At 67.5% G+C, this 114,075-nt stretch carries 100 protein-coding genes, 1 tRNA gene, 1 other RNA gene and 1 pseudogene (1 of these 103 cut by a window edge); 29 read left to right on the forward strand and 74 right to left on the reverse strand.

The genetic code is table 11. The features are described 5' to 3' along the window. Nucleotides 1-261: 261 nt before the first annotated feature. A complete protein-coding gene (locus RSD66_RS11810; RefSeq protein ID WP_024354725.1) occupies nt 262-690 on the reverse strand; it encodes a CBS domain-containing protein in 429 nt (142 codons plus the stop codon). 70 nt (nt 691-760) lie between these two features. Further along, a complete protein-coding gene (locus RSD66_RS11815) occupies nt 761-1,429 on the reverse strand; it encodes a rhomboid family intramembrane serine protease (protein WP_029673610.1) in 669 nt (222 codons plus the stop codon). Between the two features lie 143 nt (nt 1,430-1,572). Here RSD66_RS11815 and hfaA point away from each other — a divergent pair, with 143 nt between their 5' ends. The 4 genes from hfaA (at nt 1,573) to RSD66_RS11835 (ending at nt 7,215) form a co-directional block, all read left to right on the forward strand. Next, the gene (hfaA, locus tag RSD66_RS11820; protein WP_415287942.1) at nt 1,573-1,992 is read left to right on the forward strand and encodes a holdfast anchoring protein HfaA; all 420 of its coding nucleotides are present in this window, start codon (nt 1,573-1,575) and stop codon (nt 1,990-1,992) included. Continuing rightward, the gene (hfaB, locus tag RSD66_RS11825; protein ID WP_024354728.1) at nt 1,989-3,011 is read left to right on the forward strand and encodes a holdfast anchoring protein HfaB; all 1,023 of its coding nucleotides are present in this window, start codon (nt 1,989-1,991) and stop codon (nt 3,009-3,011) included. Before hfaA ends, hfaB begins: the two co-directional genes overlap by 4 nt. Beyond that, the gene (gene hfaD / locus RSD66_RS11830; RefSeq protein WP_415287943.1) at nt 2,938-4,191 is read left to right on the forward strand and encodes a holdfast anchor protein HfaD; all 1,254 of its coding nucleotides are present in this window, start codon (nt 2,938-2,940) and stop codon (nt 4,189-4,191) included. The genes hfaB and hfaD overlap by 74 nt, the downstream gene beginning before the upstream one ends. 138 nt (nt 4,192-4,329) lie before the next feature. Further along, complete coding sequence (locus tag RSD66_RS11835; protein ID WP_415287944.1) at nt 4,330-7,215, forward strand: M16 family metallopeptidase; 2,886 nt, start codon at nt 4,330-4,332, stop codon at nt 7,213-7,215. 113 nt (nt 7,216-7,328) lie between these two features. Here the strand turns inward: RSD66_RS11835 and RSD66_RS11840 are convergent, their stop codons facing one another. Then, complete coding sequence (locus RSD66_RS11840; RefSeq protein WP_415287946.1) at nt 7,329-8,234, reverse strand: hypothetical protein; 906 nt, start codon at nt 8,232-8,234, stop codon at nt 7,329-7,331. A 188-nt stretch (nt 8,235-8,422) separates the two neighbouring features. Beyond that, nucleotides 8,423-8,953, reverse strand: coding sequence for a gamma carbonic anhydrase family protein (locus RSD66_RS11845; RefSeq protein WP_024354732.1), 531 nt, complete (start codon nt 8,951-8,953; stop codon nt 8,423-8,425). Nucleotides 8,954-9,252: 299 nt separating this feature from the next. On the opposite strand from RSD66_RS11845, the gene RSD66_RS11850 reads away from it, so the two are divergent. Then, nucleotides 9,253-10,032 (forward strand): PhoH family protein, encoded by a 780-nt coding sequence (locus RSD66_RS11850; protein WP_415289593.1) that lies wholly within the window; start codon nt 9,253-9,255, stop codon nt 10,030-10,032. A 398-nt stretch (nt 10,033-10,430) separates the two neighbouring features. On the opposite strand, the gene dxs is transcribed toward RSD66_RS11850, so the two are convergent. From dxs to RSD66_RS11875, 5 genes are all read right to left on the reverse strand, one after another. Next, the gene (dxs, locus tag RSD66_RS11855) at nt 10,431-12,341 is read right to left on the reverse strand and encodes a 1-deoxy-D-xylulose-5-phosphate synthase (RefSeq protein WP_415287947.1); all 1,911 of its coding nucleotides are present in this window, start codon (nt 12,339-12,341) and stop codon (nt 10,431-10,433) included. A gap of 67 nt (nt 12,342-12,408) precedes the next feature. Then, nucleotides 12,409-13,281 (reverse strand): polyprenyl synthetase family protein, encoded by an 873-nt coding sequence (locus RSD66_RS11860; protein WP_155802490.1) that lies wholly within the window; start codon nt 13,279-13,281, stop codon nt 12,409-12,411. 35 nt (nt 13,282-13,316) lie between these two features. After that, nucleotides 13,317-13,673, reverse strand: a complete 357-nt coding sequence (locus RSD66_RS11865) for a tRNA-binding protein (RefSeq protein ID WP_024354736.1) — start codon at nt 13,671-13,673, stop codon at nt 13,317-13,319. Next, nucleotides 13,673-13,930 carry an exodeoxyribonuclease VII small subunit gene (locus RSD66_RS11870; RefSeq protein WP_004370819.1) on the reverse strand — a complete coding sequence of 86 codons (258 nt, stop codon included), beginning with the start codon at nt 13,928-13,930 and terminating at the stop codon, nt 13,673-13,675. Before RSD66_RS11870 ends, RSD66_RS11865 begins: the two co-directional genes overlap by 1 nt. Before the next feature lie 60 nt (nt 13,931-13,990). Beyond that, nucleotides 13,991-14,629: a histidine phosphatase family protein gene (locus tag RSD66_RS11875; RefSeq protein WP_024354738.1), complete on the reverse strand. Its 639-nt coding sequence runs from the start codon at nt 14,627-14,629 to the stop codon at nt 13,991-13,993. Nucleotides 14,630-14,863: 234 nt separating this feature from the next. Here RSD66_RS11875 and RSD66_RS11880 point away from each other — a divergent pair, with 234 nt between their 5' ends. Then, a complete protein-coding gene (locus RSD66_RS11880) occupies nt 14,864-15,391 on the forward strand; it encodes a GNAT family N-acetyltransferase (RefSeq protein WP_415287949.1) in 528 nt (175 codons plus the stop codon). Nucleotides 15,392-15,412: 21 nt separating this feature from the next. Next, nucleotides 15,413-16,591 (forward strand): vWA domain-containing protein, encoded by a 1,179-nt coding sequence (locus tag RSD66_RS11885; RefSeq protein WP_415287950.1) that lies wholly within the window; start codon nt 15,413-15,415, stop codon nt 16,589-16,591. Here the strand turns inward: RSD66_RS11885 and RSD66_RS11890 are convergent. From RSD66_RS11890 to RSD66_RS11970, 17 genes are all read right to left on the reverse strand, one after another. Then, nucleotides 16,588-17,832, reverse strand: coding sequence for a hypothetical protein (locus RSD66_RS11890; protein ID WP_415287951.1), 1,245 nt, complete (start codon nt 17,830-17,832; stop codon nt 16,588-16,590). The genes RSD66_RS11885 and RSD66_RS11890 overlap by 4 nt on opposite strands. A gap of 130 nt (nt 17,833-17,962) precedes the next feature. After that, nucleotides 17,963-18,145: a CsbD family protein gene (locus tag RSD66_RS11895; protein ID WP_024354741.1), complete on the reverse strand. Its 183-nt coding sequence runs from the start codon at nt 18,143-18,145 to the stop codon at nt 17,963-17,965. 64 nt (nt 18,146-18,209) lie between these two features. Further along, on the reverse strand, nt 18,210-18,680 hold the full coding sequence (locus RSD66_RS11900) for an NUDIX domain-containing protein (RefSeq protein WP_024354742.1): 471 nt from the start codon (nt 18,678-18,680) through the stop codon (nt 18,210-18,212). 51 nt (nt 18,681-18,731) lie between these two features. Next, nucleotides 18,732-19,775 (reverse strand): sensor histidine kinase, encoded by a 1,044-nt coding sequence (locus RSD66_RS11905; RefSeq protein WP_024354743.1) that lies wholly within the window; start codon nt 19,773-19,775, stop codon nt 18,732-18,734. 3 nt (nt 19,776-19,778) lie between these two features. Further along, entirely contained in the window at nt 19,779-20,201 is a 423-nt protein-coding gene (locus RSD66_RS11910; protein WP_004370806.1) for a response regulator, read from the reverse strand. Then, nucleotides 20,198-21,733, reverse strand: coding sequence for a sensor histidine kinase (locus tag RSD66_RS11915; RefSeq protein ID WP_415287953.1), 1,536 nt, complete (start codon nt 21,731-21,733; stop codon nt 20,198-20,200). Before RSD66_RS11915 ends, RSD66_RS11910 begins: the two co-directional genes overlap by 4 nt. Before the next feature lie 55 nt (nt 21,734-21,788). Further along, nucleotides 21,789-23,888, reverse strand: a complete 2,100-nt coding sequence (gene flhA, locus RSD66_RS11920; protein ID WP_415287954.1) for a flagellar biosynthesis protein FlhA — start codon at nt 23,886-23,888, stop codon at nt 21,789-21,791. Nucleotides 23,889-23,944: 56 nt separating this feature from the next. Then, entirely contained in the window at nt 23,945-24,844 is a 900-nt protein-coding gene (gene bla / locus RSD66_RS11925; protein WP_415287955.1) for a class A beta-lactamase, read from the reverse strand. A gap of 4 nt (nt 24,845-24,848) precedes the next feature. Next, nucleotides 24,849-26,258 (reverse strand): sigma-54 interaction domain-containing protein, encoded by a 1,410-nt coding sequence (locus RSD66_RS11930; protein WP_024354747.1) that lies wholly within the window; start codon nt 26,256-26,258, stop codon nt 24,849-24,851. Between the two features lie 41 nt (nt 26,259-26,299). Continuing rightward, nucleotides 26,300-26,632, reverse strand: a complete 333-nt coding sequence (gene fliN / locus RSD66_RS11935) for a flagellar motor switch protein FliN (RefSeq protein WP_024354748.1) — start codon at nt 26,630-26,632, stop codon at nt 26,300-26,302. Then, a complete protein-coding gene (locus RSD66_RS11940) occupies nt 26,632-27,306 on the reverse strand; it encodes a flagellar assembly protein FlbE (protein ID WP_415287956.1) in 675 nt (224 codons plus the stop codon). Before RSD66_RS11940 ends, fliN begins: the two co-directional genes overlap by 1 nt. Before the next feature lies 1 nt (nt 27,307). Continuing rightward, complete coding sequence (fliG, locus tag RSD66_RS11945) at nt 27,308-28,345, reverse strand: flagellar motor switch protein FliG (RefSeq protein ID WP_024354750.1); 1,038 nt, start codon at nt 28,343-28,345, stop codon at nt 27,308-27,310. Beyond that, entirely contained in the window at nt 28,345-29,985 is a 1,641-nt protein-coding gene (gene fliF / locus RSD66_RS11950; protein WP_415287958.1) for a flagellar basal-body MS-ring/collar protein FliF, read from the reverse strand. The genes fliG and fliF overlap by 1 nt, the downstream gene beginning before the upstream one ends. 248 nt (nt 29,986-30,233) lie before the next feature. Next, on the reverse strand, nt 30,234-31,328 hold the full coding sequence (locus RSD66_RS11955) for a Glu/Leu/Phe/Val family dehydrogenase (protein WP_415287960.1): 1,095 nt from the start codon (nt 31,326-31,328) through the stop codon (nt 30,234-30,236). Between the two features lie 136 nt (nt 31,329-31,464). Then, complete coding sequence (locus RSD66_RS11960; RefSeq protein WP_415287962.1) at nt 31,465-32,472, reverse strand: alpha/beta fold hydrolase; 1,008 nt, start codon at nt 32,470-32,472, stop codon at nt 31,465-31,467. 179 nt (nt 32,473-32,651) lie between these two features. Further along, the gene (locus RSD66_RS11965) at nt 32,652-33,269 is read right to left on the reverse strand and encodes a uracil-DNA glycosylase family protein (protein ID WP_415287964.1); all 618 of its coding nucleotides are present in this window, start codon (nt 33,267-33,269) and stop codon (nt 32,652-32,654) included. Beyond that, nucleotides 33,253-33,573: a DUF3253 domain-containing protein gene (locus RSD66_RS11970; protein WP_415287965.1), complete on the reverse strand. Its 321-nt coding sequence runs from the start codon at nt 33,571-33,573 to the stop codon at nt 33,253-33,255. The genes RSD66_RS11965 and RSD66_RS11970 overlap by 17 nt, the downstream gene beginning before the upstream one ends. Nucleotides 33,574-33,619: 46 nt before the next feature. On the opposite strand from RSD66_RS11970, the gene RSD66_RS11975 reads away from it, so the two are divergent. Continuing rightward, nucleotides 33,620-34,057, forward strand: a complete 438-nt coding sequence (locus RSD66_RS11975) for a PaaI family thioesterase (protein ID WP_024354756.1) — start codon at nt 33,620-33,622, stop codon at nt 34,055-34,057. On the opposite strand, the gene RSD66_RS11980 is transcribed toward RSD66_RS11975, so the two are convergent. The 4 genes from RSD66_RS11980 to RSD66_RS11995 all read right to left on the reverse strand — a co-directional run bounded on the left by RSD66_RS11980 (nt 34,041) and on the right by RSD66_RS11995 (nt 37,795). Continuing rightward, on the reverse strand, nt 34,041-34,679 hold the full coding sequence (locus tag RSD66_RS11980; RefSeq protein WP_346524928.1) for a YoaK family protein: 639 nt from the start codon (nt 34,677-34,679) through the stop codon (nt 34,041-34,043). The two genes, RSD66_RS11975 and RSD66_RS11980, sit on opposite strands and share 17 nt — an antisense overlap. Nucleotides 34,680-34,686: 7 nt before the next feature. Beyond that, nucleotides 34,687-35,304, reverse strand: a complete 618-nt coding sequence (locus tag RSD66_RS11985) for a glutathione S-transferase family protein (protein WP_415287967.1) — start codon at nt 35,302-35,304, stop codon at nt 34,687-34,689. A 34-nt stretch (nt 35,305-35,338) separates the two neighbouring features. Further along, on the reverse strand, nt 35,339-36,610 hold the full coding sequence (locus RSD66_RS11990; RefSeq protein WP_415287969.1) for a NupC/NupG family nucleoside CNT transporter: 1,272 nt from the start codon (nt 36,608-36,610) through the stop codon (nt 35,339-35,341). A 306-nt stretch (nt 36,611-36,916) separates the two neighbouring features. After that, nucleotides 36,917-37,795, reverse strand: coding sequence for a branched-chain amino acid aminotransferase (locus RSD66_RS11995; RefSeq protein WP_415287970.1), 879 nt, complete (start codon nt 37,793-37,795; stop codon nt 36,917-36,919). Nucleotides 37,796-37,883: 88 nt separating this feature from the next. Between RSD66_RS11995 and RSD66_RS12000 the strand changes: the two genes are divergently transcribed. The 3 genes from RSD66_RS12000 (at nt 37,884) to RSD66_RS12010 (ending at nt 40,564) form a co-directional block, all read left to right on the forward strand. Beyond that, nucleotides 37,884-38,615: a response regulator gene (locus RSD66_RS12000; RefSeq protein ID WP_199683787.1), complete on the forward strand. Its 732-nt coding sequence runs from the start codon at nt 37,884-37,886 to the stop codon at nt 38,613-38,615. Between the two features lie 10 nt (nt 38,616-38,625). Then, nucleotides 38,626-39,984 carry an ATP-binding protein gene (locus tag RSD66_RS12005; protein WP_415287972.1) on the forward strand — a complete coding sequence of 453 codons (1,359 nt, stop codon included), beginning with the start codon at nt 38,626-38,628 and terminating at the stop codon, nt 39,982-39,984. 88 nt (nt 39,985-40,072) lie between these two features. Then, nucleotides 40,073-40,564 (forward strand): hypothetical protein, encoded by a 492-nt coding sequence (locus tag RSD66_RS12010; RefSeq protein ID WP_119413661.1) that lies wholly within the window; start codon nt 40,073-40,075, stop codon nt 40,562-40,564. Between the two features lie 12 nt (nt 40,565-40,576). On the opposite strand, the gene RSD66_RS12015 is transcribed toward RSD66_RS12010, so the two are convergent. From RSD66_RS12015 to RSD66_RS12025, 3 genes are all read right to left on the reverse strand, one after another. Then, on the reverse strand, nt 40,577-41,380 hold the full coding sequence (locus tag RSD66_RS12015) for a pyrroline-5-carboxylate reductase family protein (RefSeq protein ID WP_346524924.1): 804 nt from the start codon (nt 41,378-41,380) through the stop codon (nt 40,577-40,579). After that, nucleotides 41,380-41,883 carry a YbjN domain-containing protein gene (locus RSD66_RS12020; RefSeq protein WP_024354764.1) on the reverse strand — a complete coding sequence of 168 codons (504 nt, stop codon included), beginning with the start codon at nt 41,881-41,883 and terminating at the stop codon, nt 41,380-41,382. Before RSD66_RS12020 ends, RSD66_RS12015 begins: the two co-directional genes overlap by 1 nt. Nucleotides 41,884-41,962: 79 nt before the next feature. After that, a complete protein-coding gene (locus RSD66_RS12025; protein ID WP_303698179.1) occupies nt 41,963-42,250 on the reverse strand; it encodes an accessory factor UbiK family protein in 288 nt (95 codons plus the stop codon). A gap of 180 nt (nt 42,251-42,430) precedes the next feature. Here RSD66_RS12025 and lgt point away from each other — a divergent pair, with 180 nt between their 5' ends. From lgt to pgeF, 3 genes are read left to right on the forward strand one after another with little or no spacing between them, the layout of a single operon-like run. Then, nucleotides 42,431-43,303, forward strand: coding sequence for a prolipoprotein diacylglyceryl transferase (lgt, locus tag RSD66_RS12030; protein WP_119413658.1), 873 nt, complete (start codon nt 42,431-42,433; stop codon nt 43,301-43,303). 7 nt (nt 43,304-43,310) lie between these two features. Then, nucleotides 43,311-44,390 carry a class I SAM-dependent methyltransferase gene (locus tag RSD66_RS12035; protein WP_415287974.1) on the forward strand — a complete coding sequence of 360 codons (1,080 nt, stop codon included), beginning with the start codon at nt 43,311-43,313 and terminating at the stop codon, nt 44,388-44,390. Beyond that, a complete protein-coding gene (gene pgeF / locus RSD66_RS12040; RefSeq protein WP_415287975.1) occupies nt 44,387-45,157 on the forward strand; it encodes a peptidoglycan editing factor PgeF in 771 nt (256 codons plus the stop codon). Before RSD66_RS12035 ends, pgeF begins: the two co-directional genes overlap by 4 nt. A gap of 30 nt (nt 45,158-45,187) precedes the next feature. On the opposite strand, the gene lpxC is transcribed toward pgeF, so the two are convergent. From lpxC to murC, 8 genes are all read right to left on the reverse strand, one after another. Beyond that, entirely contained in the window at nt 45,188-46,087 is a 900-nt protein-coding gene (gene lpxC / locus RSD66_RS12045; protein WP_024354769.1) for a UDP-3-O-acyl-N-acetylglucosamine deacetylase, read from the reverse strand. A gap of 242 nt (nt 46,088-46,329) precedes the next feature. Continuing rightward, complete coding sequence (ftsZ, locus tag RSD66_RS12050) at nt 46,330-47,922, reverse strand: cell division protein FtsZ (protein WP_415287977.1); 1,593 nt, start codon at nt 47,920-47,922, stop codon at nt 46,330-46,332. Between the two features lie 261 nt (nt 47,923-48,183). Beyond that, the gene (locus RSD66_RS12055) at nt 48,184-51,531 is read right to left on the reverse strand and encodes a TonB-dependent receptor domain-containing protein (protein WP_415287979.1); all 3,348 of its coding nucleotides are present in this window, start codon (nt 51,529-51,531) and stop codon (nt 48,184-48,186) included. A gap of 358 nt (nt 51,532-51,889) precedes the next feature. Continuing rightward, nucleotides 51,890-53,215: a cell division protein FtsA gene (gene ftsA, locus RSD66_RS12060; protein WP_024354772.1), complete on the reverse strand. Its 1,326-nt coding sequence runs from the start codon at nt 53,213-53,215 to the stop codon at nt 51,890-51,892. A 27-nt stretch (nt 53,216-53,242) separates the two neighbouring features. After that, nucleotides 53,243-54,082, reverse strand: a complete 840-nt coding sequence (locus RSD66_RS12065) for a cell division protein FtsQ/DivIB (protein WP_024354773.1) — start codon at nt 54,080-54,082, stop codon at nt 53,243-53,245. Beyond that, a complete protein-coding gene (locus RSD66_RS12070) occupies nt 54,070-55,008 on the reverse strand; it encodes a D-alanine--D-alanine ligase (protein ID WP_024354774.1) in 939 nt (312 codons plus the stop codon). Before RSD66_RS12070 ends, RSD66_RS12065 begins: the two co-directional genes overlap by 13 nt. Nucleotides 55,009-55,297: 289 nt before the next feature. After that, nucleotides 55,298-56,206: a UDP-N-acetylmuramate dehydrogenase gene (gene murB, locus RSD66_RS12075; protein WP_415289594.1), complete on the reverse strand. Its 909-nt coding sequence runs from the start codon at nt 56,204-56,206 to the stop codon at nt 55,298-55,300. Between the two features lie 153 nt (nt 56,207-56,359). Then, nucleotides 56,360-57,805 carry a UDP-N-acetylmuramate--L-alanine ligase gene (gene murC / locus RSD66_RS12080; protein WP_024354776.1) on the reverse strand — a complete coding sequence of 482 codons (1,446 nt, stop codon included), beginning with the start codon at nt 57,803-57,805 and terminating at the stop codon, nt 56,360-56,362. 146 nt (nt 57,806-57,951) lie between these two features. On the opposite strand from murC, the gene RSD66_RS12085 reads away from it, so the two are divergent. From RSD66_RS12085 to RSD66_RS12100, 4 genes are all read left to right on the forward strand, one after another. After that, a complete protein-coding gene (locus RSD66_RS12085; RefSeq protein WP_415287982.1) occupies nt 57,952-60,033 on the forward strand; it encodes a catalase in 2,082 nt (693 codons plus the stop codon). Nucleotides 60,034-60,157: 124 nt separating this feature from the next. After that, entirely contained in the window at nt 60,158-61,237 is a 1,080-nt protein-coding gene (locus RSD66_RS12090; RefSeq protein WP_415287983.1) for a site-specific DNA-methyltransferase, read from the forward strand. Between the two features lie 100 nt (nt 61,238-61,337). Next, nucleotides 61,338-62,429 carry a glycosyltransferase family 4 protein gene (locus RSD66_RS12095; RefSeq protein ID WP_415287985.1) on the forward strand — a complete coding sequence of 364 codons (1,092 nt, stop codon included), beginning with the start codon at nt 61,338-61,340 and terminating at the stop codon, nt 62,427-62,429. 91 nt (nt 62,430-62,520) lie between these two features. After that, nucleotides 62,521-64,668 (forward strand): glycogen debranching N-terminal domain-containing protein, encoded by a 2,148-nt coding sequence (locus tag RSD66_RS12100; protein ID WP_415287987.1) that lies wholly within the window; start codon nt 62,521-62,523, stop codon nt 64,666-64,668. Here the strand turns inward: RSD66_RS12100 and mutY are convergent. Then, entirely contained in the window at nt 64,665-65,687 is a 1,023-nt protein-coding gene (gene mutY / locus RSD66_RS12105) for an A/G-specific adenine glycosylase (RefSeq protein ID WP_415287989.1), read from the reverse strand. The two genes, RSD66_RS12100 and mutY, sit on opposite strands and share 4 nt — an antisense overlap. A 21-nt stretch (nt 65,688-65,708) precedes the next feature. Between mutY and RSD66_RS12110 the strand changes: the two genes are divergently transcribed. The 5 genes from RSD66_RS12110 (at nt 65,709) to smc (ending at nt 71,748) form a co-directional block, all read left to right on the forward strand. Next, a complete protein-coding gene (locus RSD66_RS12110) occupies nt 65,709-66,266 on the forward strand; it encodes a DUF721 domain-containing protein (protein ID WP_415287991.1) in 558 nt (185 codons plus the stop codon). A 104-nt stretch (nt 66,267-66,370) separates the two neighbouring features. Then, complete coding sequence (locus RSD66_RS12115) at nt 66,371-67,006, forward strand: thioredoxin domain-containing protein (RefSeq protein ID WP_415287993.1); 636 nt, start codon at nt 66,371-66,373, stop codon at nt 67,004-67,006. Between the two features lie 24 nt (nt 67,007-67,030). Further along, entirely contained in the window at nt 67,031-67,633 is a 603-nt protein-coding gene (locus tag RSD66_RS12120; RefSeq protein ID WP_415287995.1) for a DsbA family protein, read from the forward strand. 7 nt (nt 67,634-67,640) lie between these two features. After that, on the forward strand, nt 67,641-68,297 hold the full coding sequence (locus RSD66_RS12125; RefSeq protein ID WP_415287997.1) for a DsbA family protein: 657 nt from the start codon (nt 67,641-67,643) through the stop codon (nt 68,295-68,297). Nucleotides 68,298-68,307: 10 nt separating this feature from the next. Beyond that, complete coding sequence (gene smc / locus RSD66_RS12130) at nt 68,308-71,748, forward strand: chromosome segregation protein SMC (protein WP_415287998.1); 3,441 nt, start codon at nt 68,308-68,310, stop codon at nt 71,746-71,748. A 143-nt stretch (nt 71,749-71,891) separates the two neighbouring features. On the opposite strand, the gene RSD66_RS12135 is transcribed toward smc, so the two are convergent. Continuing rightward, complete coding sequence (locus RSD66_RS12135) at nt 71,892-72,752, reverse strand: WecB/TagA/CpsF family glycosyltransferase (protein ID WP_415288000.1); 861 nt, start codon at nt 72,750-72,752, stop codon at nt 71,892-71,894. Nucleotides 72,753-72,837: 85 nt separating this feature from the next. On the opposite strand from RSD66_RS12135, the gene RSD66_RS12140 reads away from it, so the two are divergent. Then, nucleotides 72,838-73,284 carry a hypothetical protein gene (locus tag RSD66_RS12140; RefSeq protein ID WP_346524902.1) on the forward strand — a complete coding sequence of 149 codons (447 nt, stop codon included), beginning with the start codon at nt 72,838-72,840 and terminating at the stop codon, nt 73,282-73,284. A gap of 16 nt (nt 73,285-73,300) precedes the next feature. On the opposite strand, the gene RSD66_RS12145 is transcribed toward RSD66_RS12140, so the two are convergent. The 16 genes from RSD66_RS12145 to RSD66_RS12220 form a co-directional block, all read right to left on the reverse strand. Further along, nucleotides 73,301-74,428, reverse strand: a complete 1,128-nt coding sequence (locus tag RSD66_RS12145; RefSeq protein WP_415288002.1) for a mechanosensitive ion channel family protein — start codon at nt 74,426-74,428, stop codon at nt 73,301-73,303. Between the two features lie 171 nt (nt 74,429-74,599). After that, a complete protein-coding gene (murG, locus tag RSD66_RS12150; RefSeq protein WP_415288003.1) occupies nt 74,600-75,685 on the reverse strand; it encodes an undecaprenyldiphospho-muramoylpentapeptide beta-N-acetylglucosaminyltransferase in 1,086 nt (361 codons plus the stop codon). Between the two features lie 13 nt (nt 75,686-75,698). Next, nucleotides 75,699-76,880 carry a putative lipid II flippase FtsW gene (ftsW, locus tag RSD66_RS12155; protein WP_415288005.1) on the reverse strand — a complete coding sequence of 394 codons (1,182 nt, stop codon included), beginning with the start codon at nt 76,878-76,880 and terminating at the stop codon, nt 75,699-75,701. Beyond that, nucleotides 76,877-78,406, reverse strand: coding sequence for a Mur ligase family protein (locus tag RSD66_RS12160; protein WP_415288007.1), 1,530 nt, complete (start codon nt 78,404-78,406; stop codon nt 76,877-76,879). The genes ftsW and RSD66_RS12160 overlap by 4 nt, the downstream gene beginning before the upstream one ends. 4 nt (nt 78,407-78,410) lie before the next feature. Next, nucleotides 78,411-79,520 carry a phospho-N-acetylmuramoyl-pentapeptide-transferase gene (mraY, locus tag RSD66_RS12165; RefSeq protein WP_415288009.1) on the reverse strand — a complete coding sequence of 370 codons (1,110 nt, stop codon included), beginning with the start codon at nt 79,518-79,520 and terminating at the stop codon, nt 78,411-78,413. A 12-nt stretch (nt 79,521-79,532) separates the two neighbouring features. Beyond that, on the reverse strand, nt 79,533-80,975 hold the full coding sequence (locus RSD66_RS12170) for a UDP-N-acetylmuramoyl-tripeptide--D-alanyl-D-alanine ligase (protein ID WP_415288010.1): 1,443 nt from the start codon (nt 80,973-80,975) through the stop codon (nt 79,533-79,535). Next, the gene (locus RSD66_RS12175) at nt 80,968-82,437 is read right to left on the reverse strand and encodes a UDP-N-acetylmuramoyl-L-alanyl-D-glutamate--2,6-diaminopimelate ligase (RefSeq protein ID WP_415288012.1); all 1,470 of its coding nucleotides are present in this window, start codon (nt 82,435-82,437) and stop codon (nt 80,968-80,970) included. Before RSD66_RS12175 ends, RSD66_RS12170 begins: the two co-directional genes overlap by 8 nt. Further along, nucleotides 82,434-84,212 (reverse strand): peptidoglycan D,D-transpeptidase FtsI family protein, encoded by a 1,779-nt coding sequence (locus RSD66_RS12180; protein WP_119413635.1) that lies wholly within the window; start codon nt 84,210-84,212, stop codon nt 82,434-82,436. Before RSD66_RS12180 ends, RSD66_RS12175 begins: the two co-directional genes overlap by 4 nt. Continuing rightward, nucleotides 84,209-84,604, reverse strand: coding sequence for a cell division protein (locus tag RSD66_RS12185; RefSeq protein ID WP_415288013.1), 396 nt, complete (start codon nt 84,602-84,604; stop codon nt 84,209-84,211). Before RSD66_RS12185 ends, RSD66_RS12180 begins: the two co-directional genes overlap by 4 nt. After that, a complete protein-coding gene (rsmH, locus tag RSD66_RS12190; RefSeq protein ID WP_415288015.1) occupies nt 84,601-85,563 on the reverse strand; it encodes a 16S rRNA (cytosine(1402)-N(4))-methyltransferase RsmH in 963 nt (320 codons plus the stop codon). The genes RSD66_RS12185 and rsmH overlap by 4 nt, the downstream gene beginning before the upstream one ends. Next, entirely contained in the window at nt 85,560-86,036 is a 477-nt protein-coding gene (locus RSD66_RS12195) for a division/cell wall cluster transcriptional repressor MraZ (protein ID WP_087138949.1), read from the reverse strand. The genes rsmH and RSD66_RS12195 overlap by 4 nt, the downstream gene beginning before the upstream one ends. Before the next feature lie 337 nt (nt 86,037-86,373). Next, nucleotides 86,374-86,752: RNase P RNA component class A (gene rnpB, locus RSD66_RS12200), an RNA gene on the reverse strand. A 264-nt stretch (nt 86,753-87,016) separates the two neighbouring features. After that, nucleotides 87,017-87,778, reverse strand: coding sequence for an N-acetylmuramoyl-L-alanine amidase (locus tag RSD66_RS12205; RefSeq protein WP_119413632.1), 762 nt, complete (start codon nt 87,776-87,778; stop codon nt 87,017-87,019). A gap of 10 nt (nt 87,779-87,788) precedes the next feature. Beyond that, nucleotides 87,789-88,112: a hypothetical protein gene (locus tag RSD66_RS12210; RefSeq protein WP_233552086.1), complete on the reverse strand. Its 324-nt coding sequence runs from the start codon at nt 88,110-88,112 to the stop codon at nt 87,789-87,791. Nucleotides 88,113-88,231: 119 nt separating this feature from the next. Next, nucleotides 88,232-90,031, reverse strand: coding sequence for a signal peptide peptidase SppA (sppA, locus tag RSD66_RS12215; protein ID WP_415288016.1), 1,800 nt, complete (start codon nt 90,029-90,031; stop codon nt 88,232-88,234). 329 nt (nt 90,032-90,360) lie between these two features. Continuing rightward, nucleotides 90,361-91,119 (reverse strand): SIMPL domain-containing protein, encoded by a 759-nt coding sequence (locus tag RSD66_RS12220; RefSeq protein ID WP_346524887.1) that lies wholly within the window; start codon nt 91,117-91,119, stop codon nt 90,361-90,363. 190 nt (nt 91,120-91,309) lie between these two features. On the opposite strand from RSD66_RS12220, the gene RSD66_RS12225 reads away from it, so the two are divergent. Together RSD66_RS12225 and RSD66_RS12230 are read left to right on the forward strand one after the other, a co-directional pair. After that, nucleotides 91,310-91,385: transfer RNA gene (locus RSD66_RS12225), tRNA-Ile, on the forward strand. 81 nt (nt 91,386-91,466) lie between these two features. Then, nucleotides 91,467-92,132, forward strand: a complete 666-nt coding sequence (locus RSD66_RS12230; protein ID WP_346524885.1) for a ribonuclease HII — start codon at nt 91,467-91,469, stop codon at nt 92,130-92,132. Nucleotides 92,133-92,463: 331 nt separating this feature from the next. On the opposite strand, the gene RSD66_RS12235 is transcribed toward RSD66_RS12230, so the two are convergent. The 15 genes and pseudogenes from RSD66_RS12235 to RSD66_RS12305 form a co-directional block, all read right to left on the reverse strand. After that, entirely contained in the window at nt 92,464-93,504 is a 1,041-nt protein-coding gene (locus RSD66_RS12235; protein WP_415288018.1) for a DNA adenine methylase, read from the reverse strand. Between the two features lie 9 nt (nt 93,505-93,513). Further along, nucleotides 93,514-94,980 carry a pyruvate kinase gene (gene pyk, locus RSD66_RS12240; RefSeq protein WP_024354804.1) on the reverse strand — a complete coding sequence of 489 codons (1,467 nt, stop codon included), beginning with the start codon at nt 94,978-94,980 and terminating at the stop codon, nt 93,514-93,516. A 138-nt stretch (nt 94,981-95,118) separates the two neighbouring features. Then, nucleotides 95,119-96,822, reverse strand: coding sequence for an alkaline phosphatase family protein (locus RSD66_RS12245; RefSeq protein WP_415288021.1), 1,704 nt, complete (start codon nt 96,820-96,822; stop codon nt 95,119-95,121). A gap of 104 nt (nt 96,823-96,926) precedes the next feature. Continuing rightward, nucleotides 96,927-97,058 carry a putative transporter small subunit gene (locus RSD66_RS12250; protein ID WP_003169726.1) on the reverse strand — a complete coding sequence of 44 codons (132 nt, stop codon included), beginning with the start codon at nt 97,056-97,058 and terminating at the stop codon, nt 96,927-96,929. A 12-nt stretch (nt 97,059-97,070) separates the two neighbouring features. Beyond that, the gene (locus tag RSD66_RS12255; RefSeq protein WP_024354806.1) at nt 97,071-98,771 is read right to left on the reverse strand and encodes a sodium:solute symporter family protein; all 1,701 of its coding nucleotides are present in this window, start codon (nt 98,769-98,771) and stop codon (nt 97,071-97,073) included. A gap of 720 nt (nt 98,772-99,491) precedes the next feature. Then, nucleotides 99,492-100,248, reverse strand: a pseudogene (locus RSD66_RS12260) (IS5 family transposase). 111 nt (nt 100,249-100,359) lie between these two features. Continuing rightward, the gene (locus tag RSD66_RS12265) at nt 100,360-100,707 is read right to left on the reverse strand and encodes a hypothetical protein (protein ID WP_017504204.1); all 348 of its coding nucleotides are present in this window, start codon (nt 100,705-100,707) and stop codon (nt 100,360-100,362) included. 72 nt (nt 100,708-100,779) lie between these two features. Then, the gene (locus RSD66_RS12270; RefSeq protein WP_017504205.1) at nt 100,780-101,217 is read right to left on the reverse strand and encodes a DUF305 domain-containing protein; all 438 of its coding nucleotides are present in this window, start codon (nt 101,215-101,217) and stop codon (nt 100,780-100,782) included. Between the two features lie 26 nt (nt 101,218-101,243). Beyond that, the gene (locus RSD66_RS12275; RefSeq protein ID WP_017504206.1) at nt 101,244-103,793 is read right to left on the reverse strand and encodes a heavy metal translocating P-type ATPase; all 2,550 of its coding nucleotides are present in this window, start codon (nt 103,791-103,793) and stop codon (nt 101,244-101,246) included. A 158-nt stretch (nt 103,794-103,951) separates the two neighbouring features. Further along, entirely contained in the window at nt 103,952-104,563 is a 612-nt protein-coding gene (locus tag RSD66_RS12280) for a methyltransferase family protein (protein ID WP_017504207.1), read from the reverse strand. Next, on the reverse strand, nt 104,560-105,165 hold the full coding sequence (locus tag RSD66_RS12285) for a cation transporter (protein ID WP_415288023.1): 606 nt from the start codon (nt 105,163-105,165) through the stop codon (nt 104,560-104,562). Before RSD66_RS12285 ends, RSD66_RS12280 begins: the two co-directional genes overlap by 4 nt. Continuing rightward, on the reverse strand, nt 105,162-108,386 hold the full coding sequence (locus tag RSD66_RS12290; protein ID WP_415288025.1) for an efflux RND transporter permease subunit: 3,225 nt from the start codon (nt 108,384-108,386) through the stop codon (nt 105,162-105,164). Before RSD66_RS12290 ends, RSD66_RS12285 begins: the two co-directional genes overlap by 4 nt. Before the next feature lie 12 nt (nt 108,387-108,398). Continuing rightward, complete coding sequence (locus RSD66_RS12295; protein ID WP_415288027.1) at nt 108,399-109,616, reverse strand: efflux RND transporter periplasmic adaptor subunit; 1,218 nt, start codon at nt 109,614-109,616, stop codon at nt 108,399-108,401. After that, the gene (locus tag RSD66_RS12300) at nt 109,616-110,869 is read right to left on the reverse strand and encodes a TolC family protein (protein ID WP_026108275.1); all 1,254 of its coding nucleotides are present in this window, start codon (nt 110,867-110,869) and stop codon (nt 109,616-109,618) included. Before RSD66_RS12300 ends, RSD66_RS12295 begins: the two co-directional genes overlap by 1 nt. Before the next feature lie 57 nt (nt 110,870-110,926). Continuing rightward, the gene (locus RSD66_RS12305) at nt 110,927-111,271 is read right to left on the reverse strand and encodes a hypothetical protein (RefSeq protein ID WP_017504212.1); all 345 of its coding nucleotides are present in this window, start codon (nt 111,269-111,271) and stop codon (nt 110,927-110,929) included. A 164-nt stretch (nt 111,272-111,435) separates the two neighbouring features. On the opposite strand from RSD66_RS12305, the gene RSD66_RS12310 reads away from it, so the two are divergent. The 3 genes from RSD66_RS12310 to RSD66_RS12320 form a co-directional block, all read left to right on the forward strand. Further along, nucleotides 111,436-111,846, forward strand: a complete 411-nt coding sequence (locus RSD66_RS12310; protein ID WP_081600449.1) for a hypothetical protein — start codon at nt 111,436-111,438, stop codon at nt 111,844-111,846. 76 nt (nt 111,847-111,922) lie between these two features. Further along, nucleotides 111,923-113,233: a TolC family protein gene (locus RSD66_RS12315; protein WP_081600450.1), complete on the forward strand. Its 1,311-nt coding sequence runs from the start codon at nt 111,923-111,925 to the stop codon at nt 113,231-113,233. Next, nucleotides 113,230-114,075: the 5' portion of an efflux RND transporter periplasmic adaptor subunit gene (locus RSD66_RS12320; protein ID WP_026108277.1), read on the forward strand. Its footprint extends 420 nt past the window's final position; the window shows 846 of its 1,266 coding nt (coding positions 1-846); the start codon lies at nt 113,230-113,232; the stop codon falls past the right edge of the window. Before RSD66_RS12315 ends, RSD66_RS12320 begins: the two co-directional genes overlap by 4 nt.

Here is a 114,075-nt window from a genome sequence, read left to right on the forward strand (position 1 = left end):
TCCCTCAACTCAATCCAGCGATTCGATTGAAGCGCGGAACCTAACCGATCCAACCGTCCGAAGCAAGGAGCTTTTTCAAACCCCCGCCCCGTCCAAAACCCCGAAAACTCAGTCTCCGAAGCCCCGTCGGGCCAGCCCGTCTCCGAGCGAGGCGGCGATATACGAGGCGCTTTTCTCGAGGGCAATAGGCAAAACCAGCTTTTCCGATCTATCCACAGATCGAGCCTTTATGCACAGGTCGCCCAGCGCCTTAGCCGCCCCCTACCCCGCCGCTATATAGGTACGCAGGCTTTCGGCCTCATGCGTGGCCTGGGCGATCTGGCATTTGACCACGTCGCCGATCGAGACGACGCCGGCCAGACGCTTGTCCAGCAGGACAGGCAGGTGGCGGATGCGGCGGTCCGTCATTCGGGCCATCAACGCTTCAACGGTCTCGGCCGGATCGGCGAAGACCACCTCGCTGGTCATATAATGGGAGACAGGGCGCTCCAGGGCCTGCGTCCCGTCTCGAGAAATCGCGCGCACAATGTCGCGCTCGGACAGGACGCCCACCACGCCGTCGCCTTCGCAGACGATCAAAGCCCCCACCTGACGGCGCTCGAGCTCGGCGCAGGCTTCATTCAGATTGGCGTCCGGCGCCAGTGTGAACACTGCGCCTCCCTTGCCCTTGAGAATCTCGGCGACCAGCATGGCGACTTCCTCCTGATGGGCAGGCCGTCGTCCGCGCGTCGCGGGCGGGCCGCAAGACCAACAGGTTGGCTCAGACGCCGCCGATAGGCAAATCACGGCGCGCGGCGAACCAGCCCCCGATCGGCCCGATGGCGAGAATGCCGAACACGAAGCCGATGGCGTGCGCCTCCCAGGCGATGCGGGCGCCGTCCGCTCCCGGCGCCAGACCGATCAGACCCACAATGAGATTCACCGCCATCCAGGCCGCCGAAGCGCGCAACACCATCGGATGGAACAGCGGAAGGACGCGCCCATGCCCGCCCATCAGCCTGGTGGCGGCTCCGATCAGGCCGAAGACCGCGCCCGAGGCGCCGACCAGCGGCCCCATGCTGTGCGGATGCACCAGGCCATAGCCCAGGGCCGCCACGACGCCGGCCGCTATATAGAAGAGGATGAAGACCAGCGGTCCCGGTCCGCGTTCCATCAGACGGGCGACGGGTGCGCCGAAGGCCAGCGCGCCCACCGCATTCATCGTCACATGAGCCCAGCCCCCGTGCAGCAGCATGGAGGTGAACAGGCCCTGCCAGTCGCCCGCCCACAGCCTTGCCGGAACGAAAGCCATCGACACTCCCAGATCAGGAAGCCGCTCCTGCAGATAATAGAGCACCGGCATGGATGCTGCGATCAGCAGAGGCAGGAAGGGCGCGTTGAACATCTTTTCGCGCGGCGGCCGCGGCGAACGGGCGTCAGATTGGGACATTCGTCCTTGATGAGGCCAGTCGCATTCCAGCTCAAGGCGTCGTTTTGCGCCATTCCGAGACTGATACGGTCTGGCACGGTCATTGCGAGGGCCCTTCCAGAAGTTCTCGGGAGCGCCTGATGCCGTCTCATAGACTGACACTCATGACCGTTGCGGCCGCCGCCGCCGTGCTGGCGAGCCTGCCTGCCGGTTCGGCCGTCGCGCAGTCGACCGGCTCAGCTGGAGCGGGCCAGTTCCAGGCCGGCTACGGCGCCTCGCGCTACACCACCGCCCAGGCCAGCCGCGGCACGACCCGCGACGCCAACGGCAACCGCCTGGTCGTCGACGGCATCATCCAGCAGAACGGCAGCGCCTATTCGCGAAGCGACAGCAGTGCGTCGTCCAGCATTTTCAACGGCGGCGTCGGCTCGAGCGGCGGGACCAGCATCGGCGGCTCGACCGCCATCGGCAACAACCTGAATGTGGTGGTCCAGGGCAACCGCAACACGGTCGTCGTCAACTCCAACCAGACCAACACCGGCGACATCAACGCCGGCACCACCCTGAACGGGCCGCGTCCATGAAAATCTCAGCCATCCGTCGCTCGCCTGTGCGCGCCCTCGGCTGCGTCGCCGCCGCCGCCGCCCTGCTGGGCGGTTGCGTCAGCACCTCCGCCGGACCGTCGGGCCAATACGCCAAGCCGATCGGCAACGCCCCGGTGACGTCGAACCCGACGCCCTATTCGACCGCGCTCTACTGCCTGGCCGACTATGCGCGCCGCTATAACCTGCCCTCGCCGCGCATGGCCGTGGGTCGGATCAGCGACTACACCGGCTCCATCTCTTCGGACGGCGGGCGTCAGATCACCCAGGGCGCGTCCCTGATGGCCAACACCGCCCTGGCCAAGGCCGGCGCCCGCATCGTCGAGCGCTACGACACCTCGGTGTCGGAGCTGGAGCTGCGCTACGCCAACAACAAGCTGATCGGCGACGACGTGCCGAACGGCGGAGCCCAGGACGCCGCCTTCCGCCGCATCCTGGCCGGTCAGGTGCCGGGCTCGGACTTCTATGTGGTCGGCGGCATCACCGAGGTGAACTACAACATCCGCTCGGGCGGCTTCGACGTCGCCGGCGGCGAGGTGAAACAGAACGGCGGCTCGGGCCTGATCACCGGCAAGGTGTTCGTGATGAACGTCGCGATCGACCTGCGTCTGGTGCAGACCACCACCCTCGAGGTTGTGGATGTCGTCTCCTATCAGAAGCAGATCGTCGGCCGCGAAGTGTCGGCAGGCGTGTTCGACTTCCTGAACGGCAACGTCTTCGACATTTCCGCCGGGTCCAGCGGCCTTGAGCCTGTTCAACTGGCCGTCCGCGCCCTGGTCGAACGCGCCACGGTCGAGTTCATGGCCAATCTCTACGGCGCCCCCGGCCCGGAAATCTGCCTCAACCCCGCCAACGACCCGCTGGCCGACAGCCCTGTCGGCGCCACCGGCGGCTACTATCCCGCTTACGCAAACACGGACACGAACAATGGCCAAACTCGCGCCGACCCGTCTCGCTGGCACGATCGCCGCGACAGCGCTGTGCGTAGCGGCGGCCGCTGAGGCTTCCGCTCAAGATCGCGGGCTGGTCCTGAATGAGCAGCTCAACCTTGGCGACGTCATCAGCGGTCAACGCCTGAACGTCGTCAACGTCAGCGACAACGTCGCCGTGTCGAACGCCGCCATGGGCAACGCCCTGTCCGGCGGCGCCGAAGGCCGCGCCGCCGACATCCGTTCGACCCAGGACATGCAGGGCTCCGCGATAGCGGACACCTCCCTGACCCTGCGCGGCGATACGGGCTATGTGAACAGCGTCACCCAGGCGCGCGGCAACTATCTGGCCGCGACCGCCGTCAACACCGGCATCGACGTCGACGCCGGTCAGAATCTGGATGGCGACGTCACCGCGCGCACTCGGGTCGAGGAGACCGGCGCCCGCCTGAACTACGGCGGCCACGTCTCAGCCGACGCGATCGGAAACACCGTCGCCCTGGGCGCCAGCGGCACGGGCGACCAGCGCGGCGCCATCACCGGCCGCGCCGATCAGAACTCGACCGGTCAGATCTACGCCGAGAACGAAGCCCGCTTCACCTATGCCCCGGCCCCGGCGGTCTTCACCAGCCATGCTTCGGCCAATGCCGTGCAGGCGACTTCGACCCCTAACTCGCACCAGGATCTGTCAGTCAGCCAGAACGCCTCCGGCGCCGGGGTCACCGCCTGGACCGGCGTGTGGGCGGGCAACGCCTGGGACATCGCCGCGCGCAGCCGCGCCGCCTCCAACCAGGCCGCCTTCTACAACCAGGGCGGCGCTTTGCTGGTCGACGTGGACCAGCAGAACTCGGCCGAGGTTCTGTCGCGCACCGAGCTCAGTTCCTACGACTTCGGCGCCGCCTATTCGACCGCCGAGGCTGTCGGCAATGAGGTTCATGCGGGCAACAACGACATCTATGTCAGCATCGACAACACCCAGATGAACACCGGCGGCGTCACCGCCAGCGCCGGGTTCACCGGCCAGAACGGCTACGACGCCTATGTCGGGGCCAATGCGGCGGGCAACGCCGTCACCGGCTTCGCCTGTTCGACCTGCGGCGGCGACCTGAACGTCCGCAACAGCCAGACCAACGCAGGCGACGTGCGCGCTACGGCGACCGCCACCGTCAACGGTTGGGGCCGCAATGTCGTCGCCGGCGCCAACGCCGTCGGCAACACGGCGACCTTCTATGTCGCACGACCGGGAAATTAACTTTCGGTAACTTGAGCTAGTCAAGCTCGTTTGTCACCGTAAACAGGCGCGAGGCTGAAGAAGCTTCGCGCCTGTCTTACGTGCAGGGCCGCAATCAGTCCCGGGGGCCGCCCGCTCGCACGTCGCGGAGACCACCGAATGCGATCCCCTCGCCCTCGCCGCCTGCTTCTGCTCGCCGCGTCCAGCCTCGCCCTGATGGGCGGCGCGGCCCTCCCTGCCGTCGCTTTGACGCCGCCTTCGGCCGTCGCGACGCAGAACGCTCAACCATCCAAGCCCTGGGCTCAGGCGGCCAGCGACATCCCGGCTGACGCGGCCGTACGTTTCGGCGTCCTGCCCAACGGCATGCGCTACGCCATCATGAAGAACGCCACCCCGCCGGGTCAGGCGTCGCTGCGCCTGCGGATCGCGGCCGGTTCCCTGATGGAGAACGAAGACCAGTTGGGTCTGGCCCACTTCATGGAGCACATGGCTTTCAACGGCACGACGAATGTGCCCGAGAACGAGCTGCTGCGGATTCTGGAGCGTCTCGGCCTGGCCTTCGGCGCCGACACCAACGCCTTCACCAGCTTCGACCAGACCGCCTATACGCTGGAGCTGCCGCGCACCAACGACGAGACGGTCGACACCTCGCTGCGGATCATGCGTGAACAGGTCTCCGAGGCCCTGATGAAGGCCGAAGACATCGATTCCGAACGCGGCGTGATCGAGGGTGAAGAGCGCCTGCGCAACACCCCGGCCCTACGCTCGCTGAAAGCCCAGATCGCATTGCTGGCGCCGGGCCAGCGCCTGTCAAACCGCCTGCCGATCGGCGACCTCAGCATCATCCGCAGCGCCCCTCGCGAACGCTTCGTCGAGTTCTATGAGGCCTATTACCGCCCCGAGCGCGCCACCATGATCGCGGTCGGCGACTTCGACGTCGATCAGATGGAAGCCAAGATCAAGGCGACCTTCTCGGACTGGACGCCCAAGGCCGCCGACGGCCCCGAGCCCGATCTGGGACAGGTCGCCCCGCGTCAGCCCGAGACCCGCATCCTGGTCGAGCCGGGCGTGCAGTCGTCGGTTCAGCTGAACTGGATCCGCAACCCCGACCTCGATCCCGATACGGCGTCCGAACGCCGCGACGCCCTGTTGCAGAATCTGGGCATGGCCGTGCTGAACCGCCGTCTGGGCGAACTGGCCCGCGCGGACAACCCGCCCTTCATCGGCGCCGGCGGCGGACAGGGCACCCTGTTCAAGACCCTCGACCTGGCCAGCGTCTCGGCCGCCTTCAATCCCGGCGGCATCCAGCGCGCGCTGGAAACCATCGAACAGGAACAACGCCGCCTGGTGCAGTTCGGCGTGTCCCAGATCGAACTGGATCGCGAGATAGCCAACAGCCGCGCCGCACTCGAAACGGCGGTGCAAGCCGCAGCCACACGCAGCACCCCCGCCCTGGCGAACGCCCTGCTGGGCGCCGTCAACGACGACAAGGTCTTCTCCTCGCCCGCCACCAACCTCGCCTTGTTTGAAGCCACGGTGAAAGACCTGCAGGCGGCCCAGGTCAGTGAGGCCGTCAAGCGCGCCTTTGAAGGTCAGGGGCCCCTGGCGCTGGTCGTCACGCCCGAGCCGATCGAAGGCGGCGAGGCCGGCGTCACCACCCTGCTGGAAGCCAGCCGCGCCACGCCGGTCGCCGCCCCGGCGGAACAGGCGGCTCTGGATTGGCCCTACGCCGACTTCGGCGCCGTCGCCACGCCCGCCTCGACCACCGAAGTCGCCGCCGTCGGCGCCACGGTCGTCACCTTCCCCAACGGCGTGCGCCTGACCGTCAAGCCGACGACCTTCAAGGACCAGCAGATCCTGATTTCGGTCCGCACCGGCATCGGCGAGATGGGCCTGCCGACCGATCGCTTCACCGCTCAGTCCCTGGCCCCGATGGTCTTCACGGCGGGCGGCCTCGGCAAGCTGACGGCCGATGAGCTGAATCGGGTCCTGACCGGCAAGATCTATGGCGCTGGTTTCAACATCGACAGCGACGCCTATCAGTTGTCGGGCGCCACCCGTCCGGCCGATCTGCAACTGCAGATGCAGGTGCTGGCCGCCTATCTGACCGATCCGGGCCTGCGTCCGGCGCCGTTCGAACAGATCAAGGCCGTCCTGCCGCAGTTCATGGCGCAGCAGATGGCGACCCCCAGCGGCGCCTTCGGCCTTCAAGCCTCGGGCCTGCTGGCCAGCGGCGACAAGCGCGAATCCATGCCTTCGCCTGCGGAAATCGCCGCCTTCACCCTGGATGAACTAAAGCAGGGCGTGGTTCAGGGCCTGGCGACCGGTCCCATCGACATCGTCATGGTCGGAGACGTCAAGATCGAGGACGCAGTCGCCTCCGTCGCCTCGACCTTCGCCGCCCTGCCTGCTCGCGCCCCGGCCGCCCAGCCTCTGGCCGGTTCGGACCAGCGCCGCTTCCCCGCGCCGACGGCCCAGCCGATCCGCCTGACCCACGCCGGTCCGGCCGAGCAGGGCCTGGCCTATGTCGCCTGGCCGACCACCGACGCCGTCAACGACCGGACCGAAGCGCGCAAGGCCTCCATCCTGGCCGAAGTCCTGAAACTGCGTGTCATGGAGGAGATCCGCGAGAAGCAGGCCCTGGCCTACTCGCCCGGCGTCCGCGCCTCGTCGTCCGACGTGTTCACGGGCTACGGCTCCATCTCGATCACCGCCGACACGGCGCCCGAGAAGTTCGACGCCTTCTTCGCCGCCGTCGACGCCATCATCGCCGACCTGCGCGACAAGCCGGTCAGCGAGGACGAGTTGAATCGCGCGCGCCTGCCGGTGATCGAAAGCCTGCGCCGCAGCCAGGCGGGCAATGAATACTGGCTCGGCCAACTGGAGGATCTGGCCGCCAGGCCCGCTACGCTGGAACAGATCCAGACGCACATCAGCGATCTGGAATCTTTCACCGCCGCCGACATTCAGGCGGCCGCGCGCCAGTACCTGAAACCGGATGCGGCGTGGAAGGCCGAGGTGGTCTCGGTCAACGCCACTCAATAACGAAGAAAGGGCCCCGTTCTGCAAGGAACGGGGCCCAGTCGTTTAGGCCTATCGACGGAGAGTCGATGGCTGAGACTAGACGCCGGCGTCTGTCGCCAGGCTGAACAGCGGGTTCAGAAAACCCGGCCGCCGACCCCGCCGTCCATCATGATCATGCCGGTAGAGGCGGCGCCCTCGACCATCTCCTCGCGATACTCGGTGTAGGTCTCTTCGCGGATCATGGTCAGAACCTTCACGCCGGCGCCGTAACGGCGCAGCAGCGAGCGCTCATTACACTGACGCGCCTGCTTTTCAGGACGGCATTCCAGACGGCCGCCGGCGCCGTGCCACAGGGCGTCGCCCTTGTTGCAGGCCGTGGTTTCGCCGGCCGCGCCTTCCGCCTCGCTGACGGTCCACTGCAGCTTTGTCCCCGCCAGGCAGCGGTACAGTTCGCCGTCGTAGCTGTCCGCGACGTCGCGGCCCGGAACGACCTGGGACGCCGGGTGCGGCACATTGCGGTCGTCGATGCAGACGGCCTGCAGCACGACCTGTTTCTCGATACGGCGCGACGCGGTGAAGGGCACCCGCACCATCTGCATCCCGCCCTGGACGTTCAGTCCCTGAATGGTGGTGGGATAGGGCTGATCGACGTTGAAATAGGCCCCGCCGCCGCCCGCCACGATCACCGTGGACGCCGCGCGCGATCCGGCCGAGGCGCGCGCCGAGGCGTTGGCGCTGGCGTTCGCATTGACGTTGACGTTGACGTTCACATTGCCGCCGCCAGAGCCGCAGCACGGAGGGGGCGGAGGCGGCAGGCATCCTCCGCCGCCGCAGGGCGGCGTCACCGGCGGGCGCGGGGGCAGACAGCCGGTGGGGCCGCAACCGCCGCCCGGCGGCGTCACCGGCGGGGTGATCGGCGTCGGCGGAGGCAAAATCGGCGTGGGCGGCGGCGGCGGCAGGCAACTGGACGGCCCGCACTGCGCCGCAGCCGCATCAGCAACCGCCATCAGCCCCACAAAGGCCACAGCGCCGGCCAGCATTTTCGTAATCCCTATCCGCATGGGATCGGACTCCTGCATTGATCGTCAGCAGAGGCAATGCAAGCGCCGGGCCGTTTCGAGTGTCCGCCAATGGGCTGTTTCATCCCCTCATGCGCGAGTTTGCGCCGTTCCGGCCCGTTAGTCGCAGCGCCTGTCCCATTGTGATCCGTGCCATTGTGGGGCGACGGTCAGTCGATCCGCTTCAGGTCTGTCACATAGCGCCGCCAGTTCTGGACATAGTGCTGCGCCGACATGCGCAGACCCTCGATCTGACCCTCTTCCAATTCCCGCACCACCTTGCCGGGCTGGCCCATGACCAGACTGTTGTCGGGAATGACCTTACCCTCGGTGATCAGGGCGTTGGCGCCGATCAGGCAGTTCTTACCTATGCGCGCGCCGTTCAGGACGACCGCGCCGATGCCGATCAGGCTGTTGTCGCCGATTTCGCAGCCGTGCAGCATCACCTTATGCCCCACCGTAACCCCGGCGCCGATCGTCAGGGGCGATCCGAGGTCGGTATGCAGGATGCTGCCGTCCTGAATATTGCTGTCGGCTCCGATGACGATGGGGTCGTTGTCGCCGCGCAGCACGGCGTTGAACCAGATGCTGGCGCCCGGATGCAGAATCACATTTCCTAGGACGGTCGCACTGGGAGCAATCCAGTATTCGCCTTCCGCTGGAAGCTGAGGCTTGCTGTCGCCCAGACTGTAAACACTCATCCGCACACCGCCTATTCTTCTTAAAATGAAGGCTTTAACCCTTCAGAAACCACGTTAGCATCAGTCTGTTGATGCGATTCGGCAGGCCCCATTCGCCCCCGGATCCGAAGCCGGATCAAGCCCGGTCCGGTCAGATGCTGGAGAATGCGCTTGGCGTGTTCGCGACCAGTTCGGGGACGGCGACGCACCTGCTGCGGCGAAGACCCTGCGACCGTTCGGGACGGCTGCGCGACTTCGGCCCCCACCTCCCCCACCGACGACCAAGGCGAGACCCAGCCGGGCTCGCCTTTTTTCATGCCCTGGAGGCGTCCATGAGCAAACGATCGGCCATCAAGCGTCAGCTGCGCGAAGGCGTGCTGGATTCGCCCGAATTCATTCAGGACGCCAAGGTACGGCGATTGCCCGCCCGCGTTGGCGGCTGGTCGCCCCTGCCTTCGAATGATGAGCGGGACCAGGCCTATATGAAGACGCTGAAGCCCAAGTCCGACGGCCAGGCCGAACTGATGGACGCCGTCGACCACGCCAATCTGGTGCTGGCGCTGGGCCCGGCAGGCACGGGCAAGACCTATCTGGCCGTCGCCAAGGCGGTCGAGGCGCTGGAGGCGGGCAAGGTCGGCCGCATCGTCCTGAGCCGTCCCGCAGTCGAGGCCGGGGAATCGATCGGCTTCCTGCCCGGCGACATGGAGGACAAGCTGGCCCCCTATCTGCGCCCGCTCTACGACGCCCTGTCGGACCGTCTGTCGATGAAGCGGGTCAAGGCCCTGATGGCCGAGGGCCTGATCGAGATCGCCCCCATCGGCTATATGCGCGGTCGCACGCTGAACAACGCCTTCATCGTCGTGGATGAGGCGCAGAACTGCACCTACGTCCAGTTGAAGATGCTGCTGACCCGGCTGGGCTGGCACTCGACCATGGTGGTCACCGGCGACCCGCACCAGTCGGACCTGCTGCCCGGCGTGTCGGGCCTGTCCGACATCGCCGACAGACTGGAGGCCGTGCCCGAAATCGCCGTCGTCCGACTGGCCGAGCGCGACATCGTGCGCCATCCGCTGGTCGCCAGCATGATCGGGGTGCTGTGACCCTCGCCCGACTCTGATGAGAGAAGGAAAAAATAGAGTCCAATTCGTCTGAATCGTCTGAAATCTCCCCTCGGCCCGGATACAGTCTAGCACAGGCGCCGAGGGGGGATGGCCGATTGCGATTTAGGCTCGCGCGTGATCGCCGTCGTTCACCATCTGCTTGTGACGGACATAGTCGGAATGTTGCGATCCTTTCGCGCACCTTCTCCCTCCCCTTCATGGGGAGGGTGGTCGCGCAGCGACCGGGTGGGGAGGGCTTGGTGATACGGAACTCAGGCGGTCCTGAATCCAAGCGGTCACGGCTCAACGCCTGAATAGCGAAGCCGCCCCCACCCGGCTTCGCCCTACGGGCTCCGCCACCCTCCCCATGAAGGGGAGGGAGAGGCGTTGCGCCTATGTCAGGCGCGTACCGCCCGGCTGGCGTCGACGCCCAACGCCGTCACGGCAGCGGCGGCGATGTGTTCGGCGCTGAGGCCGGCCTGGGCGTACATGACCTCGGGCTTGTCCTGATCCTGGAAGATGTCGGGCAGGTGAAGGGTGCGGACCTTCAGCCCGCCGTCCAGCGCGCCCTTCTCGGCCAGCAGTTGCAGCACGAAGGCGCCGAAGCCGCCCATGGCGCCTTCTTCCACCGTGATCAGCGCCTCATGTTCGCGCGCCAGACGCAGGATCAGATCGGCGTCCAGCGGCTTGGCGAAGCGGGCGTCGGCGACGGTGGCCGAGACGCCGCGCGCGGCCAGCATATCGGCCGCCTTCAACGATTCCTGCAGGCGGGTGCCCAGCGACAGGATGGCGACCGACGTGCCTTCGCGCACGATGCGGCCCTTGCCGATCTCCAGCGGGGCGGCCAGTTCGGGGATGTCGACGCCCACGCCCTCGCCGCGCGGATAGCGGAAGGCGCTGGGGCGGTCGTCAATGGCGAGCGAGGTCGAGATCATGGACGCCAGTTCGGCCTCGTCGGCCGCCGCCATCAGCACCATGCCCGGCAGGGCGCCCATATAGCCGATATCGAACGACCCGGCGTGGGTCGCGCCGTCCGCGCCCACCAGACCGGCGCGATCCATGGCGAAGCGCACCGGCAGGGACTGGATCGCCACGTCGTGCACGACCTGATCGTAGCCGCGCTGCAGGAAGGTCGAATAGATGGCGCAGACCGGCTTCATCCCATCAGCGGCCAGACCGGCGGCGAAGGTCACGGCGTGCTGTTCGGCGATGCCGACGTCGAAGGTGCGATCCGGGAAGGCCTGGCCGAACAGGTCCAGCCCGGTGCCCGACGGCATGGCGGCGGTCACGGCCATGACAGTCGGATCGACCTGCGCGTGCTTGATCAGCTCGGTCCCGAACACCTTGGTGTAGCTGGGCGCGTTGGAGATGGCCTTGGCCTGCTTGCCCGACACCACGTCGAACTTGACCACGGCGTGCAGCTTGTCGGCGCTGCTCTCGGCCGGAGCGTAGCCCTTGCCCTTCTGGGTGACGACGTGGACCAGCACCGGGCGGTCGGTGATGGCCGCCGCATTCTTCAGAATGGGGACCAGATTCTCCATGTCGTGACCGTCGATCGGCCCGACGTAGTAGAAGCCCAGCTCCTCGAACAGGGTGCCGCCGACGATCATGCCGCGAGCGTATTCCTCGGCCTTGCGCGCGGCGTCGCGGAAGGGACGCGGCATATGGTCGACGAACTTCTTCCCGACCTTGCGGATATTCTGATAGGCGCCGCCCGAAACCTGTTTGGCCAGATAGGCGCTCATGCCGCCGACGGGCGGAGCGATCGACATGTCGTTGTCGTTCAGGATGACCATCAGCTGGCCGCTGGTGGCCTCGGCGGCGTTGTTCATCGCCTCATAGGCCATGCCCGCCGACATGGAGCCGTCGCCGATGACGGCCACGACGCGGTTGTTCCCGCCCTTGGCGTCGCGCGCGGCGGCGAAGCCCAGCGCCGCTGAGATGGAGGTCGAGGCGTGGGCCGCGCCGAAGGGGTCGTATTCGCTCTCGGACCGCTTGGTGAAGCCCGACAGGCCGCCGCCCTGTCTCAATGTGCGAATCCGGTCGCGCCGCCCGGTCAGGATCTTGTGCGGATAGCACTGGTGGCCGACGTCCCAGATCAGAATGTCCTGCGGCGTCTCGAAGACGTGATGCAGGGCGACCGTCAGTTCGACCACGCCCAGACCCGCGCCCAGGTGCCCGCCGGTCACCGACACGGCGTCGATGGTCTCGGCCCGCACCTCCTCCGCCAGCTGTTTCAGCTGGGGAATGTCGAAGCCCCGCGTGTCAGCAGGAAACTTGACGGTGTCGAGAAGCGGGGTGTTGGGCATAGGGATCGGGGGCCTTCAGACGACGGAGCGTCAAACAGTAACCCGCTGAGGGCGGGCGCGTTTCCTATCAGGACCGGCGTTTAAGCACAAAGTCCACGCTGGCCTTGAGGATTTCGGCCTCATGACCGAACAGGTCAAGGTGCGAGCGGGCCTGATCGGCCAGATGCGCGACCCTCTGTCGCGCCGCATCGACGCCCAGCAGGGTGACGAAGTTGGTCTTGCCCAGGGCCGCATCCTTGCCGCCTGCGGCCTTGCCCATCTCTTCGGCGGAGCCTTCCGCATCCAGAACATCGTCGACGATCTGATAGGCCAGGCCGATGTCGTGGGCGAAGCTTGTCAGGGCGTGCCAGGCGGCTTCGTTGGCGTCGGCGACGATCAGGGGAATCTCGAAGGCATAGGCGAACAGGGCGCCGGTCTTCAGCCGCTGCATCCGGGCCACTCCGCCCAGATCATCGCGCACCCCCATCAGGTCGATCATCTGGCCGCCCGCCATGCCGCGCGCACCCGAAGCGAAGGACAGACGCCGCGCCAGTTCGCAGCGCACCGCCGCCTCGTCGTGGGTGTCCTCATCCAAAATGATATCGAAGGCCGCCGTCTGCAGCGCGTCGCCCGCCAGAATGGCCGTCGCTTCGTCATAGGCGATGTGCAGGGTCGGGCGGCCGCGCCGCACGTCGTCGTCGTCCATCGCCGGCAGATCGTCATGCACCAGCGAATAGGCGTGGACGCATTCCAGCGCGCAGGCGGCGCGCAGGACGGCGCGGTCGTCCGCCTCAAGCATCCGGCCCGCCTCAATGGCGAAGAAGGGACGCAGGCGCTTGCCCGGCCCCAGGGCGGCGTAACGCATGGCCTCGGTCAGGCGCACTTCCGGTCCATCGGCGCGCGGCAACAGTTCATCCAGCGCCACGGTGACGACATCGGCGACCTCAGCGACGCGGTCGATGACGGCCTGCTCCGGCGAGTTGGCGGCCAGCACCTTCAAAACAGCCTCCCGCCCAGCGGCAGGTCGCGATCGACGCCGACCAGGACGACGTTCCCCTCCGCATCCGGGAAGCCGAGGGTCAGCACCTCGGACATCACCGGGCCGATCTGGCGCGGCGGGAAGTTGACGACGGCGGCGACCTTGCGGCCGTCCAACTGGTCCAGGGTGTAATGATGGGTGATCTGGGCCGAGGACTTCTTGACGCCGATGGCGTCGCCGAAGTCGATGGTCAGCTTATAGGCGGGCTTGCGCGCCTCGGGGAAAGGTTCGGCCTTGATGATCCGGCCGACGCGCACGTCGACCTTCATGAAGTCGTCGAAGCCGATCTGCGGCGCGAGGTCGGTCGCGGACATCAGCCGAACTCGGCCGGTTCGACGCCCTTGGCCTGGCCGTCGGCGCCGACGACGATCTTCTCGACCCGCAGCTGGGCGGCCTTCAGCCGCGCCTCGCAGTGAGCCTTCAGCCGCGCGCCCTCTTCGTACAGGGCGATGGACTCTTCGAGCGGCGCCTGACCCGATTCCAGGCGCGAAACGATGCCCTCCAGACGCGACAGGGCGTCCTCGAAGCTGAGATCGGCGGGCACGGCGGGGGAAACGGATGCGTCGGTCATGATGGGCGCAACCTAGAGAGGCGCGCGCGCCGCTTCAACGGCCTTCCTGAGGCCGCGACGTCAGCGCTTCACGAAACGGCGCTGGGACCAGTATTTGAAGCCCTGATTGTGGGCCAGTCGCCAGCCATGCGCCTTCAGCCGCTGGCCGACCATATGGTTGAAATAGCCGTGCGCCAGCACCAGCACGTCATGACCTTCAGAGGCGCGGGCGATCAACACGCGCGCGGCCTGATCGGCGCGGACCTCGGCCTCGGCGCGGGTTTCCTGACCCTCATGATGATTGAAGGCGTGCCACCAGATGCGCGAAATCACGCCCCAATAGCGCGGCGACAGCTTGATCCAGGCGGGAAAACGCGGCGGCGGCAGGGGCGCTTCGATGAACAGGGCGTCGACCAGCACGTCGCGATCCGGCGCCACCGCTCTGGCGGTTTCCTGCGCGCGCGGCCGTGTCGAAGCGTAGATGGCCCCCGCTCCTTCGGCCGCCGTCAACAGCGCCTGAGGCGGCGTCTGGCCTGCGCGCAGGCCGCCGATCTCATAGCGGCCCCACCAGTCGCGATATTGATCCGAGGTGATCATGCATTTGCGCGACAGGGCCGGTTCGCCGTGGCGCGCCAGCGTAATGGCCCCATAGGCGACTTCAGCCCCGGCGGAGCGGGCGGCCGCGACCGGCGTCTGAGTTGCGGATTCGGAATGAGTCATGAGCGCAGGAGAAGTCATAGCACGGGGATCGGCCTGTGAAACCAAGGCCTTGGCGTCCCTTAACCTCCCCATCCGAGCATTGGCGTGCGCCGCGGACGACGCACCTTGGACAAAGGTGGTAGCCCTCGTCGCCCGCCCCTGCAACCACGCAAAGGTGACGAGGCTGCGATGATGTCGCCACGCGGGTCTCGACACGCCTTCACCCGACGCCCGCCCGGCGCTATTGCGTCGATCATGAGCGACCCTGTGATCCGCCCCGCCCGTCCTGACGACGCCGCCGCCCTGGCCGTGCTGGGACGCCAGACCTTCATCGACACCTTCGTCACCGGCTTCGGCATTCCCTATCCGGTCGCCGACCTGACCGCCTTTCTGGACGCCAGCTTCAACGCCGAGGCCATCACCACCAAGCTGGCCGACCCGGGCGCCGCCTGGTGGGTCGCGGAGCGCGACGGCGAACTGCTGGCCTTCGCCAACGCAGGGCCGAACACCCTGCCCCACCCCGACGGTCGCGCCAGCCACGCCGAGCTGCGCCGCCTCTACGTCAGCAAACAGGCGCAGGGGCTGGGCCTCGGCACGAAGCTGCTGAAAATCTCGCTGGACTGGATGGAGGCCAATACCGACGGCCCCCTGTGGATCGGCGTCTGGAGCGGCAACCACAAGGCGCAAAAGCTGTACGCCGCCTACGGTTTCGAGAAGGCCGGCGAGTACCAGTATCCGGTCGGCGCCTGGATGGACGACGAGTTCATCTTGCGGCGCGGCTAGGCCGGGGCCAGTCTTAAACCCATGCTGCTGCCCTTCTTCACCGCCCTGCGCGAGGCCAAAGTGCCTGTGTCGCTCAAGGAATGGCTCCATCTGATGGAGGCCATGGACAAGGGCGTCGGCGGCCGCGACATCGAGGCCTTCTACCACCTGTCGCGCGCCGTCCTGGTCAAGGACGAGAAGCATTACGACCGCTTCGATCAGGTCTTCGGCAAGGTGTTCAAGGGGCTGGAAGGCGTCAGTCCCGGCGAAGAGATCACCGCCGACATCCCCGAGGACTGGCTGCGGCTGCTGACCGAAAAATACCTGACCGACGAGGAGAAGGCGCAAATTGAGGCGCTCGGCGGTTTCGACAAGCTGATGGAGACGCTGAAGCAGCGGCTGGAGGAGCAGAAGGAGCGCCACCAGGGCGGCAACAAGTGGATCGGCACGGGCGGAACCAGCCCCTTCGGCCACGGCGGCTATAACCCCGAAGGCGTGCGCATCGGCGGCCCGGGGCGGCACGGCCGCGCGGTCAAGGTCTGGGAAAAGCGCGAATACAGGAACCTGGACGACACGGTCGAACTGGGCACGCGCAACATCAAGGTCGCCCTGCGCCGCCTGCGCCGTTTCGCCCGCGAAGGCGCGGCCGAAGAACTGGACATCGACGGCACCGTCGACGGCACGGCGCGTCAGGGCTGGCTGGACATCCAGATGCGGCCTGAGCGGCGCAATACGATCAAGGTGCTGCTGTTCCTCGACGTCGGCGGCTCGATGGACGGCCATATCCAGCTATGTGAAGAGCTGTTCTCAGCCGCGCGGACCGAGTTCAAGAACCTGGAGTTCTTCTACTTCCACAACTGCCTCTACGAAGGGGTGTGGAAGGACAACCGGCGCCGCCACAGCGAGCGCATCCCGACCTGGGACCTGATCCATAAATATCCCGGCGACTGGCGCGCCATCTTCGTCGGCGACGCGACCATGTCGCCCTATGAAGTGACCATGCCCGGCGGCTCGGTCGAGCACTGGAACGAGGAGGCGGGCGCCGTCTGGCTGAAACGCGCCCGCGAACAGTGGGACAAGTCGGTCTGGCTGAACCCCGTGCCTGAGCGCCACTGGTCCTACACGCCTTCGGTGAACCTGATCGGCGAGGTTATGGAGCACCGCATGTTCCCCCTGACGCTGGAGGGGCTGGAACGGGCGATGCGGACGCTGGCGCGCTAATCGACGCTCAGCGCGCCGAAGGCGGGCTGGATGCCCGTTGCAGTCTCCTGACGGAAGAAATAGCGGCCGGGGTGGAGGAAGAAGGTCGCCTCCGACGCGCCGGGCGGCAGCAGATAGTGATCCGACGGCGGACCGGCGGCGGCTTCCGCCATCGACAGGGCCTGAATGAGCACCTGCTCGTCCAGCGGCGGAACCTTGACCGTCACGCGCCGCCGCTCGGGATCCGCCGCCAGCCACCCAGGGCGGCCCGCCACGGACGCCATGCGCGGATGGAAGACCGACATATCCATCTTTCCGGCATAGTTGGGCGTGGCGATGCTCTCGTCATCCTTTGACGCCACGATCGGGGCATCGGGCGCAAAACGGGCCAGGACGGCGGCCACGTGGGGGGCATCGTTCTGAGGCGCGAGCGCGGGCCAGTTCATCGACTGCTCAATGGTCAGCGGATCGATGCCCGTCTTGGCCTTGAGACGCGCGGCGAACCATAGGCCGCCCCGTCCTTCGGTCTCCATCGCGTGACTGTAGCCGACGAAGACGAAAACGCGCGCCTCGGGGTGGGCCGACAGGATGTTGGCGATCAGGTTGTCGGCCTGCGCCTCTTCACGCGCCGCGATCTGCGCTGCGCTGTCCGCGCCCTCGGGCGCCCTTTGGTCGAAGCGCTGTTCATAGTCCGAGAAGCGGTAACCGAGCCGGGCCGCCTCGCGCACCATCTCGGCGAAAACCGGATCGTGGGTGTAGTAGCCGTAGCTGGCCAGGAAGGGCGCGCCCCTCGCATAGGCGCCGATCCGGACAAGGGGGTCAGGCTGAGGCGGGGTGAAGGTCTCGGCGGCGAACCAGTCATAGCCCAGCGGGCGCAGCGCCCGCATGACCCGCGCGGCGAATGCCCTGTGCCCGGAAATATTGTGCGCTTCATTCAGGATGACGATGCGGGTGTTGCGCGCCGCCTCGGTAATGGCCTCGATCGCATCGCGGGCCACGGCGCGGTCAAGATCCGGCGGAACGACTGTCGGCCGAGGCGGCCGTTCGTCCAGACCGACGGCGGTCTCCTCATCGCCCAGAAAGGACGCGAACTGGCTGAGCATCTGGCGCGCGGCCTCGTCGCCAGCTTCGGACCTGGCCTTCAGGTCCAGATAGGTCGGCAGATAGCGACCTTCGGTGAAGAAGAGCTCGTCATTCGACAGCGCCTCCTGCGGCCAAACAGGAGTCGCACGCGCTACGCCCGCCCCTGCAGCCCCTAACAAGATCGATCGACGCGACCACATCCGCTTGCTTCCCCCCAGCAGCGACTGACATGACGACGATACTTAAAACAGATTTCGGCAGCACTGTGGCCGCGACCGCCGCCCAGCAAGGGCGGCGGTCGAGACGAAATCAGTCCTTGTCGCCCTTCAGGGCGTCCTTGACGCCGCCGACGGCGTTCTGGACCTTGCCCGCGACCTGATCGGCGCGGCCTTCGGCTTTCAGCTTTTCATCGCCGGTGACCTTGCCGGCGGCTTCCTTGATCTTGCCGCCGATGTTCTTGGCGGCGCCTTCGATGCGGTCGTGATCGGCCATGGGGAGCTTCCTGTCTGACGGCCGCCGGGACTGGCGGCCTCTCAGGGAAAACAACCCTTTCTGCTCAACCCGGTTCCGAGGCTGCGGCATGACGGTCGCGCAGCCAGCGGGCTACGGCCCAGCTGTGGGCCTCATGGCGCAGGCTGAACAGGACGCGCATCGGCTCCATCCAGACCAGTTCGTGGTCGGCTTCCTGTTTGGTCGAGGGGTCGGCGCCGGTCACGCTGACCACCCAGACGCCGCCGACGTTGTTCACCGGCGTGCCGTCAGACTTGAGGAAATACTGCCCCGCCTCCGTCAGGCGGTCGACCGGCTGGATGATCAGGCCGGTCTCTTCAGCGAACTCGCGGACCAGGGCCTGCTGTTCGGTCTCCTCGCCATCCAGGGCGCCGCCGGGCAGATCGTAATAGACGACCCCTTCGCCGCGATCCACGCGGACGCAGGCCAGACGGCCTTCACGCTCGGCGATGCCGAAAACAGCGGGGCGGTGGATGTAGTCGAGGCCCGGGCGGGCCGTGCCGAACTGAAGCTTCATTTCACCGAGCTTAAACCCGCCGCGCCGCCGGGCGAAAGCCCAAATGCACGCTCAGAGGTCGAACGCCAGTCGTGCGCGCACGCCATGATGCGCCGGGTCCACCTCAATGGCCGAGCGCAGGCCGCTGGCCATCGCCGAGATGATCTTGGAGCCCAGGCCGGTGCCCTTGGGCGCGCCGTCGCCAAGACCCGGCCCGTCGTCCTCGACAGTCAGCAGGGCTCGCCCGCCGCCCTCCGCCTGTTCCAGGATGATGCGGATTTCGCCTGCCGCGCCGGGCTCATAGGCGTATTTGACGGCGTTGGTGACCAGTTCGGTCACGATGACGCCCAGAGACACGGCCTGATCCGTCGTCACCCTCAGGGGTTCGGCGCGCAGGGTCAGGCGCGACCCGTCGCCATCCGGCCCGATCGACTTGCTCAGTTCCTCGACCAGCCCAGCCAGATATTCATCCATCTGCACCCGTTCGACATCGGCCGAGGTGTAGAGGCGGCGGTGGACATGGGCGACGGCCTCAATGCGGACCTGAGCCTCGCGCAGGGCGGCCCGCGCGCCTTCGTCGGCGAGCTGGCGCAGTTGCAGGGAGATGAAGCTGGAGACCAGTTGCAGCGAGTTGCCCACGCGGTGATTGACCTCGCGCAGCAGAGCCTCGGCGCGGTCGCGCTCTTGCCGCACTTCATCGTTCGCTCGCTGGTTCTCATGCTCCAGACGGCGACGCAGCAGGGCGTCCTCGACCGCCGAACGCAACAGGGCGGTGAAGTCCTCGGACACGTCCTTGATGACGTAGTCGGCAGCGCCCGCGCGCAGGGCGGCCACGGCGATCCGCCCGTCCTGCGCACCGGTGACATAAACCACCGGCGGCGGAGTCGGCAGGGCCAGGATGTCCGGCAGAACGTCCAGTCCTTCGCGGCCCGGCATATAGTGATCCAGGGCGCAGACATCGAAGGCTTCCGCCTTGAGCGCCTCATAGCCCGCATCGGCGTCGGGCGCGCAGACGACCTGATAACCGTGGCGCTCCAGTTCCTTCTGGACCAGGCGCGATAGGCCGCGATCATCGTCGATGTATAGAAGCCGTATGGGAGGCTGGACCTGATCCACGTGTCAGATCTCGGGGGCTTGCATGACGGAAAGGAACAGGCCCAGCTGACGGATCGCGCCCGCGAAGGCCTCATAGTCGACCGGCTTGGTGATGTAGACGTTGCAGCCCAGGTCGTAGCAGCGCTGGATCTCGCCCTTGTCGTCCGTGGTGGTCAGCACCACCACCGGGGCGCGTCGCAGGCGCTCGTCCGCCTTGACCCGCTCAAGGATATCCGTGCCCGACATGTCCGGCAGATTGAGGTCCAGAAGGATCAGCAGAGGGCCGCTGCGGCGAACCTCTTCCTGAAAGAGATAATCCAGCGCCGCATCGCCATGGTCGAAATGAACGATGTCGTTGGCGATATTCGCCCGCCGGATGTTCTTCTCAATGAGCTTGGCGTGGCCATGGTCGTCCTCGACCATGACGATCTTCACCGAGTGGCTCACAGGCGATCTCCTTGATAGTCACCCAGCATAATCAGACGCTTCGGAAATTTTAGGTAAAAAGTCGAGCCTTCGCCCAGTTCGGATTCGACGTCGATCACGCCGCCCATCCGGCGAACGATGTTGCGTACGAACGCCAGACCCAGGCCTTCCCCCGGCGTGTCCTGCTTGCCCGAGCGCCGGAACAGCTCAAATATCCGTTCATGATCCCGAGGCGAGACGCCCCGGCCGTTATCTCGCACAGCATAAGAGACCCAGCCGTCCGGCTCCTGCCGGCCGCTGACCTCGATATGGATCGGTCGGCCCGGCTGCTGATACTTGACGGCGTTGTCGATCAGATTGCTGAAGACCTGCTCGATCGACAGACGGTCGTTCTCCATCGCAGGCAGGTCGCTGATCGTGATCTCGCCGCCCGTTTCGGCGACCTGGTGGCTGACGGTGTCAGCGATAGCGCGGACCATGGCCGTCATATCGAGCGTCTCGGGCTGAAGGGCGCGACGCCCCTCGCGCGACAGGCGCAGGATGGCGTTGATCAGCCGGTCCATCTTGGCCGTCGAGGTGCGGATAAAGCCCACCGCTTCGGGCGCATCCTCGCGCACTGAACGCAGCGCCTCAGCGTCCACAAGCTGCGGGTGGGTCGCCTCCAGCGAGGTCAGCTGCTGTTCCAGAGCCTTGCTGACCTGCTCCAGCTCGGACGTGTAGCCCATGACATTGACAAGGGGCGCGCGCAGATCGTGGCTGACGATATAGGCGAACCGCTGGATTTCCTCATTGGCGCGGGTCAGTTCAGCGGTGCGGTCACGGACCTCGTTTTCAAGCCCGGCGTTGACGCGGTCGAGTTCGAAATGCGCCTCCTCGATCTCGGCCACATAGCGTCGCACCATCCAGACGCTGATGCCCGCCAGGATCAGCACCAGAACCGCCGCCAGGGCGTTGACGGCGACCGTGACCGTCTGCGCCCGCTCGGACTGACGCGTCCTTTCCGTCAGACGCCGCGCCTCGACCGCATCCACTGCAGACAGCTCGACGCGGATCTGGTCCATCAGAAACTTGCCGCGACCGTTACGGATCAAGGACACCGCTTCGCCGATGCGCCCCGTTCGCGTCAGCTCGATCGTGTCCGCCATCAGTTTCAGACGCTCGCGATAGAGCCCCTTCACCTTGGCCACGCGGCGGGCCTGATCCTGATCGCCGACCGCCAGTTGCTCCATCCGCTCTACCACGCCCGGCAGCTTGGCCACCGCGTTCTCGTGCAGCCCCAGATATTCGGTCCGAGCCGTCAGCATGAAGCCTCTCTGACCCGTCTCGGCCTCGGTCAGCAGCATCAGCATGTCCTTGGCCGCCAGACGCACCTGCTGGCTGTGGTCGACCGTATCGTTATAGGTCGCCGTCCGCTGGATCATGACGAAGGTCGCGGCGTTCACCGCCATCAGCAACAGGATGGCCAGCGCCAGAAGCGCGATGATGGAGCGACTGAGGGTCGGGGTGCGCAGGAAGGTTCCGAAGGTGCGCAGGGCCGGCCGAATGCGTTTCATGGCCGGAACCATATTCGCCGCCTGCGCGGTGTCCAGCGATTAACCGTGAAGTCGCCTAAACCGAGCCGACGGTGCGCAGGCGGGCCTTGGGGTGAATCTCATTCTGGCTCATCACCACCGTCTGGCCCCGGAAGCGTTCGATGATGGAGCGGACGTAGGGGCGCACCTGCGGCCCGGTCAGCAGGACCGGGTTCTCGCCCGTCATGGCGGCGCGCTCGAACACGTCGCGCACGGCGCGGATGAAGTCCTGAAGTTTGCTGGGCGCCATCGCCAGCTGCTTGTCTTCGCCGGGACCGACCAGACTGTCGGCGAAGGCCTGCTCCCACTCGGGCGACAGGGTGACGATGGGCAGGGCGCCGTCATCGGCCTTATGCTGCCAGCACAGCTGACGCGCCAGACGGCTGCGGACGTGCTCGACCAGGGTGGAGACGCTGGTGGTGTGCGGCGCGGCCTCGGCCAGGCCTTCAAGAATGGCGGGCAGGTCGCGGATCGACACCTTCTCGCGCAGCAGGGCCTGCAAGACGCGCTGAAGCGTCGTCACGGTGACGACCGAGGGGATCAGCTCCTCGACCAGCTTCTGCTCCTCGCCCTTCAACTCCTTCAGCAGCTTCTGCACCTCGGCGTAGGACAGCAGCTCGGCCATGTTCTCCTTGAGGATTTCGGTCAGGTGCGTGGTCAGCACTGTCGAGGGGTCGACGATGGTGTAGCCGCGGAAGGTCGCCTCCTCGCGCAGGGACTCGTCGATCCAGGTGGCGGGAAGGCCGAAGGCGGGCTCGCGCGTGTGTTCGCCGGGCAGTTCGACCTGACGTCCCGCAGGGTCCATCGCCATCAGGGAGGACAGACGCACCTCGCCCGATCCGGCGTCCATCTCCTTGATGCGGATGGCATAGCCCTGATTGGGCAGACGCATGTTGTCGAGGATGCGCACGCTGGGCATGACGAAGCCGTATTCCTGGGCCAGCGATCGGCGCAGGGCGCGGATCTGGTCCGTCAGGCGCCGCCCCTCCAGATCATTGATCAGAGCCAGCAGAGCGTAGCCCAGTTCGATCTTCACCTCGTCGATGGTCAGGGCGGTGGAGATCGGCTCCTCCACATCCTCCCTGGGCTTGAGGTCCACCGGCTCCGCGGGCGGCGGCTTCAACCGGTCGCGGCCGAGTTTCCACGCCATGAAGCCCGTCGCCAGCGCCAGTCCCGCGAACGGCAGCAGCGGCATCCCCGGGATCAGGCCGATCAGGCCCGCCGTGCCGGACACCACCCCCAGCGATACCGGATTGGTCGCCAACTGGGCCGCGAAGGCCTTGTCGGCCGAACCCTCGACCCCGGCCTTGGTCACTAGGAAGCCCGCCGCGACCGAAACGATAATGGCCGGAATCTGCGTCACCAGACCGTCGCCGACCGTCAGCTGCACATAGGTGTTGGCGGCCTCCATGGCCGGCATGCCGTGCTGCAGCACCCCGATCAGCAGGCCGCCGATGACGTTGATGAAGGTGATGATCAGGCCCGCGACCGCATCGCCGCGCACGAACTTCGAGGCGCCGTCCATGGCGCCGAAGAAAGTGGATTCCTGCTCCAGCTCCTTGCGACGCAGCTTGGCCTGTTCCTCATTGATCAGGCCGGACGACAGGTCGGCGTCGATGGCCATCTGCTTGCCCGGCATGGAGTCCAGGGTGAAGCGGGCCGACACCTCGGCGATGCGGGTCGCGCCCTTGGTGATGACGACGAAGTTCACCACCAGCAGGATGGCGAAGATGATCACCCCGATGATGAAGTTGCCCCCCATCATCAGTTCGCCGAAGGCCTGGATGATCTTGCCCGCGCTGTCGTGGCCTTCCTGGCCGTTGCTGAGGATCAGCCGCGTCGAGGCCAGGTTCAGCCCCAGGCGGTAAAGGGTCGAGACCAGCAGCACCGTGGGAAAGATGGCGAAGTCCAGCGGCCGCTTCATCATCACGGCCGTCATCAGGATCAGCACGCTCGAGACCAGCGAAATCGCCAGCAGCAGGTCCAGAAGCATCTTCGGGACCGGCAGGATCAGCAGCATGATGACGCCGATGACGCCGACCGCCATGCCGACTTCGCCACGCATCAACCAGCCGAGCGCATCACGCCCCGTGGGGCGCGCCATGCCGTCCTTCATCAGGAACGGCGCGTCAGCCATGACGACGTGCGAAGATCATGTCGCCTGATGACAGGATTCGGCAGATCTCATCCATGTCAGCCATGCCCCAGCGCCTTGAGCGCCTGCCGCGTCGCATCGGCGACCACCGCCTCGCGCTGGGCGTCGGTCGAATCCTTCGTGGCGTGGAAATAGACGGCGATGGCGATGGGCGCGCCGTCGGTCGGATACAGCACGCCGATGTCGTTCACCGGACCGTCGCCGCCCGTGCCGGTCTTGTGCGCGACGGTCCAACCGGAAGGAACGCCCGCCTTCAGGCGCGCCTGCCCCGTCGGCGACGCCACCATCCATTCCAGAAGCAACCGCTTGAAAGCCGACTCGAGCGGCGAGTCCTCCGACAGGATCAGCCGCTCGATATTGCGGACCGACTGCGCAGGCTGGATGGTGTCCTTGTCGCCGTCCGCCCGGTTCAGTTCCGGCTCCAGCCGATCCACGCGGGTCGTCTCATCGCCGATGCCGCGATAGAAGGCGCGCAAGGGCTCCAGCCCGCCCATTTCGCGGATCAGGATGTTGGCGGCGGGGTTGTCGCTGACTTCGACCGCGCCCTTCATCAGTTGCTCGATGGTCAGGGTCGAACCGACGGCCGGCTCCGTCACCGGGGCGTGGCTGATCATATCGGCCTGCGTCACCTGGATCGCCCGGTCCAGCCGCTCCTGCCCCGCCTGAACGCGCAACAGGGTGGCGGCGGCCAGATACATCTTGAAGGTCGAGCAATAGACAAACCGCTCGTCGCCGCGCCAGTCGGCGCGCTTGCCTTGGGTCAGGACCGAGACGCCCAGACGGCCGCCGTGGCGGGCTTCCAGCGCCGACAGGTCGAGGTCCAGAACGACGGGCTCGGCCGTCGCAGGCTCCGTCGCTCGCGCACAGGCGCCCAAGGCCATGCCCCCAAGCGTCAGGGCGCCCGCGCCGATCAGCAGGGTGCGACGGTCGGCGCGCACCGGATCAGCCCGCCGCGCCGTAGGCGGCCGCCACGCCCGACTGGGGCGCCGGGATCGGCGTGCCCTGATCGGCGTATTCGTTGAGCTTGTTGCGCAGGGTGCGGATGGAGATGCCCAGGATGGTCGCCGCATGGGTGCGGTTGCCCAGGCAGTGGCTGAGCGTGTCCAGAATCAGGGTCTTCTCCATCTCGGCCACGGTCTGGCCGACGAAGCTGCGGGTCACGGCGTCGGCGGCCTGAGCCGCCTGACCGGCCACGCCGGCGTCATAGGTCGAGGCGGCGGGAGTGGAGGCTCCCTCCCCGCCCAGCAACGGGCGTCCGTCCGGCAGGCGGATGGCGTCGACGTCGATCTCGGACCCGGACGCCAACAACACCGCGCGGTGCATGGCGTTTTCCAGCTCGCGCACGTTGCCGGGCCAGCGGTGAGCGACCAGGGCGCGTCTGGCCTCAGGGCCGATGGCGCGCGGCGGCACGCCGTTGGCGGCGGCGTATTTCTTGACGAAGTGGTCGGCCAGCACGGCGATGTCGCCGGGGCGTTCGCGCAAAGACGGCAGGCGCAGGTTCACCACGTTGAGGCGATACAGCAGGTCTTCGCGGAACGTCCCCTCGGCCACCGACTTGGCCAGGTCGCGGTTGGAGGTGGCGATGATGCGGATGTTGACGGGCACCGGCTTGGAGCCGCCGACGCGGTCGATCACCCGCTCCTGAATGGCGCGCAGCAGCTTGGCCTGAAGGCGGGCGTCCATCTCGCTGATTTCGTCCAGCAGAAGCGTGCCGCCGTCGGCCTCCTCGAACTTGCCGATCCGGCGCGCCACGGCGCCGGTAAAGGCCCCCTTCTCGTGACCGAACAGCTCGGATTCCAGCAGGTTATCCGGGATGGCGGCGCAGTTGACGCTGATGAAGGCCTTGTCCGCACGGCGCGAGCTGCTGTGCAGATAGCGGGCCATCACCTCTTTACCGACGCCGCTCTCGCCGGTGATCAGGATGGAGGCTTCCGAACGCGCCACCTGATCGGCCAGCTGGATGACCGACTTCATCGCCGGATCAGCCGAGATCATCGGCCGCTCGTCATCCGCCACCGCCGACAGGACGGCGGCGATCAGGTCCGCCTCGGGCGGCAGGGGGATGAACTCCTTGGCCCCGGCGCGGATGGCGTCGGCCGCTTCCTTGGCGTCAGCGTCGACGCCGCAGGCCACGACCGGCACATGAATGCGCTCGGCGTCGTTGGCGGCGATCAGGGCGGCGATGTCGATGCGGTAGTCGACCATCAGCAGGTCCGCGCCCTGCCCCCGGCGCAGTTGCTCGGTCGCCTGATCGGCGCGCTCGACGTGCTGGACCTTGGCGCCGTGCGCCATGGCCATCTTCACCGCCGTCGCCAGTTGGCCGCTTAAACGACCCACCACCAGAAGACGCATCGCCCTACTCCTTCAAATCCTGTCCGTGACGAGGCGGCCGATCAGGCGCCTTTGTCCTCGGTCTTGATGATTTCCGTCATGGTCACGCCCAGACGATCCTCGACGACGACGACCTCGCCGCGCGCCACCAGACGGTTGTTGACGAAGATGTCGATCGCCTCGCCGACCTTGCGGTCCAGCTCCAGCACAGAGCCCTTGTTCAGCTTCAGCAGTTGGGCGACCGACATGTGCGCCTTGCCCAATACGGCCGAGATGTTGACCGGCACGTCGAAGACAGGCGCCAGATCGACAGCGGACTTCTCGCCGCCGTCATCGGCCAGATTCAGGGCGGTGGAATCGCCGAATTCCTCAAGCGAGAGATCGTCGGTGGCCATCAGAAGCCCCTCCTGTCATGGGCGCCGCCTTCAAGGGGCGGCTCAGCGTGGCCGGCTTCGGCGGCCAATGCGGCGTTGAGCGCGGCGGCGACGCGCGCCTCGGCTTCGGCCGGGTCGAACTCGGCGCGCCCGTCAGCCCATTCCAGGGCGAAGGCGGCGGCGGGCAGGTGAGCTTCGTCGCGAAACACCACCAGCCCTGAAAAACCCGCCTGAGCGCACAGGGCCTCGATCTGGGCGCGGCCGTCCTCGTCCAGCCCCGAGGCGCGGACGACAAGGCGCGGCGTGGCGTCCATCTCCTGCCCGAGAGACTCGATGGCGGCCTCCAGCGGACGACGCGGGAAGCGTTCGAAGGCGGCCGAACCGATCACACGCGCGGCGGCCAGCGCCAGTTCGGCGGACTCGCGGCGGTGCGCCTCGGCCACGCCGCGCAGGGCGGTCGCCGCCTGGGACACCGTCTGCGCCACGATGGACAGGGCGTCGGCGCGCAGGGCGTCGACCTCGTTCAGCGCCTGCTGGCGGGCTTCCAGCCGCGCCTGGGCGACCAGGGCCTCGACCTCGGCCGGGGCGAAGGCGCGCTTGGTCGGCTGCCAGGTCGAGGCGCGCAGCACGGCGCCGTCGGCCCCGAACTCGGTGTCGAAGGCGAAGGGGACGGCGTTGGAAGGGAGGGCGCTCATGTCAGTAGATCAACTCGTCGTCGCCGCCCTGGCCGGCCAGCATGATGTCGCCGCGCGCCGCCAGATCCTTGGCCACCTGGACCATCGCCATCTGGGCGTTATCGACGTCCTTGAGGCGGACAGGCCCCATCGAATCCATGTCTTCGCGCATGATCTTCGAGGCGCGCTCGGACATGTTGGAGAAGAACATTTCGCGCAGGGAATCCGAGGCGCCCTTCAGCGCCAGCCCCAGTTGGTCCTTCTCGACCGAGCGCAGCAGGGTCTGCACCCCGCCCGGATCAAGGCGCGACAGGTCCTCGAACACGAACATCAGGGCGCGGATACGCTCGGCCGCGTCGCGGTTGCGTTCCTCCAGCGCGCCGATGAAGCGGGCCTCGGTCTGGCGGTCGAAGCTGTTGAAAATGTCGGCCATCAGTTCATGGCTGTCGCGCTTGGACGTGCGCGCCAGATTGGACATGAACTCGCTGCGCAGGGTCTGTTCGATCTTGTCGAGGATGTCGCGCTGCACCGGCTCCATGCGCAGCATCCGCTGGACGCATTCCAGGGCGAAGTCCTCGGGCAGGGCCGTCAGCACGCGCGAGGCGTGGTCCGGCTTGATCTTCGACAGGACCACCGCGACCGTCTGCGGGTATTCGTTCTTCAGATAGTTGGCGAGCACGGCCTCGTTCACATTGCCGAGCTTGTCCCACATGGTGCGGCCGGCGGGACCGCGGATCTCCTCCATCAGGGCCTCGACCCGGTCGGAAGGCATGAAGGAGGCCAGCAGACGCTGCGTCTGCTCGTAGGAGCCCATCAGCGAGCCCGAGCCGCCGATACCGGAGACGAACTCGACCAGCACCTCTTCGACCACGGCGGCGGTGACGCTGCCCAGCCCCGCCATGGCCTGGGAGACCTCCTTGATCTCCTCGTCGTCGAGTTGCTGCCACAGGGCCGTATGCTCTTCGCCCAGAGACAGAAGAACGACGGCCGCCTTTTCAGGCCCCGTCAGCTTCTTGGCGTCATCGACCGCCGCGCCTTTTGAAACCAGCCGCGCCGCCATCAGGTTTCATGCATCCAGGCGCGCAGGATCGCCGTGGATTCCTCTGGGTGGCTGTCGACGAAATCGGCGACCTTCTTGATGGACGAGGCCTTCACCTGACCCTCGATGCGGGCGATGTCGATGCGTTGCTCCATGTCGCTGGGACCGGCCAGCATGGGCGCGCCGCCCGGCAGGGTTCCGCCGACAAGCTGGGTGTCCAACGCCGTGACGGGAATGCCGCCGGCGCCGGCCAGGGCGGGCACGCCCGCACGCCCCTGACCCGATGCGGTCTTCAGCAGCGGACGCAGGACGAAGAAGATCAGCAGAAGGCCGGTGACCAGCAGGACCAGCAGTTCGACCCCGCGCATGATGTCGTTCTTGTCGAAGGCGAACAGCGACGATCCCTGTTCCTCGCCCGGCGCGGCCGAGGGTTCGCGGTTGAAGCGGACGTTGACGACTTCCAGCTTGTCGCCCCGCGCCTCGTCGATGCCGACGGCGGCGGCGACCAGGGCCTTGATCTGCTGAACTTCCTCGGCGGTACGGGCGGCGTAGGTCGGCTCGCCTTTGCCGTCGGCGGCGGGAGTGTATTTGCCGTCGACCGCGACCGAGACGGACAGTTTCTTGACCTCGCCCGGCTCCTTCACCGTCGTGGTGGTGGTGTTGGAGATTTCGTAGTTGGTCGTCTCGGTATTCTCGGCGCGGGTCGAGCCGATCGGGTTGGCGACCGGAGCGTCGTCGCCGGGAATGTTGGCCGTGGCGGTCGCGCCATCGCCCTGACCTGTCGTTTCCTGCGACTGGCTACCGTTCGTCGAGGTCGAGCGGACGACCTGACCGTCAGGGTCGAACTTCTGCTCCTGAGTGGTCGAGCGGCTGTGGTCGATGTCCGCCGTGACCTGGACGCGCGCGGCGCCGGCGCCGACGACGCCCTCGACGATATCCTTGATGCGGGCCTGCATCTGCGCCTCGGTCGAGGCCTTGGCGGCGTCGGCGGTGGCGGAGGTGAAGCCGGTCTCTTCGGAGCCCGCAGCCAGGGTGCGGTTGGCCTGATCCGTCACCGTGACCTTGTCCGGCTTCAGATTGGGCACGGACGACGCCACGACGTTGCGGATGGCGCGCACCTGATCGGTCGTCAGGTCGCGGCCCGACAGACCCACGACCACGGCGGCGGTCGGATCGATGGCGGCCGCCTGGAACATCTCGCGCCGGGGCATGGTGATGTGGACGCGGGCCGAGGCGATGCCGCGCATCGACATGATGGTGCGCGCCAGTTCGCCCTGAAGCGCGCGCTGTTCGTTCAGGTTCTGCTGGAACTCGGTCTGGCCCAGCACCGACTGATTGTCGAAGAGTTCGTAGCCGACGCTGCCCGAGGTCACGAGCCCCTTGCCCGCCAGCATCAGGCGCGCCGTGCCGACTTCGTCGCGGCTGACGAAGAGGGTCGAGCCGTCGCCCTTGGAGGAATATTTGATGCCCGCCTGGCTCAGGGCGGCGCTGATCTCCGAGGCTTCGCGCAGGTCGAGGTTGGAATAGAGCAAGGCGTCCGGCGCCTGCCCCACGCGCAGCATGACTGCGACCAGGACGGCGGCCACCCCGGCGGCCACCCCAAGGATGGCGGCCAGGCGTCCGATGCCGAACTTCTTCAAAGCTTCCGTGAAGCCGCCCACGCGCAACCGCCCCTGCACACGCGGGACGAACCGAACCCGCTAGGCAGAAACTGCCGCCTGGATGGTAAATGCGGCGTTAAGAGGCGTTAAAGAGATGGGAATCCGCGCGCCCCGCTCCCCGATGCGAGAGGGATAACTCGCGCACAAAAGAAAAAGGGGCTGCGGGACCATCACGCCCCGCACCCCCTTCGGCGCCCCCCGGCGCCCGCCCGCTTCCTAAACGGAGGCAGGCTATCTGGTCGAAAGCCTTAGACCTTCTGGGCCTCGGCCTTCTTGTCGGCGGCGACCTTGATGCGGGCCTCGGCGATGGCGTCGGCGATCAGGTGGGTCGGCTTGTTCTCGGAAACCGAACGCTCGAGGATCTCCTCGAAGGTCTCCATCAGGCGCGACAGCTTGCCTTCGACCCACGAGGCGTCATAGGCGCCGCCGGTCTGACGGGCGTTCATCTCCGAAGCGACGTTGATGATGCCGCCGCCGTTGATGACGTAGTCGGGCGAATACAGGACGCCGCGCTTGAACAGTTCGTCGCCGATATCGGCGGTGGCCAGCTGGTTGTTGGCGGCGCCGCAGACGGCCTTGACCTTCAGGCGGTCCAGCGTTTGCGGGTTCAGCGTCGCACCGAGCGCGCACGGAGCGTAGATGTCGGCGGCGACGTCATAGATGGCTTCCGGGGCGACGATCTCGGCGCCGGTCTTGGCGGCCACGGCTTCCAGGTTGGCCTGGTTGACGTCGGTGATGATCAGCTTGGCGCCGGCCTTGTGCAGCTTCTCGGCCAGATAGGCGCCGACGTGGCCCACGCCCTGAATGGCGACGGTCAGGCCGGTCATGTCGTCCTGCTTGAACAGGCGACGCGCGACGACCAGGTTCGAGCGGAACACGCCCTCGGCGGTGACCGGGCTGGGATCGCCCGAGGCTTCCGGGCCGTCCTTCAGGCCCAGAACGAATTCGGTGACCTTGCGTGCTTCGGCGATGTCCTCGACCGAGGTGCCGACGTCTTCGGCGGCGTAGTAGTGGCCGCCCAGACCGTTCAGATAGCGGCCGAAGGCATGGAACAGCTCAGGCGACTTCTGGGTGCGGCTGTCGCCGATGATGACCGACTTGCCGCCGCCCATCTCCAGATCGGCGATGGCGTTCTTGTAGCTCATGCCCTTGGACAGGCGCAGCACGTCTTCCAGAGCCTCGGCCGAGGAAGCGTAGTTCCACATGCGGGTGCCGCCCACGGCCGGACCGCGCGCGGTGGAGTGCACCGCAACAATAGCCTTTAGGCCGGTTTTCTCATCATAGAAGGCGTGCACGCCTTCATGGTTCGCAAACGAGGGAGATTCAAACAGCGTCGTGCCCATGACAGGCCTTTCCTGGGGTATTTTTTGTGCGCATGGACATACGCGCCCCCTGCCCAAACGGCAAGCATCACCGTGCAGCCGCCGCTGGTTCCGGGCCGACTGCGGCTTGAGGCCTGATTTACCGCAGATTTTGCGTTCAGCGCGCCTTTGGATCGGCCTGCAGCGCCGGCAGGACTGCGGGCGCCCCGGACGGCAGGGACCGCGCCGGATCACGCAACCAGGCCTCGACGTCGGCGAAGACGGTTTCAGCCTGCAGGTCCCGGTTCAGGATGTGCCAGCCGTCCGCATAATAGCCCGTGGTCAGATTCGGCCGCTCGCCCGCCTGCTCCAGGGCGCGGCGCATCGGCCGCTTGGTGATGATCTGGTCGTGGGCGCCGTACAGCAGCAGGGTCGGCTTTTCGACGCGGCCGAGGCGCAGGGTCGCCGTCTCCATCAAGTCGACCAGGCCGTACAGGGAATCGAACCGGGTCGACAGGATCGATAAGGGATCGCGGCCGTTGCGGATCAGCTCCAGCGTATTGTCCGAGGCGCGGATGTCGCGCACGGCGAACGACGGCGGCTCGACCCGCTTGGCCCCCATCAGGCGAGCGGCGGCCCACAGCCCGGCGCGATTGAAGGCGCTCTGGCTGGACCAGCCCCAGACGCCGGGCGCCAGCAGCACCACCCGGTCGGCGTCAGGGGGAGTGTCCGAGCCGAAGGCGGCGATGGCGGACGATCCGCCCATGCTCTCGCCCGCCACCACGATCAGGGCGTCAGGCCTTTGCGCGCGGACCAGGGCGACGATGGTGCGCAGGTCCTGGCTGGTCAGGCTCTCGGCCGCAAACTCGCCCCGTCCGGGCGCCAGGCCGAAGCCGCGCTGGTCATAGGCCCAGGTCTCGATGCCCCGCTGCGCCCACCACGGTCCGGCGAAGCGGAAGGAGGCGTAGTGGTCATTGAACCCGTGCAAGGCGACGATGACGGCCCACGGCGCCTGCCCCTGCGGGCTCCAGCGCAGATAGGGCAGCCGCGCCCCGTCCTGCACCACAAAGGCGCCGCGCCCCAGGGTTCCTTCCTCGACGCGCGGACCGGTGAAGCCTGAGGGCGGCGTCAGGGGCGGCTGGACGTAAGGCGTGGCGCAGGCGGCCAGGGCGAGGGAGAGAAGCACGGCGGCGATCCATCGTCCTTCTCCCCTCGGGGGAGACGGTGGGCGCCGGAGGCGCTCGGATGGGGGGGCTGTGTCACCATGCGCGGCGGCCGATGATGAGGGCGAAGCAGACCGCCCCCTCATCCGTCTCGCTCCGCGAGCCGCCTTCTCCCCCAAGGGGAGAAGGAAAGACCGATGTGTCACGCCAATATCTCCGCTGTCCTCTGGCGAAGGTAGGGCAGAACCTCGGCCTCGAACCAGGGATTCTTCTTCAACCAGGCCGTATTGCGCCAGGACGGGTGCGGCAGGGGCAGGATATCCGGCGCATAGTCGCGCCAGGCGCGCACCGTCTCGGTCATATTGGCCTTGACCCTGTCGCCCAGCGCCCAGGCCTGCGCATAACCGCCGACCAGGAGGGTCAGCTCGACCTTGGGCAGTTCGGCCAGCAGGCGCGGCCGCCACAGCTCGGCGCAGCGGCGTGGCGGGGGATAGTCGCCGCCTTTCGGATCGGTGCCGGGAAAGCAGAAGGCCTGGGCCGCGACGCCGAGGCGCGGGTCGCCGTAGAAGGTCGTCTCATCCACCCCCATCCAGTCGCGCAGGCGAACGCCGGACGGGTCGGTGAACGGCAGGCCGCTTTCATGCACCCGCCGCCCCGGCGCCTGGCCGCAGATCAGCAGGCGGGTTTCCGGCGCGACCATGACCACCGGGCGCGGCGTGTGCGGCAACAGGCCCAGGCACGCCCGACAGGCGCGGATTTCGGCCAGGACCGCGTCGAGCGCAGGCTCCGGGCCGTTTTCCGGATCAATCGAGGTCGTCATCCGAGGCTTCGACCGGCGGCAGGGCGGCGAGGGCCGCGGCCGTCTCGGCTTCCGTCGGCAGGCGCAGACGGATCACGCCGCGGAAGTTGTTGGGGTCGACGACCTTGCCCTTCTTGGTGATGGTCAGCCTGCCCTGACGCATCAGGCCCAGCGCCGTGGCCTTCACCTTGGGCAGCATCCGCTGCCACTGTTCGGGCTGCAGTTCCTTGGCCACATCGGCCGGTTCAATGCTCTTGCCGCCGACGTTTTTCGGATCGGCCTTGGCCAGTTTTTCAAAAATGGCTGCTTCGATTGGATCGCTCATAAGCGCTATATGCGGCAGCCCGAGTTCAGAAAGAAGGCGTAATCGCATGGTCGGCAGGATCACCATCACCGAAGGCGAATTCGCCGGCTGGGAAACCTATGAGGTGACGCACAGCACCTTTGATTCGACCGTCGGCCCCTTCTATCGCCGGCCCGACCCTGACGGCTCGATGCGCTGCGCCTTCCGGGCCGAGCAGAAGCACATGAATTTCGGCGGGCGGATGCACGGCGGCTGCCTGATGACCTTCGCCGACATCGCCATGTTCCAGATCGCCTATCAGGAGATGGAAGGCGCCTCGGGCGTGACGGTGCAGCTGGATTCCACCTTTATCGACGGCGCCTATGTCGGCGAACTGATCGAGGCGACGGGACAGGTGACCAAGGCGGGCAAGAGCCTGATCTTCGTGCGCGGCCAGATCGTCACGGGCGAGAGGCTGCTGATGACCTTCTCGGGCGTGATCCGGAAGTTCACGCCGCGCGACTGAACCGCACGCCCAGCGCCAGCCCCATCGCGGCGGCCGCCGCCGGCCATAGGGCGTCCAGTCCCAGGCGGCCATAGACCACGGCGCCTAGCAGCGCGCCGCCGACCAGCCCGGCCCACAGCACCATATAGGGCCGGAACGCCCACGGATCGCCGCCCCGGACCGCCGCCGCCAGGGCGTGGCCGGTCTTGACGAGCGTTCCCGTCATATAGGTCAGGCTGACCCCGACCTCGCCGTCGCGCAGGAAGACCGAGTTCTCGACGGCCATCGCCATGACCATCAGGCCGATGGCCACAGGCGCTATCCCCGCCCCCGCCGCCACGGCGGCTCCGCCCAGCAACAGGGCCTCGACCGCCAGCACCCGGCTGCGCGACCGCGCGCCCTCGCCGCCCGCGACCAAGGCGCCGAGCATGGCGCCCAGCACGAACAGCGCCAGCACCCCGGCCACCGCGCCCGTCGCCTGCCACCGCCCCTCAGCCAGGCTGACGGCCAAGCGGGTGCTGTTGCCGCTCATGAAGGAGACGAACACCCCGCCCAGGTGCAGGAAGCCCAAGCTGTCGACATAGCCCGCCAGGGCGGCCAGCAGCAGGGCCAGCCAGCGGTCCGGCGCAGTCAGAGTGCGCAAGGTCGGATCACATCCCCGCCGCCGCCGCCGGACGGGCGCGGCAGGCCTCCAGCCAGCGGGCCAGATGGATCAGTTCCTCGGGCGGGCGGTATTTGACCAGCCGTGCGAAATCCAGGCCCACGGCCCCGACGATGTCGGCGATGGTGAAGCGGTCGGCGGCGATGAACTCATGATCCGCCAGATGCCGGTCCAGCGTCTTCATGAAGCGTTCGGCGCCCAGGCGGTTGTATTCGGCGACCTGGGGCTGGGGCGCCTCAAGCGCGGCCAGGGCCGGATGGGTGAAGCGCACGTTCAGCATCATCGGATTGGCCAGATACATCTCGCACCGGCGCATCCACATCTCGATGATAGCCTGCTCCCTGGCGTCGCGCCCGAACAGGTTCGGCTCGGTGTGCAGCGCCTCCAGATAGCGGCAAATGGCGATGGATTCAGTCAGGCAGGTCCCGTCGTCCAGTTCCAGCGCCGGAACGTGCGGCACGCCGAACTTGGCGCGATAGGCCGGGGTGCGGTGCTCGCCCGCCAGAAGCTCGATCTCGACGAGTTCGACGTCGGTCACGCCCTTCTCGGCCATGACCCAACGGACGCGGCGCGGATTGGGCGCGCGGCGGCTTTCATAGAGCTTCATCAGAGGGTCCCTTCGGCTGCCCTCGGAAACGCTACTAGGCGAAGACGGCGGCGGGCAAGGCCCCGACGATGCAGGCGGTCATCAAGGTCGCCAGGAAGCCGGCGAACAGCGCCTTCCACACCAGGCCCAGCACCTCCTCGCGACGCTCGGGCATAAGCACCGACAGGCCAGTGACGGTGATGCCGACCGAGCCGATGTTGGCGAAACCGCACAGGGCATAGGTCATCAGCATCCGGGTGCGCTCACTCATCTCGGCGGCCGGGACCTTGCCCAGCTCGATGAAGGCGACGAACTCGGTCAGGGTCAGCTTGACGCCCAGCAGCCAGCCCGCCTTCTGGGCGTCGGCCCATTCCACGCCGGTCAGCCAAGCTACCGGAGCGAACAGCCAGCCCAGGATGCGCTCGACCGTCAGCGGATCTCCGGCGATGACGAAGCCGCCCAGAATGATGTTGGCCAGCGCCACCAGGGCCACGAAGACGATCAGCACGGCCGAGATGTTCAGCACCACCATCAGGCCGTCGGACGTGCCCTTGACGATGGCGTCGACGGCGCTGTCGTACTTCAGCGCCGAGTTGTAGTCGGCCACCGCCCCGCCCTCACCGGGCTTCTCCGGGATGATGACGCGGGCCAGCATGACCCCGGCCGGAGCCGAGACGATGGAGGCGACCAGCACATGGCCGGCCGCATTCGACAGCACGGGGCCCAGGATGGTCGCATAGGCCACCATGGTCGAGCCGGCGACGGTGGCCAGGCCGACCACCATCATCAGATACAGTTCCGATCGCGTCAGCTTGTCCAGATAGGCGCGGATGACGATGGGGCTCTCTATCATGCCCAGGAAGATGTTGGCCGCCACCGCCAGCGCCGAGGCGCCGCCCAGGCCCATGGTCCGCTGGAACAGGAAGCCGAAGCCCAGCGTGATCCACTTCAGGATGCGCCAGTGCCACAGCAAGGCCGACAGGGCCGAGATCACCAGGATCAGCGGCAGCACCTTGAAGGCGAAGGTGAACAGGGCCGCGTCGTTCTGGACCGCATAGGGCTGATCCCCGCCCGCCAGGAAGCCGAAGATGAAGCGCGTCCCTTCTTCAGTCGCCAGCTCCAGCCCCTTTACGGCATTGTTGATGCCGTCCAGCACCACCTGCGAGCCGGGAATGGCGAAAGTCGCCAGCACCAGAGCCGCCTGCACCAGCACCGCCCCGATCGCCAGCCGCCACGGAAAGGCGCGGCGGTTCTCGGAGATCGCCCAACACACGGCGACAATGACGACCAGCCCGAACAGGCTCTGGAGGTTCAGAAGGCTGAACATGAAGATGGAGGCTCCGCGACCGGCGCTACGGGAGCCGGCTTGTCAGCTGTGCTTGAACGACAGCCGCGCGCGGCTGGCAAGGGGCACAATGGAAAACCCTCTCCCGATGGGAGAGGGCTTGAGCGCACGAGAGCGCAGCGATCGTCCTTGCGCGAAAGGGTGAGGGTTCGCGGCATCAGTCGGCGTGAGCCGTCGCGCGGGCGGCCTTCGGCCGACTTCACCCGAGAACCCTCACCCTTTCGCCTTAACCAATCGCCTTCGGCTCCTGGAGGCTCAAGCCCTCTCCCATCGGGAGAGGGACGCTAATCACAACTGGCCGCGCACCAGCTTGCCGTAATCGTCCATCAGGCTGAGCGACAGGTCGCCCGGCGTGAAGCGATGGTCGCCGACCTGGCCCACCGGCGTCACCTCTGCGGCCGAGCCGGTCAGGAAGCATTCGGAGAAGTCGGCCAGCTCTTCCGGCAGAATGTCGCGCACGACGACTTCAACACCCCGCGCCTGGGCCATCTCAATGACCGTCTGCCGGGTGATGCCGTCCAGGATGTGTTCCACGCGCGGGGTGTGCAGGACGCCGTCCCTGACGAAGAAGACGTTGGCGCCGGTCGCCTCGGCGACATAGCCGCGCCAGTCCAGCATCAGGGCGTCGTTGAAGCCGCGCTTTTCCGCCGCCGTCTTGGACATGGTGCAGATCATGTACAGGCCCGCGGCCTTGGCCGTGGACGGGGCCGTCGCGGGGTCGGGGCGACGCCATTTGGCCCACTCCAGCGCGATGCCCTTCTTCTTGACCTCGGGGTCGAAATAGCTGGGCCATTCCCAGGCGGCGATGGCCAGGTGAACCTTGCTGTTGAGCGACGAGACGCTCAGTTGCTCAGGCCCCAGATAGGCGACAGGCCGGATATAGCAGTCGATCAGGCCGTTACGGGCGCAGGTTTCCTTGCAGGCGGCGTCGATCTCGGCCACGCTATAGGGAATCTCGAAGTCGAGCAGTTCGGCGGAGCGCTTCAGGCGCTGGCTGTGGGCTGTGAGCTTGAAGATTTCACCGCCATACATACGCTCACCCTCGAACACCGACGAGCCGTAGTGAAGGCCATGGGTCAGGACGTGCGTTTTCGCTTCCCGCCAGGGGACGAAGTCGCCGTCAAACCAGATCCAGCCGTCACGATCGTCGAAAGGAACGAAGGCCATTGAAGTACGTCTCCTGCGCAACGATCTCGGTTAGACGCCTGCCGCAACCCAGCGTCAACGGCGCCTCGCAGGGAGAATGGCGATGAGCATGGTTGAGCCGCGCGCCAACGGCCGTTCCGGTCCCGTCGCCCCGGCCGGCAGCGGACGGCACATCCTTGTCGTCGATGACGACGACCGCATCCGCGAACTGCTCAAGGAGTTCCTGAGCCGCGAGGGCTATCGCGTCACCGGCGCCGCCCACGCAGGCGCCGCACGCCGGATGGTCGAACTGATCGAGTTCGACCTGATCGTGCTGGACGTGATGATGCCGGGCGAGAGCGGCTTCGACCTGACGACCTGGATCCGCAGTCAGGCGGCCCTGTCCAAGACGCCGGTGCTGCTGCTGACGGCCAAGGGCGACCCAGACGACCGGATCGAAGGCCTGTCGCGCGGGGCCGACGACTATATGTCCAAGCCCTTCGATCCGCGCGAACTGGCGCTGCGGATCGAGGCCATCCTGCGCCGCACCGGCGGCAAGCTGATGACGCCCAGAGAGATCCACATGGGCCCCGCCGTCTTCGACATGGAGCGTCTGGAACTGACGCGTGACGGCGCCCTGCAGCGCCTGACCGAGGCCGAGGCGCAACTGCTCAAGACCCTGGCCATCCACGCCCATTCGCCGGTCGAGCGCATGACCCTGTCGCCCGACACCGCCGATGTGACAGGCCGCGCCGTCGACGTGCAGGTCACCCGCCTGCGCCGCAAGCTGGAGGCGGATCCCAAGAACCCGCGCTACCTCCAGACCGTGCGCGGCATCGGCTATATGCTGGCCCCGGACTGAGGCGACGCCGATGCGGCTGATGCCGTTCAACGTCTGGACGCGCTGGATCAAGCGCCGGGTGCCGACCTCCCTGTGGGGCCGCTCGCTGCTGATCATCGTCCTGCCTGTCCTGATCATGCAGGCGGCGGTGACCTGGGCCTTCTTCGACGCCCACTGGCAGGCGGTAACGGCGCGCCTGTCCGAAGGCCTGGCGGGTGACGTGGCCTGGGCGGCCGAGAGCTATCGCGACGACCCCTCGGCCCGGAATCTGGCTCTGATCTCGGAACGCGCCGAGCGGTCGATGCAGTTGTCCATCGCCTTCCAGCCCGAAGCCTCCCTGCCCGCCGAAGAACGGCGCGGCGCCCTGGGACTGGTCGACAGGACGCTGGAAAAGGCCCTCGCCTCGCGGCTGGACCAGCCCTTCTGGTTCGACACCACCCGCTACCCAGCCTATGTCGATATCCGCGTGCAGGAGGCGGACGGCGTCCTGCGCGTCATCGCCCCGCGCGAGCGGGCCGTGGCGACGCAGGCCCACATCTTCGTCCTGTGGCTGATGATCGCCACCGTGCTGCTGCTGGCCGTGGCGGTGCTGTTCATCCGCAATCAGGTGCGCGCCATCGAACGTCTGGCCCACGCCGCCGAAGCTTTCGGCCGGGGCGAAAGCGTGCCGCGTTTCAAGCCGCACGGCGCGCGTGAGGTGCGGGCCGCCGCCAGCGCCTTCCTGGACATGCGCTCGCGCATCCAGCGCCACATCGACCAGCGCACGGCTCTGCTGGCCTCGGTCAGCCATGACCTGCGCACGCCCCTGACCCGTCTGCGGCTCGAACTGGCGCTGGCGCCGCCCTTCAAGCGCGCCGAGGCGATGAAGGGCGATCTGGACGAGATGGAGCATATGATCGACGAATACCTGGCCTTCGCGCGCGGCGAGGCCGGGGAAGCCGCCCAGACCATTTCCGTGCCCGAAATGCTGCGCCGCGCCGCCGACGACGCCCGCCGCGCCGGGGCCGCCGCCGAGGTCGAGACGCCCGACGACCTGAACATGCTGGCCCGACCGCTGGCCTTCCGCCGGGCGATCAACAACCTGGTCGGCAACGCCGCTTCGCATGGCGAGCATGTGCGGCTGTCGGCGCGCGCCCTGCCCTCCGGCGGGCTGGAGATCACGGTCGAGGACGACGGCCCCGGCATTCCCGAAGACATGCACGAGGAAGCGTTCCGTCCCTTCTCGCGGCTGGACGCCTCGCGCAACCAGAACCGCAAGGGCGTGGGCCTGGGCCTGGCCGTGGCTCGGGACGTGGCGCGCAGCCACGGCGGCGACATCGCCCTGGGCCGCAGCGAGCTGGGCGGGCTCAAGGCCGCGATCCGGCTGCCGGCGGATCGTCGCGCCCCCTAGATCTTTGAGCGGCGCCCCTAGCAGAACCGTAAAATCATCGCCATCTTGTTCAGTGTTCCAGGGGGGCCTGGAATTCTGGAGCCTGACTATGCGTCCTATTGCTTTTCTTGCACCGATCGCCGCCGTTCTCGCCCTTTCCGGCGCCGCTGCGGCTCAACCTTCAGCCGTCGTCGTGACGGTCAGCCCCGACTTCGCCAAGACGGCGGCGGAGCTGGGCGAGCGCGACGTTCAACAGCAGGTCAGCGACCTGACCCGCACGGTCGAGCGCGTGCTGACGGATCGTCATGCGCTGGACGGCGCCCGGCTTGAACTGGTCATCACCGACCTCAAGCCCAACCGTCCCACCATGCAGCAGTTATCCGACAAGCCGGGTCTGGACGCCATGCGCAGCCTGTCGATCGGCGGCGCCGCGGTCGAAGGCACGGTGACGACAGCTTCCGGCGAGGTTCAGCCGGTCAAGTTCGACTACTACACCCCGACCCTGGCCGACGCGCGCGGCGCCACCACCTGGACCGACGCCCAACGCGCCTATGACCGACTGGCCCGCAACCTGGCCGACGGACGTTACGTCAAGCGCTGAAGCGCCTGACGATCAGCCGCTGAGTTCAGTGGACTTGGCGACCGCCGCCTTCACGGCGCTTTCGACAGAATGGTCGAGAGCGCCGTTTTCATTGAGGGCGACCAGACCGGCCTGCGTCACGCCGCCCGGCGAGGCCACACGGTCGATCAGGGCGTTCAGCGCCTCATCGCCCTCTACGCCCGCCGCAGCAGAACGCAGGGTGGCGCGCGCCAGACGCGCGGCGGCCTCGGGCGACAGGCCCTCGGCTTCGCCCGCTTCAGCAAGAGCTCGCGTAAAGGCGAAGAAATAGGCAGGGCCACAGCCGGACACCGCCGTCGCAGCGTGCATCAGCGCCTCGTCGTCCAGCAGGACCGTTTCGGCGATCGGCTCGAACAGCGACTGTCCGGCTTTCAGGGCGTCCGCGTCGGCCGACCACAGCGTCGCCACGCCGCGCGCCTGCGCCACGCCGGTCGTCGGCATGACGCGCACGACCGGGCGGCCGTTGTAACCGTCAGAGATCGTCTCGCCGCGCACCCCGGCCATGACCGAGACGATCACGGCGTCAGAGGCGAGATGCGGCAGCACCGCCTGCGCGGCTTCCAGCCATTTGGCGGGCTTGACGCCGATAACGAAGGCGCGGGCGTTCACCAGTTCTTCCAGCGGCGGATTGATCCGGGCGCCCCTGGCCCGCGCCGCCTCGGCGACCGGCTTTTCGGACGGCGTCAGAATGATCAGATCGGCCGGGTCGACGGCGCCCGTCGCCAGCCAGCCTTCCAGAATGGCCGAGCCCAGGCGTCCCACGCCCTGAAGAACGACCGGACGTCCCACACTAGCCATCAGGCATTGCCCACCGTCTCGAACAGGCAGGCGTCGATCGCCTCCTGCGGCTTCTTGGAGCCGCGCACCATGAAATCGAAGGCTGGATAATAGCGGTCCGCCGCCTCGACCGCCGCGTCGATCATGGACGCGGCCTGCGCGAGCGTCGGGCGTTCGGTGTGCGGGAGGGCCAGGGCGTGGCGGAAGACGATCTCGCCCTCGTCCGGCCAAATCTCGAAATGGCCCAGCCAGGTGCGCTGATTGATCATGGAGACCAGTTCATAGGCCGCCGCGCGGCGCGTCTTGGCCACGCGAAGGTCCAGCGCCAGGCACAGCTGAAGGCAGTCGCCTTCGGGCCGCCAGGCGAACCACAGCTCATAGTCCTTCCAGTCGCCGGCCAGGGCGAAGGCCAGATCGCCCTCGTCCGTGCGGTCGAACGGCAGATTCTCCGCCGTCAGGACGTGTTCGACCACATCCAGCGGATCAAAGGGCAGGTCGACCTCTTCGGGTCTCACAGCATCCATCAGGCGTTCAACTTCTTCAGCAACGACAGCGACTCAAGTGAGCGCTTTCGAGGACGGTAGGCGTGTTCGCAGATTCGGCTCAACCGGCTGAATCCGGGGTCGAGGCTGCGTCTGTGGACGATCCCTTGGCGGCCTTCTTCGGGGCGACGGCGGCGGCCTTCAGCGCCGCGATCTCAGCCCGCAGGGCGGCGATCTCGTCTTTCAGCACGTCGAACTCGTCGCGGCGCACCAGATCCATCTCGGCGACGAAGCGGTCGGCCTGGGCGCGCCAGGCGGCCTTGGCCTCTTCGCCCGCGGCCTGGGCCAGGCCCATGGCGCCGGTGGTCAGCTTGGCGAACTCATCAAGGAGGGGATTGCGCGTCTGCATGGGGGCCTCTTGAGAACTCCCGGACCATCGGGCCCGGACATGGTTAACGGTGCATTGATTTGGGTAAACCAAACCTTACCTGCCAGCGGCCTATAGACTGCTTCGCGGGAAAAGCGCGCGACGAATGCAGTCCCGCTTGCTAGACCATGGGCAACTTCTGAAGGCGCAGACGGAGGCCCCGTGCCCTTTCCCGAATTCGACCCCGTCCTGATCCATCTCGGCCCCCTGCCCATCCGCTGGTACGCCCTGGCCTATGTGGCCGGCATCGTCCTGGGCTGGTGGTATGCTTCTCGCCTGGCCAAGACCAAGCGGCTGTGGGCGCCCGGCAAGCCGCCGGTGACGGGACCGCAACTGGACGATCTGGTGCTGTGGATCACGCTGGGCGTCATCCTGGGCGGCCGTTTCGGCTACGCCCTCTTCTACAAGCCGGCGATGTTCACCCAACTGTTCACCGGCGACAGCTGGGGCGAGCGGCTGGAATTGCTGCAATTGTGGACCGGGGGCATGAGCTTCCACGGCGGCTTCCTGGGCGTGGTCGTGGCCCTCGCCCTGTACGCCCGTCGCCAGAAGGTGAACCCGCTGAGCCTGGGCGACCTGATCGCCCCGGTCGCGCCGCTGGGCCTGTTTTTCGGCCGCATCGCCAACTTCATCAACGGCGAGCTGTGGGGCCGTGAGACGACGGTCCCGTGGGCTATCCGCTTCTGCAACGAGCGCATCCAGCAGATGTACGGTTTCTGCCCCGCCGGCAACGAGCCGCGCCACCCCAGCCAGCTTTATGAGGCCGGGCTTGAGGGCCTGCTGCTGTTCATCGTCCTGTCGCTGGCGATCTGGAAGTGGCGCATGTTCAAGCGCCCCGGCTTCGTCACCGGCCTGTTCCTGCTGGGCTACGGCGTCTGTCGCGCCGCGCTGGAGAACGTGCGCCAGCCCGACGCCGGGCTGGAGAACCTGCCGCTGGGCCTGACCATGGGCATGATCCTGTCGATCCCGATGATGCTGGTCGGCGCCTGGCTGATCTGGCGGGCGCTGAAGAAGCCGGAAGTCGCGGAGGCGTAAGACTACTATGGCGGAGACGCTCAACGACCGACTGGTCCGCGAGATCGTGCTGACCGGGCCGATGACGGTGGCGGACTACGTCACCCGCTGCCTACACGACCCCAGGGGCGGCTATTACGCCACGCGCCCGGCGCTGGGGGAACGAGGCGACTTCATCACCGCCCCCATGGTCAGCCAGATGTTCGGCGAACTGATCGGCCTGTGGGCCGTCGAGACGTGGAGCCGCCTCGGCGCGCCCGAGCGGGTGCGGCTGGTCGAGGTCGGCCCCGGCGACGGCACGCTGATGTCCGACGTGCTGCGCGCCGCGCGGCTGGTTCCGGCCTTCCTAGAGGCGATCGACCTGATCCTGATCGAGCCCAGCGCCCCCTTACGCGCCGAACAGGCCCGGCGCCTGACCGACGCCGACGTGCATCCGCGCTGGCTCAGCGCCCTGCACAAGGTCGAGACCGACGCCCCGGTCCTCCTGATCGCCAATGAGGTGCTGGACTGCCTGCCCGCGCGCCAATTCATCAAGACCGAAGGCGGCTGGGCCGAGCGCCGCATCGGCGTCACCGACGACAATGAGCTGACCTTCGGCCTGACCGCCATCGCCGACGGCTTCGAGGCGCCCGGCTTCGACGTCGAACCGGGCCAGATCATCGAGATTTCCGAACAGCAGGCCGCCTTCGGCCGCGATCTGGCCAGCCTGATCCGGGCCGCCTCGGGCGCCGCCCTGCTGATCGACTACGGCCGCAGCAGGCCCGAGGCAGGCGACACCCTTCAGGCCCTGCGGCGACATCAAAAGGTCGATCCCCTATCGACGCCGGGAGAAGCCGACCTGACGCAATGGGCCGATTTCCCCCTGGTTCTGGAGGCCGCCGTGCGCGGCGGCGCCGACGTCACCGGCTGCGTCGGTCAGGGCGCCTTCCTCAAGGCGCTGGGGATCGAAGCCCGCGCCCAGCGGTTGATGCAGGGACGCCCCGAAGCCGCTCCGGTCATCCAGCGTCAGCTGGATCGCCTGACCGCACCGGACCAGATGGGCGAACTGTTCAAGGCGGCGGCGATCTTCTCGCCGCGCTCGCTGGCCCTGCCGGGATTTGAAGTATGAGTTTGGCCCCCATCACCCACCCGTTGCTCGACAGGGCCGGGGTGCGCCACGGCTTCTTCACCCGCGCGGGCGGCGTATCCGAGGGCGTCTACGCCGGGCTGAACGCAGGCGTGGGGTCCAGGGACGACCCAGCCCACGTCGCCGAGAACCGCCGCCGCGTGGCCGAATGGATGGGCGGCGCCGCTGACGACCTGTGCGGCTGTTATCAGATCCACTCCGCCGTCGCTCGCGTGGCCGAAAGCGGCTGGGCCGGAGAGCGTCCCGAAGGCGACGCCGTGGTCGCGGGCGTGACGGGACCGGTCCTGACCGTCCTGACCGCCGACTGCGCCCCCGTCCTGTTCGCCGACGCCGAGGCGGGCGTGGTCGGCGCCGCCCACGCAGGCTGGAAGGGAGCCCTTGGCGGGATCATACACTCGACCGTCGCCGCCATGCAGAGCCTGGGCGCCGAACCGGGGCGCATCGTCGCCGTCGTCGGCCCCTGCATCGCGCAAGGCTCATACGAAGTCGGCGCCGATTATCAGGACCGCTTCGCCCACCACGACCCCGGCAGCGAACGCTTCTTCGCTCCCGGCGCGACCGACGACAAACGTCAGTTCGACCTGCCCGGCTTCGTCCTATGGCGTCTGGAACAGGCAGGCGTTAGCGAAGCGGCATGGACCGGCGACGATACCCGCGCTGATGCAGAGCGCTTCTACTCCAACCGCCGGGCCTATCTGGCGGCCGAATCGGACTTCGGCCGGTTGATCAGCGCAATCACGCTAAGCTGACCCTTCTCCCTCAAGAGGAGAAGGAAGGCCTCAGCCCGCCATCGCCATGTCAGGCACGCGCACTGTTTCGCGCCACGCGTCCGGCTGGGCCAGCAGGGCGCGGACCAGCTTGTTGTTCAGGGCGTGGCCCGCCTTGACGCCTTCGTAGCGGCCCAGCAGCGGCGCGCCGAGGACATACAGGTCGCCGATGGCGTCCAGCGCCTTGTGGCGCACAAACTCGCGTTCCATGCGCAGGCCGCCGGGGTTCAGGATCTGGTCGCCGTCGATGACCACGGCGTTCTCCAGCGAGCCGCCGCGGGCCAGACCGGCCTGACGCAGGGCCTCGACCTCATGGGCGAAGCCAAAGGTGCGCGCGGCCATGATGTCCGAACGGAAGGTCGCCTCGTCCACCACGAAATCCACCACCTGATTGCCGATGACCGGCGTGGGGAAGTCGATCTCGAAGCGCATCTCATAGCGGTCGCAGGGCAGAAGGACAGCGGACTTGTCGCCCTCCTCCACCCGGATCGGCTTCAGGATTTCGATAAAGGTCTGGGGCGCTTCCTGACGACGGAAGCCCGCGCGGTCCAGCAGTTGCACGAACTGCAGCGCCGAGCCGTCCAGGATCGGCAGTTCCGGCCCATCCACCTCGATCACGGCGTTGGAGACGCCCAGCGCCGACAGGGCCGCCATCAGGTGCTCGATGGTCGACAGGCGCACGCCCGCCGCATTCTCGATCATGGTGTTCAGGCGCGCGTCCACGACCGCCTCGCCCGAAACGGGGATGCGGTTGTCGCGGTCGGTGACGTCGGTGCGCACGAAGACGATGCCGTGGCCGGGCGCAGCCGGCCGCACCACCAGACGCACGCGGCGGCCGGTGTGCACGCCGACGCCGGCGCAGATGGCCGGGGCGACGATGGTCTGTTCGTACTGGTCGTTGCGGACCGTCACTCGGATACTCTCTGTTGCGCGATCCGCCCCAGGCAGGACGGTCTTCGCCTCACCCGACGTTTAACCACGCCGCCGCCAGGTCGAAAGCCAAGTCCAGTTTCGGATTGTTTCGGTTCGGTTACGGCAAGGCTTGAAACAGCCTGTCGCCGGGCAGCCATCCAACATCGGCCGTGATGAACGCCAAAAGAAAACGCCCCGGAGGTCGGCTCCGGGGCGTTCAATATCAGGGCTTTTTGGGTCGATCAGTTCGCGAGGCGGCGAAGAAAGGAAGGGATCTCCAGGTCGTCATCGTCGGACTGGCCCACCTGCGGGTCTTGCTGTTGGGGCTGCATCGACTGGGTCTGGCGCAACTGCTGGGTCGTGCGGTTCGACGACGGCGGCGGCGCATAGGATTGTTGCTGCTGCGGCTGCTGACGCTTGCGGCCGAACAGGCTCCAGCCGCTGCGGCGGTGATCGCGTTCGTCATAGAAGGGCTCTTCGGCGGGCTCTTCATGACGGGCGGCCGGACGCTGGGCCGGTTGCTGCGGCGCAGGCTGCTGACGCTGCGGGGCGCGATCGAAATAGAGGTCGCCCTGCTCAGTCGAGGCCGCAGGCTGAGTCCGGCTGGCGCCCTGCTCATATTCCTCGACCCACGGATCGACGATCGGCTCCAGATTGCGCGGCGCGTCACGGATGACAGGCTCAGGCTTGGCTTCAAACTTCGGTTCCGGCGCGCGGGCGGCCGGGGCTTCATAGGTCGGGGCCGGGGCCGGTTGCGACGGCGCCTCGCGCACGGGGTCGATGCGGACTTCCGGCTGACGCGGCGCAGAAGCCGACGGAGCGCCCGTTCGGCTGAAGGTCTGACCCTGCGGCTCGATCTGCTGGATGACGGCCTCGTCCATGCCGGTCGCGACGACCGAGACGCGGATCTTGCCGTCCAGGGCCGGGTCGAAGGCGGCGCCGAAGATGATGTTGGCGTCGCCGTCCACTTCGCCGGCGATGGCGTTGGCGGCCTCGTCGACTTCCAGCAGCGTCATGTCCATGCCGCCGGTGATGTTCACCAGCACGGCCTTGGCGCCCTTCAGGCTGGTTTCGTCCAGCAGCGGGTTGGCGATGGCGTTCTGGGCCGCCAGCAGGGCGCGGTCGTCGCCCGTGGCCTCGCCCGTGCCCATCATGGCCTTGCCCATCTCGCTCATCACGGCGCGGACGTCGGCGAAGTCGAGGTTGATCAGGCCCGGCAGGATCATCAGGTCGGTGATCGAGCGCACGCCCGAGTGCAGGACCTGATCGGCCATGCCGAAGGCGTCCGAGAAAGTGGTCCGCTCATTGGCGACGCGGAACAGGTTCTGGTTCGGAATGACGATCAGGGTGTCGACGTAACGCTGCAGTTCGGCCACGCCCGCGTCGGCCAGGCGCATCCGGTGGCGGCCTTCGAAGGTGAAGGGCTTGGTCACGACGCCGACGGTCAGGATGCCGCGATCACGGGCGCATTTGGCGATGACCGGCGCTGCGCCGGTGCCGGTGCCGCCGCCCATGCCGCAGGTGATGAAGACCATGTGCGCGCCTTCCAGGTGCGCGTGAATCTCGTCGGCGCTTTCCTCGGCGGCGTTCATGCCGACCTCGGGGTGGGCGCCCGCGCCCAGGCCTTGCGTGATGGTCTCGCCCAGTTGGATGCGACGGTCGGTCTTGGCGAAACTCAGATGTTGGGCGTCAGTATTGGCGACGACGAACTCCACCCCCTCAAGGCCGGAGTCGATCATGTTGTTGACGGCGTTTCCGCCCGCTCCGCCTACGCCGAACACGACGATGCGGGGCTTCAATTCCGTGGCTTCCGGCCTGACCAGCGAGAGAGACATTGTGTAATTCCGACCTAAGGACCCTGCCCTTCGTCCCCAACGCGAAATCCCCGCCGAATCGCATTGGTTATGAGCGCGTTAAGGAAAACCCTGTCTGAGTTAACGAAGAGTTACCCTCGGTAGCGTGAGTCGGATGGATTGGGAGCCTGGCAAGCTAGCTGGACCGCAAATATTCTTTAGATCGCTCCCTTAGAGGCCCTTGGCATGAAAAAAGGGCGGCCCCGAAAAGCCGCCCTTTCATCTTGGCTACTCAGCCCAGTTTTACCACGGGCGGTAGTTCAGGCCGATGTTGAAACGACGACCATAGGGGTCGAAGTTCGAGTAGAGAGTGGTGCCCAACCACGGCGCCTGTTCGGCGTCGAAGATGTTGGTGACACCGGCCCGCAGGGTCAGGTCGTCACGAACATTCCAACGCACCGTCAGGTCGTTGCGCACGAAGTTACCCGTACGCAGATATTCGACCGGCTGGCTGTCAGGGTTATTCACGAAATCGCGATAATTCACGATGTCTTGTGAGGTTTGCCAGTCAGCTACCCAAGTGACGGTCCAGTCTTGGTTCGGCGACCAGGCCAAGCGAGACGTGAAACGCACGCGCGGGTAGAACGGCCGCGAAGCAAGCGGAGTATAGGCATTCGGGTTGGCTGTGGACAGGAAGTTGTCCTGCTGGATCAGCCACAGACCGCCGATGCTGTAATCGAACCGACCCCAGTTCCGGCCGATCATTTCCTCCGAGTCGAAGGAATAGCGAGCCGTGAAATCGAGGCCGCGCGTTTCCATCTTGGCGTAGTTAATCGGCTGCTGACGGAAGCCGCCGACCGGATCCCCGTTCGGAGCGCCAACGCGGAAGGCCACCGAGCGCTCGGCTGCAGAGCTGCCGGCCACGGCCGCGACGTTGCGGTAGACCAGCGAGCAGGCATCCGGGTTCAAGTTAGGACCGCTGCTGACGCAGGATTCCGCCAGGCCCTGAGCCGAAGGCGTGGCGATGACGTCCTCAATCCGAATCTCATAATAGTCGAGCACCGTCGAGAAATTCGGGATGAAGCTCGGCTGCCAGACCATCGAGAAGGTGAAGGATTCCGAAGTTTCCGGGCGCAGGTTGGTGTTCCCGCCAGAAACGCCGGCCACGCCAGAAGCGTAGACGCCGGTCGAGGGGTTGCCCGGAACGAAGTCATCGTCCGGATCGGCGGTCGTACCAGCAAAGTCGAAGGTTAGGCCTTTCTGAGCGGCCAGCGCCGTACAGTTGGCGATCCGGTATGACTTGATATCCTGATCAACCAGGCGGGAAATAATAGCCGTGGCGCAAGGATCTGCGAAGCTGTTACCGAACGTCTCGGTGAAGGGGCTGAAGTTTTCACCCAGGTTCGGAACGCGTATAGACGTGTTGAAGCTGGTCTTGAATGCAATATCGCGGATCGGGCGATAGACGAAGTTGACCCCATAGACGTCCTGGCCGCCGATCGTCGAATAGTCCGAGTAACGATAGCTGCCGCTTAGCTCAGCATACTCCCCAAGGAAGCTGTCACGGAACAAGGGGATCGAGATTTCCCCAAACAGCTCACGCGATTCGTAAGAAGCGCCCTCGAAGTCCGGGCCCGTATTCAGGAACAGCCAACGGCCTGCAGTGTCCTGATCACGCCCGACCGCCTCGGTATATTCCTTGCGGTATTCGGCGCCGACCGCGACCCCGATGGCGCCAGCGCCCCACATATCCCACAGTTGCCCCGACACAGACGCCACGGCGTCGTGTTGACGGTTCAGCTCATGGACAGTGATCGACGCGTCAACATACTTCAACGCCTCAGCGCTCTGGTTGCCGGCACCGAAGATGTTCAGCGGCGTACATTGATCCAGAGCGGCCTTGCCGCCCGGCGTGTCACGCAGGTCGCCGCCAACGTTCCAGTCTTCGACGAACCCGCCGTTGGCCTGGATCAGCTTGGCACGACAGACGATCTCGCCTGCCTTGCCGTTGACGACGCCGGCGGTGTCCACGACGGCATCGGCGGCAAGGTTGAAGCGCAGGACGTCAACACCACGTTCGGTGTTCTGCATCTTCGCCTGGCCATAGGTGTAGCCGATATCCCAGCTCAGGTTCTTGATCGGACCAAACGCGTCATGGTCGCCGGTCAGCCCCACGACATAGCGTTGCAGTTCACGATCATTATCCTGGCTGCGATCCGGGCCGAACATGGCGTGACGCGCCCATTGACGGCTGACAGGGGCCAAAGCCGCACCCGGCGCAGTCGTCGTCGGGTTCGCATAGTTCGTCACCATGTTGGCGCGAATAGCGTCCTTGATATTCGACGGAAGATAGGCGTTATCCGACCAATTTAGGATAAAGGCCGAAGTTCCGATTATGTAGTTAGTCTCATTACTACCAGTATAACCATCAGCGAGATAGACATCGAAGAATGTAGGCTGCGAAATATCAAAGGTGTTTTCCTTGATATATTTCGCTTCGGCGTAAGCCTTAATGCTGTCATTCAGATGGAAGGTTGCGCCCGTCTGATAGCGTTGCGATTCCGATTCCGGAACACGGCTGTCGGTCGAGAACATCGACGGGTTCTCGCCGTCGCCGCCGATGTTGTAGGGGCGGTTATTACCGACCACGCCAACACGCGAACCAAAGTTGGCCAAGCGAGCCGTGCCGCCATCGAACCAATAGGTCTTGGCCGGATCAACCGAATAGCAGTTCGCGCTATTCACAGCCGTACAATTCGCTACCGGCACGTTCGGATTGGTCGAAGCACTAGGCTGCTGTGCGTTCGCGATCGTCAGCGATCCCCAACGCGGGCGATCTAAACGGACCACACCCGTGTACAGAAGGTTGTCGAGGATACCGTCATAGTTCGGACCAATATCCGTCGACGTAGGATCGGCGTCCATGCCGATGATAACCGGCGCGCGACGCAGCCAGTCGATGTCCATCGAGGTGACCGCGTCGGACACTTCGTATTCAGCGTGGCCGTAGACGTTCAGGCGGTCGTTGAAGAAGTTCTTGCCCGCCAGCGCCGAGATACGGCGAGCACTCTGACCGTCTTCGTTGATGCGAGCGTAGTTGGCGTCGATTTCAACGCCTTCGAAATCCTTACGCAGGACGAAGTTCAGAACGCCCGACACGGCATCGGCGCCGTAAACCGAAGACGCGCCGCCGGTCACGATTTCCACGTTCTGAATCAGCAGGCGCGGGATGGTGTCCACGTCCACAGACAGCGACCCGCCGTTGGAGCCGACATGGCGACGACCATCGACCAGCGTCAGGGTGCGATTGGATCCCAGCGAGCGCAGGTTGGCGAGCGACAGGCCGCCATCGCCCAGACCAGAGCCCGTCGTGTCAGACGGCACCACCGAGTTCGACAGAGCAGGAATAGTGGCTAGGTAGTCGATCATGGTCGACTGGCCACTTTCCAGCAGCTGTTCGCGTTGAACTTGGATCAGCGGCGTCGGAGACGTGGTTGGGTCACGGCGAATACGCGAACCCGTGACGACAATCTCTTCGACCTGGGACACCTGCTCCTCAGGTTGCGTCGACTGCGCCAGCGCCGGCGCCGAGATCGCCATTACGCCAGCGAGGACCGTCGTCCCAAAAAGATAACTGCGGTTCATTTTCATTGGATGTGCCCCAACCTTGTTAAACTCAAAGCGCCCAGGGAATTGAAGGACCCTTGTTAGCTTGGGTCTAACCAATAGCGGCCGGCAAGCAAGCTTTGTGTCGTGAATGGGGCCAATAAACGTCGTTCGTGTAACAATACGGCCACAACCCTGCCTCAGTTGGGGCCTGAACAAGGCATCTAAAACGAAGGTCGGTGAATTATAATTTTCGAAATTGCGCGAGGCGCGCATGAGCAGATTCGCGCTTGCATGACAGCAAGCGGGGGACCCCGGCTCGTATTAATTCCGCACCTACGGTATGACAGGCTCGTCGCCCGAAGCGCCGGAGTTGCGTAAGCCCCGCTGCGGAGTACAACGCTTACAAATTATCCCGCAGCCACCCGGCCGCGCGGGCCACCATGCCCCCGCGATGCACCTTGGGGGCGTCAGCGGCGGTGATCTGGCGGGACATCAGTTTGCGAGCGGAGACCGCCTCGCGCGGGCCGTAGGCGGCGCGAAGCAGGACGCCGGCGGCTGAGCAGAAGGCCGGGCCGGCGGCGGCGTCGGCCAGGTGAGGCGCGCGTTGCGGGCGGCCCAGGCGCACCGGGCGGTCGAAGACGCGCACGGCCAGTTCGCGCACGCCGTTCAACTGGCTGGCGCCGCCGGTCAGGACGAGGCCTGCGCCGGGCTCCAGGCCCATGCCTGCGTGTTTCAAACGGTCGCGCAGCAGCTCCAGCGTCTCTTCCACGCGTGGAGCGATGACGGTCTTGAGCATGGCGCGCGGGACGATGACGGGACCGGCCGAGGCGTCCTCGCCGCGCGGCGGGGCCTCCAGCATTTCGCGGTCTTCATTGGCCGACGCCATGGCCGAGCCGTGCAGGGTTTTCAGCCGTTCGGCGCCGACGCGCGAGGTCGAAAGGCCGCGCGCGATGTCGGCGGTCACATGGTCGCCGCCGACGTTCAGGCTTTCGATGTGCAGCAGGGAGCGTCCGCCCCAGACCGCCGCCGAGGTCGAGCCGCCGCCCATGTCGATGCACAGGGCGCCCAGCTCCATCTCATCTTCTTCCAGCGCGGCGAGGGATGAGACGACGGGCGCGGCGGCCACGCCCTGAAGGTCGAGATGGGCCAGTTCGAGGCAGTGGCTGAGGGCGTTGAACGATCCCTCGGACATGGAGACAACCAGCAGATCCAGCCCCAGCGAGCCGCCGCGCATTGAGCGCGGATCGTGGACGCCGCGCGCCCCGTCCACAGACCAGGCGATGGGCAGGACGTGGATCGGACGCCGGTTCGGCAGGCGAATCTGGGCCAGGGCCATTCCGATGGCGCGCGCCAGATCGGCGTCGCTGATCGGGTGGGAGCCGAGAGAGACACGCGCCTGCACCCGGTGGCTGGCCATCTGGCCAATGGCCGTGGTGACGACGACGCCGGAGACTGGCGCTCCGGCCGCGCGCTCGGCGCGTTCGACGGCGTGGCCGATGGCCTGCGCGGTTTCGTCCATGTTGACGATGGCCCCGCCCTTGACGCCGCGCGACTGGACGTGGCCGGCCCCGGCGACGCGGATGGTGCGGTCGGCGTGGCGCACGCCGTCGGGCTTCATGATGAAGCAGGCGACCTTGGACTGACCGAGATCGAGCGCGGCCACGACCGGCGCGCGCGGCGCGCCCCTGCCCTGTTCCGGCTTCATGTCTCGGCTGCGTCCAACCATGGGGTCGTGTCCTAAGAGGTCAGAGAGTTAAACGGCGCCTTCGGAAGGGCGGACGGCCACTTCTTCCGGCGTGCGAAGGTCGATGCGGGCGAAACCCAGGTCCAGCAGGCGTTCGCGCTGGTCGAGGGCGTCGAGGCGGATGAGGGCGGATTCCTGATCCACGGCGGGCAGCTGGATCAGGGCGCCGTCCTTGAGGCGCAGATCCCAGCGGCGCTCGTCCACGCGGACCAGGGCGTCGATCTTGGCCATCAGGCGCGGGCGCTGGGCCAGCAGGGGCAGGACGTCGGAGGCGGCCTGATCGGCGCCCTTGCCCACCACCAGCGGCAGGCGCGGATATCTGCCCGCGTCGGCGCCGGAAATGACGAGTCCCTGCGCGTCGATGACGTGGGCCTTGCCGCCCACCTGCCAGACGGCGAGGCGGTCGTGTTCCTTGACGTCGACGATCAGGGTGTCCGGCAGCAGGCGCACAACGCGCGCTTCCTTGACCCAGCCGACCGACTGCACCCGGTCGCGCACGGCGGCCAGGTCCAGGCTGACGATGGGCTGATCCGCATGGACGCCGACGGCGGCGCGCACGGCGGCGGCGGCCTCGGGCGAGGCGCCGGTGACATGGACCTGACGCACCTTCAGACCCATGCCGGTCGTCACGGCGTCAAAGCGTTCGCTGACGGCGGTCGAGATACGCTCGGCGCGCGCGCCGGTCGCCAGCACGGCCGCCAGTATGCCGACGCCGACCACCAGGGTCGCCGCCACGACGCGCGGCGACATGTCCAGACGGCCGATCTCGGCCGCGCGGCCGGACGGAGCGCCACGAGCGCCGCCCTTGCCCGAAGACTGTCGCCGACCGCCGCGTACTACCGCGGGCATGAGGCGTCCTCCACCATCCAACGTACCAGTTCGCGATAATCCATACCGACAAAGGCCGCCTGCTCAGGGACGAGCGAGGTCGGGGTCATGCCGGGCTGGGTGTTCACCTCCAACAGAACGAGAACGTCGTTAACATCGTCATAACGGAAGTCGGCTCTGGAAACGCCTCGGCAACCCATGGCCGCGTGGGCCAGCTCGGCCTGACGTAAAGCCTTGTCAAAAACGTGCGGCGGCAGCTCGGCGGGCAGGACATGGCGAGAGCCGCCGGGCGCGTATTTGGCCTCATAGTCGTAAAAGCCCTTGGTCGGGGTGATGTCGGTGATGGTCAGGGCGCGCGGGCCGGTCGCCTCGCCGATCACGCTGACCGCCAGTTCCTTGCCGGGGATGAAGGGCTCGACCATCACCAGATCGCCATAGGCCCAGTCGTCGGCGCCGACCTCAGCCACCGGACGGTTGGCGCCTTCACGCACCAGGAAGACGCCGACGGACGAGCCTTCGGCGTTCGGCTTGACCACATAGGGCGGGTCAATGACGTGACGCGACGCCACCTCGTGCCGGTCGAACAGGCCGCCGCCGGGCACGATGACGCCCGCCGCGTGCAGAACGGCCTTGGACTTGTCCTTGTCCATCGCCAGGGCGGAGGCCAGCACGCCGGAATGGGTATAGGGCAGTCTCAGCGTCTCGAGGATGCCCTGGACGCAGCCGTCCTCGCCCCATTTGCCGTGCAGGGCGTTGAAGACGACGTCGGGCTTCAGCGCCGTCAGCACCTGGGCCAGATCGCGCCCGGCATCGACGCGCGTGACCTTGGCCGCCTGCCCTTCCAGAGCATCCGCGCAGCCGCGGCCCGAGGACAGCGAGACCTCGCGTTCCGACGACAGGCCGCCCATCAGGACGGCGACATGGAGGGTGTTCAGGGGCGCACGCATGGCAACATCCGAAGACTAGCCCGTCCCTATGCCCTGAATACGGTTAACCGGTTGGAAACGATACGGGTCGCTGGAAGGAAATTCGCAAGATTTCCACCCTCTCCCTATGGGAGAGGGCTTGAGCCTCCAAGAGCGCAGCGATTGGAAAAGGCGAAAGGGTGAGGGTTCGCGGCGACAGAAAGAAACGCGGCGGCTTACGCCGACTGACGGGACAAACCCCTCACCCTTTCGCGCAAGAACGATCGCCTTCGGCTCTCGTGCGCTCAAGCCCTCTCCCGCCGGGAGAGGGTTATTTGCGCCCGATCCGACGGATTTCCCAGTTCAACTGCACGCCCGTCTTCGCCAGCACATCGGCGCGGACGGCTTCGCCCAACCCCTCGATGTCGGCGGCCGTCGCCTCACCGGGGTTGATCATGAAGTTGGAATGAAGCTCGCTGAACTTGGCGCCGCCTCCGGTGACGGCGTGCAGCTTGCCGCGCCAGCCCGCGTCATCGACCAGCTTCCACGAGGAATGACCCTCGGGGTTCTTGAAGGTCGAGCCGCCGGTCTTTTCGCGGATCGGCTGGGTCTTCTCGCGACGCTCGCTGATCTCGCTGATGCGGGCGGCGACCGCCTCGGGCGCGTCGGGCGTGCCGCGATAGGTCGCCTCGATCCAGATGATGTCGGCGGGGGCGTTGGAGTGCCGGTAAGTGTAGCCGAACTCGGCCAGGGCCAGCTCGACCCGCTCGCCCCTGCGGTTCAGGCCCCAGGCGGACACCAGCACGTCCTTCGTCTCCGCGCCGTAGCAGCCCGCGTTCATCGTCAGGGCGCCGCCGATGGAGCCGGGGATGCCCGCATAGAACTCCAGCCCGGCGATGCCCGCCTTGGCCGAGGCGCGCGCCACCATGCTGTCCAGCGCGCCCGCGCCCGCCGTGACCGTGTCGCCCTCGGCTGTCACCTGGCCCCAGGCGCGGCCCGCCAGACGGATCACCACGCCCTCGACCCCGCCGTCGCGCACGATCAGGTTGGAGCCGACGCCAATCGCCGTCACCGGCACGCCCTCGGGCAAAGCCTTCAGGAAGTCGGCCAGATCTTCGGCGTCCGCCGGGATGAACAGGGCGTCCGCCGCCCCGCCGACACGGAACCAGGTGTAAGGCCCCAGCGGCTCGTTCAGCAGCAGCTTGCCGCGCACGGCGGGGAGATTATCGCGCCAAGGCATCATTATTTCCGCTCATCCCCGCGGAGGCGGGGACCCAGTAAGAGCTACTGCGATGCCCGCTCATGACAACCCGCGCAAGACCCCGAGCGTCGCAGCCTGAAGCCAAAGCACTGGGTCCCCGCCTCCGCGGGGATGAGCGGGTGGTGGGAAGGCTCAGCCCAGCGCCTCCAGCTGCGCCGGCAGGGCGTAGGCCCAGCTGGTGATGTCGCCCGCGCCCAGCAGCACGACCAGATCGCCCGGCTTCGCCTCTTCACGGATGACGCGCGGCAGGGCGGCGGCGTTCTCCAGCGCGGCGACGTGGCGGTGGCCGTAGCGGCGGACGCCCTCGACCAGGGCGTGCTTGTCGACGCCCTCGATCGGCTGTTCGCCCGCCGGATAGACGTCGGCGACCAGCACGCTGTCGGCGTCCGAAAAACAGGTCGAGAAGTCCTGCATCAGGTCGCGCAGGCGGGTGTAGCGGTGCGGCTGGACCACGGCGATGACGCGGCCGGGATTGTCCGCGTTGTGGACCACCTGACGTGCGGCCTTCAGCACGGCGGCGATCTCAACCGGGTGGTGGCCGTAGTCGTCGATGACCCGCACGCCATGGGCCACGCCCGTGGTGGTGAAGCGGCGCTTGACCCCGCCGAAGCCGGCGAGTCCTGAGCGGATGGCGTCCTCGTCCACCCCGATCTCGCGCGCCACGGCGATGGCGGCCAGGGCGTTGGAGACATTGTGCCAGCCCGCCATGGGGAGATGCAGGTCCTCGATGCGCGCAGGCTCTTCCAGAGCATCCATGCCCTGACGCTGGATCACCACGTCGAAGCGCGACCCGTCCGGGTCCATCCGCACATTGTCGGCGCGGACCATGGCCTGCGGATTGAGGCCGTAGGTGACCAGACGGCGATTGTCGATCTGGGCCGCCAGCTTCTGCACCTCGGGGTGATCGAGGCAGACCACGCCGAAGCCATAGAAGGGAATGTCCTCGATGAAGTCGCAGAAGGCCTTCTTCACCGCATCGAAGTCCCCGTAGTGGTCAAGGTGCTCCGGGTCGATGTTGGTGATGATCGCGACCGTACATTTCAGGCGCAGGAAGGAGCCGTCGCTCTCGTCCGCCTCGACCACCATCCAGTCGCCGTCGCCGACCTTGGCGTTGGTGCCATAGGCGTTGATGATGCCGCCGTTGACCACCGTCGGGTCCAGCGAACCCGCGTCCAGCAGGGCCGCCACCATGGAGGTCGTCGTCGTCTTGCCGTGGGTGCCGCCGACGCCGATCGAGAACTGCAGCCGCATCAGCTCGGCCAGCATCTCGGCCCGGCGCACCAGAGGGATGCGGCGTTCGCGCGCCACCATCAGCTCGGGGTTCGTCGCCTTGACCGCCGTGGAATAGACCACCGCCGAGACGCCCTCGGTCACATGGGCCGCGTCGTGGCCGATGTAGATGCGGGCGCCCAGTTTCTCGAGCCGCTCGGTGTTGGCGCTGGCCTTGGCGTCCGAGCCCTGCACCTGATAGCCGATCTTCAGCATGATCTCGGCGATGCCGCTCATGCCGATGCCGCCGATGCCGACGAAGTGGACGGGCCCAAGGGCGAACGGAACGGGGCGAAGACGACGGATCATGCACGCCTCATAGCCGCACCGTCGCCGACTGCGAAGACGCCCAGGACGCCTGCGCGGCATTATATGTAAAATCGGCTAGACCCGGCACCCAATTGCGCAGACCGAACGTTCGTTGCTCGCCACTGACGGCTAGGAGGAGCGACGCGGTGCCCGAAAAATCGACAAAGCAGGACATCATCGGCCAAGGCGGGGAGCTGCATCAGCAGGCCTCGACGCCCCAGACGCGGCTGACCACCAACCACGGGACGCCGATCAGCGACAACCAGAACTCGCTGAAGGCCGGGCCGCGCGGGCCGACACTGCTCGAAGACTTCATCCTGCGCGAGAAGATCCAGCATTTCGACCACGAGCGCATTCCCGAGCGCATCGTCCACGCGCGCGGCTCGGCCGCACACGGCGTGTTCGAGCTGACCGAGAGCCTCGAACAATACACCACAGCCAGGATCCTCACCGAGGTCGGCGAGAAAACCGAACTGTTCGCCCGCTTCTCGACCGTGGCGGGCGGCGCGGGTTCGATCGACACGCCGCGCGACGTGCGCGGCTTTGCGGTGAAGTTCTACACCAAGGAGGGGAACTGGGACCTGGTGGGCAACAACATCCCGGTCTTCTTCATCCAGGACGCGATCAAGTTCCCCGACCTGATCCACGCCGTGAAGATGGAGGCGGACCGCGGCTATCCGCAGGCTGCGTCCGCCCACGACACCTTCTGGGACTTCGTCGGCCTGATGCCCGAGACCACCCACACGGTGATGTGGGCCATGTCGGACAGGGCCATCCCGCGCTCCTTGCGCATGATGGAAGGTTTCGGCGTCAACACCTTCCGCCTGGTCAACGCCAAGGGCGAGTCGCACTTCGTCAAATTCCACTGGCGGCCCAAGCTGGGAACGCAGGCGACCTGCTGGGACGAGGCGGTGAAGATCGCCGGGGCGGATCCCGACTTCCACCGCCGCGACCTGTTCGACGCCATCGACCAGGGCGACTTCCCCGAGTGGGACTTCGCGGTGCAGGTGCTGACACAGGCCGAAGCCGACGCCCTGCCCTTCGACATCCTGGATGCGACCAAGATCATCCCGGAGGAAATCCATCCGCTCAAAGTCATCGGGCGCATGACGTTGAACCGGAACCCCGACAACTTCTTTGCTGAAACGGAGCAGGCCGCCTTCCTGCCGACCAACATCGTTCCGGGCATCGACTTCTCGGACGACCCGCTGCTGCAGGGGCGGCTGTTCTCCTATCAGGACACCCAGCTGTCGCGGCTGGGCACGGTGAATTTCCACCAGATTCCGATCAATCAGGCCAAGGGCTGCCCCTTCCAGAACTTCCAGCGCGACGGCCATATGCAGACCCAGGTCCCGACCGGCCGCGCCAACTATGAGCCCAACAGCCTGGCTGAGGCGGGAGAGGACGGCGGCCCCCGCGCCGACGCCGAGGGCGGCTTCACCAGCTTCCGCGAGCCGGTGGAGAAGGAGAAGGTGCGACTGCGCTCCGAGACCTTCGCCGACCACTACAGCCAGCCTCGGCTGTTCTTCGCCAGCTTGGCGGCGCCGGAACAGGCCCACCTGGCTTCGGCCATCGTGTTCGAACTGTCGAAGGTCTCGCTGAAACACGTGCGGAACCGCGTGATGGGCAATCTGCGCAACGTCGATGAAGACCTCGCCAAACGAGTCGCCGACGGCCTGGGCATGGCCCTGCCCGAAAAGACTCCAGCGGCGGCCGAGCCGATCGACCTGGACCCGTCGCCCGCCGTGCGTCTGATCGGCAAATACCCGGACAGCCTGAAGGGGCGGAAGGTCGGCGTCCTGGTCACCGACGGCGCCGACGGCGCCGTGGTCAAGGCGGTGCAGGACGCGGCCAAAGCGGCCGGCGCAGCGGTGGAGATCATCGCGCCCAAGCGCGGAGGGGCCAAGCTGAAGGACGGCTCTACGCTGAAGGCGGATCATCAGCTGGCGGGCGCGCCCTCGGTGCTGTTCGACGCGGTGGCCCTGGTGCTGTCGGCCGACGGCTGCAAGCAGTTGCTGACCGAAGGCGCAGCCATCGACTTCGCCAAGGACGCCTTCGGCCACTTGAAGGCCATCGGTCATACGCCCGAAGCCCAACCCCTGCTCGACAAGGCCGGAGTCGAGGGGGATGCCGGCGTGATCGACCTCTCGACCAGCGCCGACGCCTTCATCAAGCCCGCAGCCACACGCCAGTGGGACCGTGAGCCCAAGGTCCGCACCCTGGCTTGACGCCATGAAATGGGGCGGCCGCCGCGCGCCGCCCCATTTCCTTCGCCTCTTCTGAATCTTGGTTACTCTGCCTTAACCGTAAGGATTCACCATAAGCGCCTCATCTGTCCGGGGCCGCTTATCCATGTCCGAGTTGAAGACCGACGTCATCCTGCGTGGCAACTGCATCGAGGTGCTGAAAGGCCTGCCGGACAAGTCGGTGGACATGGTCTTCGCCGACCCGCCCTATAATCTGCAGCTGGGCGGCGACCTGCTGCGTCCCGACAACTCCAAGGTCGACGCGGTCGACGACGACTGGGACAAGTTCGACAGCTTCGCCGCCTATGACGCCTTCACCCGCGCCTGGCTGGGCGAGTGCCGCCGCGTGCTGAAGGACGAGGGCTCGCTCTGGGTCATCGGCAGCTATCACAACATCTTCCGCCTGGGCGCGGCGATGCAGGACCTGGGCTTCTGGGTGCTGAACGACATTATCTGGCGCAAGTCGAACCCGATGCCGAACTTCAAGGGCACGCGCTTCACCAACGCCCATGAGACCCTGATCTGGGCCGCCAAGTCGCGCGATCAGAAGCGCTACACCTTCAACTACGACGCGCTGAAGGCCTTCAATGAAGACACCCAGATGCGCTCGGACTGGACGCTGGCCCTGTGCACCGGCCACGAGCGGCTGAAGGACGACGACGGAAACAAGGCCCATCCGACCCAGAAGCCCGAAGCCCTGCTGCACCGCGTGCTGCTGTCGGCCAGCCGCGTCGGCGACGTGGTGCTGGACCCCTTCTTCGGCACCGGCACGACGGGCGCGGCGGCCAAGCGTCTGGGTCGTCATTTCATCGGCATCGAGCGCGACGAGACCTACGCCAGGCTGGCTGAAAAGCGCATCAAGGCGGTCATCCCCGCCGCGCCGGAAGACCTGGTCGTCACCGGCTCCAAGAAGGCCGAGCCCAAGGTGCCGTTCGGCGCTCTTGTCGAGGCCGGGCTGCTGGCGCCGGGCGACAAGCTGTACTGCCCCAAGGGCGAACGCGAGGCGCGAGTGCGGGCCGATGGTTCGCTGGTGTCCGGCGCCCTGACCGGCTCGATCCACAAGTTGGGCGCCCTCCTGGAAAACGCTCCGGCGTGCAACGGCTGGACCTACTGGCGCTTCAAGACGGACACTGGCCTGCGCCCCATTGACGCTCTGCGCGCCGAGATCCGGGCCGGGATGCAGTAGGCGGGATTGGGGACTATCGTTCCAGCAACGCTGGAACCCGTGAGAACCTGGGCGGATTGAGGTTTCGGCGCCGCGTATCAACGCGGCGCAGGAGCCAGTCATGAAAATTGCTCAAGTCACGCCTTTGTATGAGGCCGTGCCGCCCCGGCTTTACGGGGGCACGGAGCGGGTGGTGGCCCACCTGACCGACGCCCTTGTCGATCTTGGCCACGACGTCACCCTGTTCGCCAGCGCCGATGCCCGCACCCGCGCCCGCCTCGTCCCTGTCCGCGATCAGGCCATCCGTCTTGACCCTGCGCCGCTGAAGTCAGATCTCGCGGCGCATATGGGTCAGTTGGCCGAAGTGCTGGACCGCGCCGACAACTTCGACATCATCCACTTCCACACCGACATGATCCACTTTCCCTTCTTCGAGGGCTGGGCTGACAAGACGGTGACAACCCTGCACGGACGGCTGGACCTGAAAGACCTGGCGCCTGTCTATGAGCGCTGGTCGGAGTTCGGCCTGGTGTCCATTTCCGACGATCAACGTCGCCCCCTGCCCCATGTGAACTGGCGCGCCACCGTGCATCACGGCATGCCCGGCGACCTCTATCGATTCTCGCCCCGTTCGCAGGGCTATCTGGCCTTCCTGGGCCGCATCTCGCCGGAAAAGCGCCCGGACCGCGCCATCGAGATCGCGACCCGGATGAACAAACCGCTGAAGATCGCAGCCAAGGTCGACGCGGCCGACCGCGTCTATTGGGAGACGGTGATCGAGCCGCTGGTGCGAGACAATCCTCTGGTCGAGTTCGTCGGCGAGATCGGCGATGCGGACAAATCGGCCTTCCTCGGCGGCGCCGAGGCCCTGCTGTTCCCCATCGACTGGCCCGAGCCCTTCGGCCTGGTGATGATCGAGGCCATGGCCTGCGGCACGCCAGTCGTGGCCTTCGCTTGTGGTTCAACGCCTGAAATCATCGAGGACGGCGTCACCGGCTTTCTGGTCTCGACAATGGAGGAGGCGGTCGCTGCAACCGCCAAGGCGTTTGAACTGAACCGCGAGGATATCCGCAGCCGTTTCGACCTGCGGTTCTCGGCTACGGCGATGGCGCGTCGCTATCTGGACGTCTACGGCGGGATTCTGGCGCGGCGACCCTTTGCTGCGCCTATGCGGGTTCTGGAGGAAGAGAAGACCTTCGCCGCCCTGGCCTGACGAGCCTCGCCGTTTTCATCTGAACTGAATTGCGACCCCGACCGTTCGCTTCGAACCAGGCGGGGGAGCTGAACCGCAAGCGGAGACGCTTATGGACGACGCCTATTCGGTCCAGGCCACGGCCGCCGACACCAATGATCAGGACGGGCTTGAGACCCTGATGGCCCTGAAGGACGGCGACGCCTTCCTGGTCGCCGATCACTGGGGGGATGTGAAGGCGGGCGCCGACGGCCTGTTCGAGCGGGACACGCGGCTGCTGTCGCGCTTCGTCCTGACGGTCGGACGGACGCGGCCGTCGCGGCTCAGTTCAGGCGTGACCAAGGACAATGTCTTCTTCACCTGCCACTCGACCAACCGGCCCCTGCCGCCGATGGGCGGGCGCTCGGCCCCGGCGGGGGTGCTGCATCTGGAGCGGCGGCGCTTCATATGGGACCGGAGGCTGTTCGAACGGGTGCGGATGGTCAACCACGGCGTCGAGGATATCCTGCTGCCGCTGACGTTCGAGTTCGACGCCGACTTCGTCGACATCTTTCAGGTGCGCGGCACGCCGAGAAGCAAGCGCGGCGAAATCCATCCGCCGGTGATCGACGGCCGGCGCGTCACCTTCAGCTATACGGGGCTGGACGGGGTGAAACGCACCAGCTGCCTGGCCTTTTCCGAGCCGCCCGCCCGCCTCAGCGCCAATCGGGCCGAGTTCATGTTCAGCCTGCCGCGCGGGCGCAGCCTGGACCTGTTCATCGAATGCGGTCTGGACGCCTGCGACCAGCCGGACGAGACGCGCTGGCGTTGGCACGGCATTCTGGCGCGACTGGCCATGCGGCGGCGGCTGCGCAGGGGCGCGATCGTCGAGGGCGGACGCAACCAGGGCTTCAACGACTGGCTGCGGCAGTCGCGCGCCGATATCGCCCTTCTGGTCACCGACCTGCCGACCGGCCCCTATCCTTACGCCGGGACGCCGTGGTTCTCGACCCCGTTCGGCCGCGACGGCATCATCACCGCCTGGCAGATGCTGTGGATCGACCCCGGCCTGGCCAAGGGGGTGCTGACCTATCTGGCCTCGCGTCAGGCGACCGAGACCAACGCCTTCATGGACTCCGCCCCCGGCAAGATCATGCACGAGACGCGCGGCGGCGAGATGAGCGTGCTGGGAGAGGTCCCCTTCGGCCTCTACTACGGCGGGGTCGACACCACCTGCCTGTTCATCGCCCTGGCCGGCGCCTATGCCAGACGCACCAACGACTATGAGACGATCCGCGTCCTGTGGCCCAATCTGATCGCGGCGGCGGGCTGGATGAACGACTACGGCGACAGCAACGGCGACGGGTTGATCGACTACGCCCGCGCGGCCGACACCGGCCTGTCGAACCAGGGCTGGAAGGATTCTGAAGACTCCATCTTCCACGTCGACGGCCGCTTTCCCAAGGGGCCGATCGCCTTGCTGGAAGTCCAGGGCTACGCCTTCGCCGCCTGGAAGGCTCTGGCCGAAATGGGCGCCGTCCTCGGCGACGGCCGCGCCGACGAATGGGCGAACCGGGCCGAGGCGCTGCGCGCCCTGGTCGAGGAGCGCTACTGGATGGAGGACGAGGGCTTCTACGCCATCGCCCTGGACGGCGACGGCGAGCAATGCCGGGCCATAGGCTCCAACGCCGGGCACCTGCTGTTCACGGGCCTGCCCTCGCACGAGCGGGCGCGGCGGGTGACGCGGCGGATGCTGACGGCCGAGTTCCGCTCAGGCTGGGGCCTGCGGACCCTGGCCAAGGGGCAGGCCCGCTTCAACCCGATGAGCTATCACAACGGCTCGGTCTGGCCGCACGACACGGCGCTGGCTGCGGCCGGCATGGCGCGTTACGGCGAGCGGCATGCCGTGGCCATGCTGCTGGGCGAGATCTACGGCTCGGCCGCCCATTTCCAGATGCGCCTGCCCGAACTGTTCTGCGGCTTCGTGCGCGAAACGGGCGAACCGCCCATCGCCTATCCGGTCGCCTGCCTGCCGCAGGCCTGGGCGGCCGGGTCGGTCTTTCTGATGATGCAGTCGGTGCTGGGCCTGAGCATCGACGCCGCCGAGGGTCTGGTCGAGGTCAACAATCCCGCCCTGCCCGCCGGGCTGGATCGACTGTCGATCACGCGGCTGAAGGTCGGCGACGGGGTGATCGACCTGCACTTCCAACGCCTGAACGGTCATGTGGTGGTCATGCCACGCGAACGCAGCGGGACGGTGAACCTAAGGGCGACGGGCTAGGCGGCGCCCAGAGCCCGCTCCAGCGCCTTCCTGAACACGGTCGGCAGGGCTTTGGCCGCCTCGTCCGCCGGGGTCCATGAGAAATCGCCCTCGCCCGTCGCCACATGCACCTCCAGCGTCAGGCTGAAGTGAGTGAAGACGTGCTCGACCGATCCGGCCGCGCGCCAGTCGCCCCCGGTCGGCGGGGCGAAATCCGGCGCCGCGCTCCAGTCCGAGGTCGGCAGGCCCGCCATGCCGCCCAGCAACCCCCTGTCCGGCCGCCGCACCAGGGCGACTCGACCCGCGCCATCCGTCAGCACATAGGCGTGGCCGCGCCGATGCGGCCGCTCGGCCTTCTTCGTCTTCAGGGGATAGCGTTCAGGCGTCCCCGTCTTCAGCGCCTCGCAGCCGAAGGCGAGCGGACACTGATCGCACAGCGGCGACCGGGGCCGACAGACGCCCGAGCCCAGATCCATCAGCGCCTGCGCCCAGTCGCCCGGCCGGTGCTCGTCCACAAACAGGGCCGCCAGCCGCCGCAGTTCGGGCCGCGCGGCGGGCAAAGGGGTCTCGACTGCGAACAGGCGGCTCATCACCCGCTCGACATTGCCGTCGACGACATTGGCGGGCTGGTCGAAGGCGATGGCGGCCACGGCGGCGGCGGTATAGGCGCCGACTCCCGGCAGGGCCAGAAGCTCGGCCTCGGTCTGGGGAAAGACGCCGCCGTATTCGGCCGCCACGGCGCGGGCGCAGGCCAGAAGGTTTCGCGCCCGGGCGTAGTAGCCCAGCCCCGCCCAGGCGGCCATCAACTCCGCGTCCTCGACAGCCGCCAGGTCGGCCACCGTCGGCCAGCGCGTCGTGAACCGCTCGAAATACGGCGCGGCGTGCGGCACCGTCGTCTGCTGCAGCATCACCTCGGACAGCCAGACGCGATAGGGATCGGTCTTCGTCTTCGCCCCCGGCGGCGCGCGCCACGGCAGGCTGCGCGCATGGGCGTCGTACCAATCAAGCAGGGCGGCGCGGAGAGAGGGGACGTCGGTCATCGGTCAGGCTATATAGGACGAATGCGTCGTCCCCTGCCCACCGAAAGCGAAGCGCGCGAAATCCTGGCTCGACGCCGGACGCGCCCGCCGTTGCGCCCGCCGCCCCCTGCGGGCCGGTCGCTGGCGCCGCTGATCAAGAAGCTGGACGCCCAGTTCGGGCGCGGCGCCTCGGCGCTGGAGCCGCGCTGGGTCGAGATCGTCGGCGAACGTCTGGCCCGCGTCACTCGCCCGCAGAAGCTGACCAAGGGACGCGGCAATGCGGGCGGAACGCTGGAGTTGCGCGTCGCAGGCCCCGCCGCCCTGCTGGTCCAGCACCAGTCGGCTGATATCATCCAGCGGGTGAACCTGTTTCTGGGCGCAGGTTCGGTCGAGAAACTGCGCATCGCCCAAGGGCCGGTGAAGCCCCTGCCTGCCGAGGGCGCCAGGCCCCGCCCGCGCGGCCGCGCGGTCATGCCGCCCCTGCCCGCCGCGATGGAAGCGGAGCTGAACGCCTCGGTCGAGGCGGCCCCTGACGGGCTGAAGGCGGCGCTGGGCAAGCTGGGGCGCGCCGTGCTGTCGCAGCCCCCGCGCAAAGAGTGACGTTGACAAACCTTCGCCACCGGCGTTCTCGACATTCAGACGTTTTCGCTCGCGCGCGAGAATCGCGCGACGGTTCCGCATCTCATTTCTGACAAGGACCTCCAATGGCCCCGACCTTCAAATACGCCGCCATGAGCCGCCGCGCCGCCCTGTCCGCCGCCGCCCTGGCCTCGATGGCCGTGCTGGCCGGTTGTTCGGGCGGCGGCGCCGGGGGCGAAGTCGCAGGCGACATGGCCCAGGGCGCGCCGGAAGGCGCCAAGGTCACCGTCGTGGAATACGCCTCGATCACCTGCGGTCATTGCGCCGTCTGGAATGAGGAGGTCTATCCCGAGTTCAAGACCAAATACATCGACACCAAGAAGGTCCGCTACGTCTTCCGCGAATTCCCGACGCCGCCGCAGGACATCGCCGTCGCCGGCTTCCTGATCGCCCGCTGCGCCGGTCCGGACAAGTATTTCGACGTCGTTCACGACATCATGGCCAGCCAGAAGGAATGGCTGGCGGGCGTGGCGCCGCGCACCACCCTGTTCCGCGCCGGTCAGGCGGCGGGCCTCAGCGAGCAGCAGATCAACGACTGCATCCGCGACAAGGCCGCCATCGATGCGATGGAGAAGCGCATTCAGGCCGGCATCAGCGCCGGCGTGACCGGCACGCCTTACTTCACGGTCAACGGCGTGAACGTGGCCGACAGCTCCCTGTCCGGCCTATCCGAGGCCATCGACACGGCGCTGGCGAAGTAAACGTCCAAACGGAGGGGGGCGGACATGATGAAGCGTTCAACGATCGTCGGCATGGCGGTCATGGCCCTGATCCTGTCCGCCTGCGGCCAGGGCGGCGGCGGCAAGGCGGCGGCCGAAGGCGACATGGCGATCGGCGCCGCCGAAGGGGCCAAGGTCACGGTGGTCGAATACGCCTCGACCACCTGCGCCGGTTGCGCCGCCTGGAACGAACAGGTCTGGCCTGGTTTCAAGGCCAAATACGTCGATAATCAAAAAGTCCGCTTCGTCTTCCGCGAGTTCCCGACACCCCCTCAGGACGTGGCCGTCGCGGGCTTCCTGATCGCCCGCTGCGCCGGTGAGGACAAATATTTCGAGGTGATCGACCACCTGATGCGATCACAGGCCGATATGCACAGCGGCGCCGCCCCGCGCGACGTCCTTCTGCGCACGGCGCAGGCCGCCGGTCTCAGCGAGGCTGAGTTCAAGACCTGCACCTCTGACAAGGCCGCCATCGCCGCCCTTGAGCAGCGGATCAGACAGGCGTCAGCGGCCGGCGTGACCGGCACGCCGACCTTCATGGTCAACGGCCAGATCGTGAATGACAAATCACTGTCGGGCCTGTCAGCCCACATCGATCCCCTGCTATAAACCGCTTATGACCCGTCACATCCTGCCTCTCATTTCGGCCTTGGCGATTGTCGGCCTGAGCGCCGCTCCGGCCGCCGCGCTGGACCTGGTCCGCAAGTCCGCCGCATCCTCGTCCTCCGCGCAGGCGGCGGTCCCGGCCGTGACGACGGCCGACCGGGTGATGGGCCGCGCCGACGCCCCCGTGACAGTGATCGAGTACGCCTCCTTCACCTGCAACCATTGCGCCGACTGGACCAATGAGGTGCTGCCCCAGTTCAAGGCCCGCTATATCGACACCGGCAAGGCAAGGCTGGTGTTCCGCGACATGCCCACGGCCCCGGCCCAGATCGCCTCGACAGCGGCGGGCATCGGGCGATGCGCTGCGCCGGACCGCTTTTTCGACGTGGCCCGCGCCTTCATGAGCGGTCAGGCCGCCGCCTTCGAAAAAGGCGACGCCCGCGAATGGTTCATGAACGCCATCGCCGCCAGCGGCCGCACGCAGGAACAGATCGAGACCTGTCTGAAGGCCCCCGCCACCAGCCAGGCCCTGCAGGCCGAGGTAGAGGGCGCCGTGGCCGCAGGCGTTACGGGCACCCCCTCCTTCTTCGTCAACGGCAAGCGGGTCGAAGACCATTCGCTGGAGGCCCTGTCAGCGGCCATCGACCCGTTGATCCGGGCGCGCTGACGCCGACGCGATGCAGTTCCAGCGCCTCCGGCTCGTCGGCTTCAAATCCTTCGTCGACCCGGCCGAGGTGCAGATCGAGGCCGGGCTGACCGGCATCGTCGGGCCGAACGGCTGCGGCAAGTCGAACGTGCTGGAAAGCCTGCGCTGGGTCATGGGCGCCAACTCGGCCAAGGCCATGCGCGGCCAGGGCATGGAGGACGTGATCTTCGCCGGCGCCGCAGGCCGTCCGCCGCGCAACCACGCCGAAGTCCAGCTGACCATCGACAATGCCAGCAAGCGGGCGCCCCAACCCTTTACCGACAGCCCCATGCTGGAGGTCTCGCGCCGAATCGAGCGCGGTCGCGGCTCGACCTATCGCATCAACGGCAAGGAGGTGCGGGCGCGCGACGTGCAACTGCTGTTCGCCGACGCCTCGACCGGCGCCAACAGCCCGGCTCTGGTGCGTCAGGGCCAGATCAGCGAACTGATCGCCGCCAAGCCGCAAAACCGCCGCCGCATCCTCGAAGAAGCCGGGGGCGTGGCGGGCCTGCACACCCGGCGTCACGAGGCCGAACTGCGGCTACGGGCCGCCGAGACCAACCTCGACCGGCTGGACGACATCGGCAAGGAGCTGGAGTCGACGCTGAACCGGCTGAAGCGCGAGGCGCGCCAGGCGGAGAAGTACAAGAAGATCTCGGCCGAGATCCGCGCGCTTCAAGCGGCCCTGCTCTACGTCCGCTGGACCGACGCCAAGACGGCGGCCGAAACGGCGGCGGCCGAACTGCGCGAGGCCGACCGGCTGGCGGCCGAAACGACCACGGCGGCGGCGGCGGCCCAGACGGCGGCCCTGAACGCGCAGGAAGGGCTGAAGCCTGCGCGCGAGGAAGACGCGGTGGCCACCGCCCTGCTGAACCGCGCCATCATCGAGCGCGACCGGCTGGACATGGCCGAACAGGCCGCCCGCGCCGAGGTCGACCGCCTCAAGGCCGAGGTCGCCCGCATCGAGGCCGACCGCGCGCGCGAGGACGGCATGGCCGCCGACGCCGGGCGCGAACTGGAACGGCTGGACCGCGAACTGGAGAAGCTGAAGGCCGAGATCGCCGCCGCCCCCGAACGCGGGCCGGAGCTGGAACGCGCCCTCTTGGAGGCCGAAGACGCGCGCAAGGCCGCCGACGCCGAGGTCGAGCGGCTGGCCGGGACGCTGGCCGCCGTCGAGGCCCGCGCGAATGCCGAAAGCGCGAGGAAGCGCGACGCCGAGGCCCGACTGGCGCGGGTGAAGGGCCAGCACGAACAGGCCCGCCGTGAACGCGAGGCCCTCGGTCCGCTGGAGACGCCCGAGATCGAGACGGCCAAGGCGGCGCTGGAGACAGCGCAGGCTGAACTGGCCTCAGCGCGCGAGGCCGTCGAGGCCGCCGAGGCGAAACGCAGCGACATCGCTCGCGCCGAGCAGGAAGCGCGCACCGCCGCCCGCGCCGCCGAGGACCGGCTGGGCCGTCTGCAGACCGAGGCGCGCGGGCTGGCGCAACTGCTGGTCACGGGCAAGCGCGAGCACCCTCCGGCGCTGGATCAGGTGTCGGCGGCCAAGGGGTATGAGGCCGCGCTGGCGGCGGCGCTGGGCGATGATCTGGACGCCGCGCTGGACGCCCGCGCCCCGGCGCACTGGGCAGGCGCAGACGCGACGCCGCCGGACTGGCCGCAAGGCGTCGAGCCCCTGTCCGCCCATGTGACGGCGCCGGATCAGCTGGCGGCGCGTCTGGCCTTCTGCGGCGTGGCCCCGCGCGCGCGGATCGCTGAACTGGCCCGCGCCCTGCCGCGCGGCGCGCGCCTGACCACGGTCGAGGGCGACCTCTATCGCTGGGACGGCTTCGTCAGCCGCACCGAGGCGCCCCGCCCCGCCGCCGTGCGTCTGGCCCAGCGCACCCGTCTTTCGGAACTGGAAGCCGAGATCGACACAGGCAAGCCCGCGCTGGAGACGGCGCAAGGGGCGCTGAAGGCCGCAGGCGAAGCCTTCCGCGCCGCCGAGGAGGAAGTGAAGGCCGCGCGCCTGCGCCCCTTCACCCTAGACAAACAGGTGGTCTCGGCGCGTGACCGGCTGGAATCCCTGATGCGCGATCAGGCCCGCAAGGAGGCTCGCGCCCAGTCGCTGGACGAAAGCGTCGCCCGGCTTGAAGGCGAAGTGCAGGAGGCCGAGGCCGCCTTCACCGAGGCCAGTTCGGTGGAGTCGTCGTCCGACGTGGTGGTCGGCCTGCGACAGGAATTGACCGAGGCGCGCGGCGGAGCCGAGCGCGCCCGGCTGGCGGCGCAGGCCGCCCGCTCGACCCGCGATGAGGAAGCCCGCGACCGCGCCATGCGCGAGCAAAGACTGGGCAGTCTGACCCGCGCCCGCGAAGGCTGGGTCACGCGATCCGGCGACAGCGCCGCCCGCCTCAAGACGCTGGAGCGCGATGCGGAGAAGGCGCAAACGGCCCTGACGAAGGCCGAGGCCGCGCCCGCCGGTTTCGCTGAACAGCGCAACGCCCTGATGGACACTCTGGCCGAGGCCGAGAAGCGCAAGCAGGCGGCGACCGACGCCGTGGCTGTCGCCGAGGCGGGCGCTCAGGAAGCCGACCGCGCCGCCCGCGCCGCCGAAACGGGCGCGTCTCAGGCCCGCGAAAGCCGGGCGGGCCTTTCCGCTCGCGCCGAGGCGGCGGCCGAAAAGCTGGCCGAGAGCGCGGCCAACATCCGCGAGACGGCGCAGATGTCGCCCGAGGAACTGGGCCGGAAACTGACCGACGACGCCATAGCTCGTCCGCCCGACGCGGCGGGGGCTGAGAGCCTGCTTTACGGCCTTGAGCGCGAGCGCGAGGCCCTGGGCGCCGTCAACCTGCGCGCCGAGGAAGAGGCAGCCGAATACGGCGACCGGCTCAGCGCCATGAAGACCGAGCGCATCGACCTGACGCAGGCGATCGCCAAACTGCGCGACGGCATCGACGAACTGAACGCCGAGGGGCGCGAGCGGCTGATCGCCGCCTTCGACGTCATCAACACCAACTTCAAGACCCTGTTCGAGGCCCTGTTCGGCGGCGGTCAGGCCGAGCTGAAACTGGTCGAGAGCGACGATCCGCTGGAGGCGGGGCTGGAGATCTACGCCTGCCCGCCCGGCAAGCGGCTGTCGGTCATGAGCCTGATGAGCGGCGGCGAGCAGGCCCTGACGGCGGCGGCCCTGATTTTCGGCGTCTTCCTGGCCAATCCGGCGCCGGTCTGCGTGCTGGACGAGGTGGACGCGCCGCTGGACGACGCCAACGTCGACCGTTTCTGCCGGATGCTGCACGAGATGCGCAGCCGCACCGACACCCGCTTCATCGTCATCACCCACAACCCCGTCACCATGAGCCGGATGGACCGCCTCTACGGCGTCACCATGCCCGAACGCGGCATGAGCCAGCTGGTCAGCGTCGACCTGCAACAGGCCGAAGAGATCGTGACTGCGTAAGGTAAGGGCGCCTCTCCTCCCTATGAAATGGGGAGGTGGATCGACGGCGCAGCCGACGAGACGGAGGGGCCGCTTGGTTCGCTGTCGCAAAGCCCCTCCACCGCTTCGCGGTCCCCCCTCCCCATTTCATGGGGAGGAAGAGTTCAGCGCTTTCGGCGCCGCATGGCTGCGCGCACGTCGCTCAAGGCGGGTCCGATCAGGAACCACGGCTCGATGCAGTAGCGCGTGAACAGCCGCTTCGGATCAGCGAACAGGCGGAACAGCCATTCGACGCCCAGCCGCCCCATCCAGCGCGGCGCGGCCCTCTGCACCCCGGCCTCATAGTCGAAGGCGGCGCCCACCGGCAGGATCGGAACCGCTGGCAGGGAGGCCAGATTGTCCGCGATCCACAGCTCCTGACGCGGCATCCCCATGCCGACGAACAGCACGTGGGGGGCAAAATCCCTGATCGCCGCCAGAACCGCCGTATTGCCCAGAGACCCCGGAGTGGCGTCGAAATAGCCGCTGAGCCCCTTCACCGTCGCGCGCGGGTAGCGAGCCGTCAGGCGGCGCGCCGCCTCATCGGCCACGCCGTCGGCGCCGCCGACATAGAGGACGCGCCAGCCCCTGCGGTCGGCCAGGCTCCAGAAATGGTCGCGCCAGTCCAGATAGGTGCAGCGATGGTGCGGCCGCGCCGGATAGCCCAGCAGACGCGCGAAGTGGATCAGGGGCGTCGAGTCCAGCTCGATCAGATCGGCCGCCTCGTACAGACGCCGCATCCCCGGCGTGCGCCGGATCAGATAGAGACTGTGCAGATTGTGGTTGGCGACGATGGTCTGCACGCCCGCGTCCACGCTGCGTTCCAGATGCAGCAGCACCTCTTCGGGACGGACCAGATCGACCGGCTCGCCCAGCAGGATGATCCGCTCGTCCGGACGCCGCGACTGGCGAAACGGCGCCCGCTGCCGACGACGGCGGTCAGGCGGGGGACCGGAGGGGTCAAAACCATGCGGCGCGTGATACATGACGGCTGTCTAGCCTGGCCGTTTCAACATCGGGTATGCGGACAGGGTTAATCCAAACCGAACACCGGCGCACCTCGGAGCAAGCATGCTGACCATCCCCCCGCCGCCGCCCGCCGTCGAAGCCGCGCCGCCGCCGCTGTTGGCCTTTACCAGCAGCAACCGGTTCGCCGTCTTCGCTGATCTGGCGTCGACCATGCCGGAGCCCGACGAGGGAGCCTCTGTCGTGCGGATGCGGTCGCTGCAGATCAGCCGCGAAGACATGCTGATCGGCGGCGTCGCCTATGTCGGCGGCTGGTCGTGGTGGCGGTTCGACTGCGCCGCCTGGACGGCCGACCGGCTGGATTTCGCGTCGCTGCGCGCGGACGGGACCGAAGGCCCTGTCACGCCCGAGAACGCGCCCCCGGCCCCCATCACGCCGGGTCAGGACGCTGCGGCGCTGGCCGCTGCGGCGTGCGGAAAGGCTGTTCCGGCGGTGGAAGCGACATCGACAGCGGCGGCGGTGTGGATCGGCCGTGCCCGGCTGGCGCCCTAAGACCGCCCCCTGATCGTCATGGCGCTTCCGGCTTCAGGCGCAGGGCGCCGCGCTCCTCGCGATCCAGATCGACGCGGTCGCGCGGCAGGGCCTCGCGGCATTCGTCGCGCATGAAGGCCAGCATCTTCTCACGCACCTCGGCGCGCAGATCGAAGGCGACCGACGCGTTGCGCGCGCTGGTCAGGCAGCGGACCTGGGCCGTGCGTTCGGTGATGTCCGTCACCTGAAGGGCCACGACGTCGCCGTCCCAATGCGGTGAGGCGTGGGCGATCTGCTCCAGTTTGACGCGCAGCCGCTCGATCGGCGCCTCATAGTCGACGTAGAGGAAGACCACGCCGATGAGGCGCGAATCCTCGCGCGTCCAGTTCTGGAACGGCTTCTGGATGAAATAGGTCAGCGGCAGCACCATGCGCCGCCAGTCCCAAAGCTTGACCACCACATAGGTCGAGGTGATTTCCTCGACCCGGCCCCACTCGCCCTCGACGATCACGGCGTCGTCCAGCCGGATCGGCTGGGAGGTGGCGATCTGGATCCCCGCGATCAGATTGGTCAGGAAGGGCTGCAGCGCCAGACCGGCGACGATGCCGACCACCCCGGCCGAGGCCAGCAGCGACAGCCCCCACTGCTTGACCCCCGGAATGGTCAGCAGCGCCAGCCCCAGAGTGATCAGGCCGATCAGGATGGCGGCGACGCGCTGCAGAATGCGCGTCTGGGTGACGTGCTTGCGGGCGTAGAGGTTGTCCTCCGCCTCCATGTTGAACTTCTTCAGGTGGACGATGGCGCCCATGTCCACGGCGCCGGCCAGCATCCACCCGGACACCAGGATGAAGCAGAACAGCAGTGTTCGCCGTATGAACAGCGACGGTTCGGGCGCCAGGGGCGACACCGTGACCGCCAGCGCCAGGGCGATGATCATCACCGCCAGCCGCACCTTCAGCCGAGCGCGCTTCAGCATCCCCTTCCAGAAGGCGTCGCGGTTGCGCACCGCCAGCCTCAGCAGGGCGAAGACAACCTGATTGGCGGCCCAGCCGATGAAGACGAAGGCGACCGTGATGATCGAAATCACCGCCCACTTCGGCAGCCAGTGAAACTGACGCCAGAGGGCGAAGACGGTGTTGGTCAGGTCGATGACGAACTGGGGCATGGCTCGACCATAGCCCTTCTCCCCGCCGGGGGAGAAGGTGGCTCGCGCAGCGAGACGGATGAGGGGGACGCCAAATGACGCACATCCCCATCAACCCGTCTCTACGAGGGAAGCGTCCCCCTCATCCGAGCGGCTTCGCCGCCTGCCTCTCCCCCGGCGGGGAGAAGGGCCCTATCGGGCCGCCTGCTCCACCAGATCGGCCAGCCGCTGCGCGGCGTCGGGGATAGCCACCGAACGAGCCGCAGCCGACATGGCCGCCAGCGCCGCAGGATCGGACAGGATGGCGGTCAGCGCCGCCGTCAGACCATCGACGGTCAGGTCGTCCTCGGCGATCACCTTCGCCGCGCCCGCCTCGGCCAACGCGCGCGCATTCAGCGTCTGATGGTCGTCCATCGCGATCTTCAGCGGGATGAGCACCGACGGCAGGGCCGCCACGGCCAGTTCCGAACAGGTCGAGGCCCCTGCCCGCCCGATCACCAGATGCGCCTTGGACAGCCGGTCGGCCATGTCGCGGAAGAAGGGGGCGACCTCGGCCTCGATCCCGGCGTCGAGGTAGATCTGGCGTGCGGCCTCCAGCGTCTCGGGCCGCGACTGCTGCTGCACCTTCAGCCGGTTGCGGATGGCCTCGGGCAGGGCCGCCAGCGCGCGCGGCGTTGTCTCTGACAGGATGCGGGCGCCCTGGCTGCCGCCTGTCACCAGCACATGGATCGGCCCGCCCTCGACCGGCGCGGCGTAGGCCCGGTCGAACAGGGCGTGGATGTCCGGCCGCACCGGATTGCCGACCAGTTGGACGCGGCTCTTCACCTTGTCCGGCGCCCGGCCCAATGTCGGGAAGGCCGCTGCGATCACGCCCACGCTGGGCGCCAGATAGCGGTTGGTGCGGCCCAGCACGGCGTTCTGCTCATGGATCACGGTCGGGCGGCTCGTCGTCACCGCCGCCAGCAGGGCCGGCGCCGACGGATAGCCGCCAAAGCCCACCACCACGTCTGCGCCTGTGCGCTGGAACGCGGCCTTCGCCTGGCCCACGCCCTTCATGATCGCCAGACCGGCCTTCATCAGGCCGATGGGGCCGGAGCCCGTCGCCGCGTCCAGCGCCAGACGCTCTTCAGCCGGAAAGGCGTGGGCGTACTGCTCGCCGCGCTTGTCGGTGGCCAGCAACACGCGCCAGCCGCGCGCCGCCATCTCGCGGGCCAGGGCCTCTGCGGGGAACATATGGCCGCCGGTGCCCCCGGCGGCGACGACGCAGACCTTGGTCATGAGCGATACTCTCTTACGGCAGCAGGCGACGGCGCGGGGTCACGTTCGACCCCAGTTCATATGCGCCCGGACGACGCCGGGTCAGGGCCAGCGCAAACCCCATCGTCAGCCCCATGGCCATCATGGACGACCCGCCATAGCTGATGAAGGGCAGTGTCATCCCCTTTGTCGGGATCAGGTTCAGGTTCACCGCCACATTGATGCAGGCCTGAAGCCCGATCAGCATGAACAGCCCCGCCGCCGCTGTCTGTTCGAAGGAATCGTTCAGCTTCATCGCCTTGCGCATCCCGCGAATGACGATGAAGGCGTATAGGCCGATCATGATCAGCGACAGCACCAGGCCGAACTCCTCAGCCCCCACCGAATAGATGAAGTCGGTGTGCAGGTCGGGAACGTGGCGCTTCATCACCCCCTCGCCAATGCCGCGCCCGACCAGGCCCCCGGCGCGGATCGCCTCGGAGGCGCGGTCGATCTGGTGGGTATCGGTCGTCTCGGGCGACAGGAAGCGGCTCAGGCGGTCACGCATGTGGCTGAACATGAAATACAGCGACACCACCCCGCCGGCGCCAACCGCCGCCAGCGCCGCCACCCACTTCAGCGGCACCCCGGCCATGAAGAAGACGGCCATGAAGGTGGTGGTGACCAGCAGGGTCTGGCCGATGTCCGGCTGGATCAGCAGCAGGCCCACCGTCAACGCCCACATGCCGAAGGCGATGCTGACGCCCGGCACGCCCTCGCCCTTCTGAGCCTCGGCGAACATCCAGGCGGCGAAGACGATCAGGCCGGGCTTGGCGAACTCGGACGGCTGCAGGCTGAACGGCCCCAGATTGATCCAGCGCGCCGCCCCCTTCACCGTGTCGCCGATGAACGGCAAGGCCGCCATGACCACGATGGCGCAGAACAGGGCCAGCACCGCGATCCGCCGCACGCCGCGCGGCGACAGCAGCGACGCGCCCAGCATCACGCACAGCCCCATGGTCGAAAAGACCATCATCCGCCACGAGTAATGGAAGGGATCGCGGATCGATTCATCAGCCAGAATGGCCGCCGGGCTTGAGGCGAAACTCAGCGCGACCCCCAGCGCCATCAGCGTCAGCGCGGCGCCCAGCAGGCCGCGATCGACCGTCCAGAACCAGCGCGCCACCATGCTCTGGTCGTTGCGCGAGAAGGGGTGGCTGTAGCTGTTATGGGTCATGCGGCAGGCTCCGGCCGTGCGCCCAGGGCCAGGACGGCGGCGCGGAACGCCTCGCCCCGGACCTCGAAATCAGGGAACTGATCAAAGCTGGCGCAGGCGGGCGACAGCAGGACGACCTGCTCGCTCCCGGCCTCGGCCGCATCTGCGGCGGCCATCTGCACCGCGCGCTCCATCGTCCCGGCCACGACGTGCGGCGTGTCGCCCAGCGTCGTGGCGAAGGCGTCCGCCGCCTCCCCGATCAGATAGGCCCGCGTCACGCGCGGGAAGAGGTCGCTCAGATCGTCGATGCCGCCGTCCTTGGCCCGCCCCCCCGCGATCCAGAAGACCGACGGATAGGAGGCCAGCGCCTGCCGCGCCGCATCCGCATTCGTCGCCTTGGAATCATTGATGAAGCGCACCGTGCCGAGACGGCCCACGGCCTCCATCCGGTGCGACAGGCCGGGGAAGGTCAGCAGGCCCTCGACCGCCGCTTCGTGCGACACGCCCAGCGCCCGCGCCGTGGCATAGGCGAAGGCCGCGTTCTGGGCGTTGTGGCGGCCGGGCAAGGACCGGGCGGCGGAGAGGTCGGCCAGCATTTCGCTACCAGCCATCAACACGCCCGCCGCCGCCGAATACCCTTCTCCCCTCGGGGGAGAAGGTGGGCCGCGAAGCGGCTCGGATGAGGGGGATGTCAGATACGACGGCGCCTCTTCGGCATGAGATGCGACAGGGGATACGTCCCCCTCATCCGTCTTGCTCTGCAAGCCACCTTCTCCCCCGAGGGGAGAAGGAAGGGACACGACCGTCTCTACGCGCCGCCCCTGCGCCCGCAGGTCCGCCGCAGCCTTCCGGCCCCACTCCTCGTCCACGCCGACCAGCGCCAGCGCTTCTCCATCCTGCGCCTGGAATATCCGGCGCTTGGCGGCGACGTAGCCTTCCATACCGCCGTGACGGTCCAGATGGTCCGGCGACACATTGGTCAGGATCGCCACGTCCGGCGCGAAGCCCGTCGTCAGGTCCAGCTGATAGGACGACACCTCGATCACATAGACCGCATCCGCCGTCGGCTCCGGTAGAGCCAGAACCCCGATGCCGATATTGCCGCCGATGTGGACGCGGAGGCCCGCCTGCTTCAGCACCCAGCCGATCAGGGCCGTGGTCGTCGACTTGCCGTTGGTGCCGGTGATGGCGACCACGCGCGGCCGCTGCCCCTGCGGCAGGGCGGCCAGCGCCCGCGCGAACAGCTCCACATCGCCGATGACCGGCACGCTCGCCTCATGGGCGCGTTCGACGCTCCAGTGCGGCTTGGGATGGGTCAGCGGCGCGCCGGGCGACAGCACCAGGGCGGCGAACCCGGACCAGTCAGCGCGCGTCAGATCCTCGACCAGAAAGCCCTCGGCTTCGGCCTGCATCCGGCCTGAGACGCCGTCGTCCCACAGCACGGGGATCGCGCCCCCGGCCTGAAGCGCGCGCGCCGCCGTGATCCCCGACCGCCCCAGGCCGAAGACCGCAACGCGACGCCCCTCGAAGCCGGGAACGGGGATCATCGGATCAACGCAGCTTCAGCGTGGCCAGACCGGCCAGGGCCAGCATGGCGGCGACGATCCAGAAGCGGATGACCACGGTGGATTCCGGCCAGCCCATCTTCTCGAAATGGTGGTGGATCGGCGCCATCAGGAAGATGCGCTTGCCCGTCAGCTTGAAGTAGCCGACCTGGATCATGACCGAGGCCGCCTCGACCACGAACAGGCCGCCGACGATGCCCAGCACCAGCTCGTGCTTGGTCGCCACGGCCATCGAGCCCAGCGCGCCGCCCAGGGCCAGGGAGCCGGTGTCGCCCATGAAGATCTTGGCCGGCGGCGCATTGTACCACAGGAAGCCCATGCCCCCGCCGATGATGGCCGCGCAGAAGATGGCCAGCTCGCCCGCGCCGGGCACATGGTGGACCTGCAGATAATCGGCGAACAGGAAGTTGCCGACCAGATAGGAGATGATGCCGAAAGCGCCCGCCGCCATCATCACCGGCACGATGGCCAGGCCGTCCAGCCCGTCCGTCAGGTTCACCGCGTTCGAGAAGCCGATGATGGTGAAGGCCGCAAACGCCACATAGAACCAGCCTATGTTCAGCAGCACCGCCTTCAGGAAGGGGAAGGCGATCGAGGTCTCAAGCCCCGGCGAGGTCGGCGACTGGGTCATCCACAGCACGGTCAGCACGCCGGCGATCACCGCCACGACCGTCTGGGCCGCCAGCTTCTGCTTGGACGTCAGCCCGGCCGACGTCTGTTTCGTCACCTTGGCGTAGTCGTCGATGAAGCCCAGCACGCCGAAGGCCGCCGTCACGCCCGAGACGATCCAGATATAGGGGTTGGTCAGGTCGCCCCACAGCAGCACGGCCACGCCGATGCCCGCCAGGATCATCAGCCCACCCATGGTCGGGGTGCCGACCTTAGACAGGTGCGAGACGGGGCCGTCATCGCGGATCGGCTGGCCCCGGCCCTGCTTGGCGCGGATCCAGTTGATGAAGCGGCTGCCCATCGCGACCGCCACGATCATCGAGGTCGCCATCGCCAGCGCCACGCGCACCGTCTGATACTGGATCAGGTGCAGCAGCGGATATTCCTGAGCGACGTCCGCGTAATAGAGATAGAGCAGATAGAACATTCTTGGGTGACCCTATCGCGTCGCGTGCGGCGCGCCGCTGCCTGAGGGGTTGTTGCCTTGTTCGGTCATGCCGAGATTTGCAAGCGCTGCCGCAACCAGCGAGGCCTTCGACCCGTTCGATCCCTTGACCATGACCACGTCGCCGGGCTGGATCAGCGTCGCAGCCTCGGCGGCCAGTTCGGCGGCGGTCTCGCGCCATTGCCCCCGCAACGCAGGCGGCAGCGCCTCATGCAGCAGGCGCATCTGCGGCCCGGCCGTATGCACCACGTTCAGACCAGCGGCGACGATGGCGGGGGCCAGCCCTTCGTGCAGGGCCCGGCTGTGCTCGCCCAGCTCCAGCATGTCGGTCAGCACGACGACGCGGCGGCCGCCCTGCCCCACCGGCTTGGCGCCCAGACTGACGAAGCCCGCCTTCATCGATAGCGGATTGGCGTTGTAGCTCTCGTCGATCAGGGTGAACGTCCCGCCATGGACTTTGACAGCCCTCATCTGCCCGCGCCCGGCCAGAGGCTGGAACCCCGCCAAGGCTTGCAACGCCGTCTCCAGCGACACGTCCAGCGCCTGCAGCATCAGGATGACGCACAGGCTGTTCAGCCCCCAGTGCACGCCCGACTGCGCGAGGCGATATTCGATGCGCCGTCCGTCCAGCTCAGCCGTGACGGTCGCGCCCTCGCTATCAGCCACAAACTCCAGCAGGCGCGCGTCGCAGCCTGCATCATGGCCGAAGGTCCGCACCACGGCCCCGGCCTTTTCCGCGCCCTGACGCACGATGTCAGCATGGGCGTCGGCGGCGTTGACCACGGCGATCCCGCCCGGCGCCAACCCCTCGAAGATGGCGGCCTTCTCGCGCGCCACGCCCGCCTCGCCGTCGGCGAAGGCTTCGATATGCACCGGCCCGACCGTGGTGACGCAGGCCGCGTGGGGGCGAACGAACTGCGACAGCGGCCCGATCTCGCCCGGATGGTTCATGCCGATTTCGAACACGGCCCGATCCGTGCCCTGCGGCATCCGCGCCAGCGTCAGCGGCACGCCGATATGGTTGTTGTAGCTCTTGATCGAGGCGTGGCTTGATCCTGCCAGATCGAGGCCCGCCTTGATCGCCTGGGTCACGCTGGTCTTGCCGACGCTGCCGGTGACGGCGCCGCGCAGACGGGCGCGGTCGCGCGCGGCGACGCCCAGCGCCTCCAGCCCTTTCAGGGTGTCCGACACCAGAACATAAGGCCCGCTCTCGACCGGCCGGTCGACCAGCGCCACCGTAGCGCCCGCGGCAAAGGCGGCGGCGGCGAACTCATGCCCGTCGCGCGCGCCGTGCAGGGCCAGGAACAGGTCGCCCGGCGCGATCTCGCGGCTGTTGTAGGTCAGGCCCGAGACCGAGGCGTCGGGTCCATGAAGCCGTCCCCCGGTCGCCGAGGCGATGGCTTCGGCGGTCCAGAGCGGCGTGCGTACGTCAGGCATGGTCTTTCAGGGCTTCGGTCGCTTCGGCGGCGTCGTCGAAGGGATGCACGACCCCGCCGACGATCTGACCCTGTTCATGCCCTTTTCCGGCGATCACGACCACATCTCCTTCGCGCATCAGGGAGACGGCGTGGCGGATGGCCTCGCGGCGGTCGCCGATCTCCAGCGCATCGGGGCAGCCGGCACGGACCTGGGCGCGGATGGCGGCGGGGTCTTCGGAGCGCGGGTTGTCGTCGGTGACAATGGCCGTATCGGCCAGACGCCCGGCGATCTCGCCCATCAGCGGACGCTTGGCCCGGTCGCGGTCGCCGCCCGCGCCGAAGACGACGATCAGCTTGCCCGTCGCGTGCGGACGCAGGGCGTTCAGCACCGTCTCCAGCCCATCAGGGGTGTGGGCGTAGTCGACATAGACCTCGCCGCCGCGCACGCCGCCGGAGATGCGTTGCAGGCGGCCCTGCGCGCCCTGGATCAGCTCCAGCGCGGGGATGACGCGATCAGGGTCTTCGCCGCCGGCGATGCACAGTCCCGCCGCCACCAGAGCGTTGGACGCCTGGAACGCGCCCGCCAGCGGCAGCAGGACGTCATGCACCCGGCCGCGCACGTCGAGGGTCAGGCGCTGACCTTCCGGCGTCGCCCGGCGCGCCAGCAGGGTCAGGTCGCGCCCGCGCTCGCCCACGCCCATCACGCCCAGCCCCGCCATGATCGAGGCCGAGGCGAAGGCCGAATAGGCGTCCGAGTCGGCGTTCAGAACGGCGGTTCGCCCGCGCGGCAGCAGGGCCTCGAACAGGCGCATCTTGGCGGCGCGGTACTCGTCCATCGTGCCGTGATAGTCGAGGTGATCCTGCGTAAGATTGGTGAAGCCCGCCGCCTTGATCGCCACCCCGTCCAGACGTCGCTGGTCGATGCCGTGGGACGAGGCCTCCAGCGCCAGGTGCGTGACTTCCTTGCGGGCCAGTTCGGCCAGCAGACGGGCGGCCTCGGCGGCGTCGGGGCTGGTCAGGCCGGGGCCGGTCAGGGCGTAGGTTTTGTCGCCCTTCTGGCCGACGACGCCCAGGGTTCCCATGCTGGCCGACTTCAGGCCCATGCCCGCCCAGATCTGACGGCAGAAGTTGGCGACCGAGGTCTTGCCGTTAGTGCCGGTCACGGCGACGCAGGTGCGCGGCTGGGCGCCGTAGAAGGCGCGCGCGGCGATGGCGTAGGCCCGATGCACATCGCCCGATCCGACCAGAACCGGCGCCGCGCCCGCAGGCGTGTCGGACGGCGCCAGAACGGCCGCCGCGCCCTTCGCCAAGGCCTGCGGGATGAAGGCGCGGCCGTCGGCCTGCGTCCCCGGCAGGGCGACGAACAGGGCGCCGGGCACGACCTGACGGCTGTCAGCGGTGACGGCGGTGATCTCGGGGTCCGAGGCCACGTCGCGGCGCAGCAGTTCGGAAAGGCGCAGGTGGGCGCTGGGAAGGCTCATCGGCCGTCGCCCTCCACGTCCTGGAACTCGGGAATCTTTTCGCCGAGCGCGGTGGACCAGCGGTCGGCCTTGCGCTCGACGCCCAGGAAGCCCGCGATGCGGTTGGCGATGCGGCCCACGGCGGGCGCGGCGACATAGCCGCCGGTGCGCGGATAGACGCCCGGCTCATCCATCAGGACGAAGACGGTGTACCGCTTGGCGTCCACCGGCCCGTCGGCGGGGAAGACCCCGGCGAAGGAGCCGACGGCCACCGCCGGATTATAGCGGCCGTTGACCAGTTTGTTGGCCGAGCCCGTCTTGCCGCCCATGCGCAGGCCCGGCGCATCGGCGAACCGGCCGGAACCGCGCGTGACGTTGCGGCGCATCAGGTCCAGCATGGTCGCCGAGGTCTCGGGCGAGACGACCTGATGCGTCTGGGCGTTCGGACGGCCGCCCTTGCGCAGGGTCGGCGCCACATAGCGCCCGCCGTTGCTCAGCGCCCCATAGGCCGCGACATACTGGATCGGCGTGACCATGACGCCATAGCCGAAGGACAGCGACGCCAGCGTGCTGTCGTCCCACTTGCGCACCTTGGGCGGGGCGGCCGATTCCTTCAGTTCGATCGGCGCGGCGTCCAGCAGGCCCAGACGGCGGAAATAGTCGCGCATCACATCGCCGCCCATCTCGACCGCCAGTCGCGAGGTGCCGATGTTGGACGAATGCAGATAGACCTCCTCCAGCGTCAGCACCTTGTTGGTGGCGTGGAAGTCGGTGATGCGGCGCTTGCCGATCTGCAGCGCCTGAGAGGCGTCGAACAGGGTGTTCATGTCGGCCCGGCCGGTGTCGATCCCGGCGGCGACGGTGAAGCTCTTGAACACCGAACCCATCTCATAGTGGGCCGAGACGACGCGGTTCAGCGTGGCCTCTTCCGGCGCGGCGTTGCGACGGTTGGCGTCATAGGTCGGCCACGAGGCCATCGCCAGAATCTCGCCCGTCTGCACGTCGGCGACGACGGCGACGGCGCCCTTGACCTTATGTTCCTCGGCGGCGATCGCCAGCTCGTTCTCAACCACGCCCTGAACCCGCAGGTCGATCGACAGGGGGAAGTCCTCGCCCGCGACGCCCGCCGCGCGGATTTCCTGATTGAAGGCCAGTTCGGCGCCCGCAACGCCCTCGCCGCCCGTATCCGAACGACCGATCAGATGCACGGCCGAGCTGCCCAGCGGATAGACGCGGCGATCCTCCGGCTCGAACGTCACTCCGCCCAGCGCCAGCGCATGGACCGCGCGGCGCTCCGACGGCGTCAGGCCGGTCACCACGATCAGGCGGCGCTCGCCGCTCATCACCTTGTCCAGACGCTTGGCCGGGATGCGCGGCAGGGCGCGGCGCAGCTGCGCCTTGGCGGCCGGAATGTCCCAGACCTCGCGCGGGTCGATATAGAGGCCGTAGTGGGTGATGTTGGTCGCCAGCAGCTGGCCGTTGCGGTCCACCAGATCGGCGCGCGTCAGGGCGCCGGGATGGAAACCCGCCCCCGCCCCGCCGCGCGGCGTCAGCAGCGCCGCGTGCGCAGCGCCCACGGCCAGACAGGCGAACACGCCGCAGAAGGCCGCCATGATCAGGAAGATGCGGACGCGGGTGTCCTCTTCCGGGCGGGCGTCGGCGCGGGCGCGCTCGAACGAATGCTCCAGATTCCACACCAGGGAGGCGACCCAGCGCCCCCAGGCCGAGACGGCCCCGCCGAAGGTCGCCTGCGGACGGCCGCGATAGCCCATGCCGTGATGGTCATGCACGCTCATTGCACGGCCTCCACAGCGGCGGCGGGCGCGGCAGGCGCCGGTTCGACCGGCTTCTCGGCCGGCGGCGGCGCGATTTCGGGCAGGGTCGCCTCGCCCGCCTGCTTCTTCACATCGACGGGCCCCAGACCGATTTCGCGCGACAGGGCCTCCAGACGGGCGGGCTGCTCCAGCCGCGTGACTTCGGCGCGCAGCAGGCGGACCCGCTCGCGGTTTTCGCGGATGTCGCGCTCGATGCGGCTGATCTCGGCGCTCTCGCGGGCGGCGGCCGCCTTGGCGATATAGACCGAGAAGACCAGCGCCAGCACGCAGGCCACGCCGATGATCTCGACACAGCGTACGCCGCGCACCTTCCACTCGAACAGGCGCTTGACGGGGGCGGGCATGGCGATCATGCGCTCCTCCCCTTCACCGCGCCCCAGGCCGGGGCGGTGGTGCGAACGCCTACGCGCAGCTTGGCCGAGCGGGCGCGGGGGTTGGCGGCCAGTTCGGCCTCGCCCGCCTCGCGCGCGCCCTTGAACAGCAGGTCGAAGCTGGGCTTGCGCGTCTCGACCGCCACCGGCGCATGGCGCGATCCGCCCGGCGCATTGCCGGTGCGCTCGGTCAGGAAGGCCTTTACGATGCGGTCTTCCAGCGAGTGGAAGGTGACGACGACCAGCCGCCCGCCCGGCGCCAGCGTCGCCTCGGCCGCCTCCAGCCCGCGCTCCAGCTCGCCCAACTCATCGTTGACGGCGATGCGCAGGGCCTGAAACACGCGGGTCGCCGGATGGATGGCGGCGCCGCGACGCCCGCCCAGAGCCTTCTCCACCACCTCGGCCAGATCGAGCGTGCGGGTGAAGGGCTGTTCGACCCGGCGACGCAGGATGGCGGTGGCGACCCGGCCCGACTGGCGCTCGTCGCCGTACAGCTTGAAGATATGGGCCAGCGGCCCGTGGTCCCAGGTGTTGACGATGTCGGCGGCGGTTTCGCCCTCATCCGACATCCGCATGTCCAGCGGCCCGTCGCGCATGAAGGAAAAGCCGCGCTCGGCCTGATCCAGTTGCATGGACGAGACGCCGATATCGAAGACGGCGCCGTCCAGCTTCGCCTTGCCGCTCTCCTCGAACGCCTCGGCCAGACCGGAGAACGGCGTGCGGATCAGTTGGAAACGATCGGGGAAGTCGCGCGCCACAGCCTCGGCGAAAGGCTGCACCGTCGGGTCGCGATCCAGCGCCACCACATCCGCGCCGCGCTCCAGAATGGCGCGCGTATAGCCGCCCGCGCCGAAGGTGGCGTCGATCACGACATCGCCCGCCTTGGGCGCCAGCGCCTCGATCACTTCAGCCAGCAGGACAGGCGCGTGCGGAGAGGTCATGCCGCCCCTCCCGTCTTCGCCGCAGCCGCCTGACGGCGCATCTCGCCGAACTGCTTCAGGCCCTCGCGCGCCATGCGTCGCTGCTCGGCGCGGTGCGCGGCCCACTTGTCCTTGTTCCAGATCTGGAAGCGCTCGCCGACACCGTAGATGACGACCGTGTCGGACAGATCGACCTCGGCGCACAGATGTTCCGGCAGGGTGATGCGCCCGCCAGAGTCATAGGCCAGCGGCTTTTGCTCGCCGAAGATCGAGGCTTCCAGCGCCGAGCGGTAGGGATCGCCGAAAGGCAGGCTTTCGATCACTGCGCGGTACTCGGCGAACAGCTTGTCCCCGCCCGCTTCCAGACAGTCGGCTTCGATGGAGGGGAAGCAGAAGACGCCATGCTCGGCGCCGTTCTCAGCCGTGCGGAATTCCTGAGGGATCAGGAGACGGCGCTTGCCGTCCAGCTGCTTCTCGTAGGTCGAGAGAAACACGCCCTGCCCAATCGAACCCTGCGGCCCGTCCCTGAAATCCGTTGAAGAAAACCCACGCGTCGGGCGTTCGGCCCCTACTCATGAGCCATTGGGATAGCATGGGACAGAATGGGTCTCAATGGGATTAGTTGACGCCCTTTAACCTAATTTGCGGTTCGTTCGGCGTGTCGAGGACTGTAAAATCGGAACATACACAGAACAAAATGAGTATTCACAGCCTGTGGACAGGTTCTAACGCCTTGATTTCAACGGAATGGTTAACGGCCAAGACCTCTCCCGCCGGGAGAGGGTCGGCGTTAATGCCCTCAAGCAGCGCGAAGCGCGTTAGGGCAAGTATAAAGCCAGACGGCCTGTAAGCCGGGTTCTGTTCCGCCCGAAAGCGGCGACGATCATTCCTCTGGGCCGCCCATTGCTGGACAGCTCTCGCGACCTACCCGGACATCTGGGGCGGTGAACCCTGCGGAGCGAGCCCCGCGCGATGTCCCTATTTGGTCTTGCTCCAGGCGGGGCTTGCCATGCCGTCGACGTTGCCGCCGACGCGGTGGGCTCTTACCCCACCCTTTCACCCTTCCCTGAGCCGAAGCCCAGGCGGTTTGCTTTCTGTGGCGCTATCCCTCGGGTCACCCCGGGCGGGCGTTACCCGCCGCCTTTTCACCGTGGAGCCCGGACTTTCCTCGACAGGGGCAAGCCCCCGCCGCGACCGCCCGGCCGTCTGGCGAGCGCTAGATGCGCGCGAATGGGCGCAAGGTCAATGTGAGACGAACAGTCCCTCTCCCGATGGGAGAGGGCTTGAGCCTCCAAGAGCGTCAGCGATTGGCGAAGGCGAAAGGGTGAGGGTTCGCGGGTGGAGTCGGCCTACGGGCCGTCGCGCCACGGCTTACGCCGACTGACAGGACAAGCCCCTCACCCTTTCGCGCAAAGAACGATCGCTTCGCTCTCGTGCGCTCAAGCCCTCTCCCGCCGGGAGAGGGTCATATTCCCTAATCCAGCACGCCCGTCACGCTCTCGACCGAGGCCAGTTGCAGCAACCCCACCAGCCGCGCGCGCGTCTCGCCGTCAGCCACGCCGTCCACCCGGTCGGGCCGCCAGTGGCGCTGGAAGGCTTCGACCGTCAGGCGAGTCTCGTCGTCATAGGCGCCGCCAGACTGCACCGCATAGCCCAGCCGGTGCAGGCCTGAACGCAGGACGATGACGCCCAGCCCCTCGTCGCCCGGCGACAGGGGCGCGCCCAGGGCGCCGATACGCTCGGGCGCCGGGTCGAACCACAGGCCGTGCCCGGCCTCGGCCAGACGCTTCCACGGGAAGAGCTCGCCGGGATCCTGTTTGCGCTCGGGCGCCATGTCGGAATGGCCGATGATGCGGGCGTCGGGGATGGACCAGCGGGTGCGGATGTCCGCCGCGAGGGCGATCACCGCCTCGATCTGCGGCTCGGGGAACAGACGATAGCCGAACTCATGGCCCGGATTGACGATCTCGATGCCGATGGAGGCGGCGTTGACGTCGGTCTCGCCCTGCCAGGCGCCTCGCCCGGCGTGCCAGGCCCGGCGCTCTTCGGCCACCAGACGCAGGATGGAGCCGTCCTCATCGACGACGTAGTGGGCCGAGACCTTGGCCTCCGGGTCACGCAGGCGGGCGATCGCCGCCTCGGCGGTCTGCATGCCGGTATAGTGCAGCACCAGCATGTCCGGCGGGCCGCGCCGGGCGTCGAAGTTTGGAGAAGGCGCGTCGGTGTAGGCGGTCATGAGGGGCCGATCAGCGCCCTTCCTTTTCCCAGCCGTAGGTCACCCAGGTGTCGCCGACTTTACGCGCGTCGATGACGCCATCGTCGCGACGGCGACGAGCGGTCATGGCGCGGCGGGCGCGCAGGGCGAAACCGGCGAAGAAGACCAGAACCCCGCCGACAATGGCGATCATGGCGACGGCGGCGGCGGTGAAGACGGCCAGCAGGGCGCCCACGGTCACGGCCAATGCCGTGGCGATCAGCCCCGCCGCCCAAACGAAGGGCGCCAGCAGGCCGGAACCGGGCCGACGGCGCGCGTTGAAACCCAGCGGGCCCATCGGGTCGGAGTTGATCATGAACTCAAAGCCTCTCTCAGCGTCCTGATGAACGCCTGAAGCGCAATGTCGGTCCATCGACCTGAACGGTCAATGCACTGCGACATCACGCGTCAGTCACATTCGCGATCGCCAGGCCGTCAGAAGGCCGGTTGGTCCGCCAGAACCACGGCGCCGCGGCTGCGCATCCGGTCGACCTCGACGCGGTTCAGCATGGCCTGGGCGGCCGGATCGCCCATCACCTGACCGACCTTGACCATGGCGTCTGCCGCCTGGCCCGAGGCGCCGAAGGCCGTGGCGATGGCCTCCCACGGCGACTGGGGCTGCGGGAAGCGCTTGAAGCGGACGCTTTCAGCTGCCGGAATCTTGGCCAGTTCACGCGCCTTGGCCACAGCCTCTTCCAGACCGCCGAGTTGATCGACCAGACCCAGGCCGTGCGCCTGGGCGCCGGTCCAGACGCGGCCCTTGGCGATCTCGCGCACCCGCTCGACCGGCAGTTTGCGGCCCTTGGCCACGCGAGCGACGAACTCTTCGTAGATGCGGTCCATCGAGGCGGCGAAGGCCGCGCGCTGGCCCTGATCGAAACCCTGCGTCGGCGAGAAGGCGTCGGCGTAGTCGCCGCCGACCGACAGGCCGCGCATGTCGACGCCGAAACGGCCCAGCGCATCGGCCAGCACGAACTTGCCGCCGAAGACGCCGATCGAGCCGGTCAGGGTCGAGGGCTGGGCCACGATCCAGTCGGCCTCGGAGCTGATCCAGTAGCCGCCGGACGCCGCATAGGCGCCCATCGACACCACCACCGGCTTGCCCGCCGCCTTGGCCGCGCGCACGGCGGCCAGAACCTGCTCCGACGCTTCCGGCGAGCCGCCCGGTGAAGAGACGCGGAAGACGATGGCCTTCACGTCCTTGTCCTCGATCGCCTGATAGATGGCCTTGGCGGTGTCGTCCGAGCGGATGCTGGTCCCGCCGCCGAAGGGCGAATCGTTGGAGCCGCGACCGGTCATGATGGCGCCTTCGCCGCCGACGATGGCGATGGCCGACTTGCCCGAGCCCGAGCCCGAAGTCGTGCGCGCGCCCTTCATCGAGGCGTATTCGCCGAATTTGACGATCTTGGCGTTCTTGCCCGCCTTTTCCTTGGCGGCGGCCTCGGCTTCCTCGACCTGGCCGATCTTGTCGACCAGCTTCAGCGACAGGGCCTGATCGGCCGAATAGGGACCGGCCTCAATAACGGCCTTCAGGGCCTCAGGCGTGGTCTTGCGGTCGCGGGCGACATTGGCGACGGCGCTGTCGTAGATGGAGCCCATCCAGGCCAGCATGGCCTCGCGGTGCGGGGCGGTGAAGTCGCTCTGCGTATATTCGTTGACGGCGTTCTTATACTCATAGCGCTGTTCGAAATCGGCCTTGACGCCGTACTTCTGGAAGGCGCGGCCCAGGAAGACGCTGTCCGCCGCCAGACCCACGGCCTGGAAGTTCGCCGTGTTCTGCAACCACAGCTGATCGGCGCTGGAGGCGACCATATAGCTGGACATGACCGCGCCCACCGGCATGAAGCCCTGGCTGTGTGCGATCACCGTCTTGCCCGAAGCGCGGAAGCGGGCGATCGCCTGACGCACCTCATCGGCCGAGGCGGGCGTCATGCCGGCTTCGGGCGCGCGCAGCAGCAGCACCTTGACGTTGTCGTCGGCCGCCGCCTGAGCCAGCACGTCCACGACCTGAACCACCGACAGGCTAGGGCCGCTGAAGGCCGCGAAGGGGTTGGTCGGCGTCTGGTCGGTCAGGCCGCTGCGCAGGTCCAGTTCCAGTACCGTGTGCGCGGGCGTCGAAGGCTTGGACGCGCCGGCCGCCATGGCGAAGAAGATCAGCGCCACCACGGGCAGAACGACGAAGAAGGCCACAAGCCCGGCGAAGACGCCCAGCATGGTGAGGAAGAACTGCTTCATGGGAAGGCGGGCGTCCAGGATCGCGGCCAGAGGCGGCCAAGCGTGAGGATAGAGGTCGCGCCCGCCGCGTCAAATGAACGGACGGTAATGAAGCCAAACAAAAACCCTCTCCTGTTGGGAGATGGCTTGAGCGCACGAGAGCGTCAGCGATCGTTCTTGCGCGAAAGGGTGAGGGTTCGCGGGTGAAGTCGGCGTCAGCCGTGGCGCGACGGCTCACGCCGACTGATGTGACAAGCCCCTCACCCTTTCGCCTGCTCCAATCGCCTTCGGCTCCTGGAGGCTCAAGCCCTCTCCCGCCGGGAGAGGGTTCAAGTCATATCGAAGTGACATCACCGCCCGATATCATAGGTCCCGCTGATGTCGATGCGGACCGACAGTTCTCCGGCCGAAACCGGGGTCGAGGCGCCGGCGTCCATCGAGGCGGCGCGGGCGTACATGGCCTGCGGGCGCACTTCGGGCACATAGCCGCCGCCTTCGGTCAGGGAGCGCACCTGACCCAGTTGCACGCCCATGGCGTCGGCGTACAGACGCGCCTTGTCCTGCAGGGCGCGCACGGCCAGCACGCGGGCCTGATCCTCGGCCGCCTTAGGATCCTTCAGGCCGAAGCTGATGCCGTCGATCTGGTTGACGCCCGCGCCGACCACGGCGTCGGCGGTCGCGCCGACCTTGGTCAGGTCGTTGATGACCACGGTGACGCGGTTCGAGGCCTGATAGCCGCGCAGTTTGGGCGATTCGTTCTGCTGATAATCATATTGCGCCGACAGGTTCAGGCCCGAGGTCTGGATGTCGCGCTCGGCGATCCCCGCGCGGCGCAGGGCGGCGATGACGCGCGTCATCTGCTGAGCGTTCTGACTCATGGCCTCCTGGGCCGTCGGGGCCTCGGTCACCACGCCGAAGTTGATCGTGGCCTGATCCGGCGCGACCTTGACCTCGCCATAGGCCGAAAGGTTCAGGGCGGGTTGTTGAGCCATGGCGTGCACCTGGATCGGAGAAGCGCCGCCGGGCTGGGATTGAGCAGATACGACGGCCGGCGCCGCCAAGGTCATCAGGGCCGTGCCCAACATCAGGGCGCGTGCGGTGCGGGTCATGGGGAGGTCTCCGTCGAAATCGTTCGGGCGGGCGTGTTCGCCAGCCACGGCCCAACTTAGCCGTTTCAAGCTGAACAAACGCAAAAGGCCCCTGTGCAGGTTCCATTCATCGGCGTGAAAAGCGTGACAGGTCCAAGGCGGCTTTGCAGCCGACGCGCCGCCTGCTAGGCACGGCTTGCGCGCGTTTCGGGGGCGTGTAGCTCAATGGTTAGAGCCGACCGCTCATAACGGTCTGGTTGGGGGTTCGAGTCCCTCCACGCCCACCATTCTCCATGAGGCGCCGCCGCGACCGGCCCTCTGTTTCACAGGCCTTCCGTCCGGCCGGGGTTCATGGCAGTGGGGGCGTGATGACGTCGCCTAAAGCCCCTGCCTCAAAAGCTCCCTGCAAGCCTGATCGCCCCTTCCCCACCCTGTTGCTGGAGCTGGAGGCGCGGGCGACCTGGGACGGTCATGTCTGCGGGGTTGATGAAGCGGGTCGCGGACCGTGGGCCGGGCCGGTGTCGGCGGCGGCGGTGATCCTGAACCCCGACGACCTGCCGCCAGGCATCGACGATTCCAAGGCCCTGACCGAAAAGCGCCGCACGGTGCTGGAGATCGACATCAAGGCGCGCGCCCTGGCCTGGGGCGTCGGCTTCGCCTCGGTCGAGGAGATCGACGAACTGAACATCCTGCACGCGACGGGGCTGGCCATGCGACGGGCGGTCGAGGCCCTGGCCCATCCGCCGGTCCACGCCCTGGTGGACGGCAACTACCGCTTTCCGCTGCCCTGTGCGGTGACCCCGGTGGTCAAGGGCGACAGCCTGTCCCTGTCGATCGCAGCGGCCTCGATCCTGGCCAAGACGGCGCGGGATCGGCTGATGATCGAGATGGATGCGACCTATCCGGGCTACGGCTTCGCCAGCCACAAGGGCTACAACGCGCCCATCCATCAGAAGGCTCTGCAGACGCTGGGCCCCTGCCCCGCGCACCGACGCAGCTGGGCGCCGATCCGGGCCTTGCTGGAAGCCGCCTGATCGAGCTTCGCTTGCCGCTCTAGACCGACAGGGCGCCGCCCAGCATCATCCCCATGAGCCCCGCCACAAGGGCGCCGAGCAGGAAGATGGTCCATCCATCGAGCCCGCGATCGACACTGTTGGTCCGCGGAGCCTGAACCGCAGGCGTAATCCTGGAGACAGGCGTCCTTCGGCCGAACCTGGCGACGGCTTCCTGTTCTTCAACAGGGCGGCGAGAGATGTCGAAATCGCTCTGGGCACGGGGAGAAGCAAACGAACGCATGACAGCCAGAACGACAAGCCGCCGCCTTCGTTCCTTGGGCCTCGACTGAAGAATCTATCCGGCTTCAGGCTACGCTGCGACCGGCAGAACCACCGGCCGGTCGGTGACGACGAACAGGTGTTCGACGTTCTGCAGCCGCCCGACCGCCCCGACCTTCTCGCCCTTCAGATTATGAATGCCGATGCGGGCGCCGACATAGCGGGGATAGGGGATGTCGACCACCTGAACGTGCCCGCGCGAGGCCAGCATGGCCACCAGATTCTCGCGGCTCAGATAGCCCTCGTCGTTGAAGCTGACGATCAGGTTCGGCGCCTTCAGCCGCTCGATCACCGCCTGCATGGCCGGGCCGATGCCGGGGCGGCTGTTGAAGGCGCTCTTGCGGGTCTTCACGTCGACCCGCTTGCGGGCCACGCCATAGGTCTCGGGCTTATCCCACAGGACCAGGCTTTCCCAGCAATGGTAGTTGGCCAGATAGGAGTGCTGATTGTACGGCGGGTCCAGATAAACCAGATCGGCCTCAACCTCGGCCGCGACCTCCACCGCGTCGCCGCGCGTCGCCACGCACGGCCCCGCCGCCACGCCCTGTAAAAGGTCCGGCAGACGCAGCTCAAGCGGCTTCAGCGCGCGCGGCGCCCATTGCTTCATATAGGCCATCTGCAGGCCCGCCGTGGAATCCACGCGGTCGGCCGCCTCCATCAGGGCGACCAGGACGACGGCCTTCAGGGCCGGCTCCAGTTCCATCGTCTCGATGCGCTCGCGCATGGCGTCAATGCGGGCGCCGTTGTCGGGATGGAAGAAGCGGGCCTCTTCGCAGAAGGTGCGGGTGAACCAGCCGGCCTCGGGTTTCACCGTGCGCAGTTCGGCCAGCACGGCCTCGGCACGCTCAGCCCAGATCTCGCGGTCGGCCTGCACATAGGCTGTGGCCAGGGCGTGGGCATAGGCGTTGTGGTCGTTCGACCAGACGCGGAAACCGTCGCGCTTCAGCCGGTGCCCGACGCGCGCCGTGCCCGAGAACAGGTCGCAGACCATGCCCCCATCAGGCAGGGCGGCCCTCACCGCCCCCGCCACATGGCCCAGAAGCGCCCGCTTTGAGCCGATGTATTTGATCATTCCGTCCCGTCAGGTTCCGCGGGCGCGCCTCGCCCCTTTTACGCCGCGAGGGGCAGAATGGGCCGGAGCATGGGCCAGACGCAACAGATTCGCCGCGCCCGGCGCGCCAAAGGGGGTTCCCGCCAGGATCAGGATGCGCTGACCCGGCTCGGCCAGACCGTAGAGCATGGCGGCTTCGACCGCGTCATCTGTCAGGCCTTCCAGAGAAATCGGCTGATCGCCCAGCCGCGGCTCCAGCCCCCAGACCAGGGCCAGCCTGCGCGCGGTCTCGGGCTTGGGCGTCAGGGCCAGCACCGGTTGCAGCGGGCGCTCGCGCGACATGCGCCGCGCCGTGCCGCCCAGCGTCGTGAACACCACCATACAGGCGGTCGAGGACGCCTCGGCCGCCTTCCTCGCCGCCGCGACCAGGGCGTCGACATCGTCAATGTCCATGCCCGCGTGATCGGCGTCCATCAGTCCCGGCCACAGGGGGTCGCGCTCCACCCGCTCCATGATGCGGTTCATGATGGTCACCGCTTCCAGCGGATAGTCGCCCGCCGCCGTTTCGGCCGACAGCATCAAGGCGTCGGCGCCCTCATAGACGGCGTTGGCCACGTCGGACGCCTCGGCCCGCGTCGGGGCGGGCGAACTGGTCATCGATTCCAGCATCTGGGTGGCGACGATGGCGGGCACGCCGCGCTGACGGGCGGCGCGCAGGATCTTCTTCTGGGCGACCGGCACCTCTTCCGGCTCCATCTCGACGCCCAGATCGCCGCGCGCGACCATGACGCCGTCGCAGTAGTCGAGGATGCTCTCCAGATCGTTCAGAGCCTGAGGCTTCTCGATCTTGGCCAGACAGGCGGCCTGACCGTTCACGATGCTCTTCAGCTCGGCCATGTCCTCGGCCTTCTGCACGAAGCTGAGGGCCACCCAGTCGACGCCGAGACGTAGCGCAAAGGCCAGGTCTTCGCGGTCCTTGGGCGTCAGGGCCGAGACCGGCACCACCGCCTCGGGCACGGCCACCCCCTTGCGGTCCGACAGTTTGGATCCGCTCTCGACCGTGACGTCGCACCATTCGTCTGTGCGCTCGCCCACGCGCAGGCGCACCCGGCCGTCGTCGATCAGCAACAGCATGCCGGGGCGCAGGGCGCGGAAGATCTCCGGATGCGGCATCTGCACCCGCGTCTCGTCGCCCAGCGCCGGGTTCAGGTCGAAACGCATCCTGTGCCCCGGCCTCACCTCGATCTCGACGTCGGCGAAACGGCCCAGCCGCAGCTTGGGACCCTGCAGGTCGGCCAGCACGCCCAGCGGCCGCTTCAGCGCCATCTCGGCCCCCCGCACGGCCTTCAGGGCGGCCGCGTGGTCGTCGTGCGAGCCGTGGCTGAAGTTCAGGCGAAAGACGTCCACCCCGGCCTGGGCCAGCGCCTTGACGGTTCCCGGCGCGCGGCTGGCGGGTCCGAGTGTCGCGACGATGCGCGCGCGGCGGGCTCTTTGCATGAACGGGTTTCCTCGTATGGCTCTGACGGCCGACGCCTCCCCTCAGAAGCGCTTCTCAAGCCCTTGTGCCAATGAAACGCGAGAGGCGTAAGAGCGCCTCCCGCCGTGGAAACACGAGTTTATGTCGACCCGCGCGGTCTATTTCGTCTCGCAGCGGCCCTTGGCGAACTGGGGCAGGTCCATGCAGCGGCCGTCGATCGGGGCGTCGGGCTGGACGCCGATCAGATTGGCCAGGGTCGGGGCGATGTCGATGGTGCGCATGGGCAGAAAACGCTCCTGTCCTTCCGCGCCCGGCCACCAGAAGACAATCGGCACGCGGCGGTCGTAGTCCCAGGGCGAACCGTGGCTGGAGATGGCCCCGCCGACGCGGCCCTGGCCGGTCAGGCCCGGCTGCCAGGCGCGCAGGATGTCGGGCGAACGGCCCGCTACGGCCGACAGGCGCAGGCGCTCACGCACCGTCAGCTCTTCGGGGTTGTCGGAGGCGGGGATCGGCTCGGCCAGAAGTTCGTCGCGCGAGACCGCCATCGCCACCTGCGGCTCGGCGTTCAGCAGTTCGATCGCGGCGGCCAGCACCTGCGAACGCAGCGGCTCGGCCAGCGACCTGCGATCCTTGTCGACGATGACGAAGCCCCCCGCCGAGGACACGACCGGGTCCGCGTCCAGACCGAAACGGGCCTTCAGCGCCGCATTGACGCGCGGTTGCAGGGCGCGGTCGACCCGGCCCGCATTGGGATAGCCCTCGACCGCCGACCGTTCGGGGAAGTCCGAACCGCCGTGGTCAGCCGTCAGCGCCACGATCACCCCGCCGGGGATGGTCGACAGCCGGTCGAGGAAGGCGCCCAGCGCGGCGTCCAGACGCAGCATCTGCTCGCACATCTCAGGCCCTTGCGTTCCGAAGGCGTGGCCGATGCGGTCGGTGCCAGACAGGCTGACGCCCAGCATGTCGGTGACGCCGCGACGGCCCAGTTGCTGCGTCTCCAGCAGTTCGATCGCGCCTTCCAGCGTCAGCTCGTCCAGCACCGGCGAGTTGTCGAAACGGTCGTTTACCGGCGGCAGTTTGGAGTCAAAGGTCTGGCCTGCAATGGTCCAGCGCCCTTCCAGACGGCGGCAAGCTTCATTGGTATAGGTCCACGTCGGCATGTCGCGGGTGAAACGATCGATCATCCGTGCATTGACAGGCGCCACAGGCGCCAACCGCGCCTGCGCCGACTGGCCCGGCTCGACATAGGTGGTGAAGCCGAAGCCATCGGTCAGCCAAAAGGCGCCGTCGCCCTTGTGACCCGCCAGGTTGATGGCGCCGCGATCCTTGCCCGACACGCCATAGACGCGGCTTTCCGGGCTGACGGCCTTGAGCCAGTCGCCCAAGGTTGAGGCGCTCAACTGCGCCGGGCCGACCGGGCCGTTGTCGGTGTTCTTGCCGTGAGCCAGGGTGTTCTGCGGCGCGGCGAGGCAGTAGGTCTCCTGCCCCGTGGTGGTGTCGATCCAGTCGTTGGCCGGAATGCCGCTGTGCGTCGGATGCATCCCGGTCAGGACGGTCGAGTGACCGGCGCAGGTCACCGTCACGCCGTGGGTCTGATAGCCGTTGATCGAGACCATGCCCTGATCGGCCAGGGTCTTGAGCCCGCCGGTGAACTGGCTGCGATACTGGTTGAACAGATTGGCGCTGAGCTGGTCCACGACGATGGTGACGATCAACGAGGGCGAGGCCCGCTCGCCAGCGGGGGCCGCCGCCTGAGGTGGCGTCGGCTGGGGCGTCGCCTCGGCCGCCTGTGCAGTTCCGCTCATGGCGACAAGCCCGAGAGTCAGGCCAAGGGCGGAGGCGAGAAGGCGGCGGCGGATCATCAGGAACTCCAGGCGAAGCAGAATGTCTTCCACCCCTAGCCGTCTGCAATGACGGGTCCAAGACAGCCAGGGCATGAAAAAGGGGGCCGCAGCCCCCTTCGACATCAGATCATCGGCTCGCCGCGCCGGTGCGCGTCCAGCCATTCCTTGAAGAAGGCGCGGGCGATGAAGGCCAGCACGCCCGCGACGATGACGGGCCACATCAGGACATAGGCCGTCAGCCAGAAAGGGGTCATTGCGATCTCCTGTTAGCGGGTTTGAGGGATTTGCGAGCCCGAGCGGGCGGGGGCGGCCGCAGAAGCGGCGGCGGGTTCGGCTTCCTCCACATCGAAGTCGCCGGTCATTCGGGCGATGCGCGAGAAGTCGAAGCCGTCTTGATTGGACAGCGACATGGCGGTGCAGACCACGGTGCTGACGGCATAGGCGATCAGCGAGCCGCTCAGCACGGCGTAGTCATGCAGGAAGCCGATGGCGAAGGGCGCCACGGCCACGGCGGCGATGAAGCCCACGATCCGCGCCGCGCGCGCGCCGAAGAAGCCGAAGGTCATCAGACCCGCGACCACGCCGACCCCGACCACGGCGATGACGTCGAAGACATAGCCGACAGCGCCGTCCATCGGGATCCAGCCGAACCGCACCGGGAAGAAGATCGCCAGCGCCGCCAGCACCGAGACGGTGAAAGCCTTGTTGGTCACCTTTTCCCAATAGAAGCTGGCGATGACGGGGAAGACCAGCGCGCCCCAGATGGCGCCGACCAAGACCAGCAGGTCCAGGATGTTCATCCGCGCTCCGGCGAAATACAGGGCCGCGCCGGTGGCGATGACCATCGTCGCGCGGCCGATGGTCAGCATCAGGCGCGGATCCGCCTTGCGCTTGCCCGCACGGCCGTAAATGTCGGCCATCATGATCGACGACAGGGCCGACAGATCGGAATCCGCCGTCGAGGCCAACGAGCCGATGATCATGATGAAGAAGACGCTGAGCAGCACCGGCCCGAAATAGGTCCCGGCCAGTTGCGGGATCAGGTTGTTGAGGTCCCCCTCCATGGGGTTGATCCCGGCGTAGAGGGCCACGACGCCCAGCATGCCGATGCCGATGATGGTCGCGCCGTAACCGACCGTGGCGGTGATGAAGGTCGGCTTGATCAGGTCCTCGCGCACGGCGAAAAGGCGCTGGGCGATGGTCTGGTTGCCGATGGCGTAGGCCAGAACGGCGGCGATATAGGGCGCGCCCTGGTTCAGGAAGGCGTCGGACGAGAAGAAGCTGGTCTGCTGCGGCGTCAGGTTGGACGCGCCTTCGATGAAGACGCTCGGCCCGCCCATGGCGAAGAAGATGGCCGGAATGACCACAACCACGGCGCCGAGCATGGCGCAGACCTGAATGAAGTCAGTCAGCACCGAAGCGCGGAACCCTGACCACAGCGTGTAAAGCAGCACCCCGCCGGCGATGACGACGATGCCCTGGCTGAAGCTGAAGGGCGACAGCATGGAAATCAGGGCGCCCCCGGCGATGAAGTTGGAGGTCAGACTGATGACGCTGCCCAGGACGTTGGACCCCGCCAGCATCAGCTGGCTGGAGCGGCCGTGCCGGGCGTACATGACCTCAGCAAGCGTATGGGCGCGCGGCGCCACAGCGCGGATGCGGCGGCCGTAGGGGTAGATGAACAGGATCATCAGCGCCCCCCACAGCCCATAATGGATCGGCCCCGATATGCCGTAGACGTAACCCGAGGTGGCCGAGGCGTACATCGACGCGGCCCATATCCATGTCGCCGTCATCGAGGCCGCCGAGACGCCCAGACCGATGCCGTTCCCGGCCGTCATATAGGCGTCGGCGTTTTCCTTGCGTCGGCTGATCCGTAAGGAGATCAGCATGGTCAGGCCGAAGAACAGCACCAGCAGGCCGATCGTCAGCGGCCCGCCCAATTGTTGAAGTTGTAAGTCGTCCACGCGCGCCAGCGCTCCTGTCTCTTTTCGCTTCCGGCGAGCCCCCGGCCCGCCTTACGCGCAGCCGCAAAGACGCCGCCGCGCTCCAGGCGCAGGCAGACGGGATGTCACGGTTGCGTTCGCGCCCGACGGAACGCCAGGCGCAATGTTCAGCGCGTCCAACGCGCTAGCGCGGCTCGATGCTCCGAACCACGATCAAACGACCATAGTACATTAACAGCTAAGCCGAGATAAAGTTTTTGTGCAATGCGGTAGACTTGACAGGATTTCGGCCGAAATGAAGCCAGCCGCAAGGATTCTTTGAAACACGAATGAGCAAGTCGATTTGCGAATTAGAACCGGATTTACAAGACTTACTATCGTGAAACTTATAAAGAAAAAGACAGCATTAGCTTTAAGTTTGCCCGAACTGACGCCTCAACATTCATGTATTCATTGCAATCGAAATCTTTCGTTCTCGAACAGAACGTGAGGAAGCGGCCGCCCAAACAAAAAACGCCTGCGTTTGGAAACGCAGGCGCTGCAGCCGTCCAGAGACCCCAATCCCGGGGTCGCCGGATCAGGACCGGCCATTCATGGTGCGAGCGGCGGGAATCGAACCCGCACGACCGAGGTCGAGCGATTTTAAGTCACACACACCAGCATCAACCACTTGATGTTTATACCTTTCGTAGCACGACGACGACAGCTGTGTAAGGGAATGTGCAAGTCTGAGATCAGGACTCACAGCCAGAAGAGCACGGTAGCGGCGAGCGCGATGGCGGACAGGAAGACGCTCGGGCATCGATCGTAGCGGGTGGCGACACGACGTCAGTCTTTGAGCCGCCCGAACATGATCTCAATTTGGTTGCGGCTTTTGTAGCGGCGCTTGTCGTATCGGACGGGCTCAGTCCTGGATTTCCGACCGGGGATGCAGGGCCTGATGCCCTTGGCCTGCAAGGCGTCCCTGAACCAGTCCACATCATAGCCCCGCTCGCCCAGCAGCCACTGCGCCTTGGGCGGGCTGTCCAGCAGGGCCGCAGCGCCGGTGTAGTCGCTGACCTGGCCCGCCGCCATGAACAGGCCGATCGGGCGTTCGTTAGCAACGATGATGGCGTGAAGCTTGGTGTTCATGCAGCCTTTGGTGCGTCCGATGAACCGCCCGAGCCGCCCTTTTTACCGCGAGCCTCGAAGCCGTGCGGTGCGCCTTCAGATAGGTCGCGTCGATCATCACGGTGCGGCGCTCGGTCTGGGTGCCCGACAAGCCCTCCATAATCAGAACGAAGACGCCAGCCTCGCTCCACCACTTCCAGGGATTGTACAGCGTCTTGTGGGGTCCATAGACCACCGGCGCATCCCGCCAGCGCAACCCGTTGCGATTAACGAAAATCAGCCCGCTCAACACCCGCCAATCATCAACCCCGGGCTTTCCGTGGCTCTTGGGGAAGAAGGGCTCCAGCCGAGCCATCTGCTCGTCCGTCAGCCAATACAGGTCACTCATCAGGAGCCTGAATCAGATCGCGCGCATCACATCAGTGGGTCCTGAGCCTAGCCGCGAAACCCTTGCCATAGATCCGCGCCGGTCGTGGCGGCTCCCCTCCCCCTGCGCCCGTCACCGCTCCGCCGCGCTCGCCGAAGCGGCCGGATGCGAGTGGTTGTGAGTGCTGAAGTTCAGTTGATCACGGGCCAGAAAGAGGACGCCGCTCACCAGCACGCAAACCCCCGCCATAATCCCGGCCATGACCCGGCCAGCCTGCCCTTTTCTCCCGAGCCGGTAGGTCGCGGCTGTAAGGAACAGCATGATGCCCCCGAAGGAGAGGAAGACCGGGATACGATAGACCGCTGCGACGGGCACGGCGAGGCAGAAGACGATGAGGGCCGCGACGAGGCTCGCACCCAGGGCGATCAGGCTGTCCCTGACGGGTCGGAACGGCTCTTCCTTCCGCCGGTTTGAGCGCATACGCGGCTTGTACCGGCCCGGGCGCCAACGCGGTGCCACGCTTCGAATGGGCGATCGCTTCCCCCCCATCGCTCAACCTGCGGAACCGGCCGGCTGTGCCGCCCTGTTGGCGAGCCACACCCGCATGCGGACAATCTCCGCCTCCTGGGTGCGAACGATCTCCTGCGCCAGTCCCCTCACCTCAGGGTCGCTGCCTTGATCCAGCGCGATCCGGGCCATGGCGACCGCGCCCTCGTGGTGGGCGATCATCCCGCGCATGAAATCGACATCGGCGTCGCCGCTGTAGTCGATGTTCATGGCGGCGTGCATTCGCTCGTTCGCCTCCTTGAACGAGCGGGTCGAGGGACTGTCCGCGGGGGCATCCGTGTGGCCCGCGTGCTGATCGATCGGCCGCGCATCCACCGCGACGGCTTCCGAGGTCGGCCGACCCTGGCGGGAGAGCACACCGAAGGCGAAGGCCGAGACCAGCAGGAAGCCGGCGATGACGCCGACCCATCCAAGACGTTTCATGGGATTTCCTTTCGGTTCAGGGCGCTTCAGTCGGCGCCGCGGGGATCGCGCCAAGCCAGCAGACGCAGCGCGTTGAAGACGACCAGCAGGGTCGAGCCCTCGTGCAGGGCGACCGCCGGTCCGATGCCGAGTCCGAAGATCGTCGCCGGCACGAGGAAGGCGACGACGCCCAGGCTCACGAACAGGTTCTGGCGGATGATGCGGCGGGTCTGGCGGCTGAGCCCGATGGTGAAGGGAAGCTTGGAGAGGTCGTCCGCCATCAAGGCGACGTCGGCCGTCTCCAGGGCCACGTCCGACCCGGCCGCACCCATGGCGATCCCGACGGTGGCCGTGGCCATGGCCGGCGCATCGTTGACCCCGTCCCCGACCATGGCGACCCTGGTTTCGCCCCGCAGTTTCTTGATCGCGTCAACCTTGTCCTCGGGCATCAGATCGCCCCAGGCCTCGGTCAGACCGACCTGTCCGGCGACGGCCTGGGCGGCCTTCTGGTGATCGCCCGAGATCATGATCATCCGGCGGATGCCCAGCGCTCGCAGCGCCGTCAGCGTTTCGCGGGCCTTCGCCCTCGGAGTATCCAGCAGGCCGATCACGCCGAGGTCCCGCGTCCCGCGCCGGATCACCATCAAGGTTCGTCCTTGATCGCGCAGCGCCGCGACGGCGATCTCCGCATCGGGCCCCAGCGGCGCGATTGCGTCTTCGCCGAACATCTCGGGCTTGCCGATCCAGATGTCCTGATCATCGAGACGCGCGGTGACGCCCTTGCCGGTCAGACTGCGCAGATCGGAGGCGGTGCGCACCGGCGCTGCGACGAGGCGCTGGCTGCCATCCCGGACGATCGCCTCGGCTAGGGGATGGTCGCTGAGCCGTTCGACGGCGACCGCGATCTCCAGGAGCTCGCTTTCAGAGGTCTGTCCGAACGGAACCACGTCAGTGATCCGCGGCCGACCTTCGGTCAGGGTGCCGGTCTTGTCGAAGGCGATCGCGTCGAGCGCGCCGAGATTCTCGAGCGGCGCGCCGCCCTTGACCAGAACGCCGGCCCGAGCCGCGCGCGCCACCCCGGACAGAACCGCGCTGGGCGTGGCAATGGCCAGGGCGCACGGGCTCGCGGCCACCAGGACGGCCATCGCCCGATAGAAGCTGTCGCGGAACGGCTCGTCTACGACGACCCAGGCGAACAACAGGACGAAGGCCAGGCCGAGAACCAGCGGCACGAAGACCCGCTCGAACCGATCGGTGAAGCGCTGCGTCGGCGACTTCTGGGTCTCGGCCTCGCTGACCATCCGCACCACCTTGGCGAGGGTGGTGTCATTGGAGCGTCGGGTCGCCTCGATCTCGATGGCGCCGCCGCCGTTGATCGTGCCCGCGAAGACGACCGAGGCCGACGACACCGCCGACGGCCTCGCCCGCGCCGCCTCGGGGCTCTCGACAGGCTGTTTGTCGACGGGAATGCTTTCGCCGGTGACGGGGGCCTGGTTGACGCTTGTGGTTCCCTTCACGACGAAGCCGTCGGCCGGCAGCCGCTCGTTGGGCCGGACCACAACGACGTCGCCGACCTCCAGCTGCTCGACGGGAATCTCGACGACCTCGTCGCCTCGCCGCACATGGGCGGTGCGTGGAGCGAGCGCCGCCAGCGCCTCGATCGCCTTCTTGGCGCGGCCCATGGCGTAGTGTTCGAGCGCGTGACCGAGGCTGAACAGGAAGAGAAGCAGCGCGCCTTCCGCCCAGGCGCCGAGTGCCGCCGCGCCCGCCGCCGCCACGAGCATCAGGGTGTCGATCTCGAACCGCTTGCGCCGCAGGTTGCCGATCGCCTCCCCGACCGTGAACCAGCCCCCGAGGGCGTAGGCGACGAGGAAAAGGCCGAACGGTAGCCATTCGGGCAAGGCGGGGATGAAGGTCTCGATGATCCAGCCTAGCCCGAGAGTCACGCCGCTCCCGAGGGCGAAGATCAGCTCCGTATTCGGCCCGAGAAAACCACCGTGGCCGTGGCCGTGACCGTCGCCTTCGGCGTGGCCGTGATCGTGTCCGTCGTCCGGGCTATGACTGTGATCGTGACCGTGGTCCGGATCACGGGTCGAGGCGGCGATCGGAGGTTTCGCCTCCCCTTCCCCATCCGGGAGTGCGACGCTCCCGGCCTCGCCCTGGAGGCTCAGCCCGTGCGAGGCGAGCCGGGCGATCAGCGCGTCCCGGTTGGTCTTCTCGAGATCGAATTCGAGGCGGATCGCGCCGGCGGCATCCAGGGCGGCTTCGATCACTCCGGGTTCGTCGGCGAGCGCGGCCGCGAGCGTGCGGGCGTGTCGCGCATGCCGAACACCGTCCACCCGTCCCGAGAGATGGCCGAAGTGCTCGCTGACCTCCGCCCCGGCTTGCCGGGCGCGCCGGCGGACCTGGGCGAGCGACAGCTGGTCCGGATCATAGTGGATGCACAGCTCCGCGCCTTCGGCGCCTTCGACGAGGTGCGCCTCCAAGATGCCGGGTTCGGCTCGGACGAGAGCGATCAGCCGTCCCACACAACCATCCTGGCTGTCGGGGGCGTCGGGAAGCAGAACAGGGATGTTGAGACGAAGCGTCTTGGACATGATCGGGCTCCTCAGGAGGCGTCACGGGTGAAGGACGAGCGATCGGGCAGGAGAAGACCGGCGCGCTGGGCCGCTGCCCCTGCGGCGAAGGCGCCCAAGGCGAGGACGGCGCTTAGGAGAGTGACCCATCGTTTCCGGTTCATCGCCGCCCCTTCCGATCAAGGCAGCGAGATCATGGCGTCGAGCCACCCGAGATTCTGGAGGTGCTCCAGGCCCTCGAACACCGGCAGCGCCAGCAGGAAGACCAAGCCGTCCCGGACCGTCCTGAGGAAGAAGGCCGGGCGAACGGCCAGTTCGGTCTCGTCGCGCCAGAGCCGCAGGTCCGGCATGAACCGGGGCGTCCGCGCGCAATAGGCCCGATATTCATCGCCGAAGGCGGTCTTGAGGAACGTCTCCTCTCGGGCGGCGACGATGCGGAAGACGGCCCAGCACGCCACGGCGAAGGTCACGCCGACGCTGAGGCTTCCGGTCTGCGCCCCCACGCCGAAGGCGCCGACGAAGCTGAAGACGTAGAGCGGATTGCGGCACAGCGAGTAGGGACCGCTCGACACGATCTCCTGCTTCTTGCGGCCGCCGATATAGAGGGAACACCAGGCCCGACCGATCACGCACGCCATGATCGCGATCAGACCCAGATGTTCGACGGGGTGTTCGAGCGCCGGCTGGGCCTTCACCAGCGCGGTCCAAGTCAGAAGGGCGAACAGCGCGGCGGCGATGAAGAGCTTCCGCCACCGCTGCACGGCAGCGATGTCGATCAGGGTCGGGCTCATGGGATTGGATCCTCGGGCTCGCGGCTCGCCGTGCGGGCGTCGCGGAGAATATCGATGCCGCCCTTGGCGGCGATGGCGGCCACCAGCACGCCGACCAGCAGGTCGGGCCATGACTGGTTCAGCCACATCACGAGACCTCCGGCGACAAGGATGCCGCCGTTGGAGGCGAAGTCGTTCAGGCTGAAGGTCTCGGCGGCCTTCATGTTGACGTCGCCGCTGTGCTGGCGACGAATGAGCAGAAGACATATCAGGTTGATGACCGCCGCCACGACGGCGAGGACCATCATCGTGGGACCGACCGGCTCGGTCCCGGTCAGTGACCGACGCAGGGCGTCGAGCAGAACCAGCACCGAGAAGATCAGCAGCATCACGCCGGAAGCCTGGGCGGCACGGGTCTTCCAAATCAGCGCCCGGCCTACGGCGAGGAAGCTGATCAGATAGACGGCCGCGTCGGATCCGTTGTCCACGGCGTTGGCCAGCAGGGCGCTGGAGTCGGCGGCGAGGCCGCCGACTCCCAGGCCCACGAACAGCAGAGCGTTTAGGGCCAGAACCGCCAGCAGGATACGGCGCTGGACCTGCTCCGTGTCGTGGCCCCCGTTCATTCCTCCAGTCCTTCCGCGGCGCGGTGCTTCACAGCCTTGGCCGCGAAGGTGGGCAGGACCAGGAGGGTGAGGGCCGTGGCGGTCAGAAGACCGCCGATGACCACGGTCGCCAGAGGCTTCTGCACCTCGGCGCCGGCTCCGTGGGCGATCGCCATCGGAATGAAACCGACGATCGCTACCAGGGCCGTGGTCAGGACCGCCCGCAGACGGCTGGAGGCCCCTTCAATGGCCGCGACCATGGGTTCCGCCCCGGCCTGGAGCCGTTCGCGAATCGCCTGCATCAGGACCAAGCCGTTCAACGTCGCCACGCCGGAGACGGCGATGAAGCCGACTGCTGCGGACACCGAGAAGGGCATGCCCCTCAACAGCAAGGCCAACGCCCCGCCGACCAGGGCCAGAGGCACGCAGGCGAAGACCAGACCGGCCTCCGCGAACGAGCCCAGGGCCATGAACAGCAGGATGCCGATCAGGATGAAGACGACCGGAATAACCAGACCCAGCCGCTGCTCGGCCCGCTTCAGGTTCTCGAACTGGCCGCCCCAGGTCAGGGAGTAGCCCGCCGGGAGTTGAACCTGTTCCTGCACGCGCGCCTGGGCGTCCGTGACGAAGCCGCCCAGATCGCGCCCGCGCACATTGGCCTGGACCACCATGCGCCGGCTACCGTCGTTACGGCTGATCTGGTTCTGGCCTTCCGCGATCTGGATGCGGGCGACCGAGGACAGGGGCACCGTAACGCCGGTCGTCGTCGTGATCGGAAGCGCAGCGAGCGCCGCCGGGTCGTTGCGGGCCTCATCCGCCAGACGAACCACCACGTCAAAGCGACGGTCGCCTTCGAAAATTTGCCCCGCCTCGGCGCCGCCGATGGCCGCGGAGACGGCGTTGGAGACCTCCGCTGCGGACAGGCCGTAGTTGGCCGCCGCGAAACGATCGACGCTGACCGTCAGGGTCGGCAGGCCGGAGGCCTGTTCGACCCGCACGTCTGCCGATCCCGGGGTGCTTCGCAGGACATTCGCCACTTGGTCGGCCGAGGCCTGCAACTGGGTGAAGTCATCGCCATAGACCATGACCGCCAGGTCGGTCCGCACGCCCGAGATAAGTTCGTTGAACCGGAGTTCGATCGGCTGGCTGAACTCGAAGCTGTTGCCGAGTTGGGCCGAGGCCAGTTCCTCGAACCGCGCGATCAGCTCCTCCTTCTCCAACCGCGGATCCGGCCATTCCTTGCGGTCCTTCAGGATGATGACCGCGTCGGAGATGTTCGGCGGCATAGGGTCAACGGCCGCCTCGGCGGTGCCGGTCCGGGCGAAGATCGTCTTCACTTCCGGCTGGGCCGCGATGGCCCGCTCGATCGCCATCTGCATGGCGAGGGACTGTTCGAGCGAGGCCGACGGAACGCGCAGCGCCTGCATGGCGATGTCGCCCTCGTCCAGCGTCGGGATGAACTCCCGGCCGAGGGTGGTGAAAGCCACGCCGCCCACCGCCAGCGCGCCCAGCGCCGCGATCAGAACGATCTTGGGACGGCTGACGGCCGCCCGGATCGCCGGTTCGGCCCAGCGGCGGACCCAACGGATGATGAAGGTCTCGTGCTCGTGCGCGTGACCGTGCTCGTCCACATCGATCTTCTTCGGCTCGCGCACCAGCAGCGCCGTCATCGCCGGCACGAAGGTGAAGGAGAAGATGAAAGCCCCGACGAGGGCCAGCATGACGGTGGCGCCCATCGGAATGAAGGTCTTGCCCTCCACCCCCTCGAGCATCAGCAGGGGTGTGAAGACGAGCAGGATGATCAGCTGACCGAACGCCGCCGGCTTGACCATCTTCATCGCTGCGGCCGCAGCGACGCTCAGGCGCTCTTTGCGCGTCAGCGCCCGACCGACCTCGATCCGCTTCTGCGACAGCATCAGCAAAGTGCTCTCGACGACGATGACCGCGCCATCGACCAGAAGGCCGAAGTCCAGCGCGCCCAGGCTCATCAGGTTACCGCTGATCCCGAACCGGTTCATGCCGATAATGGCGAACAGGAAGCTGATCGGGATCATCAGCGCGGTGATGCTGGCGGCGCGAATATTCCCGAGCAGCAGGAAAAGCACTACGATCACCAGCAGCGCGCCCTCGGTCAGGTTCCGAGCCACGGTCGCGATGGTCTTGTTGACCAGCGCGCTGCGGTTCAGGACCGGCTCGGCGACGATGCTCGGCGGCAGGCTGGCGCCGACTTCCTCAAGACGTTCGGCCGCAGCTTGGGCGACGGTGCGGCTGTTGCCGCCCGCCAGCATCAGGGCCGTGCCGATGACGGCTTCGTGGCCGTCGCGGCTTGCGCCGCCGAGACGCGGCGCCTGCCCCACCTCGACGGTGGCGACATCGGCGACGCGGACGACCAGACCGTTACGGTTGACGACAGGGGCCTGGGCCAGATCCGGAATGGTCTGTGCCAGGGCGTCGGTGCGGACGGTCAGGGCTTCACCCGAGCGCTGGACATAGCCGGCGCCCGCCTGGGTGTTGGCGTTCTCCAGCGCCAGGATCAGATCGCTGAGCCCCAGACCATAGCTGGCCAGCTTCGCCGCGTCGGGACGGACCGCGAACTCCTTCACATAGCCGCCGTTGACGTCCACGCCGGCCAGACCAGCCGCCGTGCGCATGCGCGGGGCGATGATCCAGTCCTGAACGGTGCGCAGATAGGTCGCCCGCGCCTGCGGCGTGGTCAGAAGCTCCCCTTCCGGGGTCAGATAGGCGCCGCCGGCCTGCCAGCCGGGCTCACCCGGTTTGGCGAGGTTCTGGGAGTTGAACGGCTTGTAGTCGACCGTCCACATCAGCACTTCGCCGAGGCCCGTGGTGATCGGAGCCAGGCCCGGCTCGACGCCTTCGGGCAGGTTCTCCCGGGCCTGGGCCATCCGTTCGGCCACCTGCTGGCGGGCGAAGTAGATGTCGGTCTGGTCGGTGAAGATGACCGTGACCTGGCTGAAGCCGTTGCGGCTCAGGGAGCGGGTGCTCTGGAGGCCGGGAATGCCGGCCATGGCGGTTTCGAGTGGATAGGTGACCTGTCGTTCCATCTGCTCCGGCGCGAGCGCCGGGGCGATGGTGTTGATCTGGACTTGCCGGTTGGTGATGTCCGGCACGGCGTCGATGGGCAGCTTGGTCAGCTGGAACAGACCCCAGGCCGAGACGAGGGCCGTGGCGAGAACCACGAACCATCGGAACTTGACCGAGGCCTCGATGATGAATTTGAACATGCGATCGCCCCCTTAGTGACCGTGCTCGGCCTCGCCCTTGGCCAGTTCGGCCTTGAGCAGGAAGGCGTTGGTGGAGGCGATACGCTCCGAGCCCGTGAGGCCGCGAAGGATCTCGGTGCGCCCGGCGGCCTGACGGCCGGCGAGCACTTGGGTGGCCTGGAAGCCGCCCTCGACCTGGACGAAGACGACAGTGTTTCCGTCGACGGTCTGGACCGCCTCGGACGGCACGGTCATGCCGCCTGCGGTCGCTTGACCGGTGACGACCGAGCCGGACACGGCAGAGCCCGCCGGCGGCAGGGTCCCGGAGGTTGGCCGCGCGCGGATGACCGTCGCTCCGCTCTCGTTCAGACCCGCGTCCGCGGCGACCCCGGTGACGACGGCGTCGAACTCGCCGGACGGCCCGGTCACCCGCATCGCCGCGCCAGGACGGACGTTGGCGGCCAGGGCCGGCGGTGCGTTGAACACCATCTCGACGCGGGCCGGGTTGGACACTTCGGCGACCACGCCGCCCTGGGCGACGAAGCCGCCCGGTCCGACCTGCACATTGCTGACCACGCCCGAGATCGGGCTGGTCACGCTGAGCCGTCCTGACGCATTGGGCGATCCTGCGGCCGCAGAGCGCGCCCGCGCGGCGCGGGTCGCCGCCTCTGCGCTGAGAAGCTGCGCCCGGGAGGCCTCGACCTCCTGGCGGGCGACCACCCCCTGTTCGGACAGGTTGCGATTCCGCTGATAGGCCTGACGCGCGGCCTCGGCGGAGGCTGCAGCGGCATCGGCGTCGGCCCGGAATGTGGCCGCCTCCCCGCTAACGAGGCTGACGAGCGGCTGTCCGACTCGAACCGACTGGCCTGGAGCGACGAGCACGCGTTCGACGCGACCACCGACCGCCGCGGCGACAGCGGCACGGGAGTCGACCATGGGCTCGACGCGACCGGCGAGGCGGGTCTCCGCGCCGCCGCCCGAACCGACACTCACAACCGTGATGCCGGCAGCCTGGACCTGCGCCGCCGACAGTTCGACCCGCCCCTCGGGCGCTTCGGCTTCCTCGGCGTGACCAGCCTCACCTTCCGCGTGGCCCGCCTCGCCCTCGGCGTGGCCAGCTTCGCCCTCCGCTGCGGCGGGCGTCGCCGGATCGGAGCCCCGGGTCGCCAGCCAGAGGCCGCCGCCGCCGAGAATGACCAGGGCGGCGACGCCGCCAATCAACAGGGTCTTGTTGGATGTGCGCTTGCGCATCACTGGGCTCCTTGGAAGGGGGCGCGACCGTCCAGGCGCGCGAGGTCGATCTCGGCGCGGACACGCGCAAGGCGAGCGTCGACGGCGGCAGACCGCGCGTTGACGAGGGCGGTTCGGGTGACGCGCAGCTCGATCTGGGAGATGCGCCCGGCCTCGAAGCCGATCCGCGATAGGCGGTAGGCTTCCTCGGCGGCCGTCACGCCGCCATCGGCGGCGCGGACACGGCTGACGGACGCGGCGAGCCGGGCCACGGCGGCGGCGCGGTCGGCCTGGGCCTCCTGCCGTGCAGTGAGCAGCCGGGCGTCCGCAGCGCGGAATTCGGCTTGCGCCGCCTCAATGTTCCCCCGGTTCCGGTCGAACAGTGGCAGCGGCATGCTGATACCGAAGGTCAGCGCTGTCGCATCCTCCGCCTCGAAGCGGCGAATGCCCACACTCGCGTTGATGTCTGGCCGGGCCTCGGCGCGCTGGACATCGATCCGTCGCTCCGCAGCTGTCCGTTGCGCTTCGGCGACACGAACGGTCGGCGCGTCGCTGGCTGCGGACGCGACAGTCGTCGGCGCCGCATCTAGCAGGCTCGCTTCGATGCTGGTGACGGGTACCGGGATCATGGCTACCGCCGTGAGGCGGGCGTAGGCCGCGTCACGCTCGGCCTGGGCCTCGTCCAGCGCCGCTCGTGCGCTGGCGGCTTCGGCCTCTCCCTGGATCCCCCGCAACAGAGGTTCGCGACCTTCCTCGACGAGGGCGAGCGCGGCTCGGGCGTCCGCAACGGTGAGGCTCAGCGTCTCCTCAGCCAGGGTCGCGCGACGTTGCGCGACCTCGGCTTCGGCATAGACGAGCGCCAGGCGTCCCGCTGCATCGACGACCGCGAGGTCGCGCTGAAGACCGACGGCGCCGGCTTCAGCGCGCGCGGCGGCGATCCTCGACGAGCGACGTCCCCAGAGTTCGAGATCCTGGCTCAGCGCCAGCGTCGCGTCGGCGTTGTCGATCCCCGAGAATGGGCCTGTGCCGAACGCATTCTCGAGATCGAGCCCGAGCACAGGGTTAGGACGCACGCGGGCCTGACGCACGCGGGCTTCGGCGGCGTCGGAATTGGCGCCCGCTTCCAGCGTGGCGGGGGTCTGGTCCAGCTGCGCGAGCAACTGGCCATACGTCGGGGCAGGGTCAGCCCAAGCGGGACTGGCCAGGGTCGCCGTGAGGGCGACGAGCGCGCAGCCGACCGCGAGACGCGGTCGCCGGCGAAATGTGGGAGACATGTTCCATTTCCAGATTTCTGATCACGAAGGCGCGCCCGCTCGGGCGCAGGACTTCGGTCAAACTCTGGGCGGTCGCTTCAGGCCGTCGGGATTGAACGACGCCACGAAATCGTCCTGCCCGCCGGATTGCAGCGGAGGCTCGCCGAACGACGGAGCGATGGAGTCCACAGCACCGTGACGGGCCGTGGAGGTGTGGTGGCAGTGTCCGTGGGAGCAGATCCCGTGACCACCGGACTTGCCGCTGTGGTCGCCGTCATTCTGGCCGTGATCGACGGCCGCATGAGCTGCGGGCGGCTCCGGCAGGCAGGTCGCAGCGTCGACGGCGGGCGCAAAGAAGAACGCAGCGAAGACAAGCGTCATCGCCACCAAAAGCTTCGCCCATGTCGCCATCGACCAGGTCATCTCGCGCTCGATACTTCCAATCCCGACGACTTGGCAATGCGTTACAATATCCGCTGGGCGTCGCCATCAGCCGAATCGAGCGAGGATGTGGGGCTTGCGGCGTTTCGGGCGTTGTGCCGGGGGGCGGGATCAGCATAGGGTTCGCGCCGGAGGGAGTCTGACCCGTGCACCGCCTGCTTCGTCTTGTCTGCGTCGGCCTTGCCGTGACCCTGGTGGTCGCGATGCAGGGCGCTGGCGTCAGCCAGGCGCAGCACCGCGTGTCGCATGCCCTGGAGTTCCCGGGCGTCAGTTACGCCAACGCTCCCGAAGATCACGCTCATGAAGATCATGGTCATGATCACGATTCCGCGCCGGATACGGCCGATTCCCTGGACGCAGCGGCCGGGGAGGATTCCGACGCCCCCCTGACACATCATCACCATAGCGGCGGCGACATCCATGTCGCCCTGACGTCACCGCCGCACCCGGCCGACGCCCTGCACGCCCGTCCCGTCAACGCGGGACCCGGGGCCGGCATCCTGCCGCCAGGCGCGCACGGCGACGGCCCTCTACACCCTCCCAAACAGCACGCCTGATCGACTGAAAAGCTGATCCTGCGCGGCCTTCCGGCCGTGCGCGTCCTGTTCTGGAGAATCTCCATTGAAATACCCCATGTCCGGCCTTGCCGGACGGCGGGTGCGCGCCGCAGCCTTGTCTGCGCTCGCGCTCGCCCTTGGAGCGCCCCTGGCGTCTCCCCCGGCGTACGCCCAGGCGTCGCCGCCCCCCGTCTCGTCCGGGGATACCCTGCCCGTGCTGTCGCTGCGGGAAGCTCTCTTGCGGGCGACAGGTTTCGATCCGGCCCGCGCCGGCGTCGAGGCGCGACTGGCGGCCGCAGAGGCCGGCGTCCGCCAGGCCGATGTGCGCCCGAATCCGTCTGTCGGCGTCATGGTCGAGAATCTGCCCACCCTGGGCGGAGGTGACTTCCTCGACCGTACCGAAACCACTCTGACCATAGAGCAAAGGCTGGAACGGGGCGGCGACCGCGCCGCACGCGCGGCGCTGGCCCGCAGTGAAGGCGGTTTGGTGGCGGCCGAGGCGCGCACCGCGCTTCTGGACCGCCTGGAGCTGGTTCAGCGGGCCTGGGCCGAAGCTCTGGCCGCCGAAGCGGTGCTCGACATCGCTCGAGAGCGGCTGGAGCTGGCCGAGAGCTTCTCGACAGAGGTGCAACGGCGTGTCGATGCGGCGCGCGATCCGCTGTTCGCGGGTGCCCGCGCCGAGGCGGACCTAGCCCAGGCCCAGATCGACTTCGATCAGGCCGAAATCGCGCTCCGGATCGCGCGGATCAATCTGGCCAAGTTCTGGGACGGGCAACCCGCCTTCGTGCTGGGCGACGACGCCTTCGAGGACACGTCCTCGTCGCGAATGGCCCCCGGTGCCGTCTCACAGGCCGATCTGGCCGTGTTCAACGTCCGCCGAGACATCGCCGAGGCCCAGGTCCGCGTCGAGCAGGCGCGGGCCATCGCAGATCCCACCGTCACCCTGGGGGTGCGGCACATCTGGGACAACGAGGTGGCTCTGGTGTTCGGCGGCTCCATGCCCTTGCAGCGCTATGACCAGAACCGGGGTGCCATCGACCGCGCCCGCGCCGAAGGACTGGCCGCCCGCGCCGACCGGAGAGCTTTCGAGATCGAGCGGGAGCGCGAAATCCTGCGGCTCCAGGTTCAACTGGCCGCCAAGGCCAGCGAGGCGCGCCGGATCGGCGAGGACACCATTCCCCAGGCCGAACGCGCCGTCGTTCTGGTCCGCGAAGGGTTCGCCCGCGGCGGCTTCACCTACAACGATGTGATGAGCGCCCAGGCGGCCCTGCTGCAAGCACGGGCCAGACAGGTCGCCGTCCTTCAAGCTTTCCACAACGATCGCGCCCGCCTCGACAGGCTGACGGGCGCGCATGCCGACCTGATCGGCCTGGAGATCTCACGATGAAGCGGACACACGCTTACCGCCTCGCTTCCGGCGCGGCGATGACCGCCCTCGTCCTGGCCCTGGCGGCCTGCGGGGGACGCCCGGAGAACGCCGAAAAGGCCGAGGGCGCGGAGGCCGCAGCAGCGGCGGACTATGAACGCGGCCCGCACAATGGCCGCATGCTCAGGGATGGCGACTTCGCGCTTGAAGTGACCATCTTCGAGGAAGGGCCGGAGCCGATCTTCCGCCTCTATCCCTATCTGCGCGACCGCCCGCTGGATCCGCGTCAGGTCCAGGCCTCCATAGCCCTGACCCGACTGGGGCCGAGCGTGGACCGGTTCAGCTTCGCAGCCGAGGCCGACTACCTGACCAGTCCCGGCGTGGTGTCCGAGCCCCACTCTTTCGACGTGGCGGTCAACGCCGTCCATTCAGGCAAGCGCTCCAACTGGACCTACCCGTCCTATGAAGGGCGCACGACGATCACGGCCGAGGCGGCCCGGGACGGGGGAATCACCACCGAGCAGACCGGCCCCGCCCTGCTCGCCGACACCCTGCCGCTGTCCGGACGTGTCGAGATCACGCCAGAAGGCCAGGCCGAGGTTCATGCTCGCTATCCGGGGCGCGTGGTCTCCATGAGCGTCCAGTTGGGACAGCGGGTCTCGCGCGGACAGGTCGTGGCGCGGGTGGAATCAAGCGAGAGCCTGCAGACCTATTCGGTCACGGCTCCGATCTCGGGGGTCATCACGGCCAAGGCCGTCAACCCGGGCGCGATCACCGGCAACGGCGCGCCGATGCTGACGATCGGCGATCCGACCCGGCTGCACGCCGAGTTCTTCCTCTACCCCCGCGACGCCGAACGCGTC

Source organism: Brevundimonas sp. S1H14, from assembly GCF_047716865.1.
Taxonomy (GTDB): Bacteria; Pseudomonadota; Alphaproteobacteria; order Caulobacterales; family Caulobacteraceae; genus Brevundimonas; species Brevundimonas naejangsanensis.

Excerpts from the sequence above, each read along its gene's own strand:
- ftsZ (WP_415287977.1), bottom strand. The coding sequence starts at position 47,922 with ATGTCTCTCTCGCTGGTCAGGCCGGAAGCCACGGAATTGAAGCCCCGC.
- RSD66_RS11815 (WP_029673610.1), bottom strand. The coding sequence starts at position 1,429 with ATGTCCCAATCTGACGCCCGTTCGCCGCGGCCGCCGCGCGAAAAGATG.
- RSD66_RS12000 (WP_199683787.1), top strand. The coding sequence starts at position 37,884 with ATGGTTGAGCCGCGCGCCAACGGCCGTTCCGGTCCCGTCGCCCCGGCC.
- RSD66_RS12115 (WP_415287993.1), top strand. The coding sequence starts at position 66,371 with ATGGCCCCGACCTTCAAATACGCCGCCATGAGCCGCCGCGCCGCCCTG.
- ftsW (WP_415288005.1), bottom strand. The coding sequence starts at position 76,880 with ATGACCCATAACAGCTACAGCCACCCCTTCTCGCGCAACGACCAGAGC.
- RSD66_RS12205 (WP_119413632.1), bottom strand. The coding sequence starts at position 87,778 with ATGACCGCCTACACCGACGCGCCTTCTCCAAACTTCGACGCCCGGCGC.
- RSD66_RS11865 (WP_024354736.1), bottom strand. The coding sequence starts at position 13,673 with ATGTCCGCGACCGACCTCGCGCCGCAGATCGGCTTCGACGACTTCATG.
- murG (WP_415288003.1), bottom strand. The coding sequence starts at position 75,685 with ATGACCAAGGTCTGCGTCGTCGCCGCCGGGGGCACCGGCGGCCATATG.
- RSD66_RS12015 (WP_346524924.1), bottom strand. The coding sequence starts at position 41,380 with ATGGCTAGTGTGGGACGTCCGGTCGTTCTTCAGGGCGTGGGACGCCTG.
- RSD66_RS12295 (WP_415288027.1), bottom strand. The coding sequence starts at position 109,616 with ATGCGCAAGCGCACATCCAACAAGACCCTGTTGATTGGCGGCGTCGCC.
- RSD66_RS11870 (WP_004370819.1), bottom strand. The coding sequence starts at position 13,930 with ATGACCGACGCATCCGTTTCCCCCGCCGTGCCCGCCGATCTCAGCTTC.
- RSD66_RS12025 (WP_303698179.1), bottom strand. The coding sequence starts at position 42,250 with ATGCAGACGCGCAATCCCCTCCTTGATGAGTTCGCCAAGCTGACCACC.
- mutY (WP_415287989.1), bottom strand. The coding sequence starts at position 65,687 with ATGACCGACGTCCCCTCTCTCCGCGCCGCCCTGCTTGATTGGTACGAC.
- mraY (WP_415288009.1), bottom strand. The coding sequence starts at position 79,520 with ATGTTCTATCTGCTCTATCTCTATTACGCGGACGTCGCTCAGGAATAT.
- RSD66_RS12315 (WP_081600450.1), top strand. The coding sequence starts at position 111,923 with ATGTCCGGCCTTGCCGGACGGCGGGTGCGCGCCGCAGCCTTGTCTGCG.
- RSD66_RS11995 (WP_415287970.1), bottom strand. The coding sequence starts at position 37,795 with ATGGCCTTCGTTCCTTTCGACGATCGTGACGGCTGGATCTGGTTTGAC.
- RSD66_RS11970 (WP_415287965.1), bottom strand. The coding sequence starts at position 33,573 with ATGAGCGATCCAATCGAAGCAGCCATTTTTGAAAAACTGGCCAAGGCC.
- RSD66_RS12290 (WP_415288025.1), bottom strand. The coding sequence starts at position 108,386 with ATGTTCAAATTCATCATCGAGGCCTCGGTCAAGTTCCGATGGTTCGTG.
- RSD66_RS11990 (WP_415287969.1), bottom strand. The coding sequence starts at position 36,610 with ATGTTCAGCCTTCTGAACCTCCAGAGCCTGTTCGGGCTGGTCGTCATT.
- RSD66_RS11975 (WP_024354756.1), top strand. The coding sequence starts at position 33,620 with ATGGTCGGCAGGATCACCATCACCGAAGGCGAATTCGCCGGCTGGGAA.
- hfaA (WP_415287942.1), top strand. The coding sequence starts at position 1,573 with ATGACCGTTGCGGCCGCCGCCGCCGTGCTGGCGAGCCTGCCTGCCGGT.
- RSD66_RS12220 (WP_346524887.1), bottom strand. The coding sequence starts at position 91,119 with ATGACCCGCACCGCACGCGCCCTGATGTTGGGCACGGCCCTGATGACC.
- murC (WP_024354776.1), bottom strand. The coding sequence starts at position 57,805 with ATGATCCGTCGTCTTCGCCCCGTTCCGTTCGCCCTTGGGCCCGTCCAC.
- RSD66_RS12270 (WP_017504205.1), bottom strand. The coding sequence starts at position 101,217 with ATGAAACGTCTTGGATGGGTCGGCGTCATCGCCGGCTTCCTGCTGGTC.
- RSD66_RS11845 (WP_024354732.1), bottom strand. The coding sequence starts at position 8,953 with ATGAGTGTTTACAGTCTGGGCGACAGCAAGCCTCAGCTTCCAGCGGAA.
- RSD66_RS12180 (WP_119413635.1), bottom strand. The coding sequence starts at position 84,212 with ATGAGCGTGCATGACCATCACGGCATGGGCTATCGCGGCCGTCCGCAG.
- RSD66_RS11965 (WP_415287964.1), bottom strand. The coding sequence starts at position 33,269 with ATGACGACCTCGATTGATCCGGAAAACGGCCCGGAGCCTGCGCTCGAC.
- RSD66_RS11900 (WP_024354742.1), bottom strand. The coding sequence starts at position 18,680 with ATGAAGCTTCAGTTCGGCACGGCCCGCCCGGGCCTCGACTACATCCAC.
- RSD66_RS11985 (WP_415287967.1), bottom strand. The coding sequence starts at position 35,304 with ATGAAGCTCTATGAAAGCCGCCGCGCGCCCAATCCGCGCCGCGTCCGT.
- RSD66_RS12140 (WP_346524902.1), top strand. The coding sequence starts at position 72,838 with ATGCTGACCATCCCCCCGCCGCCGCCCGCCGTCGAAGCCGCGCCGCCG.
- RSD66_RS11895 (WP_024354741.1), bottom strand. The coding sequence starts at position 18,145 with ATGGCCGATCACGACCGCATCGAAGGCGCCGCCAAGAACATCGGCGGC.
- RSD66_RS12125 (WP_415287997.1), top strand. The coding sequence starts at position 67,641 with ATGACCCGTCACATCCTGCCTCTCATTTCGGCCTTGGCGATTGTCGGC.
- RSD66_RS12300 (WP_026108275.1), bottom strand. The coding sequence starts at position 110,869 with ATGTCTCCCACATTTCGCCGGCGACCGCGTCTCGCGGTCGGCTGCGCG.
- smc (WP_415287998.1), top strand. The coding sequence starts at position 68,308 with ATGCAGTTCCAGCGCCTCCGGCTCGTCGGCTTCAAATCCTTCGTCGAC.
- RSD66_RS12210 (WP_233552086.1), bottom strand. The coding sequence starts at position 88,112 with ATGATCAACTCCGACCCGATGGGCCCGCTGGGTTTCAACGCGCGCCGT.
- fliN (WP_024354748.1), bottom strand. The coding sequence starts at position 26,632 with ATGGCCACCGACGATCTCTCGCTTGAGGAATTCGGCGATTCCACCGCC.
- RSD66_RS11840 (WP_415287946.1), bottom strand. The coding sequence starts at position 8,234 with ATGCTGGCCGGCGCTGTGGCCTTTGTGGGGCTGATGGCGGTTGCTGAT.
- pyk (WP_024354804.1), bottom strand. The coding sequence starts at position 94,980 with ATGCAAAGAGCCCGCCGCGCGCGCATCGTCGCGACACTCGGACCCGCC.
- RSD66_RS11875 (WP_024354738.1), bottom strand. The coding sequence starts at position 14,629 with ATGACTCATTCCGAATCCGCAACTCAGACGCCGGTCGCGGCCGCCCGC.
- RSD66_RS11880 (WP_415287949.1), top strand. The coding sequence starts at position 14,864 with ATGAGCGACCCTGTGATCCGCCCCGCCCGTCCTGACGACGCCGCCGCC.
- RSD66_RS12135 (WP_415288000.1), bottom strand. The coding sequence starts at position 72,752 with ATGTATCACGCGCCGCATGGTTTTGACCCCTCCGGTCCCCCGCCTGAC.
- RSD66_RS12160 (WP_415288007.1), bottom strand. The coding sequence starts at position 78,406 with ATGATCCCCGTTCCCGGCTTCGAGGGGCGTCGCGTTGCGGTCTTCGGC.
- RSD66_RS12110 (WP_415287991.1), top strand. The coding sequence starts at position 65,709 with ATGCGTCGTCCCCTGCCCACCGAAAGCGAAGCGCGCGAAATCCTGGCT.
- RSD66_RS12250 (WP_003169726.1), bottom strand. The coding sequence starts at position 97,058 with ATGACCCCTTTCTGGCTGACGGCCTATGTCCTGATGTGGCCCGTCATC.
- RSD66_RS12090 (WP_415287983.1), top strand. The coding sequence starts at position 60,158 with ATGTCCGAGTTGAAGACCGACGTCATCCTGCGTGGCAACTGCATCGAG.
- RSD66_RS11955 (WP_415287960.1), bottom strand. The coding sequence starts at position 31,328 with ATGGGCACGACGCTGTTTGAATCTCCCTCGTTTGCGAACCATGAAGGC.
- RSD66_RS12020 (WP_024354764.1), bottom strand. The coding sequence starts at position 41,883 with ATGGATGCTGTGAGACCCGAAGAGGTCGACCTGCCCTTTGATCCGCTG.
- sppA (WP_415288016.1), bottom strand. The coding sequence starts at position 90,031 with ATGAAGCAGTTCTTCCTCACCATGCTGGGCGTCTTCGCCGGGCTTGTG.
- RSD66_RS12100 (WP_415287987.1), top strand. The coding sequence starts at position 62,521 with ATGGACGACGCCTATTCGGTCCAGGCCACGGCCGCCGACACCAATGAT.
- RSD66_RS11915 (WP_415287953.1), bottom strand. The coding sequence starts at position 21,733 with ATGAAACGCATTCGGCCGGCCCTGCGCACCTTCGGAACCTTCCTGCGC.
- RSD66_RS12235 (WP_415288018.1), bottom strand. The coding sequence starts at position 93,504 with ATGATCAAATACATCGGCTCAAAGCGGGCGCTTCTGGGCCATGTGGCG.
- rsmH (WP_415288015.1), bottom strand. The coding sequence starts at position 85,563 with ATGACCTCTCCGCACGCGCCTGTCCTGCTGGCTGAAGTGATCGAGGCG.
- hfaD (WP_415287943.1), top strand. The coding sequence starts at position 2,938 with ATGGCCAAACTCGCGCCGACCCGTCTCGCTGGCACGATCGCCGCGACA.
- RSD66_RS12175 (WP_415288012.1), bottom strand. The coding sequence starts at position 82,437 with ATGAGCCTTCCCAGCGCCCACCTGCGCCTTTCCGAACTGCTGCGCCGC.
- RSD66_RS11810 (WP_024354725.1), bottom strand. The coding sequence starts at position 690 with ATGCTGGTCGCCGAGATTCTCAAGGGCAAGGGAGGCGCAGTGTTCACA.
- RSD66_RS11930 (WP_024354747.1), bottom strand. The coding sequence starts at position 26,258 with ATGCGTCTTCTGGTGGTGGGTCGTTTAAGCGGCCAACTGGCGACGGCG.
- RSD66_RS12010 (WP_119413661.1), top strand. The coding sequence starts at position 40,073 with ATGCGTCCTATTGCTTTTCTTGCACCGATCGCCGCCGTTCTCGCCCTT.
- RSD66_RS12280 (WP_017504207.1), bottom strand. The coding sequence starts at position 104,563 with ATGAGCCCGACCCTGATCGACATCGCTGCCGTGCAGCGGTGGCGGAAG.
- RSD66_RS12275 (WP_017504206.1), bottom strand. The coding sequence starts at position 103,793 with ATGTCCAAGACGCTTCGTCTCAACATCCCTGTTCTGCTTCCCGACGCC.
- RSD66_RS12005 (WP_415287972.1), top strand. The coding sequence starts at position 38,626 with ATGCGGCTGATGCCGTTCAACGTCTGGACGCGCTGGATCAAGCGCCGG.
- RSD66_RS11940 (WP_415287956.1), bottom strand. The coding sequence starts at position 27,306 with ATGAGCGCCCTCCCTTCCAACGCCGTCCCCTTCGCCTTCGACACCGAG.
- RSD66_RS12065 (WP_024354773.1), bottom strand. The coding sequence starts at position 54,082 with ATGCCCGCGGTAGTACGCGGCGGTCGGCGACAGTCTTCGGGCAAGGGC.
- RSD66_RS12035 (WP_415287974.1), top strand. The coding sequence starts at position 43,311 with ATGGCGGAGACGCTCAACGACCGACTGGTCCGCGAGATCGTGCTGACC.
- RSD66_RS12265 (WP_017504204.1), bottom strand. The coding sequence starts at position 100,707 with ATGCGCTCAAACCGGCGGAAGGAAGAGCCGTTCCGACCCGTCAGGGAC.
- RSD66_RS12145 (WP_415288002.1), bottom strand. The coding sequence starts at position 74,428 with ATGCCCCAGTTCGTCATCGACCTGACCAACACCGTCTTCGCCCTCTGG.
- hfaB (WP_024354728.1), top strand. The coding sequence starts at position 1,989 with ATGAAAATCTCAGCCATCCGTCGCTCGCCTGTGCGCGCCCTCGGCTGC.
- ftsA (WP_024354772.1), bottom strand. The coding sequence starts at position 53,215 with ATGGTTGGACGCAGCCGAGACATGAAGCCGGAACAGGGCAGGGGCGCG.
- RSD66_RS12285 (WP_415288023.1), bottom strand. The coding sequence starts at position 105,165 with ATGAACGGGGGCCACGACACGGAGCAGGTCCAGCGCCGTATCCTGCTG.
- RSD66_RS12070 (WP_024354774.1), bottom strand. The coding sequence starts at position 55,008 with ATGCGTGCGCCCCTGAACACCCTCCATGTCGCCGTCCTGATGGGCGGC.
- RSD66_RS11885 (WP_415287950.1), top strand. The coding sequence starts at position 15,413 with ATGCTGCTGCCCTTCTTCACCGCCCTGCGCGAGGCCAAAGTGCCTGTG.
- dxs (WP_415287947.1), bottom strand. The coding sequence starts at position 12,341 with ATGCCCAACACCCCGCTTCTCGACACCGTCAAGTTTCCTGCTGACACG.
- fliG (WP_024354750.1), bottom strand. The coding sequence starts at position 28,345 with ATGGCGGCGCGGCTGGTTTCAAAAGGCGCGGCGGTCGATGACGCCAAG.
- RSD66_RS12230 (WP_346524885.1), top strand. The coding sequence starts at position 91,467 with ATGACGTCGCCTAAAGCCCCTGCCTCAAAAGCTCCCTGCAAGCCTGAT.
- RSD66_RS12170 (WP_415288010.1), bottom strand. The coding sequence starts at position 80,975 with ATGCCTGACGTACGCACGCCGCTCTGGACCGCCGAAGCCATCGCCTCG.
- RSD66_RS11835 (WP_415287944.1), top strand. The coding sequence starts at position 4,330 with ATGCGATCCCCTCGCCCTCGCCGCCTGCTTCTGCTCGCCGCGTCCAGC.
- RSD66_RS12095 (WP_415287985.1), top strand. The coding sequence starts at position 61,338 with ATGAAAATTGCTCAAGTCACGCCTTTGTATGAGGCCGTGCCGCCCCGG.
- RSD66_RS12185 (WP_415288013.1), bottom strand. The coding sequence starts at position 84,604 with ATGATCGCCATGCCCGCCCCCGTCAAGCGCCTGTTCGAGTGGAAGGTG.
- murB (WP_415289594.1), bottom strand. The coding sequence starts at position 56,206 with ATGCCTTGGCGCGATAATCTCCCCGCCGTGCGCGGCAAGCTGCTGCTG.
- flhA (WP_415287954.1), bottom strand. The coding sequence starts at position 23,888 with ATGGCTGACGCGCCGTTCCTGATGAAGGACGGCATGGCGCGCCCCACG.
- pgeF (WP_415287975.1), top strand. The coding sequence starts at position 44,387 with ATGAGTTTGGCCCCCATCACCCACCCGTTGCTCGACAGGGCCGGGGTG.
- RSD66_RS12245 (WP_415288021.1), bottom strand. The coding sequence starts at position 96,822 with ATGATCCGCCGCCGCCTTCTCGCCTCCGCCCTTGGCCTGACTCTCGGG.
- RSD66_RS12305 (WP_017504212.1), bottom strand. The coding sequence starts at position 111,271 with ATGACCTGGTCGATGGCGACATGGGCGAAGCTTTTGGTGGCGATGACG.
- RSD66_RS12055 (WP_415287979.1), bottom strand. The coding sequence starts at position 51,531 with ATGAAAATGAACCGCAGTTATCTTTTTGGGACGACGGTCCTCGCTGGC.
- RSD66_RS12120 (WP_415287995.1), top strand. The coding sequence starts at position 67,031 with ATGATGAAGCGTTCAACGATCGTCGGCATGGCGGTCATGGCCCTGATC.